Origin of the sequence: Neotabrizicola paludis (assembly GCF_044142105.1) — a bacterium.
Lineage (GTDB): Bacteria > Pseudomonadota > Alphaproteobacteria > Rhodobacterales > Rhodobacteraceae > Pseudogemmobacter.
This window is the reverse complement of sequence record NZ_JBGTYM010000003.1, coordinates 1-111,997: the sequence shown is the minus strand read 5'-3', so window position 1 is coordinate 111,997 and position 111,997 is coordinate 1. Positions and strand designations below refer to the sequence as shown.

113 protein-coding genes (1 of these 113 cut by a window edge) are annotated in these 111,997 nt (G+C 64.9%); 52 read left to right on the top strand and 61 right to left on the bottom strand.

Going from position 1 to position 111,997, the window contains the following annotated elements; all coding sequences use genetic code 11:
* Positions 1–731: the 3' portion of a LysR family transcriptional regulator gene (locus tag ACED67_RS09035; protein WP_395541266.1), read on the top strand. Its footprint begins 277 nt before the window's first position; the window shows 731 of its 1,008 coding nt (coding positions 278–1,008); its start codon lies off the left edge, out of view; the stop codon is at positions 729–731.
* A gap of 242 nt (positions 732–973) precedes the next feature.
* Here ACED67_RS09035 and ACED67_RS09030 read toward each other — a convergent pair whose 3' ends face one another.
* Positions 974–1,879, bottom strand: a complete 906-nt coding sequence (locus tag ACED67_RS09030) for a hypothetical protein (RefSeq protein WP_395541265.1) — start codon at positions 1,877–1,879, stop codon at positions 974–976.
* 263 nt (positions 1,880–2,142) lie between these two features.
* Here ACED67_RS09030 and ACED67_RS09025 point away from each other — a divergent pair, with 263 nt between their 5' ends.
* Entirely contained in the window at positions 2,143–3,186 is a 1,044-nt protein-coding gene (locus ACED67_RS09025) for a tyrosine-type recombinase/integrase (protein ID WP_395541264.1), read from the top strand.
* Between the two features lie 72 nt (positions 3,187–3,258).
* Here ACED67_RS09025 and ACED67_RS09020 read toward each other — a convergent pair whose 3' ends face one another.
* Together ACED67_RS09020 and ACED67_RS09015 are read right to left on the bottom strand one after the other, a co-directional pair.
* Positions 3,259–4,380, bottom strand: coding sequence for a ParB/RepB/Spo0J family partition protein (locus ACED67_RS09020; RefSeq protein ID WP_395541263.1), 1,122 nt, complete (start codon positions 4,378–4,380; stop codon positions 3,259–3,261).
* Positions 4,381–4,391: 11 nt separating this feature from the next.
* Complete coding sequence (locus tag ACED67_RS09015) at positions 4,392–5,684, bottom strand: AAA family ATPase (RefSeq protein WP_395541262.1); 1,293 nt, start codon at positions 5,682–5,684, stop codon at positions 4,392–4,394.
* 494 nt (positions 5,685–6,178) lie between these two features.
* On the opposite strand from ACED67_RS09015, the gene ACED67_RS09010 reads away from it, so the two are divergent.
* Positions 6,179–6,853 carry a DnaA N-terminal domain-containing protein gene (locus tag ACED67_RS09010; protein ID WP_395541261.1) on the top strand — a complete coding sequence of 225 codons (675 nt, stop codon included), beginning with the start codon at positions 6,179–6,181 and terminating at the stop codon, positions 6,851–6,853.
* A gap of 47 nt (positions 6,854–6,900) precedes the next feature.
* On the opposite strand, the gene ACED67_RS09005 is transcribed toward ACED67_RS09010, so the two are convergent.
* Complete coding sequence (locus ACED67_RS09005; protein ID WP_395541260.1) at positions 6,901–7,185, bottom strand: DUF1330 domain-containing protein; 285 nt, start codon at positions 7,183–7,185, stop codon at positions 6,901–6,903.
* Positions 7,182–7,865 (bottom strand): GntR family transcriptional regulator, encoded by a 684-nt coding sequence (locus tag ACED67_RS09000; RefSeq protein ID WP_395541259.1) that lies wholly within the window; start codon positions 7,863–7,865, stop codon positions 7,182–7,184. The genes ACED67_RS09005 and ACED67_RS09000 overlap by 4 nt, the downstream gene beginning before the upstream one ends.
* A gap of 98 nt (positions 7,866–7,963) precedes the next feature.
* On the opposite strand from ACED67_RS09000, the gene ACED67_RS08995 reads away from it, so the two are divergent.
* The 9 genes from ACED67_RS08995 (at position 7,964) to ACED67_RS08955 (ending at position 16,587) form a co-directional block, all read left to right on the top strand.
* Positions 7,964–8,566: an amino acid synthesis family protein gene (locus ACED67_RS08995; RefSeq protein ID WP_395541258.1), complete on the top strand. Its 603-nt coding sequence runs from the start codon at positions 7,964–7,966 to the stop codon at positions 8,564–8,566.
* Positions 8,538–9,332 carry an alpha/beta fold hydrolase gene (locus ACED67_RS08990; RefSeq protein WP_395541257.1) on the top strand — a complete coding sequence of 265 codons (795 nt, stop codon included), beginning with the start codon at positions 8,538–8,540 and terminating at the stop codon, positions 9,330–9,332. Before ACED67_RS08995 ends, ACED67_RS08990 begins: the two co-directional genes overlap by 29 nt.
* Positions 9,329–10,255, top strand: a complete 927-nt coding sequence (locus tag ACED67_RS08985) for a flavin reductase family protein (RefSeq protein WP_395541256.1) — start codon at positions 9,329–9,331, stop codon at positions 10,253–10,255. Before ACED67_RS08990 ends, ACED67_RS08985 begins: the two co-directional genes overlap by 4 nt.
* Complete coding sequence (locus ACED67_RS08980; RefSeq protein ID WP_395541255.1) at positions 10,252–11,289, top strand: LLM class flavin-dependent oxidoreductase; 1,038 nt, start codon at positions 10,252–10,254, stop codon at positions 11,287–11,289. Before ACED67_RS08985 ends, ACED67_RS08980 begins: the two co-directional genes overlap by 4 nt.
* Positions 11,290–11,300: 11 nt before the next feature.
* The gene (locus ACED67_RS08975; RefSeq protein WP_395541254.1) at positions 11,301–12,764 is read left to right on the top strand and encodes an aldehyde dehydrogenase; all 1,464 of its coding nucleotides are present in this window, start codon (positions 11,301–11,303) and stop codon (positions 12,762–12,764) included.
* Between the two features lie 26 nt (positions 12,765–12,790).
* Positions 12,791–13,798, top strand: a complete 1,008-nt coding sequence (locus tag ACED67_RS08970; RefSeq protein ID WP_395541253.1) for an ABC transporter substrate-binding protein — start codon at positions 12,791–12,793, stop codon at positions 13,796–13,798.
* Positions 13,799–13,868: 70 nt separating this feature from the next.
* Entirely contained in the window at positions 13,869–14,702 is an 834-nt protein-coding gene (locus tag ACED67_RS08965; protein ID WP_395541252.1) for an ABC transporter permease, read from the top strand.
* On the top strand, positions 14,702–15,502 hold the full coding sequence (locus ACED67_RS08960; protein ID WP_395541251.1) for an ABC transporter permease: 801 nt from the start codon (positions 14,702–14,704) through the stop codon (positions 15,500–15,502). Before ACED67_RS08965 ends, ACED67_RS08960 begins: the two co-directional genes overlap by 1 nt.
* The gene (locus ACED67_RS08955; RefSeq protein ID WP_395541250.1) at positions 15,499–16,587 is read left to right on the top strand and encodes an ABC transporter ATP-binding protein; all 1,089 of its coding nucleotides are present in this window, start codon (positions 15,499–15,501) and stop codon (positions 16,585–16,587) included. The genes ACED67_RS08960 and ACED67_RS08955 overlap by 4 nt, the downstream gene beginning before the upstream one ends.
* Before the next feature lie 55 nt (positions 16,588–16,642).
* Here ACED67_RS08955 and ACED67_RS08950 read toward each other — a convergent pair whose 3' ends face one another.
* Positions 16,643–17,575 carry a LysR family transcriptional regulator gene (locus ACED67_RS08950; protein WP_395541249.1) on the bottom strand — a complete coding sequence of 311 codons (933 nt, stop codon included), beginning with the start codon at positions 17,573–17,575 and terminating at the stop codon, positions 16,643–16,645.
* Between the two features lie 139 nt (positions 17,576–17,714).
* Between ACED67_RS08950 and ACED67_RS08945 the strand changes: the two genes are divergently transcribed.
* The 6 genes from ACED67_RS08945 to ACED67_RS08920 all read left to right on the top strand — a co-directional run bounded on the left by ACED67_RS08945 (position 17,715) and on the right by ACED67_RS08920 (position 23,388).
* Entirely contained in the window at positions 17,715–18,764 is a 1,050-nt protein-coding gene (locus tag ACED67_RS08945) for a uroporphyrinogen decarboxylase family protein (RefSeq protein WP_395541248.1), read from the top strand.
* A gap of 101 nt (positions 18,765–18,865) precedes the next feature.
* Positions 18,866–19,825: a tripartite tricarboxylate transporter substrate binding protein gene (locus ACED67_RS08940; RefSeq protein WP_395541247.1), complete on the top strand. Its 960-nt coding sequence runs from the start codon at positions 18,866–18,868 to the stop codon at positions 19,823–19,825.
* Between the two features lie 8 nt (positions 19,826–19,833).
* Entirely contained in the window at positions 19,834–20,289 is a 456-nt protein-coding gene (locus ACED67_RS08935; protein ID WP_395541246.1) for a tripartite tricarboxylate transporter TctB family protein, read from the top strand.
* Positions 20,286–21,791, top strand: coding sequence for a tripartite tricarboxylate transporter permease (locus ACED67_RS08930; protein WP_395541245.1), 1,506 nt, complete (start codon positions 20,286–20,288; stop codon positions 21,789–21,791). Before ACED67_RS08935 ends, ACED67_RS08930 begins: the two co-directional genes overlap by 4 nt.
* A gap of 74 nt (positions 21,792–21,865) precedes the next feature.
* Positions 21,866–22,252 (top strand): Rid family detoxifying hydrolase, encoded by a 387-nt coding sequence (locus ACED67_RS08925; RefSeq protein ID WP_395541244.1) that lies wholly within the window; start codon positions 21,866–21,868, stop codon positions 22,250–22,252.
* A complete protein-coding gene (locus ACED67_RS08920) occupies positions 22,252–23,388 on the top strand; it encodes a PLP-dependent cysteine synthase family protein (RefSeq protein WP_395541243.1) in 1,137 nt (378 codons plus the stop codon). Before ACED67_RS08925 ends, ACED67_RS08920 begins: the two co-directional genes overlap by 1 nt.
* A 255-nt stretch (positions 23,389–23,643) precedes the next feature.
* Here the strand turns inward: ACED67_RS08920 and urtE are convergent, their stop codons facing one another.
* The 22 genes from urtE to ACED67_RS08810 all read right to left on the bottom strand — a co-directional run bounded on the left by urtE (position 23,644) and on the right by ACED67_RS08810 (position 43,309).
* Positions 23,644–24,342, bottom strand: coding sequence for an urea ABC transporter ATP-binding subunit UrtE (gene urtE, locus ACED67_RS08915; protein WP_395541242.1), 699 nt, complete (start codon positions 24,340–24,342; stop codon positions 23,644–23,646).
* A complete protein-coding gene (gene urtD, locus ACED67_RS08910) occupies positions 24,339–25,082 on the bottom strand; it encodes an urea ABC transporter ATP-binding protein UrtD (RefSeq protein ID WP_395541241.1) in 744 nt (247 codons plus the stop codon). The genes urtE and urtD overlap by 4 nt, the downstream gene beginning before the upstream one ends.
* Complete coding sequence (urtC, locus tag ACED67_RS08905) at positions 25,079–26,296, bottom strand: urea ABC transporter permease subunit UrtC (RefSeq protein ID WP_395541240.1); 1,218 nt, start codon at positions 26,294–26,296, stop codon at positions 25,079–25,081. The genes urtD and urtC overlap by 4 nt, the downstream gene beginning before the upstream one ends.
* A 4-nt stretch (positions 26,297–26,300) precedes the next feature.
* Positions 26,301–28,238, bottom strand: a complete 1,938-nt coding sequence (gene urtB / locus ACED67_RS08900) for an urea ABC transporter permease subunit UrtB (RefSeq protein ID WP_395541239.1) — start codon at positions 28,236–28,238, stop codon at positions 26,301–26,303.
* Positions 28,239–28,359: 121 nt separating this feature from the next.
* Complete coding sequence (urtA, locus tag ACED67_RS08895) at positions 28,360–29,652, bottom strand: urea ABC transporter substrate-binding protein (protein WP_395541238.1); 1,293 nt, start codon at positions 29,650–29,652, stop codon at positions 28,360–28,362.
* 308 nt (positions 29,653–29,960) lie between these two features.
* On the bottom strand, positions 29,961–30,587 hold the full coding sequence (ureG, locus tag ACED67_RS08890; protein ID WP_395541237.1) for an urease accessory protein UreG: 627 nt from the start codon (positions 30,585–30,587) through the stop codon (positions 29,961–29,963).
* Positions 30,584–31,216 carry an urease accessory protein UreF gene (locus ACED67_RS08885; RefSeq protein ID WP_395541236.1) on the bottom strand — a complete coding sequence of 211 codons (633 nt, stop codon included), beginning with the start codon at positions 31,214–31,216 and terminating at the stop codon, positions 30,584–30,586. The genes ureG and ACED67_RS08885 overlap by 4 nt, the downstream gene beginning before the upstream one ends.
* Positions 31,213–31,725 carry an urease accessory protein UreE gene (locus ACED67_RS08880; protein WP_395541235.1) on the bottom strand — a complete coding sequence of 171 codons (513 nt, stop codon included), beginning with the start codon at positions 31,723–31,725 and terminating at the stop codon, positions 31,213–31,215. The genes ACED67_RS08885 and ACED67_RS08880 overlap by 4 nt, the downstream gene beginning before the upstream one ends.
* Before the next feature lie 3 nt (positions 31,726–31,728).
* Positions 31,729–33,468 (bottom strand): urease subunit alpha, encoded by a 1,740-nt coding sequence (gene ureC, locus ACED67_RS08875; RefSeq protein ID WP_395541234.1) that lies wholly within the window; start codon positions 33,466–33,468, stop codon positions 31,729–31,731.
* A gap of 27 nt (positions 33,469–33,495) precedes the next feature.
* The gene (locus tag ACED67_RS08870) at positions 33,496–33,807 is read right to left on the bottom strand and encodes a hypothetical protein (protein ID WP_395541233.1); all 312 of its coding nucleotides are present in this window, start codon (positions 33,805–33,807) and stop codon (positions 33,496–33,498) included.
* A 10-nt stretch (positions 33,808–33,817) separates the two neighbouring features.
* Positions 33,818–34,132: an antifreeze protein gene (locus tag ACED67_RS08865; RefSeq protein WP_395541232.1), complete on the bottom strand. Its 315-nt coding sequence runs from the start codon at positions 34,130–34,132 to the stop codon at positions 33,818–33,820.
* Between the two features lie 11 nt (positions 34,133–34,143).
* A complete protein-coding gene (locus ACED67_RS08860) occupies positions 34,144–34,539 on the bottom strand; it encodes a carboxymuconolactone decarboxylase family protein (RefSeq protein WP_395541231.1) in 396 nt (131 codons plus the stop codon).
* Positions 34,539–35,354: a cyclase family protein gene (locus ACED67_RS08855; RefSeq protein WP_395541230.1), complete on the bottom strand. Its 816-nt coding sequence runs from the start codon at positions 35,352–35,354 to the stop codon at positions 34,539–34,541. The genes ACED67_RS08860 and ACED67_RS08855 overlap by 1 nt, the downstream gene beginning before the upstream one ends.
* A 63-nt stretch (positions 35,355–35,417) precedes the next feature.
* Positions 35,418–35,726, bottom strand: coding sequence for an urease subunit beta (locus ACED67_RS08850; protein ID WP_395541229.1), 309 nt, complete (start codon positions 35,724–35,726; stop codon positions 35,418–35,420).
* Entirely contained in the window at positions 35,723–35,896 is a 174-nt protein-coding gene (locus ACED67_RS08845; protein WP_395541228.1) for a hypothetical protein, read from the bottom strand. Before ACED67_RS08845 ends, ACED67_RS08850 begins: the two co-directional genes overlap by 4 nt.
* A 9-nt stretch (positions 35,897–35,905) precedes the next feature.
* Positions 35,906–36,208, bottom strand: coding sequence for an urease subunit gamma (locus ACED67_RS08840; protein ID WP_395541227.1), 303 nt, complete (start codon positions 36,206–36,208; stop codon positions 35,906–35,908).
* Positions 36,209–36,217: 9 nt separating this feature from the next.
* Entirely contained in the window at positions 36,218–37,030 is an 813-nt protein-coding gene (locus ACED67_RS08835) for an urease accessory protein UreD (protein WP_395541226.1), read from the bottom strand.
* Positions 37,031–37,336: 306 nt separating this feature from the next.
* A complete protein-coding gene (locus tag ACED67_RS08830; protein WP_395541225.1) occupies positions 37,337–38,974 on the bottom strand; it encodes an ABC transporter ATP-binding protein in 1,638 nt (545 codons plus the stop codon).
* Complete coding sequence (locus ACED67_RS08825; protein WP_395541224.1) at positions 38,971–39,894, bottom strand: ABC transporter permease; 924 nt, start codon at positions 39,892–39,894, stop codon at positions 38,971–38,973. The genes ACED67_RS08830 and ACED67_RS08825 overlap by 4 nt, the downstream gene beginning before the upstream one ends.
* A 9-nt stretch (positions 39,895–39,903) precedes the next feature.
* Positions 39,904–40,818: an ABC transporter permease gene (locus ACED67_RS08820; RefSeq protein WP_395541223.1), complete on the bottom strand. Its 915-nt coding sequence runs from the start codon at positions 40,816–40,818 to the stop codon at positions 39,904–39,906.
* A gap of 55 nt (positions 40,819–40,873) precedes the next feature.
* Positions 40,874–42,367 (bottom strand): ABC transporter substrate-binding protein, encoded by a 1,494-nt coding sequence (locus tag ACED67_RS08815; RefSeq protein ID WP_395541222.1) that lies wholly within the window; start codon positions 42,365–42,367, stop codon positions 40,874–40,876.
* Between the two features lie 57 nt (positions 42,368–42,424).
* Positions 42,425–43,309, bottom strand: coding sequence for a DMT family transporter (locus ACED67_RS08810; RefSeq protein ID WP_395541221.1), 885 nt, complete (start codon positions 43,307–43,309; stop codon positions 42,425–42,427).
* Positions 43,310–43,547: 238 nt separating this feature from the next.
* Between ACED67_RS08810 and ACED67_RS08805 the strand changes: the two genes are divergently transcribed.
* From ACED67_RS08805 to ACED67_RS08790, 4 genes are read left to right on the top strand one after another with little or no spacing between them, the layout of a single operon-like run.
* A complete protein-coding gene (locus ACED67_RS08805) occupies positions 43,548–44,735 on the top strand; it encodes a sialidase family protein (protein ID WP_395541220.1) in 1,188 nt (395 codons plus the stop codon).
* Positions 44,732–45,682, top strand: coding sequence for a 4-hydroxythreonine-4-phosphate dehydrogenase PdxA (pdxA, locus tag ACED67_RS08800; protein WP_395541219.1), 951 nt, complete (start codon positions 44,732–44,734; stop codon positions 45,680–45,682). Before ACED67_RS08805 ends, pdxA begins: the two co-directional genes overlap by 4 nt.
* Positions 45,679–46,596: a dihydrodipicolinate synthase family protein gene (locus tag ACED67_RS08795; RefSeq protein WP_395541218.1), complete on the top strand. Its 918-nt coding sequence runs from the start codon at positions 45,679–45,681 to the stop codon at positions 46,594–46,596. The genes pdxA and ACED67_RS08795 overlap by 4 nt, the downstream gene beginning before the upstream one ends.
* A complete protein-coding gene (locus ACED67_RS08790) occupies positions 46,593–47,714 on the top strand; it encodes an iron-containing alcohol dehydrogenase (protein WP_395541217.1) in 1,122 nt (373 codons plus the stop codon). The genes ACED67_RS08795 and ACED67_RS08790 overlap by 4 nt, the downstream gene beginning before the upstream one ends.
* On the opposite strand, the gene ACED67_RS08785 is transcribed toward ACED67_RS08790, so the two are convergent.
* The 10 genes from ACED67_RS08785 to prpB form a co-directional block, all read right to left on the bottom strand.
* Positions 47,711–48,451, bottom strand: coding sequence for a FadR/GntR family transcriptional regulator (locus ACED67_RS08785; RefSeq protein ID WP_395541216.1), 741 nt, complete (start codon positions 48,449–48,451; stop codon positions 47,711–47,713). The two genes, ACED67_RS08790 and ACED67_RS08785, sit on opposite strands and share 4 nt — an antisense overlap.
* Positions 48,438–49,481, bottom strand: coding sequence for a four-carbon acid sugar kinase family protein (locus tag ACED67_RS08780; protein WP_395541215.1), 1,044 nt, complete (start codon positions 49,479–49,481; stop codon positions 48,438–48,440). The genes ACED67_RS08785 and ACED67_RS08780 overlap by 14 nt, the downstream gene beginning before the upstream one ends.
* Before the next feature lie 340 nt (positions 49,482–49,821).
* Positions 49,822–50,583: an aldolase/citrate lyase family protein gene (locus tag ACED67_RS08775; RefSeq protein ID WP_395541214.1), complete on the bottom strand. Its 762-nt coding sequence runs from the start codon at positions 50,581–50,583 to the stop codon at positions 49,822–49,824.
* Positions 50,584–50,589: 6 nt separating this feature from the next.
* Positions 50,590–51,387: a 2-oxo-hept-4-ene-1,7-dioate hydratase gene (hpaH, locus tag ACED67_RS08770; protein ID WP_395541213.1), complete on the bottom strand. Its 798-nt coding sequence runs from the start codon at positions 51,385–51,387 to the stop codon at positions 50,590–50,592.
* Complete coding sequence (locus ACED67_RS08765) at positions 51,384–52,238, bottom strand: fumarylacetoacetate hydrolase family protein (RefSeq protein WP_395541212.1); 855 nt, start codon at positions 52,236–52,238, stop codon at positions 51,384–51,386. Before ACED67_RS08765 ends, hpaH begins: the two co-directional genes overlap by 4 nt.
* Before the next feature lie 73 nt (positions 52,239–52,311).
* Complete coding sequence (locus tag ACED67_RS08760) at positions 52,312–53,808, bottom strand: tripartite tricarboxylate transporter permease (protein ID WP_395541211.1); 1,497 nt, start codon at positions 53,806–53,808, stop codon at positions 52,312–52,314.
* Complete coding sequence (locus ACED67_RS08755; protein WP_395541210.1) at positions 53,808–54,254, bottom strand: tripartite tricarboxylate transporter TctB family protein; 447 nt, start codon at positions 54,252–54,254, stop codon at positions 53,808–53,810. Before ACED67_RS08755 ends, ACED67_RS08760 begins: the two co-directional genes overlap by 1 nt.
* A gap of 31 nt (positions 54,255–54,285) precedes the next feature.
* Entirely contained in the window at positions 54,286–54,681 is a 396-nt protein-coding gene (locus ACED67_RS08750) for a tautomerase family protein (RefSeq protein WP_395541209.1), read from the bottom strand.
* 111 nt (positions 54,682–54,792) lie between these two features.
* Positions 54,793–55,761 carry a Bug family tripartite tricarboxylate transporter substrate binding protein gene (locus ACED67_RS08745; protein ID WP_395541208.1) on the bottom strand — a complete coding sequence of 323 codons (969 nt, stop codon included), beginning with the start codon at positions 55,759–55,761 and terminating at the stop codon, positions 54,793–54,795.
* Between the two features lie 31 nt (positions 55,762–55,792).
* Positions 55,793–56,701, bottom strand: coding sequence for a methylisocitrate lyase (prpB, locus tag ACED67_RS08740; RefSeq protein WP_395541207.1), 909 nt, complete (start codon positions 56,699–56,701; stop codon positions 55,793–55,795).
* A 115-nt stretch (positions 56,702–56,816) separates the two neighbouring features.
* Here prpB and ACED67_RS08735 point away from each other — a divergent pair, with 115 nt between their 5' ends.
* The gene (locus tag ACED67_RS08735; protein WP_395541206.1) at positions 56,817–57,617 is read left to right on the top strand and encodes an IclR family transcriptional regulator; all 801 of its coding nucleotides are present in this window, start codon (positions 56,817–56,819) and stop codon (positions 57,615–57,617) included.
* 95 nt (positions 57,618–57,712) lie between these two features.
* Here ACED67_RS08735 and ACED67_RS08730 read toward each other — a convergent pair whose 3' ends face one another.
* The 4 genes from ACED67_RS08730 to ACED67_RS08715 all read right to left on the bottom strand — a co-directional run bounded on the left by ACED67_RS08730 (position 57,713) and on the right by ACED67_RS08715 (position 59,991).
* Positions 57,713–58,114: a type II toxin-antitoxin system VapC family toxin gene (locus ACED67_RS08730; protein ID WP_395541205.1), complete on the bottom strand. Its 402-nt coding sequence runs from the start codon at positions 58,112–58,114 to the stop codon at positions 57,713–57,715.
* Positions 58,114–58,356 carry a type II toxin-antitoxin system Phd/YefM family antitoxin gene (locus tag ACED67_RS08725; protein WP_395541204.1) on the bottom strand — a complete coding sequence of 81 codons (243 nt, stop codon included), beginning with the start codon at positions 58,354–58,356 and terminating at the stop codon, positions 58,114–58,116. The genes ACED67_RS08730 and ACED67_RS08725 overlap by 1 nt, the downstream gene beginning before the upstream one ends.
* Before the next feature lie 349 nt (positions 58,357–58,705).
* Positions 58,706–59,002, bottom strand: a complete 297-nt coding sequence (locus tag ACED67_RS08720) for a hypothetical protein (protein WP_395541203.1) — start codon at positions 59,000–59,002, stop codon at positions 58,706–58,708.
* Positions 59,003–59,109: 107 nt separating this feature from the next.
* A complete protein-coding gene (locus ACED67_RS08715) occupies positions 59,110–59,991 on the bottom strand; it encodes a LysR family transcriptional regulator (protein WP_395541202.1) in 882 nt (293 codons plus the stop codon).
* 115 nt (positions 59,992–60,106) lie between these two features.
* Here ACED67_RS08715 and ACED67_RS08710 point away from each other — a divergent pair, with 115 nt between their 5' ends.
* Genes ACED67_RS08710 through ACED67_RS08690 form a run of 5 tightly spaced genes read left to right on the top strand, consistent with a single transcriptional unit; the run spans position 60,107 to position 64,526 of the window.
* Positions 60,107–61,324 (top strand): pyridoxal phosphate-dependent aminotransferase, encoded by a 1,218-nt coding sequence (locus tag ACED67_RS08710; protein WP_395541201.1) that lies wholly within the window; start codon positions 60,107–60,109, stop codon positions 61,322–61,324.
* Complete coding sequence (locus ACED67_RS08705; protein ID WP_395541200.1) at positions 61,321–61,743, top strand: RidA family protein; 423 nt, start codon at positions 61,321–61,323, stop codon at positions 61,741–61,743. Before ACED67_RS08710 ends, ACED67_RS08705 begins: the two co-directional genes overlap by 4 nt.
* Before the next feature lie 15 nt (positions 61,744–61,758).
* Positions 61,759–62,976 carry a pyridoxal phosphate-dependent aminotransferase gene (locus tag ACED67_RS08700; protein ID WP_395541199.1) on the top strand — a complete coding sequence of 406 codons (1,218 nt, stop codon included), beginning with the start codon at positions 61,759–61,761 and terminating at the stop codon, positions 62,974–62,976.
* 15 nt (positions 62,977–62,991) lie between these two features.
* A complete protein-coding gene (locus tag ACED67_RS08695) occupies positions 62,992–63,777 on the top strand; it encodes an SDR family oxidoreductase (protein WP_395541198.1) in 786 nt (261 codons plus the stop codon).
* Positions 63,778–63,791: 14 nt separating this feature from the next.
* Positions 63,792–64,526: a ribonuclease activity regulator RraA gene (locus ACED67_RS08690; protein WP_395541197.1), complete on the top strand. Its 735-nt coding sequence runs from the start codon at positions 63,792–63,794 to the stop codon at positions 64,524–64,526.
* Between the two features lie 66 nt (positions 64,527–64,592).
* Here ACED67_RS08690 and ACED67_RS08685 read toward each other — a convergent pair whose 3' ends face one another.
* From ACED67_RS08685 to ACED67_RS08630, 12 genes are all read right to left on the bottom strand, one after another.
* Positions 64,593–64,757: a hypothetical protein gene (locus ACED67_RS08685; RefSeq protein WP_395541196.1), complete on the bottom strand. Its 165-nt coding sequence runs from the start codon at positions 64,755–64,757 to the stop codon at positions 64,593–64,595.
* Positions 64,754–65,548, bottom strand: coding sequence for an acetamidase/formamidase family protein (locus ACED67_RS08680; protein WP_395541195.1), 795 nt, complete (start codon positions 65,546–65,548; stop codon positions 64,754–64,756). Before ACED67_RS08680 ends, ACED67_RS08685 begins: the two co-directional genes overlap by 4 nt.
* 5 nt (positions 65,549–65,553) lie before the next feature.
* Entirely contained in the window at positions 65,554–66,720 is a 1,167-nt protein-coding gene (locus tag ACED67_RS08675; RefSeq protein WP_395541194.1) for a M24 family metallopeptidase, read from the bottom strand.
* A gap of 4 nt (positions 66,721–66,724) precedes the next feature.
* Positions 66,725–67,360: a GntR family transcriptional regulator gene (locus ACED67_RS08670; protein WP_395541193.1), complete on the bottom strand. Its 636-nt coding sequence runs from the start codon at positions 67,358–67,360 to the stop codon at positions 66,725–66,727.
* Positions 67,357–68,634 carry a hydantoinase/carbamoylase family amidase gene (locus ACED67_RS08665; protein ID WP_395541192.1) on the bottom strand — a complete coding sequence of 426 codons (1,278 nt, stop codon included), beginning with the start codon at positions 68,632–68,634 and terminating at the stop codon, positions 67,357–67,359. The genes ACED67_RS08670 and ACED67_RS08665 overlap by 4 nt, the downstream gene beginning before the upstream one ends.
* Positions 68,631–69,584 (bottom strand): NAD(P)-dependent oxidoreductase, encoded by a 954-nt coding sequence (locus tag ACED67_RS08660; RefSeq protein ID WP_395541191.1) that lies wholly within the window; start codon positions 69,582–69,584, stop codon positions 68,631–68,633. The genes ACED67_RS08665 and ACED67_RS08660 overlap by 4 nt, the downstream gene beginning before the upstream one ends.
* Positions 69,581–70,249 carry a GntR family transcriptional regulator gene (locus ACED67_RS08655; RefSeq protein ID WP_395541190.1) on the bottom strand — a complete coding sequence of 223 codons (669 nt, stop codon included), beginning with the start codon at positions 70,247–70,249 and terminating at the stop codon, positions 69,581–69,583. Before ACED67_RS08655 ends, ACED67_RS08660 begins: the two co-directional genes overlap by 4 nt.
* On the bottom strand, positions 70,246–71,322 hold the full coding sequence (locus ACED67_RS08650; protein ID WP_395541189.1) for a 5-oxoprolinase subunit C family protein: 1,077 nt from the start codon (positions 71,320–71,322) through the stop codon (positions 70,246–70,248). Before ACED67_RS08650 ends, ACED67_RS08655 begins: the two co-directional genes overlap by 4 nt.
* Positions 71,319–72,050, bottom strand: coding sequence for a 5-oxoprolinase subunit PxpB (gene pxpB, locus ACED67_RS08645; RefSeq protein ID WP_395541188.1), 732 nt, complete (start codon positions 72,048–72,050; stop codon positions 71,319–71,321). The genes ACED67_RS08650 and pxpB overlap by 4 nt, the downstream gene beginning before the upstream one ends.
* A gap of 75 nt (positions 72,051–72,125) precedes the next feature.
* A complete protein-coding gene (locus tag ACED67_RS08640) occupies positions 72,126–73,424 on the bottom strand; it encodes a TRAP transporter large permease (RefSeq protein WP_395541187.1) in 1,299 nt (432 codons plus the stop codon).
* A 10-nt stretch (positions 73,425–73,434) separates the two neighbouring features.
* Complete coding sequence (locus ACED67_RS08635; protein WP_395541186.1) at positions 73,435–73,965, bottom strand: TRAP transporter small permease; 531 nt, start codon at positions 73,963–73,965, stop codon at positions 73,435–73,437.
* Positions 73,966–74,069: 104 nt separating this feature from the next.
* Positions 74,070–75,056 carry a TRAP transporter substrate-binding protein gene (locus ACED67_RS08630; RefSeq protein WP_395541185.1) on the bottom strand — a complete coding sequence of 329 codons (987 nt, stop codon included), beginning with the start codon at positions 75,054–75,056 and terminating at the stop codon, positions 74,070–74,072.
* A gap of 173 nt (positions 75,057–75,229) precedes the next feature.
* Here ACED67_RS08630 and ACED67_RS08625 point away from each other — a divergent pair, with 173 nt between their 5' ends.
* Genes ACED67_RS08625 through ACED67_RS08615 form a run of 3 tightly spaced genes read left to right on the top strand, consistent with a single transcriptional unit; the run spans position 75,230 to position 77,816 of the window.
* Positions 75,230–76,000 carry a LamB/YcsF family protein gene (locus ACED67_RS08625; protein ID WP_395541184.1) on the top strand — a complete coding sequence of 257 codons (771 nt, stop codon included), beginning with the start codon at positions 75,230–75,232 and terminating at the stop codon, positions 75,998–76,000.
* Between the two features lie 20 nt (positions 76,001–76,020).
* The gene (locus tag ACED67_RS08620) at positions 76,021–76,878 is read left to right on the top strand and encodes a D-amino-acid transaminase (protein ID WP_395541183.1); all 858 of its coding nucleotides are present in this window, start codon (positions 76,021–76,023) and stop codon (positions 76,876–76,878) included.
* 11 nt (positions 76,879–76,889) lie between these two features.
* Positions 76,890–77,816 (top strand): dihydrodipicolinate synthase family protein, encoded by a 927-nt coding sequence (locus ACED67_RS08615; RefSeq protein ID WP_395541182.1) that lies wholly within the window; start codon positions 76,890–76,892, stop codon positions 77,814–77,816.
* A 58-nt stretch (positions 77,817–77,874) separates the two neighbouring features.
* Here ACED67_RS08615 and cls read toward each other — a convergent pair whose 3' ends face one another.
* The 3 genes from cls to ACED67_RS08600 form a co-directional block, all read right to left on the bottom strand.
* Entirely contained in the window at positions 77,875–79,290 is a 1,416-nt protein-coding gene (cls, locus tag ACED67_RS08610; RefSeq protein ID WP_395541181.1) for a cardiolipin synthase, read from the bottom strand.
* Positions 79,291–79,552: 262 nt separating this feature from the next.
* Positions 79,553–81,775: an NADP-dependent isocitrate dehydrogenase gene (locus ACED67_RS08605; RefSeq protein WP_395541180.1), complete on the bottom strand. Its 2,223-nt coding sequence runs from the start codon at positions 81,773–81,775 to the stop codon at positions 79,553–79,555.
* Between the two features lie 104 nt (positions 81,776–81,879).
* A complete protein-coding gene (locus ACED67_RS08600; protein ID WP_395541179.1) occupies positions 81,880–82,563 on the bottom strand; it encodes a fumarylacetoacetate hydrolase family protein in 684 nt (227 codons plus the stop codon).
* Positions 82,564–82,743: 180 nt separating this feature from the next.
* Between ACED67_RS08600 and ACED67_RS08595 the strand changes: the two genes are divergently transcribed.
* From ACED67_RS08595 to ACED67_RS08555, 9 genes are all read left to right on the top strand, one after another.
* Positions 82,744–83,430 carry a FadR/GntR family transcriptional regulator gene (locus tag ACED67_RS08595; protein ID WP_395541178.1) on the top strand — a complete coding sequence of 229 codons (687 nt, stop codon included), beginning with the start codon at positions 82,744–82,746 and terminating at the stop codon, positions 83,428–83,430.
* Between the two features lie 84 nt (positions 83,431–83,514).
* Positions 83,515–84,477, top strand: a complete 963-nt coding sequence (locus ACED67_RS08590; RefSeq protein ID WP_395541177.1) for an ABC transporter substrate-binding protein — start codon at positions 83,515–83,517, stop codon at positions 84,475–84,477.
* A gap of 68 nt (positions 84,478–84,545) precedes the next feature.
* Positions 84,546–85,304 carry an ABC transporter permease gene (locus tag ACED67_RS08585; protein ID WP_395541176.1) on the top strand — a complete coding sequence of 253 codons (759 nt, stop codon included), beginning with the start codon at positions 84,546–84,548 and terminating at the stop codon, positions 85,302–85,304.
* Complete coding sequence (locus ACED67_RS08580; protein WP_395541175.1) at positions 85,291–86,088, top strand: ABC transporter ATP-binding protein; 798 nt, start codon at positions 85,291–85,293, stop codon at positions 86,086–86,088. Before ACED67_RS08585 ends, ACED67_RS08580 begins: the two co-directional genes overlap by 14 nt.
* Before the next feature lie 3 nt (positions 86,089–86,091).
* Positions 86,092–86,844, top strand: coding sequence for an ABC transporter permease (locus ACED67_RS08575; protein WP_395541174.1), 753 nt, complete (start codon positions 86,092–86,094; stop codon positions 86,842–86,844).
* Between the two features lie 24 nt (positions 86,845–86,868).
* Positions 86,869–88,395, top strand: coding sequence for an acyl--CoA ligase (locus ACED67_RS08570; RefSeq protein ID WP_395541173.1), 1,527 nt, complete (start codon positions 86,869–86,871; stop codon positions 88,393–88,395).
* An 8-nt stretch (positions 88,396–88,403) separates the two neighbouring features.
* Entirely contained in the window at positions 88,404–89,381 is a 978-nt protein-coding gene (locus tag ACED67_RS08565) for a 2-dehydropantoate 2-reductase (RefSeq protein ID WP_395541172.1), read from the top strand.
* Between the two features lie 96 nt (positions 89,382–89,477).
* Positions 89,478–89,699 (top strand): type II toxin-antitoxin system CcdA family antitoxin, encoded by a 222-nt coding sequence (locus ACED67_RS08560; protein WP_395541171.1) that lies wholly within the window; start codon positions 89,478–89,480, stop codon positions 89,697–89,699.
* Positions 89,699–89,992, top strand: a complete 294-nt coding sequence (locus ACED67_RS08555) for a CcdB family protein (RefSeq protein ID WP_395541170.1) — start codon at positions 89,699–89,701, stop codon at positions 89,990–89,992. Before ACED67_RS08560 ends, ACED67_RS08555 begins: the two co-directional genes overlap by 1 nt.
* Here ACED67_RS08555 and ACED67_RS08550 read toward each other — a convergent pair.
* The gene (locus ACED67_RS08550) at positions 89,989–90,777 is read right to left on the bottom strand and encodes a pyrroline-5-carboxylate reductase family protein (RefSeq protein ID WP_395541169.1); all 789 of its coding nucleotides are present in this window, start codon (positions 90,775–90,777) and stop codon (positions 89,989–89,991) included. The two genes, ACED67_RS08555 and ACED67_RS08550, sit on opposite strands and share 4 nt — an antisense overlap.
* A gap of 361 nt (positions 90,778–91,138) precedes the next feature.
* On the opposite strand from ACED67_RS08550, the gene ACED67_RS08545 reads away from it, so the two are divergent.
* The gene (locus ACED67_RS08545) at positions 91,139–91,858 is read left to right on the top strand and encodes a FadR/GntR family transcriptional regulator (protein ID WP_395541168.1); all 720 of its coding nucleotides are present in this window, start codon (positions 91,139–91,141) and stop codon (positions 91,856–91,858) included.
* Here the strand turns inward: ACED67_RS08545 and ACED67_RS08540 are convergent.
* A complete protein-coding gene (locus ACED67_RS08540) occupies positions 91,842–93,113 on the bottom strand; it encodes an ABC transporter substrate-binding protein (RefSeq protein WP_395541167.1) in 1,272 nt (423 codons plus the stop codon). The genes ACED67_RS08545 and ACED67_RS08540 overlap by 17 nt on opposite strands.
* 174 nt (positions 93,114–93,287) lie before the next feature.
* Here ACED67_RS08540 and ACED67_RS08535 point away from each other — a divergent pair, with 174 nt between their 5' ends.
* The 7 genes from ACED67_RS08535 (at position 93,288) to ACED67_RS08505 (ending at position 102,871) form a co-directional block, all read left to right on the top strand.
* Complete coding sequence (locus tag ACED67_RS08535) at positions 93,288–94,631, top strand: trimethylamine monooxygenase (protein ID WP_395541166.1); 1,344 nt, start codon at positions 93,288–93,290, stop codon at positions 94,629–94,631.
* A gap of 73 nt (positions 94,632–94,704) precedes the next feature.
* On the top strand, positions 94,705–97,077 hold the full coding sequence (locus ACED67_RS08530) for a trimethylamine N-oxide demethylase (RefSeq protein ID WP_395541165.1): 2,373 nt from the start codon (positions 94,705–94,707) through the stop codon (positions 97,075–97,077).
* Between the two features lie 182 nt (positions 97,078–97,259).
* Positions 97,260–98,999, top strand: coding sequence for a trimethylamine N-oxide permease (locus ACED67_RS08525; protein ID WP_395541164.1), 1,740 nt, complete (start codon positions 97,260–97,262; stop codon positions 98,997–98,999).
* Between the two features lie 67 nt (positions 99,000–99,066).
* Positions 99,067–100,203, top strand: a complete 1,137-nt coding sequence (locus tag ACED67_RS08520) for an aminomethyl transferase family protein (RefSeq protein WP_395541163.1) — start codon at positions 99,067–99,069, stop codon at positions 100,201–100,203.
* 69 nt (positions 100,204–100,272) lie between these two features.
* Positions 100,273–100,875, top strand: coding sequence for a dimethylamine monooxygenase subunit DmmA family protein (locus tag ACED67_RS08515; RefSeq protein ID WP_395541162.1), 603 nt, complete (start codon positions 100,273–100,275; stop codon positions 100,873–100,875).
* Positions 100,872–101,819 carry a PDR/VanB family oxidoreductase gene (locus ACED67_RS08510; protein ID WP_395541161.1) on the top strand — a complete coding sequence of 316 codons (948 nt, stop codon included), beginning with the start codon at positions 100,872–100,874 and terminating at the stop codon, positions 101,817–101,819. Before ACED67_RS08515 ends, ACED67_RS08510 begins: the two co-directional genes overlap by 4 nt.
* An 8-nt stretch (positions 101,820–101,827) precedes the next feature.
* Positions 101,828–102,871, top strand: coding sequence for a heme-dependent oxidative N-demethylase family protein (locus ACED67_RS08505; RefSeq protein WP_395541160.1), 1,044 nt, complete (start codon positions 101,828–101,830; stop codon positions 102,869–102,871).
* A 68-nt stretch (positions 102,872–102,939) separates the two neighbouring features.
* Here ACED67_RS08505 and torT read toward each other — a convergent pair whose 3' ends face one another.
* Positions 102,940–104,022 (bottom strand): TMAO reductase system periplasmic protein TorT, encoded by a 1,083-nt coding sequence (gene torT, locus ACED67_RS08500; protein WP_395541159.1) that lies wholly within the window; start codon positions 104,020–104,022, stop codon positions 102,940–102,942.
* A gap of 63 nt (positions 104,023–104,085) precedes the next feature.
* On the opposite strand from torT, the gene ACED67_RS08495 reads away from it, so the two are divergent.
* The gene (locus ACED67_RS08495) at positions 104,086–106,950 is read left to right on the top strand and encodes an ATP-binding protein (RefSeq protein ID WP_395541158.1); all 2,865 of its coding nucleotides are present in this window, start codon (positions 104,086–104,088) and stop codon (positions 106,948–106,950) included.
* Here ACED67_RS08495 and ACED67_RS08490 read toward each other — a convergent pair.
* Positions 106,931–107,632, bottom strand: a complete 702-nt coding sequence (locus ACED67_RS08490; RefSeq protein WP_395541157.1) for a response regulator — start codon at positions 107,630–107,632, stop codon at positions 106,931–106,933. The genes ACED67_RS08495 and ACED67_RS08490 overlap by 20 nt on opposite strands.
* A gap of 195 nt (positions 107,633–107,827) precedes the next feature.
* Between ACED67_RS08490 and ACED67_RS08485 the strand changes: the two genes are divergently transcribed.
* From ACED67_RS08485 to ACED67_RS08475, 3 genes are all read left to right on the top strand, one after another.
* Positions 107,828–108,760 (top strand): ABC transporter substrate-binding protein, encoded by a 933-nt coding sequence (locus ACED67_RS08485; RefSeq protein WP_395541156.1) that lies wholly within the window; start codon positions 107,828–107,830, stop codon positions 108,758–108,760.
* An 84-nt stretch (positions 108,761–108,844) separates the two neighbouring features.
* Positions 108,845–109,873: a quaternary amine ABC transporter ATP-binding protein gene (locus ACED67_RS08480; protein WP_395541155.1), complete on the top strand. Its 1,029-nt coding sequence runs from the start codon at positions 108,845–108,847 to the stop codon at positions 109,871–109,873.
* Positions 109,870–111,804, top strand: coding sequence for an ABC transporter permease (locus ACED67_RS08475; protein ID WP_395541154.1), 1,935 nt, complete (start codon positions 109,870–109,872; stop codon positions 111,802–111,804). Before ACED67_RS08480 ends, ACED67_RS08475 begins: the two co-directional genes overlap by 4 nt.
* Positions 111,805–111,997: the final 193 nt, after the last annotated feature.

The following is a 111,997-nucleotide window of genomic DNA, read 5'->3' as shown; positions in this document are numbered from 1 at the left end:
GCGCCGACATCTTCCCTGGCGTGAAGCGGATCATCGAAGAGACCGAGGCGGTGATGCGCTCGCATCAGGCCTTCGATCCGGTGCAGTCGCCGCGCACCTTCCGCATCGGCATGAACGATTACTTCTCGGTCGTGCTGATGCCGCGCCTCTTGGAACGCATCCGCCGCAGCGCGCCCAATTGCGTGATCGAGGTGCAGCACATGCCGCGCACCATCACCGGCCCCTTGCAGGGCAACCGCACCCTGATGCAGGACTATCTGGACGATGGCACGATCGACGTGGCGGTGATGACGCTGGATTCGATTCCGGCCCGGTTCCAGTCGATGCCGCTGTTCACCGAAAGGCGGGTCTGCATCATCTCGGCCGACAATCCGGTCGTACAGTCCGATTTCACCTTCGAAAAGCTGCTGGAACTGGGGCATGTCAAGGTCACCTCCTCGCCCAGCCGCCGCGGCTGGATCGACGAATACCTTGACACGCTGGGCCGCAAGCGGCGGGTGGTGGCGCTGGTGCCGCATTTCTCGGCCGCGGTCGCCATTGTCGGGCGCAGCGATCTGGTGGCGATCATGCCCGAAAGCGTGGCGCGCCTGTTCGAGAAATCGCACAACCTGATCCTGCTCGACCCGCCCTTTCTGGAACAGAAGCAATCCACCAGCATGATCTGGCTGGCCGAGAACCAGTCCTCACCGCCGAACCGCTGGCTGCGCGACGAGATCGCGGCTTGTTTCTGAGATCAGGCCTCGACGTTCGTCTTTCAGACAGAGGAAGACCGCGCCTCTATTGCCATGGTCGAATTCGGGTCTGAGATGCATATTCCCTCTCCTAAAACGCTTGCATTGCCTCGAAGCGGCATATGAAGAAGCGGATGGTGCAACTATCGGGGTCGGTGATGGCCTGCAGCTTGCAAGCCATTCGGCCCTTGGTCCGGTCATTCAGGCCCCCTCTCTGTACTGATGATCAAATGGGTCTTGCCCTAAACCGCCGCGGCCCAGACCCTGAACCGCCCTGCCCCGGTGACCTCGCGCGCGATGCCGCGCTTGGCGAGCAGGTTTAGGTTCCGCTCGACCGCCGCTCGGCTGGCGCCGGTCTCGCTTTCGGCCTGCGGGGCCGAGACCATCGGGTGCCGGGTCAGGCTGCCCAGCAGAAGGCGCGGCACCCGCCCGGACAGATCGGCCACCGCTTCCGTGGCACGCTCCTGCCAGCGGCGCAGCCGGTCCAGCTCCAGCAAGCCTGCCAGCACGGCCTGATGCGCGCCCGTCAGCCAACCCGCCAGCCGCCGCTCGGCGCCGCCGGTCGCGGTCAGGGCGGCGAAGCCCGCCGCCGCCAGCGGCAAGAACGGCAGAGACCGCCCCCCGGCGATCTTCGCCCCCAGAACCACCGCCTCCAGCCCGCGCAGATGGTCGGGCCGCTCGTCCAGCTGCTGCCACAGCCGGAACGCGGCGGCCCCGCGCACCAGAGGATGCAGCGTCTGCAACGCGGCCAGGGCAGCATTGGCCTCGTCCAGGAAGGCGGTATCCTGCCCGGCCAGCCCGAGACTTTGCGCCGCATCCTGCGCATCGGTCCGCGCCGGGTCCGCCGCAAGCCGCCGGGCCACCCAGGACAGCCGGGTCATCGCCCCGCCATCCGCGCCCGTGGCCCCCAGGCGGAACGACATCCACAGGGCCAGCCGGTCCGAAGACAGCCGGTCGCCTGCCCACCAACCGACCGCCAGCGCCTCGCTCGCGGCCAGTCGCGCGACGGCCCCCTGCCCCATGGCCGCGAACCGCTCCTGCAACCGCCCGACATCCTGCGCCAGATCCGCCAAGTCACCGGCCAGGGCGGCTTGCGCCGCGCCCCAGTCCGCCGGATCGGCCAGGCCGCGCGCCACGGCGCGCGGCAAGGTGAGGTTCTGAGACCCCGCATCCTCGTCCGGGTCCAAAGGGCCCGGAAGGAACCAGAGGTCCTCCTCATCAGGTTTTTCACCAGAAGGCGCGTGTGCAGGCGCTCTTTGAACCATATCGGCATTATGCTTAATCTTTGCGGATTACCAAGGCAATCTTTTACCTCCGATATTGCCCACGATAAGTTCGCCTTATCATGGCTGTTGCAACCTGCCCGGCTCCAGCGCAATCTGGCGCACGAAACCAGCCGCAAAGGCCCTGAATGACCGCCCTCACCCTGCCCGCCTATGCCCAACTGTCCGATGCCGACGAGGTCGCGCTGAGCGATCTGTTCCGGCGCGGCACACCGCCCAACACGCTGCGCGCCTGGGAGCGCGACCTGGCCTATATCGCCGCCTGGAAGATGGCCGCCTTCGGGCGCCCCCTGGCCTGGCCCGAAGAGGAGAAGGTCGCCCTGCGCTTCATCCTCGACCATGCCCAGGATCTGGCCGGCAAGCCCGGACCCGCCCAGGACGTGGCGCAGGAACTGATCGCGATCGGGTTGCGCGTCGCCCTCGCCTGCCCCGCCCCTGCCACGCTGGACCGGCGCATCGCCTCCTGGCAGGCCTTTCACCGGATGCGCAACCTGGCCTCGCCCTTCGCGGCGCCGCTGGTTCAGCAGGCACGGCAGAAGGCACGCCGGGCCAATGCGCGGCCGCATGCGCCCAAATCGCCCCGGCCCGTCACCCGCGATATGCTGGAATCGCTGCTCGCCACCTGTGACGACAGCCATCGCGGCATTCGCGACCGGGCGATGCTGATGCTGGCCTTCGCCTCGGGCGGGCGGCGGCGCTCGGAAGTGACCGCACTGAATGTCGAGGATATCGGACGCGACGACTTCAGGGCCAAGGGCCTGCTCTGGGTCCGCCTGCTGGAGACCAAGACGACGCGCAAGGATCAGGCGCCGAAGCTGCCGCTCAAGGGCCGTGCGGCGCGGGCGGTGATGCATTGGCTGGAGGTCACCGGGCTCAGGGAAGGCCCGCTCTTCCGCCCGGTCTCGAAGTCTGACCGCCCCCTGCCCCGCCGCCTCGCCTCCGACGCGCTGCGGACCATCCTCCGCCACCGGCTGCGATCCGCCGGCCTGCCCGAGGATTATGCCACTCCGCACGGCCTCCGCGCCGGCTTCCTGACCCAGGCCGCGCTGGATGGCGCGCCCCTGGCGGCCGCGATGAAGCTGAGCCTGCACCGCTCCGCCGTACAAGCCCAGAAATACTATGCCGATGTCGAGATCAGCGAAAACCCGGCCACCGACCTGCTGGGCGACTGAGGGCGCAGACAAGCACCACGCCCCCGCCCCTTGGGTAGGCCGATTGAAGAACCTTCCCCGCGGGGAAGATTTCTAGCCTTCCAGCTGATCCAGCATCAGGCGAACCGCCTGTTCCAGCCGCCGCCGGTCAATGGTTGTGAAGTCGCGGTCCAGCTGGATTTCAAGCTTGCCGACGGCAGCGACACATTTGCCGCGCCCCTCGCGCCGGTCGAACTGAAAGCTGGTGCGCGCCTTGGTTGGCTTGCCCGGGACAGTGGCCGGGCGGGTCGATTGCGCCGCACCCTGCCCTTCCGCCCCGGCATCTTCGCCCGCGAAGCGGCGCAACACGGCCAGCTCATCGGCCACCGACCTCGTGTCCCATCCCTTCAATTCAGCCCGGATCATCGGCACCAGATCTTCGACCTCTTCGAAGCGGCGCGCCAGTGCCAGGCCGAGCGCGCGCGGAATTTCCTGCGGATAAAGCAGCTCTCCGCCCAGGCGCGACACGACGGGGATGAAGCTGCGGATATAGCTGCGCTTCTGATAGCCTGCCGACTTGAACAGCAGCGCCACAGCCTTGTCCGGGTCGGTCACCGCGATGCCCGGATCAGCGGCATAGTCCAGTGCCAGCATCGCCATCTCGGCGAAGGAGATGTCCTTCCGCACCAGGTTTTCATCGACCATCTTGCGATAGAGCGCCTCAAGCCCGTCGCCGCTTTGCGCGACCACCGCCGGAATCGCTCCGTAGCGCTCGGCATCACCCGTCTCGGTCAGCAGCTGCCGATAGGCCGACAAACGGCGATAGCCCTGGATCAACTCGAACCGCCCATCGGCACGGGCCTCAAGCCGGATCGGGTTGGACAGGCCAAGCTCGGAGATCGAGGCCACCAGCTCTGCCAGTTCCTGATCCGGCCCCTTCTTCCGGTCACGTACCAGCTTGGCCATCTCGATCTGGTCAAGCGGCACCAGTTCGATCACCAGACCGAGACGCTTGAGCCGCACATGTTCATGCGCCAGCGCGTCATTTTCCGCTCGGATCTGCGCCTCGGCCTCTTGCCGTTCGCGCGTCGAGGATACGGTCTCGGCAATCGCCGCCGCCATCGGGCCGCGGCGGGACGGCGGTTCGGCGACCTTCCCCGCAGGGAAGGTTTCCGCGACCGCCGGAGCAGGATCGTCGGGCAGGTCGATGTCGAACATGCGGCGCTTCTTGCTCATCTCGGGCCCCCTCAGATCCGGTCCCAGGCCGCCAGCACGCTGGCCCGGAATTCCTCATAGGCGCGGTCGAAGCTGGCCCGGGCGCGGCGCCAGGTTTCGCGCGTCATCTCGCGATAGTCGATCTCATAGACCGAAGACAGGAAGCGCCCGGACTGTTCGACCGCCCGCGTCATTTCGATCGGGTGTTCCGCCACATGGGGGCCGAAAACCTTTCGGAAGGCTTCGAACATCGCACGATGCAGGTCATTGCCCGGCTCATAGCGCGTCATCAGGAAGCGAATTTCAGCAAAGGCCTTGGGCAGACCAATCTTCCCCGCGGGGAAGGTCGCGCCGAAACCCGACAGGTCTTCCAGCGCCTCGGCCAATTGGCCGATGAAGCTGGTGGTGGAATCATATTCCCAATAGCCCGGGCCAGAGGGGATGTAGAGCATGTCCGCCGCGAAGACCGCGTTCATCGACTGATAGCCGATGGCGGGCGGGCAGTCGAACAGGATCAGATCATAATCGTCGTCGCCCAGACCGTCGAGGTAGCGCGAGACGGCGGCGAAGAAGGACCATTCTGGGTTCAGGTGGCGATACTGGGCGCTGGCGAACTCGACAAAGGCCGCATTGGCGCAGGAGGGCACGATGTCGATGGTCGACCAGGCCGTGGGCTTGATGAAATCGGCATGGCGCAGCTCGCCCAAGCCCAGATCGCGGATCGAGGCCGGGATCTGGCGCCGGGGCAGGGCGGTTCCACTGGCCGCTCCCGTAGCGGCCGAGTTCATGCTGTCGGTCTCGCGGATCAGGTCGCGGGCCATGATGCCCCAGACAGTGTAATCCTCGGCCACATCGGTCAGGCCCATGGAATGGGACAACGTGGCCTGCGGGTCGAAATCGACCAGCAGCACGCGATAGCCGTCCAGCGCCGCCGCATGGCCCAGATGCAGCGCGACCGTCGACTTGCCGGCCCCGCCCTTGAAATTGGCGACGGCCGCGCGAAAGGCCCGCTTGCCGGCGGGGCGGGGCGGCATCAGCGACTTGCGATTGATCTTCATCTTGCGGCGCAGCGCGTTGATCTCTTCCAGCGTGAACCAGCGCTGGCGGCCATCCGGCTCGACCTCGCCGCCCGGAAGATCGGGCTCGGCCGCGAAACGGCCGCGGAAGGTGGACTGGTTGATCTTGAAGATCAGTTCGGCCACCTCCCAGGACGAGAAGCGGCGCAGCGTCTTGCGGTTCTCGGGGCTGAATGTCTGCTGCCGGATCCAGCTTTGCATCTTAAGCGACTGCGCCTGCAGCCGGGAAAGGTCTTCATGCGTATACATGCCCGCCTCTTCGGAACGTAAATTCTTGTCGACTTCCGAAATACGCCGGATTTGCACAGAATGCAAAAGCGAAGTTATCATGATGCGGAATCTTCCCCGTGGGGAAGAAAAGCGCGGGCGGACAAGGCGTTTCAACCCCAGGCGGCCCGAATCGGTCAGGGTGCAGGGCAGGGCGGTTTCCGGAGGGTGACCGCGCGATATTGGGGGACAAGACCATCTGCCCTACCGCCTATTGGGGGACATTCTGGCGCCATTGGGGGCCAGGCTGGATGTCCCCCAATACCGATGATACCCGAAAATTCGATTGAGGATTGAGGTAGGAAGAAAACCCCCGGACCAAGTCGCTTGACAGAATCGTAAAACCGGACGCAAATATCCAACATGCAGCGAAGAGCGTTGAGATTGCGGCGCTGCACAGGAAGAGGGCGGACAAGCCCCAGACAATCAGGCAGGCCAAAGCCCGAAACGGCCGCGGTTCAGGACAGGAGAACCCCATGCAGCTTCCCCGGCCCGTCGGGCGCGAGGCAGCGTCGCGCAAATATGACATCCTGTCCGCGCTGATGGCCTTTGCCCTGTCTAAGGACAAGCACGTCCAGCGGCAGGTGTTGCGGATCATGGCGCTGATCACCGCACGCTACAATTGGCAGCGCGACGAGCTGACGACGGGGCAGGGCGAAATCGCGCGGCTGTGGTCGGTCGACGAGAGGACGGTCAAGCGCGAGATGGCCCGGTTCCGGGCGCAGGACTGGCTGGTGCTGAAACGTCAGGGCGCGCGCGGTCGGGTCAGTGTCTATGGGCTGAATCTGGGCCGCATGCTTGAGGATACGCGCCCGGCCTGGCCGCTGATCGGCGAGGATTTCGTGGAAAGGCTGCAACCCTCCGAAGCGCGGCCTGCAACGAATGTGGTCGCGCTGCGGCGCGAGCCCCTGCCCGCCGAAGATGGAACGATCTGGGCGCAGGCCCAGGCGCGGCTGCATGAGGAAGACACGGCGACCTATGGCGCCTGGCTGCACAGCCTGACCGAGGCGGCACGCGAGGATGGCTGCCTGATCCTGGTCGCGCCAACCCGGTTCCATGCGACCTATGTGGCTACGAACCTGAAGGATCGGCTGCTTTCTGTCGTTCGGCGCGTCGATCCCAGTGTCCGGGATGTCCAGATCACCGCCTGAGGCGGGAGTTAACCTCAGAGTGCGAAAAGCGGTTTGTTGGCAGTGGCTTACAGACCTTCGACGATCACCACATGCGCTATGCAGGCGCCAGCGCGCGCGGTGCGGGCGGCGCGATAGTCCTCAGACAAATAGCAATCCCTCGCGGCTTGGACCGAGGGAAACTCGATGACGACATGGCGGTCGAGCGCCGGCCCTTCCAGCACTTCCGCCGCGCCGCCCCGGGCAAGGAAACGGGCGCCGTAACGGGCGAAAGCGGCGGGGGCCAGTTTCTGGTAGCCGGCATATGCCTCGGGATCGGTGACGGTCACATGGGCTATCCAGTAAGCCGTCATGGGCGCGTCTCGAGGCTGATCCGGGCGAGTTCGGCCGCGTCCGAAAGATGGGCGTTCACGGCGGCGGCGGCCGCTGCGGGATCACGGGCACAGATCGCCTCGCAGATGCGCTGCATATGGGCCGAGCCCGACGTGCTGCGATTGGTGGTGGCGAGCGTCATCGCGCGCAGCCGCGAGATGCGGCTGTTCAGGCGGCAGACGATTTCCCAGGCAATCTCATGCCCCGCCGCAGTGAAAATCACTTCGTAGAAGCGGGTCGTGGCTGGCAGCAGGGCCTCGGGTTTTGCGCTGGCGAAGGCTTTCTTCAGATCCGCCAAGGCGGCGCGCAACTGCCGGTCGACCGTGGCATCGGCCCGGGCCGCGCAGGCTGCCGCAGCATCCGCTTCGAGCAGGCGGCGGATATCATAGATCTGGCGCGCCTGCGGCCAGTCGAGCCGGGCGACGACAGGGCCACCCCGCGGCAGGGTTTCCACCAGACCCTCTGCTTCGAGATAGCGGATGGCTTCGCGCACGACGGAACGCGACACGCCAAGCTGGTCGCAAAGCGTGCGCTCGACAAGCCGCGCGCCGCCGGGAAACCGGCCCGCGATGATTGCGTCCCGCAAGCGACCGACGACCAGCTCGCGCAGCGTCATGGGTGCGTGATCAATTCTGAGCGTCGTATCGGCGGCCTGGGTCATTGTCGCAGCTTAGGGGGCCGAAGGGCCAGACGCAAGTATCACTTGACATTCCGTAATATGGTATACCATCTTCTTGCCCGAAGCCATCGGAGTGCCCCATGCCCGCGCAGATTCGCAAAACCCTGACCTTCGTCGAAACCACCCTGATCGAAGGCGGTCGCGCCGCTGCCCGACCGTTGAAACTGATCGGCGCTGCCGCGGTCGTGACCAATCCCTGGGCCGGGCGCGGCTTTGTCGAAGACCTCAAGCCCGAAATCCACGATGTGGCGCCCGAGCTGGGCGCGCTGCTGACGGCGATGATTCTCGACGCTGCCGGCGGGGCCGGGAATGTCGAAGGCTATGGCAAGGCGGCGGTGGTCGGCCTGCGCGGCGAACTTGAACATGCGAATGCGCTGATCCACACCCTTCGCTTTGGCAATCACTATCGTCAGGCCGTCGGGGCCAAGACCTATCTGGCCTTCACCAATGTGCGTGGCGCGGCCAATACGCCGCTGATGATCCCGTTGATGGACAAGCATGACGAAGGCCGCCGGTCGCATTACCAGACGGTGCATTTTTCGATTCCCGACGCGCCGGCCGAGGATGAGATCGTCGTCGCGCTGGGGGCCTCGACCGGGGGGCGCCCACATCACCGGATCGGCGACCGTTATCAGGATCTGAAAGATCTGGGCCATGATGTCGCGAACCCTGCATCTGTCTGACGGCGCCACGGTCCGCGTGATCGAGGCGGGCGCGGGTGCGCCCCTGCTGTTGATCCATGGTGTCGGGATGCGGGCGGAAGCCTGGGGCCCGCAGATCGCCGATCTGTCGCGGCGGGCCCGGGTGATCGCGGTCGACATGCCAGGCCATGGCGGCAGCGACGGCCTGCCCTGCGCGCCGCGCCTGCCGGATTATGTGAACTGGGCCGCCCGCGTGGTGTCGGCGCTTGAGCTTGGCCCAGTGGCTGTCGCCGGGCATTCGATGGGGGCCTTGATCGCGACGGGTCTTGCGATCGACCATCCGGCGCTGGTCAGCCGGACAGCCCTGCTGAATGGCGTTCACCGCCGTTCGGCCGAGGCGCGCGCCGCTGTCGAGGCCCGGGCGGCCGAGATCGCGGCAGGGCAGGCGGGCATCGAGGCGCCGCTGGCCCGCTGGTTTTCGCCCGAGGACGGGGCTGTGCGCGAAACGGTGGCGGGCTGGCTTCGCACGGTGCCCCAGGCGGGCTATGCCGCCGCTTATCGCGCCTTCGCCGAGGGGGATGGCGTCTATGCCGGGCGGCTGGGCGAGATTGCCGGACCCTTTCTGGTGCTGACCGGCGAGAATGACCTGAACTCGACCCCCGACATGGCCCGGGCGATGGCCGGGATGGCGCCGCAGGGCCGGGCGGTGGTGATCGCGGGCCATCGGCATATGGTGAACCTGACGGCCCCCGATGCCGTGACCCAGGCGCTTTCGGCCTGGCTGGACAGCGAAAGGATCCGGGCATGACCGAGGTCGATCCCCGCGCCCTGCGCGACGCCTTCGGCTGCTTCATGACTGGCGTGACGGTGGTGACAGCCATCGATCCCGCGGGAAATCCGCTTGGCTTCACCGCCAATTCCTTTGCCTCGGTCTCGCTCGATCCGCCGCTGCTGCTGGTGTCGATCGCGAACAAGTCGGCCAATCTTGAGGCCTTTCGCAGCGCACGAGGGTTTGCGGTCAATATCCTGGCCGAAAGCCAGAAGGATGTTTCGACGACATTTGCCCGTCCGGTCGCAGACCGTTTCTCGACGGTGGAGTGGCGGCGAGGCCCGGTTGGCGCCCCGCTGATCCAGGGGGTCGCGGCCTGGTTCGACTGTGCGATGGAACAGGCGATTCCGACCGGGGACCATACGATCCTTCTGGGCCGGATCGGTGGGTTCGGGGCCAGCCCGCATCCGGGCCTGGGCTATTATCGTGGCGCCTATGTCACGCCTTCGGCCACGGCGCAGGAGCTCCCGGCAGGGCCGGATGTGGTCTTGTCGGCGATCATCGAAAGCGTCGGGCGGGTGCTTCTGGTCGATGACGGTCGAGGCGGGACCTCGGTTCCCATGGTCCGCGTCGGGCGCGCGGGCATTCAGGCCGCGCTTGCCGGGCTGTTCGAGCGGTTGAAGATCGCGGCGGAACCCGGCTCGGTCTATTCTGTCTACGAAGACGCCCAGCTGGGCACCCAGCATATCGCGTTGCGCTGCCCGGCGGCGGCGGATTGCGTGCCGGGGCAGGGGGCCTTTGTCGAGCTTGCGCCGGATGCGCTGGACGATGTCACCGATCCCGCGTTGCGCATCATGCTCGAGCGGCTCGCCGATGAATCGCGGATGGGCAATTTCGGCACGTATTTCGGCACTCATGAAAAAGGGCGCGTGGCGCGGAACGCGGAAGGGCAGGCGAGATGAAGTTCTCTCTTTTCATTCACATGGAACGGGTTACGCCCGATCAGGACGAAAAAGATCTTTACGATCAGATGATTGAACTGTGCAGGATCGCCGACGAGGGCGGCATGCATGCGATCTGGACCGGCGAACACCATGGCATGAACTTCACCATCGCGCCGAATCCGTTGCTGAATCTTGTCGATCTGGCGCGGCGGACGCGGAATGTGCGCCTGGGCACGGGCACGGTGATCGCGCCCTTCTGGCACCCGATCCGTCTTGCGGGCGAGGCCGCGATGGCCGACCTGATCATGGATGGGCGGCTTGATCTGGGCATCGCGCGCGGGGCCTACAGTTTCGAATACGAGCGGCTGATGCCGGGGCTGGATGCGTGGAATGCCGGCGGGCGCATGCGCGAGTTGATTCCGGCGGTCAAGGCGCTGTGGCAGGGCGATTACGCGCATGATGGGCAATATTGGCAGTTCCCCAAGACCACCTCTTCACCCAAGCCGCTGCAACAGCCGGGTCCGCCGATCTGGGTCGCCGCCCGCGACCCGAGCAGCCATGATTTCGCGGTTGCCAATGGCTGCAATGTCCAGGTCACGCCGCTGCATCTGGGCGACGAAGAGGTGGTCAGCCTGATGGAGCGCTTCAACACCGCCTGTGCCGCCCATCCGCAGGTGCCGCGCCCGAAGATCATGGTGCTGCGCCACGCCTATGTCGCCAGCGACGAGGCCGATGCCCAGTTGGCGGCGGAAGAGATCAACCGGTTCTATTGCTACTTCGGCGCCTGGTTCAAGAATGAGCGCCCGATCTCGCAGGGCCTGATCCAGGAGCTGACCGAGGCCGAGATCGCCGCCCATCCGTTCTATTCCGCCGCCGCGATGCGCAAGAACCAGATCATCGGCGAACCGGCCGAGGTGATCCGGCGGATCAAGAGTTATGAGGCGCTGGGATATGATGAGTTCAGCTTCTGGATCGACACCGGCATGAGTTTCGAGCGCAAGAAGGCCTCGCTTGAGCGTCTGATCCGCGATGTGATGCCCGCCTTCGCCTGAAAGGAGCCGAGATGGACCGCTTCCAGCACTATATCGACGGCCGTTTCGAAGACGGGGCGGCGACGTTCGAAAGCCTTGACCCGGCACGCGGAACCGCCTGGGCGGTGATGCCCCTGGCCGATGCGGCAGAGGTTGATCGGGCGGTGCAGGCGGCGGAGCGCGCCTTTGTGCAGGGGCCGTGGCCCGGGCTGACGGCGACGGCGCGCGGAAAGCTGCTGTACCGGCTGGCCGATCTGGTTCAGGCGGCGGCGCCGCGTCTGGCCGCGCTTGAGACGCGGGACACCGGAAAGATCCTGCGGGAGACCAGCGCGCAGATTGCCTATGTCGCGGAATATTATCGCTATTATGCGGGCCTTGCCGATAAGATCGAGGGCGCGCATCTGCCGGTCGACAAGCCGGATATGGAAGTCTGGCTGCGGCGCGAACCGGTGGGCGTGGTGGCGGCCATCGTGCCCTGGAACAGCCAGCTTTTCCTGTCGGCGGTCAAGCTTGGCCCGGCGCTGGCGGCGGGCTGTACCGTGGTGCTGAAGGCGTCGGAAGACGGGCCTGCGCCGCTTCTGGAATTCGCGCGACTGGTGCATGAGGCGGGCTTCCCGCCCGGCGTGGTCAATATCCTGACCGGCGGCCCCGATGCGGGCCGGGCGCTGACCAGCCATCCGCTCGTGGCCCATATCGCCTTTACCGGCGGCCCCGAAACCGCGCGCCACATCGTCCGCGCCAGCGCCGACAATCTGGCGCGGGTCTCTTTGGAACTGGGCGGCAAATCGCCCTTCATCGTCTTTGACGATGCCGATCTGGACAGTGCGGCCAATGCCCAGGTTGCGGGTATCTTTGCGGCGACCGGGCAAAGCTGCGTCGCGGGATCGCGGCTGCTGGTGCAGGACAGCGTGAAGGAGGCCTTTCTTGCCCGGCTGAAGGCCAAGGCCGAGGCCGTGGCCATCGGCGCGCCCGACCGGATGGAGACCGAGGTCGGGCCGCTGTGCACCGCGCGTCAGCGCGACCGGATTGTGGATCTGATCGCCCGCTCTGTCGCCGCAGGTGCGCGGGTGATCACCGGCGGCAGGGCCCCGGCCGGGGCGGGGTTCTACTTTCCGCCCACCATCCTGGACTGTTCCGACGCGCCGGAGGCGCCAGCCCTGAACGAAGAATTCTTCGGCCCCGTCCTGTCGGTGCGCAGCTTTGCCACCGAGGCCGAGGCGCTGGCCCTGGCCAATGACACGGCTTTCGGATTGGCGTCGGGCGTTTTCACCCAGAACCTGACCCGAGCCCATCGCATGATCCGCGGCATCCGCGCCGGGATCGTCTGGGTCAATACCTACCGTGCGGTGTCGCCCATCGTACCCTTTGGCGGCCACGGCCTTTCGGGCCACGGGCGCGAGGGTGGGCTTGCCGCCGCGCTTGATTACACCGCGGTCAAGGCGGTCTGGCTTCGGACTTCGGACGATCCGATCCCCGACCCGTTCGTCATGCGCTGAAAACAGATTTCATGGGAGGAGAGAACATGAAGAAGACGCTTCTGGCGCTCGCTGTCGCCACTGCCTTTGCGGGCAGCGCACGAGCAGATGACATGGTGTTCACGTCCTGGGGCGGCACGACCCAGGATGCGCAGACGGAACATTGGGCCGCGCCCTTCACCGAGAAGACCGGCATCGCCGTGGTGCAGGACGGGCCGACCGATTACGGCAAGATCAAAGCCATGGTCGAAGCCGGCGCCGTGACCTGGGACGTGGTCGATGCCGAATTCGACTGGGCCTTGCAGGCGGGCGGGCAGGGGCTGCTTGAGCCGCTGGATTTCAGCGTGATCGACAAGACCAAGCTGGATCCGCGTTTCGTTTCGGACTTCGCGGTGGGATCGTTCTACTATTCCTTCGTGCTGGGCTGGAACCCGGCCAATTTTTCGGGCGCGCAGCCTGCGACGCTTGCGGATCTGTTCGACACCCAGAAATTCCCCGGCAAGCGCACCTTCTACAAATGGTCGGCGCCGGGCGTGATCGAAGCGGCCTTGCTGGCCGATGGGGTGAAGCCCGAAGAACTTTACCCGCTTGATCTGGACCGCGCGTTCAAGAAGCTCGACACGATCAAGTCTGACATCATCTGGTGGGAAGGCGGCGCGCAGAGCCAGCAGCTTCTGGCTTCGGGCGAGGCGCCGATCGGCTTTTTCTGGAATGGGCGTCTGGCGGCACTGAAGGCCGACGGGATGGACGTGGGCATAAGCTGGGATCAGAACATCACGGCCGCCGATGCGCTTGTCGTGCCGAAAGGGGCCAAGAACAAAGAGGCGGCGATGAAGTTTATCGCCGAGGCGACGAGCGCCGAAGGGCAGGCCGCCTTTGCCGCCGCCTCGGGCTATGCGCCGATCAACCTTGGCTCGGCCGAGCTGATGGACCCGGCGGTGCGTGCCACGCTGCCCGATGCGCAGACCGCGCTTCAGATCAATGCCGATCTGGCCTATTGGGCCGCGCATCGCGACGAGATCGGCAACCGCTGGTACGCCTGGCAGGCGCAATAGCCGCCTCACCGCAGCCCCGGGCGGGACAGAGCTTCGCCCGGGGATCCCCGACCGACTGAAGGACCCGACGATGTCGACCGCCACAACCCGCCGCGGGTCGGGCCTTGGCTTTGCCATGCCCGCGATCCTGCTGCTCGCTGCCTTTTTCATCATCCCGGTCGCGGCGCTGCTGATGCGGTCAGTGACGGAACCGGAGCTGGGCCTGCAGAATTACGCCGCCCTTCTGGGCAGTGCGACCTATGCGAAGGTCTTCCTCAACACCTTCTTCGTGGCAGGGCTGGTGACCGCGGTGACCATCCTGATCGCCTTCCCGGTGGCCTGGGCCCTGGCGATCCTGCCGCGGCCCTGGGCGGCGATCCTGTTCGCGGTGATCCTTCTGTCGATGTGGACCAACCTTCTGGCGCGGACCTATGCCTGGATGGTGCTGCTGCAACAGACCGGGCTGATCAACCGTGCGCTGATGGCGATCGGGCTGATCGACCAGCCCCTGCAACTGACCAACAACCTTATCGGCGTCACCATCGGCATGGTCTATATCATGCTGCCCTTCATGATCCTGCCGCTGGTCGGTGTGATCAGGAAGATCGACCCCGCCATCCTGCAGGCTGCCGCCCTGTGCGGCGCCACGCGGGGGCAGGCGCTGCGCCGGGTCCTGCTGCCCCTGGCTGCGCCGGGCCTGGTCTCGGGCGGTCTGATGGTCTTTGTCATGTCGCTTGGCTATTTCGTGACGCCTTCGCTTCTGGGCGGAACCGCCAACATGATGCTGCCCGAGCTGATCGTGCAGCAGGTCCAGAGCCTGGTGAACTGGGGCATGGGCGGGGCCGCCGCCTTCCTGCTGCTGGTGGTGACGCTGGGGCTCTATGCTCTTCAGCTGCGCTTTTTCGAACCGAAGGAGGCGCGCTGATGCTGCTCGATTTCGACAAGCTGGGCGCCTGGCGCTGGATCCTGGCCACGATCTGCGCGGCGATGGCGCTGTTCCTCCTTTTGCCGATCCTGTTCATCATCGCGCTGTCCTTCGGCTCGTCGCGCTGGCTGATCTTTCCGCCGCCGGACTGGACACTGAAATGGTATCAGGATCTTTTTGCCGATCCGCGCTGGCTCGAGGCGGCTTTCACCTCGGCCAAGATCGGCGTGATCGTCATGGTCCTGTCGGTCGGGTTCGGGCTTCTGGCCGCGCTTGCGCTGGTGCGCGGGCGGTTTCGCGGCCGGGCGGTCCTGCGGGCCTTCTTCCTGACGCCGATGGTCCTGCCGGTCGTGATCGTCGCAGTCGCGCTGTACGCCGCCTTTCTGCGGCTTGGTCTGAACGGCACCCTGCCGGGCTTTGTCATCGCCCATCTGATCGTGGCGCTGCCCTTTGCCATCATCACGATCTCGGGCGCGCTGGAGACTTTTGACCCGGCGATCGAGGAGGCTGCGATCCTTTGCGGCGCCAGCCCGTGGGAGGCGCGCCTGCGCGTCACTCTTCCCGCGATCCGCCACGGCCTGTTCTCGGCGGCGATCTTTTCCTTCCTGATTTCCTGGGACGAGGTCGTCCTGGCGATCTTCATGGCCTCGCCCAGCCTTCAGACCCTGCCCGTCAAGGTCTGGACGACGCTGCGACAGGATCTGACCCCGGTGATCGCCGCCGCTTCGACCCTTCTTGTCGCGCTGACCGTTGTGCTGATGGTCCTTGCCGCGCTGCTTCGCAAAGGCAAATCCGAATGACTGTTCCTTATCTTCAAATCGACGGTATCCGAAAGCTCTATGGCGATGTCGTGGCCACGGACAGGGTCGACCTGACCATTGCCGAGGGCGAGTTCATGACCTTCCTTGGTCCTTCGGGATCGGGCAAATCGACGACGCTCTATATCCTTGCCGGGTTCCAGGACCCGACCGCTGGGGATATCCGGCTGCGCGGCCAGTCGATCCTGAACACGCCGTCGCACAAGCGCAACATCGGGATGGTCTTCCAGCGCTATACCCTGTTTCCGCATCTGAGCGTGGGCGAGAACGTGGCCTTCCCGCTGCGCGTGCGGCGGATGGGCAGCACCGAAATCGCCGAGCGGGTGAAGCGGGCGCTGGCGCTTGTCCGTCTGGAAGGGTTCGAGGACCGGATGCCCGCCAATATGTCGGGCGGGCAGCAGCAACGCGTCGCGCTGGCCCGCGCACTGGTCTATGATCCGCCAGTCCTGTTGATGGACGAACCGCTTTCGGCCCTGGACAAGAAGCTGCGCGAGGAGATTCAGTTCGAGATCCGCCGCATCCACCAGGAAACCGGGGTCACGATCCTGTATGTCACGCATGATCAGGAAGAGGCGCTGCGCCTGTCGGATCGCATCGCCATTTTCAACAAGGGCCGGATCGAGCAGGTCGGCACGGGACCGGAACTTTATGCCGAACCCGCCACCCGCTTCGTGGCGGATTTCATCGGCGACAGCGCCTTTCTTCCGGGGGAGCTTTCGGATGTGGCGGGGCAGCGCACTGGGCTGCGCTTCCCGGATGGCACGCGTGTCGCGGCGGTGCCGTTGCATGGGCAGGGCAGGGCAGGGGCGAAGGCCGATCTCATGTTGCGCCCCGAGCGGATCGAACTGGATCGGGCGCCCGGCCCTGATGGCGCGACGCTTCCGGTGACGGTCGAGGATTTGACCTTTCTGGGCAACAATACCACGGTATCGGCGCGCACCGCCTGGGGGGCGCCGCTGACGGTGCGGCTGAACTTCGGTCATCCGCTGACCGGACAGCTTGCACGCGGCAGCCATCTTCATATCCGCTGGGCGCCCGAAGCAGCGCATGCTTTCCTGCGCGAGTGACGGGTTGCGCCAGGCGGGGTGCGAGCTTCGGATGACCCGGCCGCGCGGCAGAAGATCACGCGGGCGCGGGCAGCATGCGCCCGCGCATGACGTTCTGGTCCACCAGCGCCTGCACCTGACCGCGGAACACCGCCTTCACTGCCCGCGCCGATTGGGACAGTTCCGAGAATTCGTGCCAGGCGAAGGACAGGGTCCGCTCGATCACCGGCTGCACGATCCGCGTGGCGCTGAGCAGCCCGGCCTCAATTTCCATCGCGAAGGCTGAATAGGGCACGACCGTATAGGCCGGCCCGGCAAGAACGATGCTGCGGAAGACCGAGAGGGAATCCTGCTCCACCGCCACATTGATCCTTTGCCCGATCCGCGCCGCCGTATTCTCCATCTCGATGCGAAGCTGGTTGCGCCTTCCGCCCATGACCAGCGGAAAGCGGTGCAGGTCGGCGAATGCGACCTCGTCGCCCATGCCCACCGGCCGCTGGCGCCCGACCAGATACAGATCCTGCGCCAGAACCGGCTCGGATGCGGCGCCCACCAGGGTCGAGACATTCGGCAAAAGCCCGAAATCCACCTGGCGCGAGGTGACGAGCGTGTCGCTTTCCACCCGCATCAGATCGAGGATGACCAACCTGATCTGCGGATGCGCGCGTCGGACGGCCCAGTACAGCTGCCCGGCCAGAATGGCCGCGGCTGACGCTGCCAGAACCACCCGCACCTCGCCCGCAAGCCCGGCCGAGGCATGCACGGTTTCTTCGCGCACCTGCTCGACATGCCGGAACAGAGATAGCGCGCCGTCATGAAGGCGCTTGCCCGCCTCGGTCAGGGTCACGCCCTTGGCACTGCGTTCGAACAGAGGCTGCCCGAGCGAGTCTTCCAGCGCCCGGATATGGGCGGAAAAGGCCGGCTGGGCCAAGTGGACTGCCCGCGCCGCCGCGGAAATGCTGCCGTGACGGGCGGCCTCGACGAAATAGCGCAATTGATCCAGACGCATGGAGATCCTGATCCTGGTATCGCAAATCGCGATGGATCATATCGCAAACTAATATTTTTGCTATGACCTTTTGTCACCTATTCCTCACCGCAGCAAGGACCCCGCCGTCGCGAGGGCCAGAAAGAGGGAAGGCGTGGGAATGCAGTACAGCGACGATATCCGCCGGGTGTTTGGCACGAGGACGGGTGGCGCGCCGCTGTTTTCCTTCTGGAGCCATTTTCCTGACGACGATCACGATGCCGACCGTCTGGCGGCCGCGACCATCGACTTCCAGCACCGCTTTGACATGGCTTTCGTCAAGACCGCACCGAACGGCATGTTCGCCGTCGAGGATCTTGGCGTCGAGATCGACACCTCGGCCGTATCCGAGGGCGGTGTCGCGAAGCTGAGCAAGACCCCCTATGTCGCGGCCGACGCCTGGGCACGCCTGCCCGAGCCGGATCCAACCCGCGGCGCGCTGGCGCGCGAATTGCGGGCCTTGCGGCTGGTGCGGGCGGCCTTGCCCGAGGTGCCGATCCTGTTCACCCTGTTCAGCCCGATGACCCTGGCTTCGAAGTTGAGCCGTGGCCGGGTGCATGACCAGATTGCCGCTCGGGCGGGAACCCAGACGTTGCACGAGGCCCTGGGCAGGCTGGCCCGCGGAACCGCGGATCTGGCACGCGCCGCGATCGAGGCCGGGGCAAGCGGAGTGTTCTTTGCCCATCAGGACACCGGCCGCCATCTGCTGTCCTATGACGATTTCAGCGAATTCGTCGCGCCCTATGACATTGAGGCGCTGCTGGGCGCGCAGGCTGGCGGTTTCAACCTGCTGCATGTCCATGGCGAGCGCATCCGGTTTCGGGAATTGTCGGACTATCCGGTCCATGCGCTGAACTGGCATGACAATGAAACCCTGCCAAGCGCGCTGGCCGGCCGTTTCAGCACCGGCAAATGCATTGTGGGCGGCATTGACCGCTGGGCCTTCACCCGCAACGATCTGCCCGCGCTGCGCCGTCAGGCCCTGCGCGTCCTGTCCGGGGCAAAGGGCTTTGGCGACGTGATCCTGGCGCCGAGCTGCGCCATTCGCGCCGGCTTTTCGGACGATACTCTGACCGCCTTTTGCCAGTTCCTGCGCGGCCTTACCTCGGCCGAGGCGATCGCTGCCGCAGTCGCGGCCGCGAACGATCCGGTCCCTGAGGCGGCGGCATGACCCCCGCTTTCTGCCTTCTACTGTGACGCCCAACGATCACGGATGGCTTTCGGGCCAGGCCAATACCGAACCCCGATCCAGATCAACAGTGAGAGAACCCGATGACAATCCCGAAATTCCTGATGGGAGCCGCGCTTGCGGCCGTGCTGGGGCAGCCCGCCTTGGCCGAGTATCCTGAAAAGCCGATCGAACTGATCGTCGCCTTCGCGCCGGGCGGCGGCACCGATGTGGCCGCGCGCTCGATCGCCATCTTCATGGAAAAGCACCTGGGCGACGGCGCCTCGATCGCCGTCATCAACAAGCCCGGTGCCGGTGGCGAGATCGGCTGGACCGAATTGGCCAATGCCGCACCGGATGGCTATACGATCGGCATGATCAACCCGCCCTCCTTCGTCGCGCTGGCCGTCGAGGGCAAGGCGAAATACACGATGGACAGCTTCCAGACCATCGGCAACATCGTGCTGGATCCGGGCATCCTTGTCGTCAGCAAGGACAGCCCCTACCAGACGCTGGCCGAGGTGATCGAGGCTTCGAAAGCGGCGCCGGGCGCCCTGGTCGTCGGCACGTCGGGCGCGGCGGGATCGTCGGAACATATCGGCATCCTGCAATTGAACCGGATCTCGGGCGCGACCTTCACCCCGGCCTTTTTCGGCTCGACCGCGCCGGTGCGTCAGGCGCTGCTGGGCGGTCATGTCCCCGTGGCGACGATGAACCTGTCCGAGGTGCTGCCGCTGATCCGCAGCGGCGACATCCGGGTGCTGGGGGTGATGTCGGCGGACCGTTCGGCCTATCTGTCCGACGCCCCCACCTTCAAGGAACAGGGCTTTGACCTCACCGTCACCGCGTCGCGCGGTCTGGCCGCCCCGGCGGGGATGTCGCCCGAGATCGTCGAGAAGCTTCAGAACGCGCTGAAGGCGGCGATGGAAGACCCGGAATATCTTAAGACCGCGCAAGAGGCCGAAATCCCGCTGGCCTATCTGAGCGCCGCCGATTACCGCGCGCTGATCGACCTGATCGCGACAGAGCTGGCCGAGACCTGGAAGGTGACGCCGTGGCGTTGAGCGGCCCTTTGACCCGGCGCCAGGGGGAACTGGGCTTTGCGGCGGTGCTTGTCGCCGTCGCGGGCCTGGCCGTCCACCGCGCGGCCGATTACCCGGGTGCGGCCGGCACCTATCCCAAGGTTCTGGCCGTCCTGCTGGGCATCGGGGGAATCCTTGTCATCCTGCGCACGCTGGCAGGCACACGCGCGGATGATAAGGCCCCTTTCTTCGAACATGGTCTGCGCGCCCTTCTGGGCTTTGGCGCGCTGGCGCTTTACCTGATCGGGATCGGCCTTCTGGGCTTTCTGATCCCCAGCCTGATCCTGGGCATCGCCGTGCCGCTGCTTCTTGGGTTGCGCAACCTGCGGCTGCCGATCCTGACCACGATCGGCACAGTGATTTTCATTCTGGTCGTCTTCGTCGTGCTGTTGCAGCGCCCGCTGCCGCCCGATGTTCTTGACCCGCTGCTGAGGGTGCTGCGATGATCGAAGCCCTTCTCAACGCGCTTCCACATGTCTTTGACCCGGCCAACCTGTTCGCCGTGATCCTGGGCACTGTCGCGGGGCTTCTGGTCGGCGCCCTGCCTGGACTTTCGGTCACCACGGGCCTGGCCGTCCTGATCCCCCTGACCTTCGGCATGGACCCGCTTTTCGCCCTGGGCATGATGGCGGGCATGTATAATGGCGGCAGCTATGGCGGGGCCATCCCGGCCATCCTGCTGCGGGTGCCCGGCACCGCCGCCTCGGTCGCGACGCTGCTTGACGGTCATGAGATGACCAAGCAGGGCCGCGCGGCCTATGCCTTGCAGGTGGCCGTGGTCTCCGGTGTCATCGGTTCGGTTCTCTCGGCGGGCTCGCTGATCGTGCTCGCGCCCTGGCTGGTCAAGGTCAGCCTGATGTTCGGCCCGGCGGAATATTTCTGGGTGGCGCTTCTGGGCCTGGCGACCGTGGCTTCGCTGCTGGGCGAGGATTTCCTGAAAGGCCTGATTGCGGCTGTCATCGGGCTTCTGGTCGGCAGCATCGGCACGGATCTGGCGACCGGGACCGAGCGTTATACATTCGGCCTGCTGGAAATGGCCGAGGGCATGGATATCGTCGTGCTGCTGACCGCGCTGTTTGCGGTGCCGCCCGTCATCCGCATGATGGAAAGCGCCGGCAAGGAAGGCATGCCGAAAGAGATGCTGAAGCTGCGGCGGCAAGGCTCGGTCCTGCGCGAATGGCGGCGTTTCCTGCCGATCTGGATGCGCTCTTCGGTGATCGGCATCATCATCGGCATCCTGCCCGGCGCTGGCGGATCGATGTCCTGCTATCTGGCCTATAACGATGCCCGCAACCGGTCGAAGGATCCCTCCAGCTTCGGCAAGGGCAATCCCGAAGGGGTCGCGGCCTCGGAAACCGGCAACGGGGCCGACAATGCGGCCTCGATGATCCCGGCCCTGTCGCTGGGCATTCCTGGCTCGGGTGTCGCCGCGGTGATCCTGGGCGGGCTGCTGGTGCACGGGCTGCGCCCGGGACCGCAGCTCTTCGCGGATCATCCCGATGTGGTCTATGGCTTCATGCTGCAGATGCTGCTGTCGGCCTTCCTTCTGATCTTGGTGGGCGGGCTTGCGGCGACGCGGATCTTCGGCCAGGCCCTGCGTCTGCCGCATGTCGTGCTGGCGCCCCTGATCCTGCTGTTCGTCGCGATCGGGGTCTATGCCGTCAACAATGCCATGTTCGACCTCTATCTGCTCTTCGGCGTGGGCGTGATCGCCTATGCGATGGAGCGGCTGGACTATCCCTCGGCGCCGGTCATCCTGGGCGCGATCCTGGGACCGATCGCGGAAAGCCAGCTTTCCCTGGCCCTGACCATCGCGGGCGGTCATCCGCTGGCGCTGATCGCCTCGCCGATGTCGATCATCGTGGTCGGGCTGACGCTTTTCGTGCTGACCGTGCCACTTTGGGGTATGTGGAAGCTGCGCCGCAAACGTGCCGCCGCCGCGCCTTGACCCTGCGGACGGGCCGCACCCCGCGGCCCGTCCCTTTTCCCAGCGCAGCCTACTTGCGCCCTAAGGACTGACCCATGCTTCCGATCACCTCTGCCGCCGCCCCTGCCGCCATCGGTCCCTATTCGCAGGCCATCGCCTCGGGCGGATTCCTGTTCGTCTCGGGACAACTGCCGATTGATCCCGCCACCGGGGCCTTCCCCTCGGACGATCCGGTCCAGCAGATGCGGCAATGCCTGCAGAACATCGCCGTGATCGCCGAGGCTGCGGGCACGCATCTGTCTCGCACGGTCAAGACGACCGTTCTGGTCCGCGATCTTTCGCGTTTTGCCGAGATCAATGCGGCTTATGCCGAGGCGTTTTCCGCCCCCTATCCCGCGCGCGCGACATTCGAAGTCTCTGCCCTGCCCAAGGGCGCGCAGATCGAGGTCGATGCGATCATCGCCCTTGCCGGAACCCGCTGATGCGTGGCGCCGCCCCCACCGATTGCAGCCATTCCTGCCTGTCCGACCGGCTTCCCTCTGGCCCCGATCCCGACCGCGACTGGTCGCGGCAGGCGATCGAGCTGCTGCTGGGTGATGCGCGCCGTTCGGCCGACACCCATCTGATCAAGCCGGTCTTCAAGGGCCTGCCTGGAATCTCGATCTATCTCAAGGATGAAAGCACGCATCCCACCGGCAGCCTGAAGCACCGGCTGGCGCGTTCGCTGTTCCTTTATGGCATCTGCAACGGTCGCATATGCCCCGGCACCACGCTGGTCGAGGCCTCTTCGGGATCGACAGCGGTGTCAGAGGCCTATTTCGCGCATCTTCTGAACCTGCCCTTCATCGCGGTCATGCCGCGCAGCACCTCGGACAGCAAGATCGCGGCGATCCGTCAATTCGGCGGGACCTGCCATTTCGTCGATCATGCGGCCGAGGTCTATGCCGTGGCCGAAAGGCTGGCGGCGGAGACCGGTGGCCACTACCTTGACCAGTTCACCTATGCCGAGCGCGCCACCGACTGGCGCGGCAACAACAACATCGCCCAGAGCATCTTCGACCAGATGCAGGCCGAGGCCGATCCGGTTCCAGAATGGCTGGTGATGAGCGCGGGCACCGGCGGCACCTCGGCCACGATCGGCCGCTTCATCCGCTATCGCAACCTCACGACCCGGCTTTGCGTCGTCGATGTCGAAGGTTCGGCCTTCTATCCTGCTTGGAAATCCGGCGACATGACGGTGACCACGCCCGGCAGCCGGATCGAGGGGATCGGGCGGCCAAGGGTGGAGCCTTCGTTCATTCCCGGGGTGATCGACCATATGATCCAGGTGCCTGACGCGGCCTCGATCGCGGCGGCGCGGGTTCTGTCGGAGCGGCTGTTCCGACGGGTCGGCGGATCGACCGGCACCAATTTCTTCGGTCTTCTGCTGATCGCCGCGCAAATGCTGCGCGAGGGGCGGACGGGCGCGCTGGTCTCATTGATCTGCGACAGTGGCGATCGCTATTCGGGCACCTATTACGATGATGCCTGGCTTGCCGGGCAGGGGATCGACATCGCCCCTTGGCGCGAGCGGATCGAGGCCTTTCTCGATCAGGGCCGCGATCTTTGTGCCGCCTAGGCAGGGAACCCCGGATGGCCGGCCACTGGGAGGCCGCCGCTTCGACCTGCCGAGGATGTGCCCTTCGATATTGTCGAGATCATTTTCCTCGCCGGGTGCCGGGGTGTCGCGCCCCCGCTGCATCAGGCGGGTCGTACCGTGGTCGATGCGCTTTGCGCGCGCGACATTGCTGCCGAGAACGATCTCTTGCCCGGGCAACGGCATTCAGCACATCTCGCCGCCAAGGCTGCACAACTTGGCAGCGCGCGCCTGAGGTCAGACCGCCACTTCCTCGTAGAGAGTGGCTCGGTCGAAGCTGTCGGCCCGACCTTGAGCTGATACTGCCCCTCGCCGAAAGATGTAGATCTGATCGGCCAGCGCATGAGCGAAGTCGAAATACTGCTCGACCAGGACGATGGCCATCGTTCCCTGCGCCTTCAGATAGGTGATCACGCGACCGATCTGCTGGATGATGTTGGGTTGGATGCCCTCGGTCGGTTCGTCCAGAAGCAGGACCTTGGGCTGCATGATCATCGCCCGGGCAATCGCCAACTGCTGCTGCTGGCCGCCGGAGAGGTCGCCGCCGCGGCGGTGGGTCATGTCCTTCAGGACGGGGAAGAGTTCATAGATCGCGTCCGGCACCTTGTGCTGCGTCCTGGGGAGAAGGGCGAAGCCGGTCTCGAGGTTCTCGCGCACGGTGAGGAGCGGGAAGATCATCCGCCCCTGGGGCACAACGGCAAGGCCACGACGCGCCATTTCATGCGCGGGCAGGCGGCCAAGGCTCGCGCCATCCAGCGTCAGACTGCCGCCCGATCGCGGATGCGTGCCTGCCAGCGCCCTGAGGAAACTGGTCTTGCCCACTCCGTTTGTTCCCATGATCACGGTGACCTCACCGGCTTTCGCTTCGAAATCGATGCCGTGCAGGATTTGAGATCCGCCATAGTGCAGCGTCAGGCCTTGGGTTGTCAGCATCATCCGCGCCCCAGATAGACGTCGATCACCGCCTGGTTCTTCGTCACGTGATCCAGGCTTCCCTCGGCCAGCACGGCGCCTTCGTGAAGCACGGTGACCTTGCAGTTCAGACGGCGGACAAAGTCCATGTCATGCTCGACCACCACTACGGCGCGGGTGCGGGCGATCTCGACCAGAAGCGCGGTGGTCTTTTCTCGTTCGGCCATGGTCATCCCGGCGGCGGGCTCGTCGACAAGAAGGAGCTTCGGTTCCTGAGCCAGAAGCATCGCGATCTCCAGCCACTGTTTCTGGCCGTGGCTGAGGATGCCCGCCTTCTTGGCAAGACTGTCGTCAAGACCGACCTGAGCCGCGAGCGACTGGATACGGTCTTCGTCCTGGGCGGTCTTGCGCCAGGCAAGGACGGCCCAGGGGGTGCGGGCGGCCCGGAGGGCGAGGGTGAGGTTCTCCTGAACCGTCTGGTCCTCAAAGACCGTTGGGCGCTGGAACTTGCGTCCGATCCCGGCACGGGCGATCTGGGCTTCGGAGAGCCTGAGGAGCGAAAGGGACCGCTCGCCGAAGGTCACCGTCCCGCTGTCGGGGCGGGTCTTGCCAGTGACGATGTCCATGAAGGTGCTTTTGCCCGCCCCGTTCGGTCCGATGATGGCGCGGAGCTCGGCCGAACCGATGGCGAAGGTCAGGTTGTTGATCGCGCGGAAGCCGTCGAAGCTGACGGTGACCCCCGAAACTTCCAGCAGGGCGGTCACGCCTCGGCCTCCTTCTCTTGCAGGGCGCCCTGGTCGGGTCCAAGCGGCGCCCCCTTGCGGTCGGGGGCATGGCCGCCCGAAAAGCGATCGAACAGCCCGCCTATCCCCCGCGGCGCGAAGAGGGTGACGCAGACGAAGGCCAGGCCAAGAAGGACAAGCCACCAGTCGACCCAATTGATCGTGGCGAAGCCAAGGGGAATGGACGGCACCCGCCCGCCAGTGAACCAGCTGGAGAGAAGCGAGACGAGTCCCGCGCCGATGACGGCCCCGTAAAGCCTGCCGCGCCCGCCGATGGCGACCCAGACGGCGAGGTAGATCGATGCGATGGGTGCGAGCTCCGCCGGGTTGATGATGCCCGCCTGCGGGTAATAGAGAGCGCCCGCAAGGGCGCAGATCACGGCGGTCAGAGTGAAGACAAACAGCTTGTAGCCCTCGACCGAATAGCCCAGGAAGCGCACCCGCGCCTCGTCATCTCGGATGGCGCGGATCACGCTGCCGAATTTGCCCGACACGATGGCGTGGAGGGTGAGGTAGGCAAGGGCCAGGGCAGCGGCAGAGGCCCAGAAGAACCAAAGGCTGATGGCGTCCTGACCGGCCAAGACACCGGGCAGGTTCTGCAGCCCCGAGAGGCCGTTATTGCCGCGCAGGCCAGAGTCGTTCTGGAAAAGGTAGAGCGCAATGGCGAGGGTCATGGCCTGCGTCAGGATGGACAGGTAGACCCCGGTGATACGGCTGCGGAAGGCGAGCCAGCCGAAGACCAAAGCCAAGAGGCCGGGGACCGCGACGACCAGCAGAAGTTGCAGGGGCAGGCTGTGGGCGAAGGCCCAGATCGCGGGCAGATCCGAGGCGCCGACGACGCCGAAGATTTGGGTTGCTATACCTTGCGAAACTTCCTCGGGCGTCGCGGGGAGGCCGCCATTTGCAAGGGCGGCGATGACAATCTCTTCGGTCCGGGCATACATCAGCCACATCCCGATCATATAGCCGCCAAGCGCGAAAAAGGCCATGTGACCGAGCGAGAGGATGCCGGCGTAGCCCCAGATCAGGTCCATCGCGAGAGCCGCGAGACAAAGGCAGAGCGTCTTGCCCAAGGTCTTCACGAAGGAGGTGGAGACGAGGCCGAACTGGGCGGCAACGGTCACGGCGATGGTGAAGAGGGCAAGGCAGGCGAGGAAGATCAGGGCCGAGCGGTGGCGGGGATGGAGGGCGCGCATGGCGTCAGTCCCCCGCCGCGCGGCCACGCAGGGCGATGATGCCGCGCGGACGGAACTGGATGAAGAGGATGATGAAAAGGATCATGTAGGTCTGGGCGGCCAGGGTATTGGAAGGGTTGAAGAACTCGATCACCTTCTGCAGCCCGCCGATCATCGTCGCCCCTGCCAGCGTACCCCAGATGTTACCGACGCCCCCCACGACCACGGTCATGAACGACTGCACGATGTAGTCTGTTCCCAACTCGGACGTTACCTTGGCGAAGAGCCCGATCGCGACCCCGGCGATGCCCGCGATGCCCGAGCCGATGCCGAAGGTCAGCATGTTGATGCGGTCAGGATTGATGCCCATGCTGGCGGCCATGGCCGGGTTCTGCGTGACCGCGCGCACCTCCAAGCCAAGACGTGTGCGCTTCATCAGCCATAGGAAGAAAGCCAGGAACAGCAGCGCGAGGACGAAGATCGCGATGCGGATGTAGCTGATCGAGACGACATCGTTGACCACCAGAGCCCCGTCGAGCCAGCCGGGCGAGGTGAGCGGCCGCGCCTGGGTGCCGAAGACGTTTTTCAGGATCTGTTGCAGCGCGATGGAGATGCCGAAGGTGGCGAGCAGGGTTTCGAGCGGGCGCTTGTAAAGGTGGCGGATGACGAGCCGCTCCATCGTCACGCCGGCGCCGAAGGTGACGGCGAAGGCGAGGGGAAGAGCGATGAGGATGGAGAGCGTGTAGTCCGGGACAAAGAGCTGGACCACATAGCCGGTGTAGGCGCCGATGGTGATGAATTCACCATGCGCCATGTTGATGACGCCCATGACGCCGAAGGTGATGGCCAGGCCGATCGCGGCGAGGAAGTAGATCGAGGCAAGGGACAGCGCGTCCAGACCAAGGTCGGCGGCCTGCATCATGCCGACCTTCGTGCCGATGCGGTGCAAAGCGGCCTGGGCTGCGGCGGTGACCGCAGGGTCGGGCTCGGCGTAGACCTCGTAGAACTTTGCTGCGGCAAGGGCGGCTGTCGCTTCGTCATCCGTGGCGGCGACGGGGACGGCTCCACTGGATTCCAGCAACGTGTAGGCGCGGTCGCGGGCGGCTTGGGTGTCGAGTTCGGCCACGGGGATGCCGCCGACCGTTCCATTTTCTACATTGGCGAGAAGGGCGGCGCGCTGTTCCGCCATGGTCAGGCGGGCAGGGGCGAGGTCGGCAGCCACGAGAAGGGCGTGGGCCTCGTTCTCGGAGATGTCGATGCCAAGGCGCAATTCCTTGGCGATGTTGGCCTTAGGCGGGGCGGCGGACGCGATGCGGGTGGTGGCGACCAGCGGGTTCAGCGCGGCGCGCAGATCGAGGCCGAGGTCGGCGCCAAAGCTGTCGATCGCGGCGATGCGGGCTTCGGAGGAGGGATCGAAGCGCAGGGTCAGAAGGCGTTCGAGGCGCTCTTTCTGGGCCCTCAGCGCCCGGTCTTCCTCGGCGGCGATGGCGGCACGAAGCGGCTCAAGGGCCTCGGCGGTCGGGTCCTGCGCGATCGAGGTCAGGGCAGCTTGACGTTTTGCGGGATCGGGGTCCGACAGGGTGAACTGCACAAGCGCCGTGGCGATCAGGCCGCGCACGCCCGCGTTGGGTTTGAGTTCGACGAGGTCGGCCTTGGCGGCGGTCCCGGCAGGCGCGCCGTCCAGAGCGGTCAGAGCGAAGCCGTCGCCTTCTGGCCGCGACACGAAGATTGCGCCGTCCGACTTGCGGATCACCAGTCGTTTGTCGATCCAGGCGGAGAGAATGTCATCGGCCATCGCATCGCCGCTGGCCGCCAGTTCTGCGATCACCGGTCCGATGGTCTGGCGCGAGGGTTTCTCGATCTGGGCGCGGTTCTGCTCGACGATCCGCGCGGCCTCTTGCGCGAAGACCGGCAGGGGCGCGAGCCAGCAGGAGGCCGCAACAAGAAGGGCGATCAGGCGCATGGGAGGTCCGGCATTCGGGAGAAGGGGCGGGCCTGAGGGGGTGTGGCGAGCCACCACCCCCATTCCCTCCGCTGCGGCGGAAGGGGAACGCTTCAGGCCCGCCGATGGTCGCGGGGCTGCTTCAGTAGCTCGAGGTCAGCTGGACGCAGGTCTTCGTCTCTGTGTTGTACATGCCGCATTTCAGATCCTTCCAGTCGGCCTCAAGTACGGCCGATTCCGGGAGGTAGTCGGTCCAGGCGTCGCCCGGCACCGGGTCGGTCTGGCTGATGATGTCGAACTGGCCGTCGGCGCGGATCTCGCCGATCAGGACGGGCTTCGTGAGGTGGTGGTTCGGCAGCATCTCGGCCACGCCCCCGGTCAGGTTCGGGAACTTCTGCCCGATCATCGCGTCGGACACCGCGTCCACGGCGGTGGTTCCCGCCGCAGTGACCGCGTTCACCCACATGTTGAAGCCGATGTAATGCGCTTCCATCGGGTCATTCGTGACGCGCTTGTCGTCCTTGATGAAGGCATGCCAGGCCTCGATGAAGGCCTTGTTCTCGGGGGTGTCCGCAGACATGAAGTAGTTCCAGGCCGCGAGGTGGCCGACAAGGTTCGAGGTGTCGAGACCCGACAGTTCCTCTTCGCCAACCGAGAAGGCGACGACCGGCAGGGTATCGGCAGAAACGCCTGCGGCGGCGAGTTCCTTGTAGAAGCCGATGTTTGCATCGCCGTTGATGGTCGAGATGACGCCGACCTTCTTGCCGTCTGCGCCCAAAGCCACCACATCGGCCACGATTTTCGACCAGTCCGAATGGCCGAAGGGGGTGTAGTTGACGAAGATGTCTTCCTTGGGGATGCCTTTCGAGACCAGGTAGGCTTCGAGAATGTTGTTCGTGGTCCGCGGGTAGACGTAGTCGGTGCCCAGCAACGCGAATTTCTGCACGCCGAGTTCTTCTAGATAATAGTCTACCGCCGGGATCGCCTGCTGGTTCGGCGCGGCGCCGGTGTAAAAGACGTTCTTCGACGATTCCTCGCCCTCATACTGAACGGGATAGAAGAGCAGCCCGTTCAGTTCCTCGATGACCGGCAGGACGGACTTGCGGCTGACCGAGGTCCAACAGCCGAACATCACATCGACCTTGGACACGGTCAGCAACTCGCGCGCCTTTTCGGCGAACAGCGGCCAGTCCGAGGCCGGGTCCACGACCACCGCTTCCAGCTGCTTGCCCAGAAGACCGCCCTTGGCGTTCTGCTGCTCGATCAGCATCAGCATGGTGTCCTTCAGCGTCGTCTCGGAAATCGCCATCGTGCCGGACAGTGAATGCAGCACGCCGACCTTGATCGTTTCGGCCTGGGCGAAGGCGAAGCGCGGCATGGACATCGCAGCGGCGGCAGCGGCGCTGGACAAAAGCGTACGTCTGGTGAATTTCATGTCTCTCCCCTGGTTCTTTGGCCCGTGCAGCCGGGCGTGTCTGGTCTTCGCAGTCTTTTCTGGCCGTTGGTCGTGCAGTCTTCTGCGGACAGAAAAGCCGGGTGTGCTGCGGGCGCATAGCGCGGCGGGATGCCTAAGGCGCGCGACCGACTCAGGTGGTGGAAATTTGGGCGCCACGCGATGCTGCGGCGCAGAAAGCGGGCAGGGTTCGAAAGGGGAAGCGCCTTGAGACAGGCAATCGGCCCGGAAAAGGGGAAGGTTGGATGGGTTGATCCCTTCCGCCCGATCTGTCTTTCGTGAGTCGAAACTTACGCCGCGTCAGGCGTCAGCCGCAGACCACCGTGCTTGACGATGTAATCGACAACCTCTTCCACCCCCTTGCCATGGCGCAACTGAGCCATGACGTAGGGCCGGGCGCCGCGGGCGCGGGCCGTGTCGGCCTCAAGCAGCACCGGGTCGACCCCGACATGCGGGGCGAGGTCGGTCTTGTTGACGACCAGGAGGTCAGATTTCGTCAGCCCCGGCCCGCGTTTGCGCGGGATGTCCTGCCCGGCGGCGGTGTCGATGACATAGATCGTCAGGTCGGCGAGTTCGGGCGAGAAGGTGGCGGCAAGGTTGTCGCCCCCGCTTTCGATCAGGATCAGGTCGAGGTCGGGGAAGGCGTGGTTCAGCTCGGCCACGGCGGCGAGGTTGATGCTGGCATCCTCACGGATCGCGGTGTGCGGGCATCCGCCGGTTTCAACGCCGCGGATGCGCGAGGCCGGGAGAACCTGGGCGCGGGTCAACGCCTCGGCATCCTCGCGCGTGTAGATGTCGTTGGTGATGACGGCCATCGACAGCCGAGTGCCAAGCGCGCGGGCGAGTTTTTCTGTGAGGGTGGTCTTTCCGGCGCCGACGGGGCCGCCGATGCCGACGCGGAGGGGGCCGTGGGTCATGTGCGGAAGATCCTGACGTCCTGGGTTTCGTGCTGAAAAGCGGCAAGGTCGGCGGCAAGGGCGAAGCTGCCGAGATCGTCGAGAAAGGCGGTCGCCGCCCAGGTGCCGAGCAACTCGATTTCGGGCAGGAGACGCGAAAGGACCGCCTGGCCCCCGGTCTGGCCAAGCGGGACGTGGCGGGTGGCGATGGTACAGAGGTTGCCGGCGAAATTTTGCAGGTAGAGCTGCGCGACCTGCCCGGGTGGCAGGGCAAGGGGGGCGGCTGCTTCGCCCACGGCGATGGGCAGCATCCGCGGCGTCAGCGCGCGCTTGGTCAGGGCCGAGGCCATGCGCGCAAAGGCGGCGCCCTGTTCGGCGCCTTCCTGCAGGCGTTCGGCCGAGGGGGCCAAGGCGCGCGCCAGCGCGTCGAGTGCGGCATGATCGGCGTCAGGGGCCAGCGCATGGGTCAGCAAGATCGCGTCCTGCCGGCCCGCGCCGTGGTGAAGGATGTTGCGCAACCATTCCTCGAAGCTGGCCGCGTCGGTGACGTCTCCTGCCGCGATCACCCGCTCCAGCCCGTGGCTATAGGCGAAGGCCCCAGTCGGGAAGGCCGGGGAGAGCCATTGAACAAGGGCCAGGAGCGCGGTCACTCTGCGCCCTTCGGGGCGTGGAAATGCATCTGCCCGTCGCCGTGATGGTGCCAGCCGAACCGATCGGCCTCAAGGGGGGTGTCGCTGTGGGAATGTCCCATCGTGCGGCCGTGACCATAGGCCCCGCCTTCCGGCTTGAAGGGCAGGCTTTCGCGCCGGATCGTGGCACCCAGACCCTGGAGCATCCGTTCCAGCACGTGATCCTCGCGGATCACCAGCCGGTCGGGCAGGATCTGGCAAGGCGTGTGGCGGTTGCCGATGTGCCAGGCGAGGCGGGTAAGGTCGCCGGTAATGACGAGGACTTCCTCGGGCGCGGGGACGATCTCGATATTCAACCCATCCACCTGGAAGCCCCAATACTCGTCGAGATTGGTGACGGATGGCAGGTCCACCAGGATCTCGCGCCCCCCGGCGGTGGTGAGCAGTTTTCGCCGCATCAGGCGCTGGTCGTAATCCATGACGACGCGGTCATGCGCGAGAGGCGGGGCGATCTTCAGGAGCGCAGTCATGGGTCAGAACAGGAAGTAGCGCTGCGCCAGTGGCAGCTCCTGCGCGGGGGCGCAGGTGATCAGCTCGCCGTCGGCGCGGACTTCGTAGGTCTCGGGGTGGATCTCGACCTTCGGAGTGGCGGAGTTGTGGATCATGTCGCGCTTCTGGATGCTGCGCGTGTTCTCCACCGCCAGCGTGTCCTTGGCGATGCCGAGGCGGCCCCGCAGGTCATCCTCCTGCGCGGCCTTCGACACGAACACCACCGCCGAGCGCTCCACCGCCCGCCCCAGCGCGCCGAACATTGGGCGCGAATACATCGGCTGGACGGGGATCGACCCATTCGGGTCCCCCATCTGCGCCACCGTGATCATGCCGCCGATCAGCACCATCTCGGGTTTGGCCCCGAAGAAGGCGGGATTCCAGAGGACGAGGTCGGCGCGCTTGCCAACCTCGACGCTGCCGATGTGCTGGCTGATCCCGTGCACGATGGCTGGGTTGATCGTGTACTTGGCGATGTAGCGGCGGACGCGGAGGTTGTCGTTCTGCCCCTGCTCCTCGGCCAGCCGCCCGCGCTGGACCTTCATCTTGTGCGCGGTCTGCCAGGTGCGGGTGATGACCTCGCCCACCCGGCCCATCGCCTGGCTGTCCGACGAGATGACCGAGAACGCGCCCATATCATGCAGCACATCCTCGGCCGCGATCGTCTCGCGCCGGATGCGGGATTCGGCGAAGGCCACGTCCTCGGGGATGCGCTTGTCGAGGTGATGGCAGACCATCAGCATGTCGAGATGCTCTTCCACCGTGTTGACCGTGTAGGGCATGGTCGGGTTGGTGGACGAGGGCAGCACATTCTGCCAGCCCACCACCTTCATGATGTCCGGCGCATGGCCGCCGCCCGCGCCTTCGGTGTGGAAGGCGTGGATCGTGCGGCCCTTGAACGCCGCCAGCGTGTTTTCCACGAATCCGGATTCATTCAGGGTGTCGGTGTGGATCATCACCTGCACGTCCATCTGGTCAGCCACGCCCAGGCAGCAGTCGATGGCCCCCGGCGTCGTCCCCCAATCCTCATGCAGTTTCAGCGCCGCCGCGCCGCCCCGGACCTGTTCGACAAGCCCATCGGGCAGCGAGGCATTGCCCTTTCCCGCGAAGGCCAGGTTCATCGGCAACCCATCCGCCGCCTGGATCATCCGTCCCAGATGCCAGGGGCCGGGGGTGCAGGTCGTCGCCAGCGTCCCATGTGCCGGGCCGGTGCCGCCCCCGAGCATGGTGGTTATGCCGGAATGCAGCGCGTCCTCCACCTGCTGCGGGCAGACGAAATGGATATGCGCGTCCATGCCCCCAGCCGTCAGGATGCGCCCCTCGCCAGCGATGATCTCGGTTCCCGGACCCACGATTGCATCCACGCCGGGCTGGGTATCCGGGTTCCCGGCCTTGCCGATGGCCGCAATCAGCCCGTCGCGCAAGCCCACGTCCGCCTTGTAGATGCCGGTAAAGTCGATGATCAACGCATTGGTGATCACCGTGTCCATCGCGCCTTGCGCCCGGGTCAATTGGCTTTGCCCCATCCCGTCGCGGATCACCTTGCCGCCGCCGAACTTGACCTCTTCTCCGTAGCGCAGCGCATTTGCCTGTCCCGAAGCACGTTCGGCGATCAGATCGCGCTCCACCTCGACGATCAGCTCGGTATCGCCCAGCCGCAGCCGGTCGCCGGTGGTGGGGCCATACATGCTGGCGTAGGAGGCGCGCGAGATCAGGGCGGGCATTACGTGGCTCCAGTGCAGGTCTTGTGGTCAAACATGGCGGAAGAATTCCATTTCAGGGGTGATCTGGCTTGCCGGAACCTCACCATGCAGCGCGAGTATTTGGGCAAGCTCGTTCCATGCCGGTTCCTGATCGAGATCGGGCCGCTTTGCGAGCAACGCTTGGTAGAAGGAGCCCACGGTTGTCACGGCTTCCGCTTCCTCGTCTGTGAAGCGCACCGAGAACTGCCTTTCGACATCCTCCAGGCACTCAACGTCGTCCAGATCGCCATAGAGGCCAATGTTCGGACGAGAGTTCTTCCTAGGGAACAAGGCAAACCGAAGGGTTGACAGAAGGCTCATGCCAACTCCCTCACGGTTTCCCCGGCCCGCGACGGGCCAGGCGCTTGACGTTGGACTTCGTCGCGCGGGCGACGGGTTTCAAGGCGGCCTCGGCCACCTGGGCGGGCGACTTGCCGGTCATCGCGGCGGTTGTGGCCGCGACGGCGGACTGTCCGTAAGCCGCGACTTTCTCGGAGGACATGCGGGCATTCTCGCTGGGCAAGACGCACCAAAGGCCCGCCATCCCCATCATCCGCATGCCGATCACCATCTGCGCTTCCATCAGCATCATCCCGGTCTTGAAGGACAGGCTGATCATCTGGGTCGGGGTCATCATCGGGTACATGGGCCGCCTCCTTACGCCTTGAACCGGTCATCGACCGGCACCGACAGGGCCGTTGGCAAAGCATTGGTCTGCGCGGCCAATGCGATGACCGATAGCAGCTCTGCATGTTGCGCAGGTGACATGCCCTTGGCCTTCGCCGCCGCCGAGTGCGAATGGACGCGGTAGTCGCAGCCATTGGCGGTGGAAACGGAGATATGGATCAGCTCTTTCACCAGCGGGTCGAGCGCGCCGGGCGCCATGACGATCTGTGCCCTGTCCCACGTCGCCTTCAGCGTCGCCGGGTCGTGCACCAAAGCGCGCCAGAAGGTGTTGATATAGTCTTTCTGCCGCTTGGCCCTGATGTCATCGAAGACGGCGAGGGCTTCCGCCCCCGCCTCCTCGTCGCTCAGCAGCGGAACGACCGCCATCAGACCACCGCCATGACGCGGGCCGGGCCGCCGGTACCGGTCTTGTGCTTCGGTGCGCCGATGAAGATCGTCGCGCCCGTGGCGGGCATCTGGTCAAGATTCGCCAGGTTCTCGATCCCGAAGCGCCCGCCGGGAAGCCAGCTGAAATGCACCGCGAAATCCGCCGAATTGCCGGGGTCGAGTGACAGCGTATCGACCCCGATGCAGGCCACGTCCAGCCCGGCCAGCATGTCCGTCGCCGCCTTGGAAAAGCCGGGGAAGGCAAGCTTGCCGTCGGGCGTGTTGCGGAATTCGGGGGTGGCGACCTTTGCGGCCCAGCCGGAGTTCATGGCAATGCAGGCCCCCGCCGGAATCTCGCCATTGGCCGAGACCCAGGCTTCGATATCCGCAGGTTCCACCATGGCATTCGCATCGTCCTTGGCCTTGGCGGTCAGGTCCAGAACGCAAAGCGGGCAGACGAGCTTCTCTGGCGCCAGATCGGCGACCGAGGTGCCATCGGCGGTGAAATGCAGCGGCGCGTCGATATGGGTGCCGGTGTGTTCAAAGATCGTCAGCTTCCACAGTTGGTAGCCATTTCCCTCGAACTTCACGGCGGGCTCGTACAGGATGCCGGGATTGCCGTCGAAGGTGGGGAAGGATCCATCATAGGCATGGGTCAGGTCCACCACCTTGCCCGCGGCCTGCGCCAGGGCGGGCTTCGCGGTCGTCAGGCCAGTCGCCACCACGGCGGCGGTGGTGGCAGCGGCCCCGGTGAAGAGGGCGCGGCGGGACAGCATCGAGGACTTGATGTTTTCGATCAGGCAGGCGTCACACATGGGTCTCTCTCCCTGGTTGATGGAAGGTCCAGCCTCCCCCCGTGCCGCCCGTCGCGTCAAGCGTCATCCCAGCGGCCCCATCACCTGTTGATTGAAACCATAGATCAGCCGCGCGCCACCGAGAGGGACCAGCCGAATCTCGCGGCTTTGCCCCGGTTCGAAGCGGACAGCGGTGCCTGCGGCAATGTCGAGACGCTGGCCGCGGGCGGCCTTGCGGTCGAAGGAGAGGGCGCTGTTCGTCTCGGCGAAGTGGTAATGGCTGCCGACCTGGACCGGGCGATCCCCGGTGTTCGCGACCATCAATGTGGTGACGGGCTGGCCCGCGTTCAGCTCGATGTCGCCGTCAACGGGCAGGATTTCTCCGGGGATCACGATCGCACCCTGCGGTAGATCACCAAACCCAGAACGGCCGCGACAGCGGCGATCATTGCCAGATGATCCGGTTCGGTCAGCAGGTGCCAGAGGCCCGCGCCATGGTGGTCTCCCGTATGCGCCAGCGCGGCGGAGGGAAGGAAGAACAGGGCTGCTGCAACGGGTTTCATGGCTTCCTCTCAGCGGATGGGGTGGTGGACGGTGACAAGCTTGGTGCCGTCGGGAAAGGTCGCCTCGACCTGGACGGAATGGATCATCGCCGGGATGCCTTCCATGCATTGATCTGCCCGGATCACATGCGCCCCGGCCGCCATCAGATCGGCGACGGAGCGGCCGTCGCGCGCGCCCTCGACGACGAAATCCGTGATCAGCGCCACGGCCTCGGGGTGGTTCAGCTTGACGCCGCGCTGCAGGCGGCTCCGCGCGACCATCGCCGCGACGCTCACCAATAGCTTTTCCCGTTCGCGGGGGGTCAGGTTCATTCCATCTCCTCACATCTGCCAGACACGGGGCAGGGGGCCATCGCGCAGCACCGAAAGCAGCCGCAGGATCTGCCGCCGCATCGGCCAGCCATCCGCCGCCATCAGCCGCAGCGTCAGTTTGCCGTCGAAAGCCGAGACGCCCGCCTGCACGCCCGGCTCATCCAGGACTGCCCGCACCGCCGCCAAGCGCGCCGTCGCCCCTTGCGCCACAAGGGCAAGGCTCGCAAAGGCGCGTGCACCTTGCAGGATACCGAGACCCGCCGACAGCGCCGGGCTTGTCAGGTCCAGCGGCTCGTAAAGCACTGGCGCCCCTTGCCGCGTGATCCGGCGACGATCGGTCAATGACACGGACCGGACCGTCTCGCCCATGGCGGCGCGACCCAGCACGACGGCTTCCAGAAGCAGGCACGAGGCGCCCGCCGCCAATGTCACCTCTGTTGTCCGTTGCAATGCGGAATGATCGAAGAGGATGGTCTCTTGCGGCAGCCAGTCGAGATGCGCCCCGGGGCCTACATCATGGCGGACCTCGACCTGTGCCCTTCCGTCGGTGCTGCGATAGGCCCGCTCGGCGGTCTGCGTTGTCGCCGTCACCCTGCAGCCTTCCCTCAGCGTCAGCGCATAGGAGAGACGGTCACCGCCGGTCATCCCGCCGGATGTGTTCAGGAACACCACGTCCTGCCCCATGGCCGCAGGGTGCACAAAGGCCTTGGCTGCGCCCGACTGGTACAAGTCCTCCAGCCGTGTCCAGGCCCCCAGGCGACGAAAGCTGAGGCGAGCGGTGCCGTGGCTGCGTTCGGCACAGGGAGAGGGACAAGCGACCATCGCTGCCTTTTCGGGCTGTTCTCCCTTGGGATACCGCCGGTCCAGAAAAGGGTCTTTCGGCAAAGCCCGCTTGCGACGGCATGCCATGCAAGAAGAGATGAAAATGGCGCGCAAAGTGGCGGCGTGGCGATTTCTTCGGCACAAATGAAACAGCCGGGCAGAGCTGACGCCGCCCCGCACAGCGATCCGGGCCGCGTGCTGCCGATCTAGACACAACTCGCGCAGGACGAATGGGGCAGAGGACGCCCGGACAGGGCTCATTTGCCCCGTTCGCGACGCTGGCGGCGTGGCAGAGGGCTTTTCTGATCACCCGTGCGTTTGTGGCAGATCCGTCAGGGCCAGCCTGGCGCGGCGGCGTTCGGCCTGCACTTCGGGATCCGGGTCCAACCCGGCGGCCAGAAGGCGCTGGGTATAGGGCTCACGCGGGGCATCGAAGATATGCGCCACCGGGCCCAGCTCCATCACACGTCCCTTCTGCATCACCATGACCTGATCGGCGAAATCGCGCACCACCGGCAGATCATGGGCGATGAAGATGAAGCTCAGTCCGAGCCTTTTGCGCAGATCGTCCAGAAGCGCGATCACCTGCGCCTGGACCGAGACATCCAGCGCCGAAACCGCCTCGTCGCAGATGATCAGCTTCGGCTCCAGCGCCAGCGCCCGGGCGATGGCGATGCGCTGGCGCTGGCCACCGGAAAACTGATGCGGATAGCGGTTCGCCATCTCGGCCTTCAGCCCGACCTGGGTCAGCAACTCGGCCACCCGCGACTTCCAGCGGTCGCGCGGCAGGATTTCGGGATGGATCACCCAGGCCTCGGTGATCAGCTGCCAGACCGTCATCCGCGGGTTCAGGCTTTGCGTCGGGTCCTGGAACACCATCTGCAGATCGCGGCGCAGCTTGAACAGCGCGGCCGGCGGCATCGAGAACAGGTCCTGGCCCTTCCAAAGCGCCGTGCCGCCGCTGGGCTCTTCCAGCCGCAAAAGCATTTTGGCAACGGTGGACTTTCCCGAGCCGGATTCGCCCACGATCGCCAGCGTCTCGCCTTCCATCAGGTCGAAGGACACGTCCTCGACTGCGGTGAACTCGCCATAAATCTTGCGCGCATTGCGCACCGACAGAACGGGCGTGCCGCGCGGCCGGGCGGCATGCATCTCGCCCTTGCCCGGCGCCGCGCCGATCAGCTTGCGCGTATAGGGGTGCCGCGGCGCGCGATAGACCTCGGCGGTCACGCCGGTTTCCACCACCTCGCCAGCATTCATCACCACCACCCGGTCGGCGATCTCGGCCACCACGCCCAGATCATGGGTGATGATCAGCACGCCCATGCCGGTTTCCAGCTGCAATTCCTTCAGCAGCGCCAGAACCTCGGCCTGCACGGTCACATCCAGCGCCGTTGTCGGCTCATCCGCGATCAGAAGATCGGGGCGCAACGCCAGCGCCATGGCGATCATCAGCCGCTGCCGCTGCCCGCCGGAAAATTCATGCGGATATTTCTTCAGGCTGGCTTCCGGGTTCGGAATGCCGACCCGCCCCACCAGCCGCAGCGCCTCGGCCCGCGCCTTGCGCCGATCGGCGCCATGCGCCGTCAGCGCCTCTTCGATCTGCCAGCCCACGGTATAGACCGGGTTCAGATGGCTCAGCGGATCCTGAAAGATCATCGCGATGCGCCGCCCGTTGATGTCACGCCGCGCCGCCTGTGGCAGTTTCAGCAGGTCCTTGCCGTCAAACAGGATCTCGCCGCTGGTGATCTTGCCCGGCGGCATGTCGATCAGATCCATGATCGCCGAAGACGACACCGACTTGCCCGAGCCGCTTTCGCCAAGGATCGCCAGCGTCTCGCCGCGGTCCAGATGAAAGCTGACCCGTTTCACCGCATGCACCGTGCCGGCGGCGGTGTGGAACTCGACCGACAGGTCGCGCACTTCCAGAAGACGGCCGCTCATGCCTTCACCTCGGTCTTGGTCTGCCGCATCTCAAGCCGCCAGCGCTGCGTCGGGTCCAGAGCGATGCGCATCCAGTTCGACAGAAGGTTCAGCGACAGCGTGGTCAGGATGATCGCCAGGCCCGGCCAGAAGGACAGCCACCAGGCATTGGTCAGATATTGCTTGCCCTGGGCGATCATCAGCCCCCAGGTGATCTCGGGCGGCTGGATGCCGATGCCCAGGAAGGACAAGGCGCTTTCCGCCAGCATGACGAAGGCGAAATCCAGCGTCGCGATGGTCATCAGCGTCGGCAGCACCACCGGCAGGATATGGCGGAAGATGATCCGCGGCGCCGAAGCGCCCATGACCTCCGCCGCCTGCACGAACATCCGCTCGCGGATCTCCATCACCTCGGCCCGCGTGGTGCGCAGGTAGACCGGAATTCGGGTGATCGCCAGGACGATGACCAGATTCACCACCGAGGGCCCCAGGATATACAGAACCACCACCGCCAGCAGCAGCGAGGGGAAAGACATGATCACATCGGCCAGCCGCATGATCACCATGCCGGTGCGGCGCCCGGCATAGCCCGCGACCAGCCCCAGCACTGTGCCCATGATCGCCGAGCCGATCACCGCGCCCGCCGCCACCAGCATGGTGTTCTGCGCGGCCACAATGATCCGCGCCAGCAGGGGCCGGCCCAGGGCATCGGCGCCCAGGACCCAGAGCCAGCCGCGCTCCCATTCGAAAGGCGGCGCATTGCGGCCGCGCAGGTTCTGCTTCTGCGCCACCGCATCCAGCCACCAGGGCCCGATCAGCGCCAGAACCAGCACCACGAGCAGGAAAAGCGCCGCCACCAGGGCGAATTTGTCGGCCCACAGCATTCGCGCCATCCGCGTCAGCGGCCGCGGCTCATCCGGGATCAGATCGATCTGCGTCATCACCGCCCCCTAGTGCCGGATCCGGGGATCGAGCAGGGAATAAGCCATGTCGATCAGAAGATTCATCAGGAAGATGGCCAGAGCGGTGATCATGATCGCCGCCAGAACCACGTTGAAATCGCGCTGCAGGATGGAATCGATCATCAGCTTGCCCACGCCGGGGAAGCCGAAGATCGTCTCGATCACCACCGCCCCGTTCAGCAGCGCCGCCGCCTGGTCGCCGATCACGGTGATCACCGGCAGCATCGCATTGCGCAGCGCATGGACGAAGATAATCGTGCGCGCCTTCACGCCCTTGGCCCGCGCCGTCTTGACGTAGGCCGAGGACAGCGCCGTGATCATCGCGCCGCGCACCACCTGCACGATCAACCCGAAGGGCCGGATGAACAGCACCGCCACCGGCAGAATCCAATGCGCCGCCGTTCCGGTGCCCGAGGTGGGCATCCAGCCCAGCCCGACCGAAAACACCACGATGCCGACGATCGCCATCCAGAAATCCGGCGCCGAGGCGCCGATCAGCGAGGTGACCGTGGCGATCCGGTCGAACAGCCCGCCCGCGCGGGCGGCCGCCAGCGACCCCAGCACGATCGCCGCCGCCGTCACGGCGCTCATGGTGATCAGCGCCAGTTGCAGGGTCCACCAGAAGGCCTCGACCACCACGTCGAAGGCGGGCCGGGCCTTGCGGATCGACTCGCCGAAATCCAGACGCGCCAGATCGGTCACATAGCGGCCGAACTGCACCAGCACCGGGTCGTTCAGCCCATGTACCTCGCGGAACTGCTGGCGCATTTCCTCCGAGGCTTCCGAAGGCAGATACAGCGAGGCCGGATCGCCCGTCAGCCGCGACAGGAAGAACACCGCCACCACCAGCAGCAGAAGCGAGATCAGGCTGGCGAATGCGCGCTGTCGGATGAAACGGCCCATGGCTTTCCCTCTGCGGAAGGCGGGGCGGAAGGGGAACCCTCCGCCCCGCACCCTGTCACTTGAAGGCGATCTCGGCCAGCGGCAGCTGCGAGTTGGTCGCCATGGTGGGCTTCCAATCCATCCGTTCGGCCACGCGGCTGAAGCCGACCATGTGGAACATCAGGATATCGGCCACGACATCGTTATACAGATAGGCCTGCAGTTCCTGCCACAGCGCCACCCGCTCGTCCCCGGTCGCAGCCGAGGCGCGGGCGATCAGATCGTCCACCTTCGGATCGGCGATGCCCGACTGGCGGCCATCGGAGGCATATTTGAAGAACATCGAGAAGGACGGATCGCCTTTCGAATTGTCATGCATCGCGACAACCATCATCGGGCCGCGGCCTTCTGGGAAGGGCTTCGAGTAGAGCTTCTCGAATTCCGCCACTTCATAGAATTGCAGCTCGACGGTGAAGCCCACCTCCTGCAGCTGTTGCTGCACGGCTTCCAGGATCTCGGTCACGTTCGGAAAGTTCGCGGTCCGGCCGATCAGAGTCAGCGGCGTGTCCACCGCCACGCCATCGGCGCGGGCTTCTTCAAGCAGCTTCTTCGCCTCGTCGGGATTGTAATCCCAGACCTTCACATCCGGGTTCCAGCCCAGCGTCGGTGGCGGATAGACCGCGGTCGCCAGCAGCGCGCCATCGGGCACCAGCGTGCCGATGAAGGCCTGCCGATCGATCGCCATATTCAGCGCCTTGCGCACCCGCACGTCATTCAGCGGCGCTATGGAGTGGTCCAGACGGGCATAGACCGTCTCGGAGTCGAGATAGGAGAAGTCGGTCGCCGGATTGGTCGCGTCCAGGGCCGCGATCGAGGGCGCGATATCCGCCTCGCCCGCCGCCACCATCGCCGCACGCACGGCCGGATCGGCGCGGAACAGATAGGTGGCGCTGGTCACCGCGGGCTTGTCGCCCCAGTAGCCGTCGCGGGCCGTCAGCACGATCTGTTGGCCGGGCGTCCATTCCGTCAGTACATAGGGGCCGGTGCCGACCGGCTCGCGGATGAACTCGACCGGGGTTTCCTCGGGCACGATGGTCAGAAGCGTCATCAGCAGCGGCAGGATCGGCTGCACCGGATCGGCCTTGAAGTCGATGGTCAGGTCGTCCACCACTTCGGCGCTGATCGTCATGCCGCCGAAATAGCGCGGCACTTCGCAGGTGATCGCGGGGTTCATCGCCCGGTCGAAGGAATGTTTCACATCCTTCGCATCGAAGGTCGTGCCGTCCGAGAAGGTCACGCCCGGCCGCAGCTTGAATCGCCACGATCCGTCCTCGTTCTGCGACCAACTTTCGGCCAGCTTGGGCTGCAACCCGGTGCCGCCCTTGATGTCCAGATAGGTCAGCGTCTCATTGATGTTCTGCATCGTGATCCGCCCGACATTCGATCGGGTGGCCATGCAGGGTTCCAGCACGTCCGCCTCTTCGTTCAGGACGATCTTCACATCCTGCGCCAGGGCCGGGGACAGCGTGGTCGCTGCAGCCAGGGCCCCCCAAAGCATTGCCTTTTTCATTTCTCTCCTCCCGTTACTGTGTCATCTCGGTCTTGTGTCGAACTTGGTCAAACGCGCCTATTCGCCGCTGTGCCGGGGCCTGCGCCCCGCGCGTGAGGCGATCAGCGCGGCAGCACAGATCAGCCCGCCGCCCAGCCAGGTGCTGGCCCGGGCGGTTTCGGAAAACAGCAGCCAGCCGAGCAGCGCGATCAGCGGCAGCCGCAGGAAATCCACTGGCGCCACGATCGAGGCATCGGCCAGGCTGAAGGCATGGGTCATCAGCGCCATGCAGGCCGCGCCCAGCACGCCCTGCAAGGCCAGCATCCCGAATTGCCACAGCGTCGGCGTGGTCCAGACCAGCGCCGCCAACACCGCTGCCATCGGCACGGTCAGCAGCAGATTCAGCACCACCAGCGTTGCCGTGTCGTCGCCCGACGACATGGATTTCAGCATCAGCTGGATCACCGCCTGCATCATCGCGCCCGACAGGGCAAAGCCCATCGCCCAGCTCAGCCCCGATCCCGCCGGACCAAGGATCACCAGCGCCCCGGCAAAGCCCAGCCCGATCGCCAGAATCTTCACCGCCCCCAATTTTTCGCCCAGCATCATCGCCGCCCCCAGCACCACGAAGACCGGCGAGGTGAAGGCGATTGCCGTCACATCGGTCAGCGGACCCCGGGCGAAGGCTGCGAAAAAGGCGATCAGCGCCACGAGCTTCAGCCCGGCGCGCAGCGCATGCTGGCCCAGCCGGTAGTGGCTGGTCAGAACCGTTGGGCGCAGTGCTACCAGAGGCAGCACCGCCAGCGCTCCGAAGGCCGCACGGAAAAAGGCGATCACGAAAGGATGCACGCCGCCGTCCAGCGCCCGCACGATCGCGGCATCCGCGGCCGAAAGCGCAGCCCCCAGCGCCGCAAGCCCGACCGCAAGGATCGTTCGCTGTCCTGTCGTACCCTGTCGGGTCATCCACCCCCCCGAATCCGGGACTCCCCATCCCGTGTCCAGACCATGCGTCAAAGCAGACAAACTTGTCAATAAAAACACTGATGTAAGAAACTAATATGGAATGATTGATTGTAACTAGCTGTAATAGAATATTAATTTCTATAGTTGTATACTTTTCATACCATAAATTACATTCTTCAACTTGACAACATAGAGGATTTTGCCCCTTCCTGTCCCCAGCTTCGCCAGGGAGGGCGACATGACTCCATCCGAAATCGCCGCCGGAATGACAGGTCTCTTGCAGCCCGCGGGGCCGGGGCGGATGTCCGCGCTGCTGCCGTCGCCCATGGTGCAGAACCATGCCGCCTTCCTGTCCCTGCAACCGGATGGCGCGCTGATCTGCGCCTGGTTCGGCGGTTCGCTGGAGGGCAAGTCCGACATCTCGATCCACGCCTCGGTCCTGCTGCCCGGCGTTGACCGCTGGGGCCCGGCACAGATCCTGTCGTGCGACCCCGCACATTCCGAGCAGAACCCGGTGATCTTCACCGCGCCTGACGGCGGGCTCTGGCTGTTCCATACCTCGCAGCCGTCGGGCAATCAGGACCAGTGCCGCATCCGCATGGCCCGGATCGCCCGTGACGGCACAAGCCTGTCGACCGATGCAGGCCGCTATATCAACCTGCCGCCGGGCTGCTTCATCCGCGCGCCACTGGTCCTGCGCGACGATGGCGCCTGGCTTCTGCCGATCTTCCGCTGCGTGCAGCGGCCCGGGCAGAAATGGAACGGCAGCCATGACACGGCGAATGTCGGCATCTCGACCGATCAGGGCGCAAGCTGGGTGCTGGACGACGTTCCCGCCTCGATCGGTTCGGTGCATATGTCGCCGGTCGCCCTGGGCGAAGGCCGCCTCGCCGCCTTCTACCGCCGCCGTCAGGCCGATGCCGTCCACCGCTCGGAAAGCCTGGATGGCGGGCGAAGCTGGTCGGCGCCGCAGCCGACCGACCTGCCCAACAACAATTCCTCGATCGCCGCGATCACCCTGGCCGATGGCCGCATCGCGCTGATCTGCAACCCGGTCAATGCGGCCATGTCGCCCGACCGCCGCGCCTCGCTATATGATGAGCTGGGCGAGGACGATGCCCGCCCCGATGCCGATCCCACCGGCGGCTGCGTGCCGATCTGGGGCGTGTCGCGCGCGCCGGTCTCGGTCTGCGTGTCGGAAGACGGGGGGCGGACCTTCCCGCTGCGTCTTGTGATCGAGGACGGGCCCGGCACTTGCACATCGAATGACAGTCTCGATGGCCGGAACAAGGAACTGTCCTATCCCTGGCTTCTGGAAAGCCCCGATGGCGCGCTGCATGTGGCCTATACCTGCCACCGCCGCGCCATCCGTTACACCCGTCTGGCCCCCGGCTGGACCGCAGAGCTGAAGGAGTTCCACGCATGAGCCAGATCATCGGCATCACCATGGGAGACCCAGCCGGGGTCGGGCCGGAAATCAGCGTCAAGGCGCTGGCGGGGATGAGCGCGGAAGACCGCACCCTGACCCGGATCTACGGCAATCTCGCCACGCTGCAGGCGGCCCAGGCGGCCTTGGGCGTCGAGGTCGATCTGGCCCCCCATGTGGTGAATATCGACTATGACGGCGCCCCCCTGCCCTGGGGCCAGCTGTCGCCCGTGGCCGGCGACGCGGCATTCCGCTTCATCGAGAAAGCCGTGCGCGATGCCGAAGCGGGCCTGATCGGCTGCATCGTCACCGCGCCGATCAACAAAGAGGCGCTGAATGCCGCCGGCCATCACTATGACGGCCATACCGGCATGCTGCGCAGCCTGACCGGCGCCAAGGCCGCCTATATGCTGCTGGCCTCGGACCGGCTGAAGGTGATCCATGTCTCGACCCATGTGTCGCTGCAGGAAGCCATCCGCCGCGCCACGACCGAACGCGTCCTGGCCACGATCCGCGCCGGCAACGACCATCTGAAGCGCATCGGCATTGCCGCGCCGCGCATTGCCGTGGCCGGGATCAACCCGCATTGCGGTGAGAATGGCCTGTTCGGCACCGAGGATGACGACCAGATCGCCCCCGCGGTGCGTCTGGCGCGCGACGAGGGCATCGACGCCCAAGGCCCGATCTCGGCCGACACGGTGTTCCATCGCGCCTATTCGGGCGCTTTCGATCTGGTGGTCGCCCAGTATCACGATCAGGGCCATATCCCGATCAAGCTGGTGGCCTTCGACACGGCGGTGAATGTCTCGGTCGAACTGCCGATCGACCGCACCTCGGTTGATCATGGCACCGCCTTCGACATCGCCGGCAAGGGCATCGCCAATCACGGCAACATGCTTTCGGCCATCGCCTATGCCCGCAAGCTGGTCTCCGGAGGGAAAGCATGAGCTTCGCAATCGAAGGCGTCTATTGCGCCGCCGCCACGCCGCTGAAAGCCGACGGCACGCCCGATCTGGCGCTGTTCGGCGCCCATACCAAGGCGCTGATCGAGGAAGGCTGCCATGGCATCGCCATGCTTGGCTCGACCGGCGAGGCGAACAGTTTCTCGGCCCGCGAACGGATGGATCTGCTGGAAGCCGCGCTCAAGGGCGGCACCCTGCCCGAGCAGCTTCTCCCCGGCACGTCTTCCTGCGCGGTGACCGATGCCGTCACCATGACGCGCCATGCCGTGCAGGCGGGCGTCAAGGGTGTGGTGATGCTGCCGCCCTTCTATTACACCGCCTTCTCGGACCAGAGCCTGTTCCGCTTCTACGCCACGATCATCGAGAAAGTGGCGGATGACCGGCTGAAGGTGATCCTTTACCATATCCCCATGCTGACCGGCGTGCCGATCAGCCATACGTTGATCGAGATGCTGGTGAAGGAATTCCCCGACACCGTGGTCGGCATCAAGGACAGTGACGGCAAGATCGAAAACATGCATGCGATCTCGGCGCGCTTCCCCGGCTTCGGCGTGCTGGCGGGGGCCGATCCGCTGCTTCTGCCGGTGCTGCAGGGTGGCGGCGCGGGCTGCATCACCGCCTCGTCCAACCTTGTCGCGCGCGAATTGCGGGTGGTCTACGATCATTGGAACGATCCGGCCAAGGCCGAGGAGGTGAAGGCCGCCCAGGATGTGATCGTGGCCTGGCGCAACCTGACCAACAGCTACACTCAGCTTCCCACGGTGAAGACCATGCTGGCCAAGCGCCGTGGCGATCTGGGCTGGCTGAACGTCCACCCGCCCTTCTCGCCGCTGTCGCAACCCGAGGCCGAGCAGGTCTGGGTGACCATGGACCGTCTGGAACGCGGGGCGCTCGCATGAGCCTGTCGCGCATCATCACGCTACATCAGCCGAAGCGGCTGGAGATCGGCGCCAGTGCTTCGGCGCGCGTCGGGGCATGGGCGGGCGATGCCGCCAGCATCCTGATCCTGGCCACGCCGCATACGGCAGGCTTCGCCGACCGTCTTGGGCTGAAGGGGAAGATCGCAGTCTTCTCGGATATCCCCGGGGAGCCGGACATCATCACCTTCGAATCCGCCATGACGGCGGCCAAGGAGGTTCGTCCAGATGTGGTAATCGGTCTGGGCGGTGGGTCTGTCATGGATGTGGCAAAGCTGGTCGCCGCCATGTGGAACGGCACGCAGATGCTGGCCGATGTGGCCGGGCCGAACAAGGTTGCGGGCCGCGCCACCCGTCTGGTGCAGATCGCCACCACCGCTGGCACCGGATCGGAAGCCGGCATCCGCGCGCTAATCACAGATCCGAGCAAGGGCAACAAGATCGCCGTCGAAAGCCCGCATCTGATTGCCGATCTGGCCGTGCTCGACCCCGAGCTGACCTTCTCGGTGCCGCCCGCCGTCACCGCCGCCACCGGCATCGACGCGATGGCGCATTGCGTGGAAGCCTTCACCAACCGCAACGCCCATCCGATGATCGACGGCTATGCCCGCATGGGCATTGCGCTGGTCGGGAAATACCTTGCCCGCGCCGTGCGCGACGGCGGCGATACCGAGGCGCGCGAAGGCATGATGCTGGCCTCGTTCTATGGCGGCATCTGTCTTGGCCCGGTCAACACCGCCGCCGGCCATGCGCTGGCCTATCCTTTGGGCACGCTTCTGCACCTGCCGCATGGGCTGGCCAATGCGATCATCTTCCCGCATGTGCTGGCCTTCAACGAAAGCAGCGTGCCGGAAAAGACCGCCGAGGTGATTGGCTTCCTGGGTCTGGCGCCCCGCTCCGCCGAACAGGGCCTGCTGGCCGCTGCACATGGGTTCTGTGCCGATCTGGGCGTCGAGATGCGGCTTTCCGCCCATGGCGCGGCCGACGACCAGTTGCCGCGCTTCGCCGCCGATGCCCATGCGATCCGCCGGCTGATGGACAACAACCCGCGCGACATGTCGGTCGCCGAGGTCGAGGCGATCTATCGCGCTGCCTACTAGTAGGGTGCAGGGGTCGTCACGACGCCCCCGTCCTCCGGCCGCCGCCGTTCGAACAACCGCTCACGCGAGCCGATCAGATGGTCGCGCATCAGCGTCCGCGCCGCGGCTGGATCGCGGTCACGGATCGCGGCATGGATCGCGCTGTGCTCGGCAAAGACCCGGGCCAGCCCCGTCGCCTCGCGCTTGACCGAGGCACCATGGAACCGCATGCCGACGGCGATATGATCCTTCAAGGCCTCCATCGCGGTCGAGAAATAGGGATTCTCCGAAGCCAGGGCGATCGCCAGATGGAACTGGAAATCGGCATCCTCGCGATGGGTCAGCCGGTTTGTCGCATCGCGCATCAACTCCAATGCCACCGAAATCGCCGCCAGGCTGGTTGCATCTTGCCGTTCGGCCGCCAGCGCCGCCGCCTCGGGCTCCAGCATCAGGCGGAACTCGTAGCAATTCAGTAGGTCCGAGACGTTTTCCAGCTGGCCAAAGCCCAGCGGCTGCTTGAGCCCGATCACCCGCACGAAACTGCCCGCACCGCGGCGCGAATAGATCAACCCCTGGTCGCGCAGCCGCTTCAGCGCCTCGCGCACGATCGGGCGCGAGACTTCGAATTCCGCCGCCAGATCGTGCTCGGTGGGCAGGCGTTCATCGGGCCGATAGGCCCCCGACTTGATCGCGCGCTGCAGCCGGTCGAAGACCACATCCGCCAGCGACCGGCGCCCGCCGCCCTCAGCCTGTCCCATCACGCGCGCCCCCAAACAGATCGGCAAGCCGGGTCAGCGTGTCATCACCCCCGAATCCGCCAGATTTCACGATCACTGCCCGTCCGCCCGCCCGTGCCAGCGGCACGCCCGGCAGGACTTCGCCCTCCAGCCGCAGGACGCGCAGCCCCATGGCCTGCATCACCGCCTCGGCCGTGGCGCCGCCGGTCAGAAAGATCGCCTCGGCTTCTGCGGTCAGCGCCGGATGGACCGAAGCCGCAAGCGCCAGCGCCACCTCGGCACCGGACCGCTCGGTCACCCCCGGCAGCGCCTGCACCAAGGTCAGAGCCCCGAGCGGACGGCGGTCCTCAAGCCTGCCGTTCGGCGCGCCGCGCCAGTCGGCCCCCCGCGCCTTCAGCGTCGCCACCTGTGCCAACGTGATCGGATCGCGCGAGCCCACCACCATCAGCGCCCGCCCCGCCTGCGGCTGGCGTGCAGTCGCCATTTCCTGCCCGGTCATCGCGATTGCCAACGCTTCGGCCAGGCCGCGTGCGCCCACCAGCAGCGCCTCATCCGGCGCCCGCGCCAAGGCGGCCCGCAGGTCATCGGCACTGGACGTATCGGGAATCTCGGCCTGCGCCGCCAAAGCGCCCAGCACCGCCGCAACCGGGATGGGCGCATCGACCCCGAACCCCGTCACCGCGCCGCCGCGCACGATCCGCCCGAAATCGGGGATCGCCGGCGCCACCAGCAAGGGAACCTTGCCCGCCGCCAGCGCCGCCAGTTCCGCCGCGACATGGCCTTTCAGCCGCGAATCGACCTTCTTGAACAGACGCGTCCGCGCCGGCAGCTGCGCGGCCACCGCGGCCACTCGTGCTGACGCCTCGTCCGCCGCGATCTCGCGCGAGCGGGTGCTGACGGCCAGAACCTCGACGCCGCCACTCCGGGCTTCGACCAGCGCGTCAGCCAGCGCCGCCGGCTCCAGCGCCACAGCCACCGCGACACCGCGCCCCGCAAAAGGCGCCGCCGCGTCGAAGGCGCCGGTCAGATCGTCGGCGATGATGCAGAGCAACGGCGGGCCTGTCCTGATTTGTAAACAAGATGCCAAAGATGATTGGCCAAGGATGCGATGATATTGCTACAGTTTTCTGCGGCGTGACAAGGGCTGTATAGCAAGTTCCTTGCATCCAAAGTGCAACCTCCCCAAGTCGCAGGCCTGCTCAGAAGCCGCTATAGGCATTGCTTTCCTGGGCCGATACCCTGCTTCGCCTTGGGCAAAGACCTTCGGCCTTTTGCTTGCAGCCGACGCCTAGCTGATCCAGCACGGTCAGCCAGATGCGGATGCGGGAAAACCATGTGCCGCCGGTCAGCCGGGAGGTTGTCAACCTCCGGCCCCATCGCGGCAGCGCTCGTCAGTCGCGCCAGCGATGGGCGAGGTTTCGCAGGGCGTTGGCGAGCACGGTGACATCGATCCCGACACCGACGAAATTGGCTCCGGCAGCCTTGCACGTGGCGATGAAGGCTGGATCGGTCGAAAGCACGCCGGCAGATCGCCCCGCGGCGCGGATACGCGCAAGCGCATCGATCACTGCAGCGGTCACGTCCGGGTGTCCTGGCTGGCCGATCAAACCCATATCCGCCGCAAGATCGGAGGGGCCGATGAAGATGCCATCCACACCCGGCACCGCGAGAATATCCTCGAGAGCGGCCAGCCCCTTGACCGACTCCACTTGCAGGATCAGGCAGATTTCGTCGTTCGCGGTCTGCAGATAGTCAGGGACCCCTGCGAAGCCCGAGGCACGGGCCAGTGCCGATCCCACGCCTCGGATGCCCAGGGGCGGGTAGCGGGTCGCGCGCCAGATCGCCTTGGCCTGCGCGGCGCTTTCCACCATCGGAACAAGCAGGGATTGCGCTCCGATGTCCAGCACCTGCTTGATTTTGACGGGATCGTCGTCGGGCAGACGCACCACCGGCGCCGGGCCCCGGATCACCGCAAGCTGCGCCGAGAGCGAACGGATATCGTTCGGCGCGTGTTCCCCATCGACCAGAAGCCAGTCGAAATCGGTCGTCGCGGCAATCTCGGCGGCATAGGGATCGGCAAGGCCGAGCCAGATCCCGTGCAGGACCTCGCCGCTGGCGAGCCGGTGTTTCAAGGTATTGGTCGGGGCCGGCATGATACCTCAGAAGTTGATCGAAACCTGTCCGAAGGCGCCGAAATCCGCGTGGAAGCGGCTGCCTGGGGTGGCCTCGATGGGACGGATGAAACTGCCGGACAACAGGACCTGCCCCGCCTCGACAGCCATGCCGAATTGCGCAAGACGATGGACAAGCCACAGGATGCCCGTGACCGGATCGTTCAGCACGCCGGCGCCTAGACCGGTTTCCTCGACCACGCCGTCGCGCGTGACGATGGCGCCGACCCAGCGCAGGTCGATGTCTCCGGGCGCGTGACGCCGGGCACCGAGGACGATGCCGGCATTGGCGGCATTGTCGCTGACCGTGTCGGTGATCACCCGCGCCGTGCCAGTGGCGGGGTCTGTGCGCCGGATGCGTGTGTCCAGGATTTCAAGGCTGGGCAGGACGCTTTCGGTCGCCGCCAGCACATCGGCGCGCGTGACCTGAGACCCCTGCAGTGATGCCTTCATGACGAAGGCGATCTCGGCCTCAATCCGGGGCTGGATGAAGCGATCCTTTGGCACGGTGCCGCCATCGGCAAAGACCATGTCATCCAGAAGAACGCCGGAATCCGGCGTGTCGATGTTCAGGGCCTGCTGCATGGCGCGCGACGTCAGGCCGATCTTCCAGCCGATGATCTGCGCCCCCGCGGCGCGCTTGCGGGCCACCAGGGCGGACTGCACCGCATAGGCGTCATCCAGCGTCATCCCGGGATAGGTCAGGGACAGCAGCCCGCATTGCCGGCCGGTCAGCTCGGCCTGATAAAGCCGATCGGCAGCTTCGATGATCTGTTCGGGGGTCATTCGTCTGCAACGCCGTTGCGCAGGGTGCCGATGCCCGGAACCTCGATCTCGATCACATCGCCGGGCTTGAGCCAGATCGGCGGGTCGAAACGCGCGCCCGCGCCGGTCGGCGTGCCGGTCACGATGATGTCTCCGGGCACCAGTGTCGTGAAGGTCGAGATATAGGCGATCTGGCGCGCCACGGGAAACAGCATCCGGCTGGTGCGATCCTGTTGGCGGATCTCGCCATTGACCCGGGTGACCAGTTCGACATCGGCGATTTGGGCGGGGTCGGTAAATGGCACCGCCCAGGGTCCGATCGCGCCGGAGCGGTCCCAGTTCTTGCCCTGAGTGACATTGAACTTGGCATGGCGCACCCAGTCGCGGATCGTGCCCTCGTTGCACAGTGTCAGCGCCGCGACATGGGACAGGGCCTCTTCCTCGGAGATGCGGCGGCCACCCTTGCCAATGATGACCGCGATCTCGCCCTCATAGTCAAGCTGGGGGCTTTCGGGTGGCCGGATCAGCGGCTGGCCAGCCCCATTGAAGCTGCGGGCGAACCGAGGGAAGAGCGACATCTTGGCCGGCGCTTCCTGGCCATCCTTGTATTCGGCGTTGCGGTCGGGAAAGTTCACGCCGACGCAGATGATCTTTTCAGGGTTCGGGACCGGAATGTCATAGGAGAAACTTCCGTCACGATGGGTGACGGCGCGGCCCTTTCCGGCCTCCAGTACCTGCGCGATGGCGCCTTCGGCGATGACATTGCGCAGTGTCTTCCATTGCGGAAAATCCGGCGAAAGTGCGATCACACCATCGGCGGTCGTGACACCCCAAAGGGACCGACCATCGGCGGTGAAAGTGACAAGGTTCATGGGTCGTCTCCGGGGAAGCTGGTCGTGGATCTGAATGGGGGTCGCGCAGTTGTGGCGCAGCGGGGGGCAGGGCTCAGCCTTCGCTTTCCAGATTGGCGCGATTGCTGCGCAGCGCCGGCAAAGTCATCAGCAGCGCCAACGCGACGGCCGCGACCAGGAAGCCCGCGCTGATCGGGCTGCGGATGAAGGTCGTTGGGTCGCCATGCGAGATCAGCAAAGCGCGCCGGAAGCTTTCCTCAAGCATTGGTCCCAGAACGAGGCCAAGGATGAAGGGCACGGGCGAATAGTTCAGCTTCGAGATCAGATAGCCGAAGGCCCCGAAAGCAGCGCCCCATATGATATCCGTCGGGTCATTCGACAGGGTCAGGATGCCGAAGGAAGACAGGACAAGGATCAGCGGGAACAGCCATGAATAGGGAACTTTCAGCAACGAGGTCCAAAGCCGGATCAGTGGCAGGTTCAGCAGGACCAGCAACAGATTTCCCACCCACATGCTGACCACGAGGCCCCAGAACAGGGTGGGCCGCTCGGTGATGATGTTCGGGCCGGGCGTGATGCCGTGGATCATCAGCGCGCCGATCATCAGCGCCATCGTCGCACTGCCGGGCACGCCCAGCGTCAGCGTCGGAATGAACGAGGTCTGGGCCGAGGCATTGTTCGCCGATTCCGGCGCAGCGACGCCTTCGATCGCACCCTTGCCGAAGCGCGAGGGATCCTTCGAGAGACGCTGCTCAAGGATATAGGCCGCGAAAGAACTGACGGTCGCGCCGATGCCCGGGATGACACCGAAGAACATCCCGACACCTGTTCCCCTGAGGATCGGCTTGACCGAGGCGCGCATCTCGTCGCGCGTCATCATGAGACTGTCGATCTTGACCTGACCGTAGTCCTCGTCCTGCTTCTGGGTAAGTTCGCGGATGATCTCTGCAAAGGCGAACAGGCCAACGGCGACCACAACGAAATCAAGCCCGTCCATCAGCGAGGTCAGCCCGAAGGTGTAGCGCATGACGCCGGTGTTCAGGTCCATGCCGATCATACCCAGAAGGATGCCGAACAGGGCCATCAGCAAGCCGCGCAACAAGGCTCCTTGCGACAGAACGGCGGTTGCGACCAGGGCAAGGACGATGATCGAGGTATATTCCGCAGCGCCGAATTGCAGCGCGGCACGGCCAAGGGTCGGGGCGAAAAGCGCGATCGCCAGCGTGCCGATGCAGCCTGCGACAAACGAACCGATGGCGGCCACTGCAAGCGCCGCGCCGGCGCGCCCCTTGCGGGCCATCTGGTAGCCGTCGATGCAGGTGACGACGGACGAGCTTTCTCCGGGCAGGTTGACCAGGATCGCGGTCGAGGATCCGCCATAGGACGCGCCGTAGTAGATGCCCGCCAACATGATCATCGAGGATTCCGGGCTAAGCCCGTAGGTCATCGGCAAAAGCACGGCAATCGTGACAAGTGGCCCCACTCCGGGCAGCATACCGATGAACGTGCCCAGCGTGACGCCGAGAAAGCAGTAGAGCAGGTTCTGCAGCGTGAAGGCAACGGCTGCACCGATCAGCAGTCCATCCAGCATCAGAACAATCCCCAGAGTTTGATCTGCATCCGCAACAGAAGATTGAAGATCAGGATTGGCATCAGGTTGCCGATGATCAGCAGGCCCAGAAGATGGCTGGGCTTGCGCTTGGGATCGGCGAACCAGCCGATGACGATCATCAAGGTGACCGCAGGGATAAGACCGGCAGGCTTGACCAGCAGCGCGAAGGTGACAATCGCGGCCAGGATCAGACCGAAGGCCCGCCAGTTGAAGTCAACGATCCGGTCGGGTTCGCCTTTGCTTCGCAAGGCGCCGATGATCTGCGCCAAGCCCAGCAGCACGATGGCCCCGGATACAAGCCGTGGCAGATAGCCGGGCCCCATGTTCAATGCGCTGCCCGCATTGTAATTCTGGGCCATGACGAAGGCGCCAAGGCCGATCAGCGTGAATATGCCGCCGCCGATGACATCGCGATCTTGGAACATTGGCTCTCCTCCGCTTGAGCGCAGTCCCGGCTCAGGCGCTCTGCCGCCGGGCGATGTGTTGGTGCAGGTTGTTGAACTTGTAGTTCAGATCCGCACTCATCTCTTGCACTTCGAAGGCCACAGCGAGAGGTCGGCGTGCCGCGAGCGGCTCCATCAGGGACTTGACCTGCGCAAAGATCTCGTCCGCAGCCGCCTTCTTCGCTTCCAGGGTGCGACCCGCGCCGATGCGCAGGACGACATGGACAAAGGAATTGTCCGGATGGCCATCGCCGACGATCACGTCGGACAATTCCTGAAACCGCACGCGCACGCCGCCGACCGGGAAGAGACCTGTCTTCAGGGCGCTGTCATAAACGGTGCGGGCCAGGCGGGCCACCTCGGGCTCCTTGGCGATATTGGCCGAGACTTCGATCCAGGCGTGCGGCATTGTTCAATCCTTGTGGTGGGCGTCCCGAGAGGGAAGCGGTGTCGCGCGCGACCGCTCCGGTCGCTTGGCGCGGTGCATCCGGGCGGCCGCAGCCGCCCGTGCCTGGTCACATCATTGCGGCTGGATGCCGGCTTCGGCGATCACCGCGGTCCAGCGATCGATCTCAGCGGCGACGAAAGCGGAGAAATCGGCGGCGGAACCGCCCTTGGCCGCCGCCCCGGCGCTTTCAAGGCTGGCCTGAACATCAGGATTTGCCAGTGCCTCGTTGATCGAGGTGTTCAGCTTTTCGACCACCGCATCCGGCGTGCCATCGGGAACCGCCACGCCATACCAGCCGGTGACATTGAACCCCTTGTAGCCCAGCTCGTCCAGTGTGGGCACGTCGGGCAGCGAAGGCAGCCGCTCGGCCCCGGTCACGGCCAGCGGCACCAGGGCGCCGGACTGGAAATGCGGCAGGACAGAAGACGGGCTGGACAGCATGAGCGAGACCCGTCCCGACAGAAGGTCGGTCAGTGCCGCCCCCGATCCAGAATAGGGAATATGGACCATCTCGACCCCGACTTCCTTCTGGAACAGCAGGGATGCAAGGTATGACGCTGCCGCCCCCGACGCGAAGTTGATCTTGCCAGGTTCCGCTTTTGCCTTGGCAACCAGCTCGTCCAGCGTGGTCGCCCCGAGATTCGCGTTCACCGCCACCACATAGGGTGCCTCGGACAGCTGAGATACGAAGGCAAAGTCGTTCAGCGCGTCATAATTCGTGGCAGTGTAAAGCGACCTGTTCAGCGCCATCGTCGCCTGAAGCACGAAGGTCATCGTGTAGCCATCTGCCGGAGCATCGGCCCCGGCCCGGGTGCCGCTGATCCCCTGTGCACCGGGCTGGTTCTCGACCAGCACCGGCTGCCCGATGTTCTTCGACATCTCATCGGCAACGATCCGGGCGACGATGTCGGTGCCACCGCCCGAATTGAACGGTACGATGAACTTGATCGGCTGGTTCGGAAAGTCTTGGGCAAACGCTGCCGTCATGAATAGCGGCAGCGAAAGCGCCGCCCCCAAAAGCAAACGGAACTTCGGTTTCATCTGTCATCCTCCCTGATGAACTGAACTTGGCCTAGGCACCCTTCTTCGCGGCGAAGAGCTCATCGATTTTTCGTTCGTATTCGTGGTAGTTGAGGAAGCCGTACAACTCTTCGCGGGTCTGCATCTGGCCCAGAATTCCCTTCTGCGTGCCTTTGCCGCGAATTTCCTCATAGGTCTTCAGCGCCGCGAGGTTCATCGCGCGGGCAGCAGAAAGCGGATAGAGCGCCGCGGCCACGCCTGCACCGGCCAGCTCGTCCGTGGTGAAGTTCGGCGTCTTCGAGAATTCGGTGATATTGGCAAGCACCGTGTAGGGCCGCCCCAGCGCGTCCGCCAGCTTGCGGTATTGCTCAAGCGAGGTGAAGGCTTCGGCGAAGATCATGTCGGCCCCGGCCTCGACATAGGCGCAGGCCCGGTCGATGGCGGCATCAAGCCCGTCGATCGCCAATGCATCCGTCCGCGCGACGATGACGAAATCCTCGTCATAGCGCGCATCGACCGCCGCCTTGACGCGATCCAGCATTTCTTCCTTCGAGACGATCTCCTTGCCAGGGCGGTGGCCGCAGCGCTTCAGTGCGACCTGGTCCTCCATATGCATCGCGCCCGCGCCGTCCTTGATGAGGCCGCGCACAAGACGGGCGATGTTGTAGGCCCCGCCGAAACCGGTATCGACATCGACCAGGACCGGCAGGTCCGAGGCATCGGAGACCTTGCGCAGATCGGCCAGGACGTCGTTGATCGTGGTGATGCCCAGATCAGGAAGGCCATAGGAGGCATTCGCAACGCCGGCGCCGGCCAGATAGATCGCGCGATAGCCGACCTGCTTGGCCATCAGAGCGGTATATGCATTGATCGTGCCCACGATCTGCAGCGGATTTTCTTCGCGCAGCGCCGTGCGGAAGCGCGCTCCGGCTGAAATGCGGGTGGGAGTGTGGGTCAGCATATGGTCCTCGCAATGTGGCGTGCCGGTCTTGGTGGCGAAAGTTCTTCCACAATGCGGACAAATATGTCAACTATACTCCATAAACTGGAAATATCTTCCACAATATGGAACATCGATGGAAAAGGGCGCACAACTCATCCACAGAGCATCAGACGTTCTTTCCTTGCTGATGCAAGAAGGAGATCAAGGGCTTGGTGTCACGGAAATCGGACGCGCCCTTGGCTTTTCCGGGCCAACCACCCACCGGATCCTGCAGGCTTTGGCTGATTGCGGGCTGGTCTGGCAACTGCCGTCGGGACGACGCTATGTGCTTGGTCCCACGTGCTGTTTGCTGGGGCAGGCGGCGATTTCGCGCTTCGACATGCTGCCTGTCATCGAAAGCGCCATCCTGCCGGTGGCCAAGGCGACCGGAGATACCGTCTTTGCCTTTCTGCGTGAGGGGCGGTTCACCCGCTGCGTCAGCCGCTGTTCCGGCGATTTCCCGGTTAAGTCGCATGTCACCGAAGTCGGGGCAATTCGGGCGCTTGGGCTTGGCGCCGGCGGTCTGGCGATCCTGTCCTCTCTGCCGGTCGAAGCCGCAGAGGCGATCCTTGCCGACAATGCCGAGGACTACCGGTCCGCGGGGCGGACGTCGGAAGATATCGCCTCCGATCTCGCCCGCACCCGTGAAACGGGGTTGGCGATCCGCCCGATTCCGTCGCTCAACGTCACCACGATCTCGATGCCCTTCACCAATACCAGCGGGCGCACGATCGGGGCACTCAGCCTCAGCGCGATCTCGCCCCGGATGTCTGGCGACCATCTGCTGAGTGCCGTCGAACAGTTGCGCCAAGCCCGGCAACACATCGCCGCCGCGATCAAAGTGGACGAGACCGTGCTGGGCAAACTGATTTCGTCGAAGCTGCGTGAGCTATAGGATCCGGATGTAGAATGCTCCCCGCAGGGCCGACAAAGGATCACGCCATCAATCCACGGACGAAGCACCTGGGCATGAGGGAGGTCGATGTGCCGTCAGAACGGGTTTTCCAGCAAAACCCCGGTCGGCCGGAATTCATCGAGGTTCCCGGTCACCACCGTGGCACCCTGCACCAATGCCGTGGCGGCGATCATCAGATCGGCGCCGCCATGGCCGATGTCCTGGCTCAACTGGCCCCAGACCCGCGCCTCGTCGGCGCCAAAGGGCAGCAGCCGGTCGTGAAACAGCCGCACCGTTCTGTCGACCCAGCTCCGCAGATCGGCGGCAAAGGCCGGGTTCAGCCTTTCCTGCGCCCGGATTCTCCGCTCGATCTCGCCCAGGGTGATCACGCTTAGATAAAGGCTTCCTTCCGGCCTGCCGCGCAACCACGCGGCCACCTGCGGTGCGCGGTCCGGCCTCCGCACCGCGGAGATGACATTCGTATCCAGAAGGTACATCAGAAAGTCACATCCCGGGGCCGGGCTTGCAGCCTGTCCGGTGCTTCGCCCGGAAAGCGCAGGAGGTGCTCGGCAAAGCTCTCCCGACGCTCGGCCGCGCCCTGCACCAGCCGCTGGTACTCCTCGGCGGCCAGCACGACAACAGCGGGTCGCCCCCGGCGCGAAACTTCCTGGGGCCGTCCAGACAGGGCGGCCTCGACGACGGCGGAGAACCGGTTTTTCGCATCTTGCAGCGTCCACATTGTGGTTTTCCTGTCTAGCTATCTAGCTAGATATATACCCCTTGCAATCGCCGATCAAGATGTGGCCGTGCCAGCCATGCGCTCTGGCCTGTGCCGAGCTTCCCCAAGCTGACGAGACCGCGCTCCGCGAAAGATATTGCCGTGGCTCCGAAACCTGCTGCGGCGGGACCGCGCCGACCGGGGGCCGCGCTATGCGAAACGGCGGCTACGCCTGACACAGCTGCCAGGCCAGCACAGAGACGATTTAAAGCCTTGCTGCGAGCTGCGTGTTGGATGCCGCCGCGATCCGGGTCTTCTGGCAAGCGATGCATCCGGGATGCCTTAGCTGAAACACCCGAGGCCCATGGCCCTACTTGTTGCCATCGATCCATTTCGACATCAGGCTTGCGTCCTGAAAGCACTCTGCCGGCACGGCGCGCCGTTTGATCCGGCCCAGCCGTTCGGCATAGGCGACCTGGCGCGAACTTGGGCGGCTGTCGATCGCGCGCATCGGTTTCAGGGCGGCCTGTGCCTCGATCCAGGCGGAAAGGCTGCGGCGATCCTGCTGAACATGCCAGGGCAGGAGGGTCTGATTGCGCAGCGCCAAGGCACGGGCATAGGCGATCTGGCGGGGGGTTGCAGGCAGGGCAAAGGTCGCGGTTTCCATCGGGCACCATCCTTGCGTCATGGACAGAAGATATAGAACATTTGAGGAACATATTCAAGTCTGTCCCCGGAAAACGCACGATGCGGCCAGTAGTTCCGCCTTGTTGGTCAGGCTTGGCCCGTTTCGTCGTTGCGCGCGCGGCAGGCGGCAACAAAAGCTTGCAGCGCGGCGATCCGCGCCCCGGTCAGCGTCCACAGCACCCCCACCTGGCGCCCACCCGCGCCGGGCAGCGCGTGGCGGCGCAGGCGCAGGCCTTCGGGCCAGGGCGGTGCCCAATCGGGCACGATGGCGACGCCAAGTCCGCGGCTGACCATGCCGGCAATGGCATCGAGCGCGTCCAGTTCCAGCCATTCGCGCACTTTCAGCCCGTTCTGGCGCAGAAAGCGGTCGACAACCTGGCCGCCCCACTGATTGCGGTCATAGCGGATGAAGGGCTGTGTGGTCAGGATACGGTGCGGATCGTCCTCGGCCAGCGCCGCGGGCACGATCAGCACCAGTGGCTCATGGCGCAGGGTCAGCCAGCCGGTCGATTTCGCCACTGGAAACTGCGGCTGCACCATCAGCGCAGCATCCAGCTCTCCGCCCAGCACGGCCTGATAGAGGTTCACCGAGGAATCGGGCCGGACATAATAGTCGATGCGCGGATGGCGCTCGCGCAGCCGGGCGATCACTTCGGGCAAAAGCCCGGTCAGCGAGGTGGCGATGGCGCCCAGCCGCAATTGCCCGGCAGGTTCGTCCTGCGCCGCGATGGCGCGCAGGTCGCGCGTGCTGTCGATCAGCCGCCGTGCCGGCTCCAGCACGGCCAAACCCGCCGCCGTGGGCCGCACCCGTCGCCCGGCACGCAGCACCAGCGGCTGGCCAAGATCCTGTTCCAACGCGCGCAACCTTTGGGCCAGCGCGGCGGGCGTAAGGTTCAGCCGCCGCGCCGCCTCGGCAATCGAGCCGCTGTCGACGACGGCAAGGAAGCTTTCCAGAAAGCGAGTGTCCATGGATAGATTTCCTATCTTCTGAAAACACAAAAAGCCATTATTTCTTTTTATTGAAACAAGGTAGACCCAAGCCCAAACCGGCCTGCCGCCGGGGCCTTGTGCGAAGGGATGCACCATGTCGATCGAGACGAAATTCGCCAAACTCGGCACAGACAACGCCCCCGGACAGGAAGTGCGACAAAGTGCCGAAGGCCTGGCCGCGTTGATGCGGGGCGAGGCACTGACGGGGCGGCCGGTCGATTTCTCGCATGGCGATGTCGACGCGCATGAGCCGACACCCGGCGCCTTCGATCTGTTCTCGGCAGGCGTTTCGGCAGGGGGCGTGCAGGCCTATACCGAATATCGTGGCGACATGGGTATCCGTGAGCTGCTCGCGCCGCGTCTGGCTGCTTTTACCGGCGCACCGGTCGATGCCAAGGACGGCATGATCGTGACGCCCGGCACCCAGGGCGCGCTGTTCCTGGCGGTGGCCGCCACGGTGGCGCGCGGCGACAAGGTGGCCATCGTGCAGCCCGACTATTTCGCCAACCGCAAGCTCGTGGAATTCTTCGAAGGCGAGATGGTGCCGGTGCAGCTTGACTATGTCTCTGCCGACGAGACCCGAGCCGGGCTGGACCTGTCGGGGCTGGAGGCGGCTTTCAAGGCTGGCGCCAAGGTCTTTCTCTTCTCGAACCCGAACAATCCGGCGGGCGTGGTCTATTCCAAGGATGAGATTGGCCAGATCGCGGCCCTTGCCGCGCGCTACGGTGCGACGGTGATCGCCGACCAGCTGTATTCGCGGCTGCTTTACTCGGGTGTCGCCTATACCCATCTGCGCGCCGAAGCGGCGGTGGCCGACAATGTCGTGACGATCATGGGCCCGTCAAAGACCGAGTCGCTGTCGGGCTATCGTCTGGGCGTGGCTTTCGGCCCGGCCCGGATCATCGCGCGGATGGAAAAGCTGCAAGCCATCGTCAGCCTGCGCGCGGCGGGCTATAGCCAGGCCGTGCTGCGCAGCTGGTTCGCCGAGGCGCCCGGCTGGATGGAGGCCCGCATCGCCGCGCATGAGGCGATCCGCGACGACCTTCTCTCCGTGCTGCGCGGCTGCGCGGGGGTCTTTGCCCGCGCGCCTCAGGCCGGCAGCTACCTGTTTCCGCAACTGCCGAACCTGGCCGTCTCGCCCGCCGATTTTGTCAAGATCCTGCGGTTGCAAGCGGGCGTCGTGGTGACGCCGGGCACCGAATTCAGCCCGCACAGTGCCGCTTCTGTTCGGCTGAACTTCAGCCAGGACCACAAGGCAGCCGTCGCCGCCGCCGAGCGCATCGTCGCGCTGGTCGACCGGTATCGGGCATGACCGGCGTGCCGCAGCCCATCCCGCAAGGCGATTACATCCCGGCCCGGCGGTTGGGCAATGTGATCCACACGTCGGGCATGACGCCGCGCCGCGCGGGTGTGTTGCAGGCCACCGGGCCGGTGCGCGCAGGTGTGCCGCTTGAAGAGTATCGCGCCGCCGTGGAACTGGCCTGCGGCAATGCGCTGGCTGCGGCGCGCGGGCTTCTGGCGCCGAATGAGACACTGGCGGGCATCCTGAGCCTGACCGTCTTCATCGCCGCCGAACCGGGCTTCGAGGCCCATTCCAAACTGGCCGACTTCGCTTCAGCGCTGCTGCGCCGCGAGTTGGGCGAGGCCGGGATCGGCGCGCGCGCCGCCGTGGGTGTGGCCACGCTGCCCGGCAATGCCCCGGTGGAAATCCAGCTTATCGCCTATCTCTGACCCAAGGAATCTGCCATGACCGGCCCGAAAAACCGTCTCTCTTCCCGCCTTTCCGCGGTCATGCCGTCGCCGACCATCGCGATGACGCGGCTGGCAGCCGATCTGCGCCGTCAGGGGAAAGACATCATCGGCCTGTCGCAGGGCGAACCGGATTTCGACACGCCCGAACATATCCGCCGCGCGGCGACGGCGGCGATCGAGGCGGGCCAGACCCGCTACACCGATGTCGACGGCACGCCCGAACTGAAAAAAGCGATCGTCGAGAAATTCCGGCGCGAGAACGGGCTGAATTACGAGCTGAACCAGATCAGCGTCGGCACCGGCGGCAAGCAGGTGCTCTACAACGCGCTACTGGCGACGCTGGATGAAGGCGACGAGGTGATCGTTCCCGCGCCCTATTGGGTGAGCTATCCCGATATGGTCCGGCTTGCGGGCGGTGTGCCGGTCACGGTTTCTTGCCCCGAAGAAGACGATTTTCTTCTGACCGCGCCGGCGCTCCGCGCTGCGATCACTGCACGCACCAAATGGGTGATCCTGAATTCGCCGTCGAACCCGACCGGCATGGGCTATTCGGCGGCCCATCTGCGTGCGCTGGCCGATGTGCTGCTGGACAATCCGCAGGTTCTGGTCCTGACCGACGACATGTATGAACACCTGCGCTATGACGGCTGGGAATTCGCCACGATCGCGGCTGTAGAGCCGAAATTGATGGATCGGGTGCTGACCTGCAACGGTGTCAGCAAGGCGTTTTCGATGACCGGTTGGCGCATTGGCTATGCGGGCGGCCCGGCGGATATCATCAAGGCCATGGCGACCTTGCAGTCGCAATCGACCTCGAATCCGTCCTCGGTCAGCCAGGCGGCAGCACTTGCGGCGCTGACTGGGCCGATGGAGTTCCTGGACGAGCGCAACGAGATTTTCCGCGAGCGGCGGGACCTCTGCCTGCAGGCACTGAACCAGGTCGATGGCCTGTCCTGCGTGCGTCCGAACGGCGCCTTCTACCTGTTCCCGTCCTGTGCCGGGATGATCGGGCGCAAGCGGCCCGACGGGCGGGTGATCGAGACGGACAGCGATTTCGTGATGTATCTGGTGGAAGAAGCGGGCGTGGCGGCCGTGCCGGGCAGCGCGTTTGGCCTTGCGCCCTATTTCCGCATCTCTTTCGCCACCGGCACCGACCGGCTGCGCGAGGCCTGCGCACGCATCCGTGCGGCCTGCGCCAAACTGACCAACTGAAGGAAGGACAACAGCATGGATCTGGGGATCAGGGGGAAAGTGGCGCTGGTTCTGGGCGCCGGAGGCGGCCTCGGCGGGGCCATGGCCAACGCGCTGGCGCGCGATGGGGCACGTGTGGCCCTGGGCGATATCGACCTTGCGGCCGCCGAGGCCACGGCGGACGCGATCCGCAAGGCGGGCGGCGTGGCGCTGCCCTTGGCCTGGGATCTGGCCGATCTGGCGGCGATAGAGACGAATGTAGCGCGCATCGAAGCCGAGTTGGGCCAGGTAGAAATCCTTATCAACAACACCGGCGGGCCAAAGCCCTCGACCGTGTCGGGGCAGGATGCCGCGCTGTGGCGGGCAAGCTTTGAATCGATGGTTCTTTCGGTGATCACGCTGACGGACCGGGTCTTGCCGGGCATGCGCGCAAAGAAATGGGGCCGCATCATCACCTCGACCTCGTCGGGCGTGGTGGCGCCGATCCCGAATCTTGGCCTGTCCAACGCGTTGCGCATCGCTCTGGTCGGTTGGTCCAAGACGCTCGCGCGCGAGGTCGGGCGCGACGGGATCACCGCCAATATCATCTTGCCGGGCCGCATCGCCACCAAGCGCATCACCTTCCTTGACGAGCAGAAGGCCGCACGCGAGGGGCGCAGCGTTGCCGATGTGGCTGCGGAAAGCGTCGCCGCCATTCCGCTTGGCCGGTATGGCCAGCCCGAAGAATATGGCGATGCGGCGGCCTTCCTTGCCTCGGCCCGCGCCAGCTACATCACCGGCAGCACGATCCGCATCGACGGCGGATTGATCGCCAGCGTCTGACAGAGGGAAAGACCATGACCACCGACAAAGCCCTGGAACCGGCCGCCGAGGCGGCGCTGATCGCCAAGCTGAAGGGCGTCACCACCGCGACGCTGACCACGGTCCTGCTGAAAAAGGGTCTGCGCAATGTCTGGATCCGCGGCGCTTTCCCGCTGACCCCCGATCTGCCGCGGCTGGTCGGTCGTGCCTTCACCCTGCGCTTCGTCCCGGCGCGCGAAGATCTGGCGACGCCCGCAAGCTGGTCTGCGCCGATCTCAACCCGCGCCGCGATCGAGGCCATGCCGGAAGGCTGCATCTGCGTGACTGATGCCATGGGCATCACCGATGCCGGGATTTTCGGCGATATCCTCTGCGCCCGCATGGTGAAGAAGGGCGTCACCGCCCTTGTCACCGATGGCGTCGTGCGCGACGCCTTGGGCGTCAAGGGCACCGGCCTGCCGGTCTGGTGCGCGGGCGTGGCCGCGCCGCCCTCGGTGGCCGGGCTGACCTTTGTGAACTGGCAAGAGCCCATCGCCTGCGGCGGCGTGGCCGTTTTCCCGGGCGACATGATCGTTGCCGATGAGGATGGCGCCGTGCTGATCCCGGCCGATCTGGTCGAGGCGGTGACGGATGAAGCGGTCGAGCAGGAGCGGCTGGAAGGCTGGATCATGACCCAGGTCGATGCCGGCGTGCCGCTGCCCGGGCTTTACCCGGCCAATGCCGAGAACAAGGCGAAATACGAGGCGTTCAAGGCCGCGCAAAAGGCCTGAAACGCCCTCACAGAGACTTATCTCCCCTGACTGGCCGGGGGGCGGCAACGCCCTTCGGCCATTTTTTCAGGCGCGTAGCGGAATGCCGGTCAGGCTGCGCCGGTCCAGCAGGCAATGCACGCCCTTGGTGCCGTTCACCACCTGTGTGATGCGCAGATCGCCGCAGAGACTGATATGGCGGCTGGCCTCGATCCGGTTCAGGGGCGTTTCGCGGCAGATCAGGTCGATCATCCGGCTGGCGGCTTGCCGGGCGGCGGCGTCGAGCGAGGCGTCAAAGCCGAAAGTGGCGATGACAGAGCCGCATTCGGCCTCGGCGCGGCGGGCGCGCGCCCTTTTTCAAGCGTGAAGCGGAAGCGTCCGGTCAGCGCGGTTTCCAATGCGGTGTCGCAAATCTCGCCCTCGCCCTGAAGGGCATGGCCGTCGCCCGCGTGGAACAGCGCGCCCTGGGTGAAGACGGGGAAGGTGATGCGCGCGCCCTGGCAGAACAGCCTGCAATCGACATTGCCGCCGAAGGGACCGGGCGGAACCGAGCTGACAGTCCCGCTTTCCGGTGCGGGCGCGACGGCCAGAATGCCGAAGAAGGGTGCAAGGGCGACGGTCGGGCCCCAGGGCAGGCGGGCGGTTCCGGCAGCACGGTCGAGAGGAACGATCAGGGTCTCATAAGCGCGGGCGAGGTCGGGAAACAGCCCGAAGCCCGGCTCGACCGCGTTCCAGCCCCAGTCTTGCGCCAGCGCGATCTCTTCGATCTCGACCACCAGCCGGTCACCCGGCTCGGCGCCTTCCACATGGATCGGGCCGGTCAGAAGATGGGGCCCAAGATGCGGTGTCAGAGCCGAAATCGCCGCCAGATGGGCGGGCAGGGGGCGGTGGGGGCTGCCCGGCGGCGGCAGGTTGCGCTGGCCGCCCGACAGGGTTTCCACGGTGACCGAGTCGCCCGGCCGGATATGCAGGGCCGGGCGGGCCGCAGGGTCGATATGGCCCCAGCGCAGGGCATCGGGCGTGGCGGCAAGGTGATGGTGCATCGGTTCTAGCGGAGGGTCATCTGGCGCGGCAGGTCGGAAAGAACCTCGATCCCGGTCGCGGTCACGATCACGGTTTCCGACGCGCCGACAGTGAATTCGCCATAGCTCCGCAGCGTGGCGGGCAGGTGAAAGACCATGCCCGGTTCCAGCAGCCGGTCGACCCCGGTGAACAGCGACAGGATGGCCCCTTCGCCCCAATCTGGCGCGAAGGCCGCGCCCATGGAATAGCCGATCCGTTTGCGGAAGGCTTCGGTATGGCCCGCTGCGTCGATCACCCGTTGCGCCGCCAGATGCGGGGCGGCGCAGGGGCGACCCGGCTCCATTGCGGCAAGGGCCGCGTCCAGCGCCCGTTCGGCCGTGTCCATCATCGATTGCGCCAGGGGCGGGGGCGGGCCGATCCAGACGCTGCGCATCAGAGCCGCATGATAGCGGTCATGACTGGTGGCAAGTTCAAGGAAAACACCATCGCCCGGCTCGATCCGCCGCCGCCGCCAGGTCGCATGCGGCACGCCAGAGCGCGGGCCGGAGGAGATGAGCGGTTCCATCGCCATCGCTTCGGACCCGGACGAGATTGCGACAGCCATCATCGCTGCGGCCACGTCATTCTCGGATACACCGGCGCGGCAGGTCTCTATTGCCGCGGAAAGCCCTGCCTGGGCATAGGCCGCAGCCTTGCGGATCGCCGAAAGCTCGGCGGGCGATTTCACGGCGCGCAGGCTTTCCGCGATGCCGCTGCCATCGCAGAGGCGGATGTCGGAGAGCAGGGTTTCGATCCGGCTGGCCAGGGTATGGCTGACGAACCAGCTGTTCTTCTCCAGCGCCACATGACGCAGGCCAAGTGCCCGGATTAGAGTGGCCATAGCCAAAGCCGGGTTTTCGCCGTCTTGCCAGGCGCGGATGTCGGTCAGCCAGGTCGCCGTGCGGGCGCCGGTGGTTTCAAGCTGGCGCACCAGCAGCACCGGAGGGCCGAGAAGCGGCACGATCAAGGCCTGGAACGCGAAATATCCCGCGGTCTGGCGGCCCGTAGCCCAGAAGATGTTCTCTGGCCCGAACAGAACCAGCGCCTCGGCTCCGGTTGGGGAAAACGCCCGGCGCAATGCCTCTATCCGGGGGGCGAATTCTTCCGCAGGGAACACGGCCTCGCTGCCGCGCAACGGATCGTCGGGGATCATTGTCTTAGGTCCTGTCAAGCCAGTTCAGGGTGCGGGCGCGCATCTGGTCGAAATGCCGTGCCATTGCGGTACGCGCGCCGGCCGGGTCGCGGGCGGCGATGGCGTCGATCACGGCCACATGTTCGCGCGCCTGATCGGCGAAGGTGGTATGGCTGCGGATGACCGAACTGCGCCGGATGATGGCGCGCTGTTCGGCCAGAAGCGCGGGAAGCAAAGACAGCCGGGCGGCGGCGGCGACGGCCAGATGGAAATTGCCATCATCCTGCCAGAAGGTTTCAAAATCGGTGCGGCCTTCCTGAAGATAGTCCAGCTGCCGGGACCGCGCTTCCTCCAGCGCGGGGGTCAGGCCGAAACCGGCGGCACGCTCGGCGGCGGCACGTTCCAAGATCTGCCGGAGCTGAAAGATGTCGAGCAGCTGCTCGACCGAGACCTGCCGCACCAGAAGCGCGCCATTGGCCATCCGCTCGATCACCTGTTCGCTTTCCAGCATCGACAGGGCTGAGCGCAGCGGCGTGCGCGACAGGCCCAGACGCTCGGCCAGATCGCGTTCGGTCAGGATGGTGTTCGGGGCGATGCGGCCTTCGAGAATGTCGTCGCGCAGGCGGCGATAGGCACTTTGCGACAAGGTTTCGCCGGTCATGCGGCCTCCTGCACAAGAGCGGCAAAGACCGCCTCGACGGCAAGCGCCAGGTCGGCGGGGTCCATGCCCTCTTCGGGGCAATGGCTACCATTCCAGTTGCGCAGGAACACCATCACGCTGTCCCAGCCAGCGGCTGCGAAGGCCGCGGCGTCATGGCCTCCACCCGACAGCATGGTTCGCGGCGTCGCCCCGATCTGCGCGGCACCGGCGTCGACCCAGGCGCACATGCTGTCTGACAGCCGCGCCGGGGCAGAGCGGCTTTGCGCGCCAAGATCGAAGGAAATGCCCGGGCGGGCGGCCTCGATCCTTGCGATTTCGGCGCGGAAAGCGCGATCGGCGGCGTCCAGCGTCGCGGGATCGTCCGAACGCAGGTCAAGGCAGAAGTCCAGGGTTCCGGCCACCTTGGCCATGGCATGCGCGGGTGTGGCGGCGTCGACCCGGCCGAAGGTCACGGTCAGGTCGGCGCCGTCTGTCAGAAAGCCCTTCCAGACCTGGTCCATCGCCATGACAAGATCCGCGAAGGCGACCACAGCATCGGCCCGGCCATCGCGCGGAGCCCCTCCGGAATGGGCCCAGGCCCCGGCGATGCGGGCGGCACGGTAGCGCAATCCTCCACGGATGGCCGAGACGAGCGCGAAAGGCTCGCCCGCACTGTCCAGCACGGGGCCCTGCTCGATGTGGAATTCAAGAAAGCGGGCCGGGGCGGGGGGCGTGGCGGTCAGCACGGCCTGGGGGTCGAAGCCCTGATCGAGCATGTGATCGGCCAGCGTGCGGCCGGTATCGACCCGTTTCGCCTGCATGTCCTCGGGCGCAAGCCGGCCCAATGCCGCGCGTGAGCCGATATAGGACACTGGAAACCAGACGCTTTCCTCGGCCCGGGTCACGGTCACGATGAAATCCGCGGCGGGCGTCCTGCCGGTTGCGCGCAGGGCGGCGGCAAGGGCCAACGCCGCCGCCACGCCGGCCTGCCCGTCAAAGGCGCCGCCCTCGGTCACCGTGTCGAGATGCGAGCCGCAATAAAGCGGTGTCAGAGACGAATCCCGCCCCGGCAGGCGGGCGAAAAGATTGCCTGCGGCATCGCGGCGTACCTCCATGCCCAAGGCAAGGGCCTCGGCCTCGATCAAGGCATGGGCCTGACTTTCCAGATCGGAATAGGAGGGCCGGGTCCAGCCCGGGCCGCCCAGGGAAAGCGCGTTCACCCGCGCGAGGACGCGGTCGATCATGGCGCGGATGGCGGCGGCGGCGGGTTGGCCAGCGGGGAACGGGGCGGTCATGCTGTCTGGGGCCTTCGGATCTCGGGATTGACGGCGGTTTCGGGCATCCGGCCCGACAGCGCCGTGATGACATGGCGGGCGGCTTCCAGCGCGACGCGGCGCAGCGCCTCTTCCGTTGTGCCGCCCAGATGCGGGGTGAAGATGACGTTGTCATGCGCCGCCAGCGGGCCTGTGGCTGCGCCCTGCGAAAATACGTCCAGACCCGCGCCGCCCAGATGGCCCGCAGCGATGGCAGCAAGAAGCGCCGCCTCATCCACAAGCCCTGCCCGCGCCAGGTTCAGAAGGATCGCGCCGCGTTTCGTTGCAGAGAGCGCGGCAGCATCAATCAGGTTGCGGGTCTCGGGCCGCAGCGGCGTGTGCAGCGAGACGAGATCGGCATCGGCCAGACCATCGGTCAGCGAGGGCACCCGGACCCCGCCCTCGATCTGCGCGACGCGCGGCGAATGAACGAGGATGCGCATGTCGAAAGCACCGGAGAACATGCGGGCGGTTTCGCGCCCGATGGCACCCCAGCCGACGATCAGAGCGGTTTTGCCGCGCAATTCGGTGAAACGGGCGCTCTCGCGAAAGCCGGTCGTGCCTGATCGCTGCGCCCGGTCTGCGGCGGGAATGCGCCGCGCGACGGCAAGGGCTAGGCCCACGGCCAGTTCGGCGACCGAGCGGGCATTGGCGCCGGGCGTGGTGGCGATGATCACAGCCTTTGCCGCCGCGCCGGGCTTGTCCACCGGATCATGGCCCGCGCCATGCACGACGACCGCTTTCAACCGGTCCGAGGCGGCGAAAGCTGCGGCATCCAGCCCGGCATCGCGGGTGATGACGGCATCCATTCCGGGGATCAGCCGCGCGACGGTTTGCATGTCGGGGGCGGGTGACAGGACGGGGGTGATGCCAGCCGCGCGCAGGGCCGCAAGCCCAGCTTCGTGGATCGGCTGGATGATCAGGCATTTCATGCGGCACCTGCACGGCGAAGCCGGTTCAGCACCGCATCGCGGGCATGTTCAAGATGAGTGCGCAATCGGGCCTCGACCGCATCGGCATTGCCGCTGCGCGCGGCATCAAGAATGTCGAGATGTTCCTGGCAGCCCGCCAAAAACCGCTCGGGAACCTGGGTATGGTCGAAGATGCAGGTGCGCCGATGCAGGGCGGCGACCGTCTGTGCCACTGCGGAATTGCCGAACTCGCGGCCTAGAAGGGCGTGGAACTCGTAATCGGTTTGGCGATGAAGATCGTTGACCGTCGGATCCGACGCCATGAGATGACGAACCTTCGCTTCCATCGCGTCGATCTGGGCGGGTGGCAGGCGCACGGCGGATCGGGCGGCCAGCGGCTCAAGCTCAAGCCGCAGGAAGAAGATCTCTTCGACATCCGCGGGGGTGACGCTGCGCACGCGGGTGAAGCGCCCCTCGACCACGGCCAGTCCTTCGCTTTCCAACCGCTTGATCGCTTCGCGCACGGGGGTCCGGGACATACGAAACCGCTCGCCCAGGGCGGCCTCTTGAAGCAGATCGCCAGATTTCATCACGCCTTCGAAGATCATCGAGATGATGCGGCGATGCGCCTCTTCGGCAAGGGCGCGCGGGGCGGTGCTGGCAGGCGGGGCGGCGCTGTCGGTCATCCAGGTTGCTCCGTCGGGATGCGAGTCATTGCGGGCAGGACCGGGCGCGTCACTTCATCGGGGTCGAAGATGCCGCCGACAAGGTCGCAAGACAGAAGGTAATCCGATCTCAGCACGCCTTCTGCCTTGGGGACAAGGGCGGAAAGGATGCGGCGCAGGCGGGATTGCCGGTCGATCCACAGCTCCTCGCCCTGTTGCGCGCTGATCAGGGCAAAGCGGATCTCGGCCCCGACCGGCTGTTGCGCCAAGCGGGCAAGGTCGACCGAAGCCACGGTTGCGATCTTCGGATAGCCTCCGGTGGTCTGGCTTTCGGCCAGAAGGATGAGCGGCATCCCCGAGCCGGGCACCTGGACCGAACCGGGCACGGTTCCGTCAGAGACGATGTCATGCCCGGAGATCGCGGGCAGGGTGGTGGTGCCCAGAACCATGCCCATACGGTCGCGCTGCGGGGTGATGATGAACGCGCATTCGGTAAGGCGGGCAATCACATCCGGTGCGAATGCGCTGTCCTGCGGGCCAAGGATCAGGCGGATCGGCCCGGTCTCGGCAAAGGGATGTGCGCCCGTGAGGCGGCTGGCGGGACGCAGGCAGGGGGCGTCGGGCAGATCCTCGCCCAAGGGCAGCACATCGCCCGCGCGCAGGGCACGCCCTTCGACTCCGCCCAAGCCCGAACGCAGATGTGTGGCCCGCGAGCCCAGAACGGGTTCGATCGCGATGCCTCCAGACAGGGCAAAATAGGCCCAGGTCACGCCTTCGGGCAGACCGATGGTCAACGTCTCGCCAGGATTCAGGCGGTGGCTTTCTCCGGCATGGACCACGCGCTTGTCGATGCGGATCGGGCAATCGGCGCCGGCCACGGCAAAGCGCAAAGGTCTGGTGCAGCGGAAGCTTCCGGCCGGTCCCGCGAACTCCAACGCCGCGGCAGAAGGGTCGTTGCCGACCAGGACATTGGCCAGCGCCATGGCGGCGCGGTCGATCGGCCCGGCGGGCGAGACGCCCATATGCCGCAATCCGAAGCGTCCGGCATCCTGCACCGACAGCATCGGGCCGGCGGAGAGGATTTCGAGGCTCATGCCAAAACCTCCGGCGCGATGATCATCTCGCCCGCTGCGCTGCGGGCGTCGAGGGCCTGCGCTTCCGCCTCGCTGATCGGCTGGAACCGGATGTGGTCGCCCGCGCGGAACAGGAAGGGTTCGGCCCGCGCCGGGTCGAATGACCGTATCGGGGTCCAGCCCAGAAAACGCCAGCCCGACGGGCCGGCGACGGAGTTGATATTGCCCTGCTGGCCGCCGATGCCGATGGCCCCGCGCGCGATGTTCTGGCGCGGTTTGGGCAGGCGGGGGGTGTGCAGGATCTCGGGCTGGCCGCCCAGATAGGCAAAACCCGGCGCGAAACCGATCATGTAGACGCGATAATCGGTGCCGGAATGGATGGCGATCAGCTCGTCACGCGTGAGGCCCTTCATCTCGGCCAGCTCGTCCAGGTCTTGGCCCACGGTACCGCCATAGAGACAGGGCACGCGCCAGAGGCGCCCGATATTTCCATCCGCCACCGGATGCGCGACCAGGTCAAAAAGGCGCTGGCCAAGCGCGGCGCCACGAATGGTCTCGGGATCATACCGGACAAGAAGCGAGCGGTAGGTCGGCACGATGTCCAGCACACCCGCCATGGCGCCGTTTTCGACTGCGGTTTCCAATGCGGCAGCCAGCGCGATGATGCGGGCGTTGACGGCGGCATCCACCGTCTCGCCAAGCTGCAAGACCAGCGCGCAATCGCCGCAGGGCAGAAGAGTTGGGGGCATCGGGTTCGACATCAAGGGCTTAGTTCCAGGAGGGGAAGAACCGGCGGTCAGCGAGCGGCCGCCGGTCCAGACTGTTTAGCCGCGCAGAAGCTGGGGCAGGAAGCTGATAATCTGCGGGAAGACGGCGATCACCATGACGAAGGCCGCCATGATGAAGAAGAAGGGCATGGTTGCACGGGTGATGCGCGCCATGCTGTCGCCGGTCAGCCTCTGTATCACGGTCAGATTGAAGCCGACGGGCGGGGTGATCTGCGCCATCTCGACCACGATCACCAGGAAGATGCCGAACCAGATCTTGTCGTATCCGGCGGCTTCGGCCAGCGGCAGGGTGATCGGCAGGGTCATCACGATAATGCCCAGTCCTTCCATGACCGTGCCGAGAAGCACATAGAACACCAGAAGGACGAAGATCAGCGTCAGCGGCGACATGCCCCAGCCCTGGATCGTGCCGGCAATGGCGCGCGGCACGCCCAGATAGCCAAGCACGGTAGACAGGAAGGCGGCGCCGATCATGATCAGCCCGATCATCGCGCAGCTTTCGGCGGCCTGCCTTGCTGCGGTGAAGACGCCTTGCAGGGTCAGGGTGCGCTGCGAAAAACCGATGATCATGGAGAAGACGACGCCCACGGTTGCCGCCTCGGTCGGCGAGGCAATGCCGCCATACATCGAGCCGATGACCCCGCCGATCAGCAACAGAAGCGGACCGAGATCGCGCAGGGCGCGCATCTTTTCGCGGAAGGTGGTCGGCGGAGGTGCTGCGCCCACCACGCTGGGGTCCAGCCAGGCGCGCGTCGCCAGATAGCCCATATAGGCCGCCGCCAAAAGCAGGCCGGGCACGATCCCCGCGATGAAAAGCTGCAGGATCGAGGTCTCGGCCATAACTCCGTAGATGATCATGATCGTCGAAGGCGGGATCAGGAAGCCCAGCGTTCCCGCGCCTGCCAGCGATCCGGTGACCAGATCGCGGTTGTAACCGCGGTCGATCAGCTCTTTCGCGGCGATGCGGCCCACGGTGGCGGTGGTCGCCGCAGAGGAGCCGCAGACCGACGCAAAAAGCGTGCAGCCCAGCACGGTCAGATGGCTCAGCCGTCCCGGCACGCGGCGCAGCCAGGGCGACAGCCCGGCAAACAGCGCCTCGGAAATCCTGGTGCGGAACAGGATCTCGGCCATCAGGATGAACAGCGGCAGCGCCAGAAGCTCTGGCGAGACGACAACATTATAGGCCTGCTGCGCAAGCAGCTTGAGGCCCGGCATAGATGGCCGGAACAGGGTGACAAGCCCCGCGCCGATCGCGATGAGGCCAAGGCCGATCCACAGACCGGACCCCAACAGCAGGGTCATCAGGCCAAGAAGGGTTGCGATGATCTTTCCCATGCGCGGCCCCTTATTCCAGGCCCGGGCCGGTGGCCATCGGCTCACCGCGAAGCTGGCGCAAGGTTTGGGCCAGGCATTGCAATGTCAGGATGATGGAACCCAGGGCAAGCGCGCCTTGCGGGTAGACCAGCGGCACGCGGAAGGATGTGGCCGCGGTGGACCCGCGCTGGCCAGACTGCCAGGCCATCTCGATAAACGCCCAGGCCAGATAGGCGCAGATCGCAAGGCCGACGAGGCAGGCGAACAGATCGAGCGAACGGCCCAGGGCCCGGGGCAGAGCTTCGACCAGGGCGGTGACGCGAACATGACTGCCGCCTTTCATCGCGCTGGCGCTGGCCAGCAGGAAGCAGGCCCCCATCAGATAACCTGCAAGATCCCAAGAGAAATGCAGCGAATAGGCAAAGAGGTTGCGCGAGATCAACTCGGCCGTGATCAGCGCGAGAATGCCCAGAAGCGAAAGCGCACCAAGAAAACCGCCGATCCCCGTCAGGCCGTCGATCGCGGCAAGGGTGCGGTTGAATCGGGTAGAGGAAGGTGACATGGAAACCTGCCGTCCGATGAGGGAAGTTGGGCCCGTTCAAGGGCCGGCGAGGCCCTGCATGGCGGCATGGCCAAGAGGCCCGCCGCTATGCAGGACAGACGGTGTCAGTCGCGCATCGAAAGATAGGAGTCGATGATCGGCGCTGCTTCGGGGACGCGGGTCTTGAAGTCCTCCCAGAGCGGACGGGCCTTCTCCAGAAGTGCGGCCTTCAGTTCGGGCGAGGGCGCAGTGATGGTCATGCCGTGTTCGCGCAGGGTCGCGATCTTCTTCTCGTCTTCGGCCCTGCTGTTCATCCAGAACTGGGCTTCCATCGCGGCGGCGGTTTCCTCGATCTTGTCGCGAGTTTCCTGGGGCAGGGCATTCCAGGCGTCCAGATTCACCGACATGATGTTCGACGAGGCCTGCCAGTTGAACGTGTTCATATGGGGGGTGAATTCCCAGAACGAGCCGTCGACACCGGAGGAGGACGAGGTCGTCACGCCCTTGATCGTGCCAGCGGCCAATGACGGCACGACTTCGCCCCAGGGCATCTGGATCGGCGTTGCGCCAAGCGCGGCGAAGAAATCGTTGCCGTTCGAATCGACAACCCGAATCGTCAGGCCGTTGAGGTCGGCAAGCGTGTTGATCTGGTTCGGCGAGAAGACCGCCTGGCCGGGCCAGGGCACCATGTAAAGAACCTTCTGGTTCATCCCGGCCGCCACCTCGTCCAGCTTCGGACGGTAGAACTTGTGCAGCAGGGCCACGTCAGCCAGCGAGGGCGCAAGGAAAGGCAGGGTTTCAATGCCAAGGATGGGCGCTTCGCCGACTTGCTGGTTCAGCAAGATCTCGGCGATCGGCACCAGACCGTCGCGAACGGCGGCCATGCCTTCCGGCCCCTTGATGCCAAGCGCACCGCCGGAATGGACCGTGATCACCACCTCGCCGTCCGTCACTTCTTTCACGGCTTCAGCAAAAGCCATGGCGTTCTGAGTATGGAAGTTGCCTTCCGGCCAAACGATCGACATGTCCCACTGCGTTTCAGCCGATGCCATGGTGGCGGCCAGCGAAAGCGCGAGGGCGGTGCCGAAAGTGAAGAGATTTCCCTGTTTCATGTTTTCCCTTTCGCGGGTTGGTTGGTCAGAATTTGGTTGCGATTTCGGTATACCAACAGTATCCCACTTATGAAGGCCCGCGCATCGCCCTGTCAATCGGGTGCTGCGAAACAGTTACAAAAAAGGCTGAGACGCGCGAAATTGCCGACAAGACAGGCACAACAGGAGGCGTGATGACCCGGACGATCGACCTCAACTGTGACATGGGCGAAAGCTTCGGCGCCTATGTCATCGGCGATGACGAGGCCATGCTGGACCTTGTCACCACGGCAAACATCGCTTGCGGCTTTCATGCGGGCGACCCGGTCGTGATGCGCCGGACGATCCGCATGGCCAAGGCCAGGGGTGTTGCGGTGGGCGCTCACCCGTCCTTTGCCGACCTTTACGGTTTCGGGCGTCGGCGGATTTCGGGCGAGCGGCCCGAAGACCTTGAAACCCAGTTGATTTTCCAGATCGTCGCGATGCAGGGCATGGCCGCGCTGGAGGGCCATCCGATGACCCATGTGAAGACCCATGGAGCTTTGGGCAACATGGCGGCGGTCGACCCCGATCTGGCGGCGCTCTGCGTCCGCGCGATCCGTGCTGTCGACCCGGGCCTTGTCTTCGTGACCCTGCCCTATTCTGAAACCTATCGCGCCGCCGAGAAGGCCGGTCTGCGAATCGCCTGCGAGATCTATGCTGATCGCAGCTATACCGATCAGGGCGAGCTGACGCCGCGCAGCCAGCCCGGCGCCGTGATCCACGATCCGGCGCAAAGCCTTGACCAGGTGCTCGAGATGGTCGTGAGCGGCCAGATCCCCACCACTGGCGGCAAGAAACTCGCCGTGACGCCCGACACGCTTTGCATCCATGGCGACACCAAGGGTGCCGTCGACATTGCCCGCCGCCTGCGCGGCGCGCTTGAGGCGAATGGCGTCACCATCGCCCCCTTTGCAAGACCCTGACCCCACCCGAGACGGATGAAATGACCCGGATTGTCTATCTGAATGGCGACTGGCTGCCCGAGACCGAGGCGAAAGTCTCGGTCTTCGACCGCGGCTTCCTGATGGCCGATGGCATCTATGAAGTGACCTGCGTGCTGGATGGCAAGCTGGTGGATTATGCGGGTCACGCCGCAAGGCTTCAGCGCTCGGCCCGCGAGCTGGGTCTGACCCTGCCGCTGGACGAGGCCGGTCTTCTGGCCGCCCATCGCGAGATCGTGGCGCGCAATGGCATGGATCAGGGCATGATCTATCTGCAACTGACCCGTGGCGCGGCGGACCGTGATTTCGTCTACCCGCCGGCAGGCACACCGCCAACACTTCTGATGTTCACCCAGGCCAAGAACGTTCTGGAAAACGCGGCGGCCAATGTGGGGATCAGCGTCGCCCTTCTGCCCGATCTGCGCTGGGGACGTCGCGACATCAAGACCGTTCAGCTTCTCTATCCCTGCATGGCGAAGATGGAGGCGAGAGCTGATGGGGCCGACGATGCCTGGCTGGTCGAGGATGGCTTTGTCACCGAAGCCAGCGCCGCCACCTCGCATATTGTTACGCAGGAGGGCGTGCTCGTGACGCGGGACCTCTCGCACGCCCTGCTGCCCGGCGTCACACGCGCGTCGATTCTGGCGCTGGCCGCCGAGCATGGGCTGCGGGTCGAGGAACGCGCCTTTACCCCTGATGAGGCCAAGGCCGCACGCGAAGCCTTCATCACCTCGGCAACCAATTTCGTGGTGCCGGTCGTCGCGATCGACGGCGCGACCATTGGCGACGGCCAGCCCGGCGCGCTGACCCGCGACCTGCGCCGCTATTACATCGAAACCCGCCGTGCGGCGGCCATCTGAGGAGAGGGGTCATGTCCCAGTTGATCACCCGTGACACGAGCGGCGTCTATATCATCGCCGCCACGCCCTTTGCGCAGGATGGCGCGCTTGACAGTGACAGCCTGCGGCGTCTGGTCGACTTCTATATCGGCCATGGTGTGACCGGCCTGACCATCCTTGGCATGATGGGCGAGGCCAATAAGATGACGGCCGAGGAACGTCGGACGGTCATCGATACGGTGATGTCGCGCACGGGCGACTTGCCGGTGGTGGTGGGCGTCTCCGATGCCGGGATGGCGAATCTGGCTGATCTCGCGCGCTATGCGATGGACAAGGGGGCTGCCGGGGTGATGGTCGCGCCGAATGCGGGCCCCTCGCGGGAAGACCGGATCGAGGCCTATTTCCACGCCGTTTGTGATGCCCTTGGCCCGCAGGTGCCGGTCTGTTTCCAGGACTTCCCCTTGGCCACCGGCCTGCCGGTTTCCTCATCTCTGATTCGCCGTCTGTCGCAGGAAAGGGCGCAGATCGTCATGCTCAAGCACGAGGATTGGCCCGGTCTGACTAAGATCAGCCAGCTTCGCCAGCACGAGACGGCGCCTGGCGTGGCGCGCCTGTCGATCCTGACGGGCAATGGCGGGCTGTATCTTCCGCAGGAATTGCAGCGCGGCGCCGATGGCGCGATGACCGGTTTCGCCTATCCCGAGGCGCTGGTGCAGACTGTCGCGCTGCATCGCGCTGGCCGGGTGGACGAGGCGGAGGATCTCTTCGACCGCTATATCCCGATCCTGCGTCATGAGCAGCAGCCGGGCTTCGGGCTGGCGGTTCGGAAATATGTGCTGATGCGGCGCGGGGCCATCGCCAGCGCGGCAACCCGCGCGCCTGGGCCGAAGATGTCGGCGATGGACGCGGCCGAAACGGACCGGCTGATGACGCGGCTGGCAGAACGCCTGGCGGCCTGATCCGCCGCAAGTCACGCTGGTGCGGCCCGCCGATTGGGCGGGCCGGTCGATCCCGGCGCTAAAGAAGCGGGCCCAGGATGGCGAGCGTATTATAGGTCAGCCGCCGCCCGATGCCCCAGTTGCCCACCTCCTCCAGCGTCACCGGGCGAGACTGGCGCAACCATTCTTCTTGCCGGGCGCGCAGCTCTGCCGTGACGCTCCGGTCCGAGATCAGGATGTTATTCTCGTAATTCAGCTCGAAACTGCGCCGGTCCATATTGGCCGAGCCTATCAGCGCCAGATCGCCATCCAGCGTCAGGGTCTTGGCGTGCAGCAGCCCCGGCTGGAACTCGCACAGCCGCACCCCGGCCTCAAGCAGGCTTTCGTAATGGCTGCGACTGGCGGCACCCACGGCAAAATCATCGTTCCGGGCGGGCAGGATCAGCGTGACGGCGACGCCCCGCGTCGCCGCCGCACAGATCGCCGCCTGGATCATCTGGGTTGGCACATAATAGGGCGTGGTGATGAAAAGATCGTGCTGCGCCGCATAGATCAGGCTCGCGAAAAGCTCGGGCATGGCGGCGGCCCGATAGGTCGGTCCGGTTGCCACCACCTGCGCCACGAACCCCCCGTCCTGCTCCGGCACGGGCTGATGAAGAAGACCCGAGATATCGTCGCCGCCATTACCCATCCAATCGCTTGCGAAGAGATGCTGGCTCTGCCAGACGACCGGCCCTTCAAAGCGCATCATCACATCGACCCAGGGCGCGAAGCGTGCCTTTGGCAGGAAAGCCGGGTCGGCGCAGTTCTGGCTGCCGCAATAGGCAACGGCGGTGTCGACCACCAGAAGCTTGCGATGGTTGCGCAGATCGATCCGCCCGCTCAACATGCGCAGGATCGGGTTGCCGACCGGCAAGGCCCTGCGCAGCTTCACCCCGGCTGCCGCCATGTCTTTCCACAGCGCCGAACGCGTCAGGTGCCGCGATCCCAGGTCATCCACCAGCGCCCGACAGGTCACCCCCCGCCGGGCTGCGCGGATCAGGGCATTGGCCATCGCGCGGCCATTGCCGTCGTCAAGCCAGATATAGAAAGACAGATGGACCTGCTCTCGCGCCGCGTCGATATCGGCCACCATGGCGGCGATGACCGCATCGCTTCCCGCCATCAGCAAGGCACGGTTGCCGCCCACCGCCGGGTAACCCGAAATCGATTGCCCGACCCTTACCAGCGCCCGCGCGTCCTGAGCGAGAAGCCGGGGATCCGCCGGCCGGTTTGGCGGCGAGGGCAGACCGGAGATCACTTTCCGCATGATCCGCGCCCGCGCCTTGCCGATATTCGACTGGCCGACCAGCAGATAGGCCAGCGCGCCGACATAAGGCAGGACCAGAACGATCAGCAGCCAGGCAGCCCTTGTCTCGGGCTGGCGGTGCCGACGCAAAAGGATATGCGCGGTGACCAACAAGGTGACGGCAATGTGCAAGAAAAGGGCGAGCATGGAAACCTCAGCCAGGGCGCGCCAATCTTTCCCGGCTTTGGCCGCGACGCCAAGCCCCGCGCTCTGTTTCTCGCCCGGCTGCGACAGGTGATGCCAACCGCAGCACCAAGCGATAGCAGTAGAAGGGGCTGGCCGCCCTCGCTTGTCAGGACGTCATGCGCGCCCATCGGCACGCTGCACCCTCATGCGTGACGTCTCGCGTCGGCCTTGCCCATCTCTGCAATTGTGGAAGCCCGGAGCCCGGGCTTCCACGAAAGTCACATCAGCCGATGATGCTGACCAGCGTTGCCGAAGGGCGCATGACGGCTGCGGTCTTGGCCGCATCGGTGTGATAGTAGCCGCCCAGATCGGCCGGGCTGCCCTGCGTCGCGGCCAGCTCCGAGGTTATCTTCGCCTCATTCTCGGCCAGGGCTTTCGCGATCGGCGCAAAATGGGCGGCGAGGGCCGCGTCTTCGGTCTGCGCCGCCAGGGCCTGCGCCCAATACAGCGCAAAGTAATAGTGGCTGTCACGGTTGTCGGTCTGCCCGGCCTTGCCGCGCGGCGACTTGTCATGGTCAAGAACGCCCTGCGTTGCCACGTCCACGGCCTTGCCCAGGACCCGCGCCTTTGCGTTGCCCTTGGCATCGGCCAGGAACTTCAGGCTTTCCCCCAGCGCGCAGAATTCGCCGAGAGAATCCCAGCGCAGGTGGTTTTCTTCGACCAGCTGCTGCACATGCTTCGGTGCCGAACCGCCAGCGCCTGTCTCGAACAGCCCGCCGCCATTCATCAGCTTGACGATGGACAGCATCTTGGCCGAGGTGCCCAGCTCCAGGATCGGGAACAGGTCGGTCAGATAATCGCGCAGCACGTTGCCGGTGATGGCGATCGAATTCTCGCCCTGGCGGATCGTCTCAAGCGTCAGGCGGGTGGCTTTGGCGGGCGATAGGATCTGGAACTTGTCGGCCACCCCGGCGGCGGCCAGCAGGGGCTTCACATAGGCGATCAGCTGGGCGTCATGCGGGCGGTCTGCATCGAGCCAGAAGATGGCCTGGCAACCTTCGGCCTTCTGGCGGTCGATCGCAAGCTTGACCCAATCCTCGATCGGTGCCTTGCGGGCCGACGCCGCGCGCCAGATGTCACCCTTTTCGACAACATGCTCATGCAGAACATCGCCATTGGCGGCGATCAGCCGCACCGTACCATCGGCGGGGATCTCGAACGTGGTCGGGTGGCTGCCGTATTCTTCGGCTTTCTGCGCCATCAGGCCGATATTCTGCACCGTCCCGGACGTGCGCGGATCCAGCGCGCCGGTTTCCTTGAAATAGCGCACCGTCTCGTCATAGACCGGCGCGTAAGAGCTGTCGGGGATCACGCAATTCGTGTCGGCGGCCTTGCCATCCGGCCCCCAGCCCTTGCCGCCGGCGCGGATCAGGGCGGGCATCGAGGCATCGACGATCACGTCCGAGGGCACATGCAGGTTGGTGATGCCCTTGTCGGAATTGACCATATACATCGCCGGGCGATCCGCCATGACCTTGGCGATATCCGCTTCGATCTCGGCATGGTTGGGCAGGGCGGCGACCTGTTCCAGCAGCGTGCCAAGGCCCGAATTGGGGTTCACGCCTGCCGCGGCCAGCGCCGCGCCGTGCTTGTCGAAGATCGGCGCAAGAAAGGCCTTCACGGCATGGCCAAAGATGATCGGGTCCGAGACCTTCATCATCGTCGCCTTGAGGTGCAGCGAGAACAGGACCCCCTCTGTCTTGGCCGCGGCGATTTCCTTCTCCAGAAATGCTTTCAACGCCTTGGCCGACATGAAGGTCGCATCCACAACCGCGCCTGCCGGATAGTTCACGCCCGATTTCAGCACCGTGGCCGTGCCTTCCTTGGCCGTCAGCTCGATCTTTGCCGCCCCGGCCTGCGCCGCCGTCAGCGTCACCGATTTCTCGTTCGAGCGGAAATCGCCGCTTCCCATGGTCGCGACGCGGGTCTTGCTGTCCTTGGCCCAGGCGCCCATCGAATGCGGGTTGGCCTTGGCGTAGTTCTTCACCGCCACGGCGGCGCGACGGTCCGAGTTGCCCTCGCGCAGCACCGGGTTCACGGCCGAACCCTTGATGCCGTCATAGCGTTTCCGGGCTTCCTTTTCCGCATCGGATTGCGGGTCTTCGGGGTAATCGGGAAGGTTATATCCCTGGCTCTGCAATTCCTTGATCGCGGCCACAAGCTGCGGCACCGAGGCCGAGATGTTCGGCAGCTTGATCACGTTCGCGTCGGGCGTGGTGACGAGCTTGCCCAGCATTTCAAGGTCGTCTTCCTGGCGCTGCGCGGGGGTCAGCTTCTCTGGGAAGGCAGCGATGATGCGCCCTGCGAGCGAAATGTCGCGGGTGCCGATGGACACGCCGGCTGGCTTGGCGAAAGCGGTGATGATCGGCAGAAGCGAGGCCGAGGCCAATTGCGGTGCCTCGTCGACCTTGGTCACGATGATGTCTGGGGTCGCTTGATCGGTCATGTCTTATCTGCCTTTTCCCGGTTTCTGGCGCTTATTTGCACAACAAGGGGCCGCGACGCACCGAGCGATAGCGTCGCAACCCCCCTTTAGCCTGCATTAAAGCGTCAGACCACCTTGACCAAGAGGGTTCCAAGCCCGTCGATCGATGCTTCCATCGTATCGCCGCGCTGCACGGCGCCCACGCCCGAAGGCGTGCCCGACAGGATAACGTCGCCCGCCTGCAGTTCGAAATATTCCGACAGGTAGGAGATCATTTCCGGCACCTTCCAGATCATCTGGTTCATGTCGCCTTCCTGGCGCACGTCGCCGTTCACTTTCAGCTCGACCCGGCCCGCATCGGGATGGCCGATCTTGGCCACGGGATGCACCGGGCCGACCGGACCCGACAGCTCGAACGCCTTGCCGATTTCCCAGGGGCGGCCGAGCTTCTTCGCTTCGCCCTGCAGGTCGCGGCGCGTCATGTCCAGCGCCACGCCATAGCCCCAGACATGATCAAGCGCCTTGTCGACCGGGATGTTCGTCCCGCCGGATTTGAGCGCGACCAGAAGCTCGACCTCGTGATGCACATCCGAGGTATGCGCCGGATAGGGAAACGTGTCGCTCGCATAGAGGTTGTCGGGGTTCTTCTGGAAGAAGAAGGGCGGTTCGCGGTCCGGGTCATGACCCATCTCGACCGCGTGGGCAGCATAGTTGCGGCCGATGCAATAGACGCGGCGCACGGGGAACGCGCCGCCGCCAGCGACCGGGATCGACGGGGTGGGCGGCGCGGGGATTACGAAATCGGTCATATCTGCCTCTGGACGATAGGGATGCCGTCGGACGGTAGCGCGACCAATTTACCAAATCAATCCCGATTAAATGTCAGATTCCCGTCTTTGGCATACCAATTAATGATTGATCGCGCCAATAAAGCCCGATAGCCTCGATTCTGAAGCCATATTGGTTGACCAATTGTGGAGACATGGTTGATGCGCGACGCGGGTGCCGAGGCCCAGGATCCAGTGGAAAAGCTGCGGGTTTTCATTGCTGAGGGCGGCCATGTGAAGGGCAGTCGCCTGCCAGCCGAGCGGCAGATGAGTGAGGCCTTGGGTCTGTCGCGCGCCACGCTGCGGCGCGCCTTGGACGCGCTGGAACGCGAAGGCCTGATCTGGCGACATGTCGGTAAGGGCACGTTCCTGACCGATGGGGCGCCTGCGCAGGCGCCCAGTCTTGCGGCCGTGGAACTGGGCCGCCAGTTGACGCCGTTCCGCATGATGCGCGCACGCCTGGCGATCGAACCGGCGATTGCGCGCGAGGCGGCGGTGAACGCCTCCGGCGAGACCTTGCAGAAGATGCAGGTGGCCATTGCGCGGGCCAAGGCGGCCGAGTCCTGGGCGGAATACGAAGTTCAGGACGACCTTTTTCACCGGGCCGTGGCCGAGGCCAGCGACAATCTGCTGCTTCTGGCGCTGTTCAACCAGTTGAACGAGGTGCGTCGCGCCGTCGCCTGGGGCAGCGTGACCCGCGAGAGTCCGCGGCCCTCTCCAGATCATTCCAGTTTTGCCGAACACGATGCCATCGCCGCAGCGATTTCCAGCCGCGACGCGGGCGCCGCCTACGAGGCGATGCGGCGTCATCTTGGCTCGGTCGCGCGCCGTCTTTTCAGCGAGGTCTGACACGGCGCGGGAAATGCCTCGGGTCGGGAGAGGAGGCCCGACCGGAAAAGGAAGACAAGAAACGGATTCTCAGGGAGGAGAACCATGACGACATTCCTTGCAAGACTGGCCGGGGCTGCCCTGGCAACGGGGCTTCTGATCGGTGCGGCGCAGGCCGAAACCATCCGCATCGCGCTGGCCGAGCCGCCTTCGGACGAAATGGCCGCCTTCTTCGTGGCGCTGGACCGCGCCAAGGCGGCGGGACTTGACTACGAATGGACGGCATTTGCCGAAGAGGAACTGGCCATCCAGGCGGTGCTGAGCGGGGATATGGATATCGCCTTCGGCACGCCCTACGCCGCGATGCAACGCTCGAAAGCGCCGGTGCGGATCATTTTCCAGGTCTCGAAACTGGTGTTCTTTCCGGTTGCCACCAAGGAATATACCGAGCTGAAACAGCTCGACGGTGTGCCGATCATGCTGCATTCGCGCGGCGGCGGCACCGATTCCATCGCAAATGTCATCGAGGACCGCGAGGGCATCAAGTTCGGCGAGCGCTCGTATGTGCCGGGCTCGGGCAACCGCGTGGCGGCAATGTTGGCAGGGCAGGGGGTTGCCACGATCCTCGACCTGTCGAATGCCAACAAGATCGTCGCCGAGGCGCCGGATCGCTTCAACATCCTGCCCATGTTCGAGGTCAAGGCCAGCGACGAGGCGCTTTTCGCCAATCTCGACTGGATCAAGGAGAATGAAGAGGCCGTGAACACGCTGGTCAAGGCTCTGCATTCGACCTGGACGGACATGGCCAAGGACCCGACCATCATCAGCAAAGAAACCAATCCTGACGGACCGATCGGCCAGCTTCCGCCCGAGGTTCTTGCGGAACTGGACGGGTTCTACACCGAAGCGGTGGCCGGGGGTCTCTACGATCCGAATGGTGGCGGGCGCGAGGCGGCCAAGGCGGATCTGGAATGGTATGCGCTGGCGGGGCAGCTTGACGGCGACCCGGCGACGCTGAACCCGGACGATTTTTGGTACTTCGCGCCGCTTGATGCCGCGATGAAGTGACCCTTGCGGGCCGCCGGCATCCCTGCCGCTGGCGGCCCGATCCCTGACCTTCTGGCCAAGGACCTGCAATGCACCGCTCGCTTATCCTGAAACTTCTGTCGGCGCTGATCGTCTTCGGCACCTGGGAGATCGCGGGGCGTGTCCCCGTAAGCTACGCTTTCCCGACGTTCCTGGATTCCATGGCCGCCCTGGCGCGGATGACCTTCGATGGCACGATCTTCATAGCCTATGCCGAAACCCTGAAACCTCTCGTGCTGGGCCTGTCGATCTCGGCCGTGGTCGGCATTGGGTTCGGTCTTTGGACGGGCCTCAGCCTGCGGTCGGAATGGGCCTTCTCGCCCATCTTCATCGTGATGCAGGCGGCGCCGCTTGCGGCGCTGATCCCGATTCTTGTGATGGTCTATGGCATCGGGATCACGTCCAAGGTCTTCGTCGTCTGTATCATGGCCATGCCGGTCATTGTGTTGAACACCGCCGCTGCCGTGCGCAACACCCCCGCCTCCCTGCGCGAGATGGCGCGGTCGTTCATGGCGCGCGACCGGGACGTGCTGATCAAGGTGATCTTGCCCGCCGCCTCGCCGATGATCTTCTCGGGTCTGCGGCTGGGCGTCTCGGCAGGTTTCATCGGCGCGATCCTGTCGGAACTGAAGATCACCCCGACCGGCGTGGGCGACATCATCACCTACAGCCGGTCCATCGCCGATTATCCCAGCATGTATGCCGCGATCTTCTCGATCATCCTTCTGGCGGTCGTGTTCCTCAACCTGCTGGAGAAACTGGAAAATATTCTGTTCGAAGGGAACAACCGTGGATATGTCTCAGATTAAGCCGGCTGCGCCCCACCCCGTTCCGTCCGGCGAGATCGCCGTCTCCGTCCGCAACGTCTCGAAGAAGTATGGCGATGTGCAGGCGCTCAAGGACCTGTCGCTGGACTTTCCGCGCGGCGAGCTGACCTCGCTGCTGGGCCCCTCGGGCTGCGGCAAGACCACGCTTCTCAAGATCATCGCGGGGTTGATCCCGGCGAGTTCGGGCGAGATCGAGGTGAATAACCGCGCCGTCACCGGCCCCGGCCCGGACCGCGCCTTCGTCTTCCAGGATTTCGCGCTGATGCCCTGGGCCAGCGTGATCCGCAACGTGGCCTTCGGTCTGGAATTGCGCGGCGTGCCGAAATCGCAGCGCGAGGCGGTTGCCGAGAAATACATTCGCGAAGTCGGCCTTGCGGGGTTCGAGAAGAAATTCCCGCACCAACTCTCGGGCGGGATGCGTCAGCGCGTGGGTCTTGCGCGCGCCCTGTCGGTCGATGCGCCCGTCCTGCTGCTGGACGAGCCTTTCTCGGCGGTGGACGAACAGACCCGACGCAAGTTCCAGGAGGATCTGCTGCAACTTGTCGCGAACGAGAAGAAGACCTTCATCTTCGTGACCCATTCCATCGAAGAGGCGGTCTATGTCTCGGACCAGATCGCCATTCTGCTGCCGCGCCCCAGCCGGGTGTCCGAGGTCATCCGCCCGTCAAGTTTTCGGGACAAGGGGATCGAGAACATCCGCCGTGACCCGGAATATCTGGATATCGTCGACCGGATCTGGGCCTCGCTGCGCAGCTACGTGGAGTAGGCCATGACCCTCTTCGGCTATCGCTTGCCCGCGCTGTCTTCGCTGATCCTCTGGGCGCTGCTGTGGGAGATCGTGGGTCAGCTGGAGTTGACCTTCTTCATTCCACCCTTCTCGGAAGTGGTCGTCACCCTGATTGGCCTTCTGCCGACAAAAGCCTTTCTCAACGCGCTGTGGACAACGGGCTATGCTTTCTGCGCCGGCGTGTTCTTCGCGGTTGTGATCGGGGTTCCCGTGGGCATCCTTATGGGCAAGAGCCGCATCCTGGACGAGCTGCTGCTGCCCTGGGTCAACATCTTCCTTTCGGCGCCCCTCACCGCGCTGGTGCCCGTCCTGATGGTTCTCTTCGGCTTCGGCACCAAGACGGTGATCATAACGACCTCGCTTTTCGCGATCTGGATCATCATCCTGAACGCCCGCGCCGGGGTGATGCAGATCAATCGGTCGCTGGTCGAAATGGCACGCAGCTTTGGCGCCTCGTCCTGGGATGCCTTCTCCAAGGTCTATTTCTGGGCGGCCCTGCCCGAGATCCTGGGCGGGGTGCGGATCGGGGTGGTCCGGGCGGTGAAGGGCGTGATCATCGGCCAGCTTCTGATTTCCATCGTTGGCTTTGGCGCGTTGTTCGAGCTTTACTCCTCGAAATTCCTTATGGCGGAATTCTGGGCTGTGCTGCTGGTCCTGTTTGGACTGGCCTTCGCCCTGTCCGAAGTGCTTGCCTGGATGGAACGCAAGATTTCCTACTATGCCGCCTCGCGCTAGGCTGGCCCGAGACGGAGAAAAGACATGACCCAGACTCTTGCCGCGCTTCTGGCGGATTGGCCAGATCGGGCGCCCGCTATCGGGGCACCGGGGCGCGAGTGGATGGATTACGGCGCGCTGCGGGCGCTGGCCGACAGCGTTTGGGTCCAGTTGCGGTGCTTTGGCGTCGGCGCGGGCGACAGGGTGGCAATCGTCTTGCCGAACGGGCCGGAAATGGCAGCGGCCTTCGTGACCATCGCCCAGGCGGCGGTAACGGCGCCGCTGAACCCGAGCTATCGGCTGGAAGAGTTCCGCTTTTATCTCGAGGATCTCAAGGCCCGCGCCATCGTCGTGCCCGAAGGCTATGAGGGCGCGGCGCTTGAGGCTGCCGCGCCTCTTGGCATCACGGTCCTGCGGTTGCATGGCGGTAGCGGCCCGGCTGGCACGTTCTCGCTGACCGGGCCGGCAATGGCCCCCGCCCCGGCCGAGACGCCAGGGCCAGAGCATACGGCGCTGATACTGCATACTTCGGGCACGACCTCGCGCCCGAAGATCGTGCCCCTCTTGCAATCGAACCTTGCGGCGTCTGCGCGCAATGTGGCGGAGTCGCTGGCGCTTTCGCCGCAGGATCGCTGCCTGAATGTCATGCCTCTTTTCCATATCCACGGCTTGATCGCAGCGGTTTCCGCTTCGCTTTCCGCAGGGGCATCGGTCTTCTGCGCCCCGGGTTTCGATGCGCTGAAGTTTTTTGGCTGGATGCAGGAGGCGCGGCCAAGCTGGTATACGGCCGTACCCACCATGCATCAGGCAATCCTTGCCCGCGCCGCCCGCAACCGCGACACCATCAGGGCCAATCCCCTGCGCTTCCTGCGCTCGTCATCGGCATCGCTTCCCGCGCAGGTGATGCTGGAATTGCAGGAGACCTTCGTTGCCCCCGTCATCGAGGCCTATGGCATGACCGAAGCGGCGCATCAGATGGCCTGCAATCCGCTGGCCTCGGGCGCGCAAAGGCCCGGTTCCGTCGGTGTGGCGGCGGGGCCGCTTCTGCGCATCGCGCATGAGGTGGAGAACCGCCTGATCGACGGCACGGGCGAAGTGGTGATTTCGGGTCCGAATGTGACGCCTGGTTATGAGGGCAATCCCGAGGCCAATGCCAAGAACTTCTTCATGGAGGACGGTCTGCGCTGGTTCCGCACCGGCGATCAGGGCGCGCTGGATGCCGAAGGCTACCTGCGCCTGACCGGGCGGCTGAAAGAGATCATCAACCGCGGCGGCGAGAAGATCTCGCCGCTCGAGGTGGACGGCGTGCTGCTTGACCATCCGGCAGTGCAGCAGGTTGTTGCCTTTGCCATGCCACATCCGAAACTGGGCGAAGAGGTCGCGGCGGCTGTTGTTCTGCGCGAGGGGCAGTCCGCCACCGAGCGGGAGATTCGCGACTTCTGCACCTCCCGCATGGCTGATTTCAAGGTTCCGCGCCGGGTGGTGATTCTGGAAGAGATCCCCAAGGGCGCGACGGGCAAGTTGCAGCGCATCGGCCTTGCGCAGAAACTGGGTCTGGGCGAACCGGGATAGGGCAGCACATGCGGATCTGTATCTTCGGCGCAGGCGCGATTGGCGGCTATCTGGCGGTGCGGCTGGCGCAGGCTGGCGCAGATGTCTCGGTCGTCGCGCGCGGCCCGCATCTTCAGGCGATACAGGCGCAGGGTCTGACCCTGATGGAAGAGGGGGCAGAGCCTCTTGTAGTGCAGCTCCGGGCGACGGCGGACCCTGCCGAACTCGGGCCGCAGGATTATGTGGTCGTCACGCTCAAGGCCCATTCCGTGCCAGCTGTGGTGGGCGCGATGCAGCCGTTGATCGGGCCACGCACCACGATCGTCAGTGGCGTCAACGGCGTGCCATGGTGGTATTTCCACAAGATCGGGGGTCCATGGGAAGGCACCCGGCTGCAATCGGTCGATCCAGGCGATGTGCAATGGAACGGCTTCGGCCCCGATCGGGTGCTGGGCTGCGTCGTCTATCCCGCGGCCGAGGTTTCCAGCCCCGGCGTGATCCGCCTGGTCGAAGGTAACCGCTTTTCCCTGGGCGAACCCGACGGATCCAAATCCGACCGGGCGGTCGCGCTGTCGCAGGCGCTGCAGGCGGCGGGCCTCAAGGCTCCGGTGCGGCCCAAGCTGCGCGACGAAATCTGGGTCAAGCTATGGGGCAATCTGTCATTCAACCCGATCTCGGCCCTGACCCATGCCACGCTTGACGTGTTGTGCACCGATCCCGGCACGCGGGCCGTCGCCCGCAACATGATGCTTGAGGCCCAGACGCTCGCGGAAAAGCTGGGTGTCGTTTTCCCCATCGACGTCGAACGCCGCATCGATGGCGGAGCGGCGGTGGGGGCGCATCGGACCTCGATGCTGCAGGACCTTGAGGCGGGCCGCCCGATGGAGATTGACGCGCTGGTGCGGGCCGTTCAGGAACTTGGCCGGGTGACGGGCACGCCCACACCCACCCTTGATGCCGTGCTTGCGCTTGTCACCCTTCGGGCGCGCGTCGCCGGCCTGTATTGACCTCGGCCCTGCTTGGCTTCTACCGCGTCGGTTCCCATCGGGACTCGCCTGGCGAGCCGAGATGTGATTTATACTCTCGAGACAGGAGTATACATCATGGGCCGGATCAAGGTGAACCTGACATTGGACGCCGAAGTCGCCGAGACGGCGCGCTCTTTGGGGCTGAACATGTCGCGGCTGGCCGAGACGGCAATTCTCGCGGCAACCAAGGTTGAGCGGAACCGCCGTTGGCGCGAGGAAAACCGGGCCGCGCTGGAGGCCTATGCCAGCGAAGTCGCCGAAGAAGGCCTGGCCCTGGCGCGCTTCCGCAGCTTTTGATGGCCCAGTTTGACGTCTTCCGCCTGAAGGGCGGCCAGCTTGTCGTGGATCTTCAGACCGATCTGATCGGGATCGAGGCTTCACGCGTGGTCGCGCCGCTGCGCGAAGCCGGGCGCTATGCGGCCTTTCCAGGCTTGACCCCGCAAGTCGAATTTGCGGGCGGCCTGTGGATCGTCCGGGTTCAGGAAATGGCCGCCGTTCCCGCGGCCGAGCTGGGCCGGGCAATCGGGTCGCTCGCGCAATCCCGCGATGCGCTGAAACGCGCGCTCGATATCCTGATCGACGGGCTTTAGGGCCGCATCGTCCGGGCCTTGGCAAAGGCGGCCGCCAGGGCGGCATGCACTGCCGTTTCGAAACCTGCCTCCTGCGCCGCCGAAAGACCCGCAGCCGTGATGCCCTTGTAGGACATGTAGGTTGCGAGTAGATCGTCCAGGCTCGCAAGGTTTTCGCGCAGAATTTCGCCGGACCCGCAGATCACCGACTCGACGGCCCTGCGGGCAATCTCTGGCGACAGACCAAAGGCGATGGCATCTGCCAGCATCGCGCGCGCCATCAATGCCGGGTAGGCAGCACCCGAACCGGACAGGGCCGAAAGATAGTGAAGCTGGTCCTCGCTTTCCAGCGCCTCTTCCTGGCCCATGGCACCCAGCAGCCGGGCTGTGAGTGCCCGATCATTCGCCGTAACCCTCATGCCGGCGACCCAAGGGGTATAGGACATCCCGGTCGGGGCGCCGCTGTTCGGCATGGCCCGCACCACGCGCGCGTCGGGCGCAAGATCCTGCAACGCGTCCAGCGACCAGGCGGCCATGAAAGAGATCAGCAGATGGTTGCGCGGTGTCAGGCCGGGTATTGGAAAGTCATTCGGGCGGACCGAAAGCACCAGAGTGTCGCAAAGGCCACAAAGTTCTGATGCATCGCTTGCCCAGACAACACCGGGAAAGGCCGAATAGGCGGTGCCCTCGCCCGACCGGCGCAGAAGCACCAAATCGCTTGCGGGCAGAACGCCCCGTCGCAGCAGGTTCAGCCCCAGCGCCTGACCCAGCCAGCCCGTCGCGCCGACGATCCCGATCCTGCCCATGTATCCGTGCCTTTTGCTGCCCAGAGGTTTGAAGCCCTGCGCAGCATGGCACGCGGCCTGGGCCGCGAAAACTGTTTGCTGGAATGCTTCACCACGCCGGGTTTGAATGCGGTCGCTGGTGCCCGGTCCGTTGCGCTGCGATGTGCTGCTTCGATCTCGCAGACCCATCGCGCAGCGCAGGAAGTCGTACCGTCTGATCCAACCCGCGCCGAGCTTTCCCGCCGCCCGCATGCGCCACCCCGGCACGCCAGAGCAGCCGGATCGGCCGTGAAATCTGGGAGCAGTCCGGGGCTGGCGTCCGGGAGGCGATACAGTTTATCTTCGCGCCGTTCAGAAACGGGCCGGAGTGAAAGTCGTGTCGATGCCGCCTGCCCGAAGCCTTCCGACGCTGGATTCCCCGGCTGCGGTTGGCTCTACAGTCCAATATGTGATCGACACCCTGACAAACCGGATCGTCAGTCAGGAATACGGGCTGGACGAACGTCTGCCCTCTGAACGCCAGCTTGCCCAGGACCTGGGTGTCGCGCGCAACACCGTGCGCGATGCGCTTGAGGGGCTGGAAGAGCGCGGCCTGATCCGCCGCCGGGCGGGGTCTGGTTCTTTCGTGACATATGACCCGCATGGCAAAAGCGTCTCTCTTGCCCCGGTAGCGTCCGAGACGGGGCCTTTGCAGTTGCAGGTGGTGCGCGGGATCATCGAGCCCGAGATGGTGCGCCTTGCCATCATCTCGATGCCGCCTCGTGCCATCGAGGCCCTGGGCGAAACCCTGTCGCGCATGGAAGGTGTGATGACCGATGCCGCGGCTTTCGTGCGGCTGGAAGAAGAGTTCCACCGCCAGATTGCCGCGGGAACCGGCAACCCCTTGCTGATCGCCTGCTACAATCTGGTGATCGACGCGCGGCGCCAATCGTTCCGGGCATCGATGTATCGGCGGCATCTGACGCCCAGCCGCATTGCCGCCTATCAGCGGGCCTATAATGCGCTGTTCAATGCCATCGCCGCGCGCGACATCGAGGAAGCCACCGAGTTCATGAAGCTTGCGCTGGTCGAGGACCAGAAGCTTCTTATGCAGGAAGATTGATCCGCGCCGCCACGCGCTGATGCCACATCTGGCCCAGATCGGCCATGTGGCGCTGCAACAGCGGCCCGTGCCGCGTCAGCCAGTTCAGGACCGAACCGAACCCTGCCACGCGTGCCTTGCCGCTCTGAATCGTGACCACCGGCCAATCCCCGACCAGCGCATTGTCGATGCCAAAGACTTCGGTGCCCCACCACCGGGCAGGGCCGAAGGCATGTTCCATCTGCTGCTCGCGCTTCATCGCGGCCAGGACGGTCACCGGGTCGGTGGTCTCTGCTCGCTCTACCGCATTGTGCCACAGGTCCAGGATCGAGGCATATTCCCAGCTAACCGCTGTCCATTCGCCGGGAAACCGGGTATTGTAGCTGTCGTAGAAGCTTTTCGGGCGGTTGAAGAAAAAGGCCGTGTCGGCCAGCGCAGGGTCGTCGAAATCGGGGAACTGGAAGGTGTAGCCTTCCATGAACTCGGTCGAGGTGCGGGCGATCATCCGCGGATAGTCGTCGGCCGTGCAGGCCAGGATCTGGCCGCGAAAGCCCTGCTTGAACGCCTCCTCCGTCAGCGACTGGATCATCGGGGTGGCCGAGGAACACCAGCACAGCATCTGCGGATCGTCGGCCAGCATCGCCGCGACGATCGCTGCTGGGTCGCTGTGGCCGGCACCATAGCGGATCTCGCGCGTGACGCCGCGGCCCGCAGCCTCGAAGGCCGCCCGGTAAACGGCCAGTGAGGGCAGGCCAAGGCTGTCGGTCTGGCTGCACAACGCGACCCGGCGCAGCTCGGGCCGGGTCCGTGCCAGCCAGTCGACGCCCGTGACATTGAACAGCGGATGCACTTCGGCGGGGGCAATCATATAGGGCGTGTCGGGCGAGAGGTCCGATGGCAGAAGCGTCGCGACCAGAACGCGCCGCGCCATCAGCCAGGGCAGGGCAGGGGCAAAGCTGTCGCCGCCCAGCGTCAGGATCATCTTGACCCGCTGCCGGTCGACAAGGTCGCGTGCCGCCTCGCGCACATCGACCGAGGCGCTGTCATGGGCAAGGATCTCGACCCGGTGCCGCTGCCCAGCGACCATCAACCCGCCATGCTCGTTCAGCCCGTCGGCCCAGATGCGGGCACCGTTAAGACCGGGCCGACCCCAGTATTCCTCATCGCCCGACAGGGGTGTCAGGAAGCCGATTCGCAGGGTTGACCGGTTCCTTGCCCCCAATCTGGGCAGAGACCCCGATACGGCAAGCTGCTGGGCGAAGGAGGGGCTGCGCATAAATTCATCTATAATTCATAATTCTGGCAAGGCGACGCCAAAAAAAATCACGTTCCGCATATTCCGCAGAGGAAATTGTGTTGACCAGTGGGCAGATGGTTTGGCTTACTTGGTCCATACCGAAGGAACCAGTTGAACAGACAGGTTCATGCCGGAACAACAGGGAGTGAAGTGATGAAGAAGCGCGTGGCCATCATCGGTGCTGGCCCCTCTGGTCTTGCCCAACTGCGGGCATTCCAGTCGGCCGCCCAGAAGGGCGCCGAGATCCCCGAAGTCGTGTGTTTCGAAAAGCAGGCCAACTGGGGCGGGCTGTGGAACTACACCTGGCGCACGGGCGTGGACGAGAATGGCGAGCCGGTACATTGCTCGATGTATCGCTACCTCTGGACCAATGGTCCGAAAGAGGGACTGGAGTTCGCCGACTATTCCTTTGAGGAGCATTTCGGCAAGCAGATCGCCAGCTACCCGCCGCGCGCCGTGATGGTCGATTACATCGAGGGCCGGGTCGAGAAGGCAGGCGTGCGCGGTTGGATCCGGTTCAACTCGGTGGTGCGCTGGGTCGAATACGATTCCGAGGCGGGCGATTTCACCGTCACCGTGCATGACGCGGCCAAGGACCACACCTACAAGGAACGGTTCGACCATGTGATCGTGGCTTCGGGGCATTTCTCGTCGCCGAACGTGCCGGAATATCCCGGTTTCGACCAGTTCTACGGGCGCATCGTTCATGCCCACGACTTCCGCGACGCGCGTGAATTCGAAGGTCTCGACGTGCTGGTCGTGGGTTCGTCCTACTCGGCCGAGGATATCGGGTCGCAGTGCTGGAAATACGGCGCGAAGAGCATCACCTCTTGCTACCGTTCGGCGCCCATGGGCTTCAACTGGCCGGCAAACTGGGAAGAAAAGCAGGCGCTGGTGCGGGTCGAGGGCAAGACGGCCTTCTTCAAGGACGGTACGTCAAAGCGTATCGACGCAATCATCCTGTGCACCGGCTACAAGCATTTCTTCCCCTTCCTGCCCGATGACCTGCGGCTGAAGACGAAGAACCGGCTGGCGACTGCGGATCTCTACAAGGGGGTGGTCTACGTCCACAACCCCAAGATGTTCTACTTGGGCATGCAGGACCAGTGGTTCACCTTCAATATGTTTGATGCCCAGGCTTGGTGGGTGCGCGACGTGATCCTTGGCCGCCTTGAGGTTCCTGCCGACAAGCAGGTGCTGATGGCCGACGTGGCCGAGCGCGAGGCGCGGGAAGAAGCTTCGGACGACACCAAATACGCGATCAAATACCAGGGCGACTACGTCAAGGAACTGATCGCCGAAACTGATTATCCCAGCTTCGACGTGGATGGCGCCTGCGAGGCCTTCTATGAATGGAAGAAGCACAAGGCGAAGGACATCATGGCCTTCCGCAACCACAGCTATCGCTCGGTCATGACCGGCACTATGGCGCCCGCACATCACACGCCCTGGAAAGACGCGCTGGACGACAGCATGGCCGCCTATCTCGCGAACTGAGACCCTCCCCCCCTTGTCACGGGGTCCTTTGGGGGGCCGATGGCCCCCCTCTTTTCACATTCAGGAGGCGCAGATGACGCTTTCCATCCATGAGACGCTGTTCCGTCCCGGGCCGCCAGCTGCATCCCGGGCGCGTCGCCCGATGGTTTTTGCCGACGGCCCTCGGGTCGAGCGCCATCAGGTGCCCGGCGCGGGCGCTTTGGCTGTCCAGATCCGACCGGGCGACCGGGTCGAGGTGACCAACAGCGAAGGCGGCCAGCGTGCCGAGGTTCTGGCGGCCCATCCTGACGGGCGGTTGGACGCTGGTCTTCTGGGCTGGCAGGATGATGTGTCTGCCGATGGCCTGCGCGCGCTGCTTGCCGGCGCCGACCCCTCGCTGCGCCTGCTGCGCCTGCGGCTCGAGCGGCTGGGCATCGCGTTGGACGGCGCACGCGCGATCGGCCTTTTCGGCGCGACCTCGCGGCCGGGCGAGGCGGCTTCCTTTGCGGCGCGCGGCGAGGGCTGGCTGATCGTGGCGGCCCCCGGCGGCAGGATGGATGCTGAGCAACAGGATACCGCCACGCCTTTGGGCGTGACCATCACCCGCGCCGCCGTTCAGGCCCGCGCGGGCTTTGCCCTGCCCGAGCCGCTGGCCGACCCGATCCTTGATCTGCGGGTGAAATCGGCCACGGCGGGCGCCTACGTGGTGCGGGCGGGCGAGTATATCCAGATTCTGGATGTCGACGGCCGCCAATGCACCGATTTCCAGTGTTTCGATGCCCGTAAGGTCGATCGCGGGATCTTCAATCCGCTGGACGTCACCACCACCCGCAGCCTGATGGGCCACGCCTATCCGATGCCCGGCCTGCACGCGAAGTACTTTGACCAGGACATGACGCCGCTGGTCGAGGTGGTGCAGGACACCTGCGGGCGGCATGACGCTTTCGCCATGGCCTGCACGGCGAAATATTACGATGACATCGGCTATCCGGGTCATGCCAATTGCTCGGACAACTTCAACCATGCTCTGGCGCCCTATGGCATCGCCCCGCGCGCGGGCTGGATGGCGGCGAACTTCTTCTTCAACACGGGCATCGACGCCCATGGCGTGATGGTGGCGGATGAGCCCTGGTCACGCCCGGGCGACTATGTCCTGCTGCGCGCGATGACCGATCTGGTCTGCGTCTCGTCGGCCTGTCCCGACGACACCACCGCCGCCAATGGCTGGCACCTCACCGACATTCATGTCCGCAGCTATGCCGCGACCGAGACCTTCCGGCGCGCCTCGGCCTGGCGGGCCACCCTGGACGCAGAGCCTATCATGACAAGAGAAACCGGTTTCCACCAAGATTTCGCGGCGATGACGCGGGATTTTATCGAATACAAAGGCTTCTGGCTGCCGAATTCCTTCCCGGGTTGCGACCCGGTCGAAAGCTACTGGGCCGCGCGCGAAGGCGTGGTGGCGATGGATCTTTCGGCCCTCCGCAAGTTCGAGGTGACGGGCCCGGATTCCGAAGCGCTGATGAACTGGGTTCTGACGCGCGACGTGACCAAGCTGGGGCATGGCCAGGTCGTCTATTCCGCCATGTGCTACCCCCATGGCGGCATGATCGATGACGGCACTCTCTTCCGTCTTGGTCCGCAGAATTTCCGCTGGATCGGCGGCTCGGACGAGGGCGGCGTCTGGATGCGCGAAGAGGCCGCGCGACTTGGCCTCAACGTGCTCGTGCGCTCTTCCACCGATCAGATGCACAACCTGGCTGTCCAGGGGCCGAAATCGCGTGAGCTGCTGACACAGATCATATGGACGCCGCCACACCAGCCGGCGGTGACCGAACTTGAATGGTTCCGCTTCACCGTCGCCCGCATCGGCGGGGCGCAGGGCGTTCCGGTTGTCGTGTCGCGCACCGGCTATACTGGCGAGCTGGGCTATGAAATCTTCTGCCATCCCCGCGATGGCGCAACGGTGTTCAAGGCGGTGTGGGAGGCGGGACAACCGCTGGGCATCCGTCCGATGGGTCTTGCCGGGCTTGATCTGTGCCGGATCGAGGCGGGGCTTGTCTTCGCCGGCTATGACTTCAGCGACCAGACCGATCCTTTCGAGGCGGGCATCGGCTTTACCGTCCCGCTGAAATCGAAAACGGCCGATTTCGTTGGCCGCGAGGCCCTTCAGCGCCGTAAGGATCACCCGTCGCGCAAATTCGTCGGGCTGGAGATCGAGGGTCAGGATCCCGTCAGCCATGGCGATTGCCTGCGGATCGGGCGTGCGCAAGTGGGCGAGATCTGCTCGGCGATGCGCTCGCCCCGCACCGGCCAGTTGATCGCTCTGGCGCGGGTGGATGTCGCCCATGCCGAGCCCGGCACCGCAATCGAGGTCGGGCAGCTTGACGGGCAGATCAAGCGCATCGCTGCCCGTGTGGTGCCCTTCCCCTATTACGACCCGAAGAAGGAACGTCCGCGGTCCTGAAGGGCTGCATCCTCGGGGGCGAAAGCCCCCGGGGCAATACCTGAGCGCCGCAAACGGCGCCGAGCAAACGGGGGCAAAAGACCCCAAACCACAGCGAACAGGGAGTTCACCACGTGGAAAACAGCATGAGTACGGGCGCCTCTTCGGCGTCCGCAGGGGCAGGGACCCCAAGCCAAGGGGCGTTGAAACGCGCGCTCGACTGGCGCGGGGCCTTCTGGGTGGCGGCGGGTGTGCCGCCCCTGGTCTTGTTCTCGATCGGAGGCATCGCGGGTGTCGCCGGCAAGGCGGCTTTCGTCGTCTGGATGGTCTCGATGGTGATGGGCTTTCTGCAAAGCTTCACCTATGCCGAAATGGCCGGGATGTTCGGCAACAAGTCGGGCGGTACCTCGGTCTATGGGGCAACGGCCTGGCTGCGCTATTCCAAGATCATCGCGCCGCTCTCGGTCTGGTGCAACTGGTTCGCCTGGTCGCCGGTTCTGTCCTTGGGCTGCGCCATCGCGGCGGGCTATATCCTGAACGCGCTTTTCCCAATCCCCTTGGCTGACAGTCAGCCGGTGCTGGACTGGATCACCGCGAACCTTGCGAATTACACCGCCGCAACCCCGGCGGTCGTCGACTATGTCGCCGCCAATCCGGGTGTCTCGCCCGAAGCCGCGATCCAGGCCGTTGCCGCCGCCGATGGCGTTTCCGCCCTGACCCCGGCCTTCCGCGTCTGGGAAGCCTTCGGTATCACCGTCCCCGGCCTTGGCACGCTGCATTTCAACTCGACCTTCGTGATTGGCGTCATCCTGATGCTGATCATCTTTGCGATCCAGCACCGTGGGATCGCCTCGACTGCCAAGTCGCAGAAGTTCATGGCGATGATCGTGCTTGTGCCGCTGTTGCTGGCAGGCCTGATGCCCATCCTCAACGGCTCGATCAACTGGATGAACGTCTCGGCCATCGTGCCGCCCACCGCGGCCTATTCGGGCGTCGACGGGGCCTGGGATATCGGTGGCTGGACGCTGATCCTGGGCGCGCTCTACATCGCGGCTTGGTCGACCTACGGGTTTGAAACCGCGGTCTGCTACACGGCCGAATTCAAGAACCCAAAGACAGATACGTTCCGGGCTATCTTCTTCTCGGGCCTGCTTTGCATGGTCTTCTTCTTTGTCATCCCCTTCGCCTTCCAGGGTTTCCTGGGGCAAGAGGGCATGCTGGCGACGGGCATCGTCGACGGCACCGGCGTGGGCGAGGCTCTGGGCTTCATGGTAGGGGCGGGGCCGCTGGTCGCGCATCTCTTCGTGATCCTGATGATCATGGCGCTGTTCCTGGCGATCATGACGGCGATGGCCGGGTCGTCGCGCACGCTGTATCAGGGTGCCCGTGACGGCTGGCTGCCGAAATACCTGACCCATGTGAACGACCACGGCGCGCCGACCGGGGCGATGTGGACTGACCTGGGCTTCAACGTCATCCTTCTGGCCCTGGCCTCGGATGCGACCGGGTATTTCTACGTCCTCGCCATCTCGAATGTCGGCTATATCCTGTTCAACTTCCTGAACCTGAATGCCGGCTGGATCCACCGCATCGACAGCCCGCACCTGCCGCGCCCTTGGAAGGCGCCGACCTTCCTGATCGGCCTTAACACGCTTCTGGCCTTCGTCAACGCCCTGTTTCTGGGCGCCGGCGCCAAGGTCTGGGGCTATTCCAACGCGCTGTGGTCGGGGCTGATCTTCGCCTCCTTCATCCTGCCGGTGTTCTGGTACCGCCACTATGTTCAGGACAAGGGACATTTCCCGCGCGAGGCGATGGAAGATCTGGGTCTGTCCGATCATGGCGACCTTGGTCCGCGCCGGGCCGGTTTCCTGCCCTATCTGGCGCTGATCGCCGGGGCTGCGGTGGTTCTCTGGGCCAACTGGTTCTTCCAGCTGCCGGAATAACACGACCTTCCCCGCCGCGGGCAACGGCACGCGGCGGGGGCAAGACATATCTAATGGGAGAGAGCGAATGACCGCATCATGGAGATTTTCGGCGCTGGCCGATCGCCACCGAGCGCTGGGTTCGGCGCTGGAAGACTGGTCGGGCATGGGTACCGCCTGGTCCTATGACGCCGATCCGGTGGAAGAGTACAAGGCGATCCGCACCAAGGCCGGGCTGATGGATGTCTCGGGGCTGAAGAAGGTGCACATCACCGGCGCCGGGGCCAGCCATGTGATCGACCGCGCCACCACGCGCAATGTCGAAAAGCTGATGCCGGGCCGCGCAGTCTATGCCTGCATGCTGAATGACGGCGGCAAGTTCGTGGACGATTGCGTCATCTACCGCACCGGGCCGAACGCGTTCATGGTCGTTCATGGCTCGGGCCAGGGCTTCGAGCAGCTGACCATGGCCGCCGAAGGCCGCGACGTCTCGATCCGCTTCGACGACAACCTGCATGACCTGTCGCTGCAAGGACCTCTGGCGGTGGACTATCTGGCCAAGCATGTGCCGGGCATCCGCGACCTGAACTACTTCGGCATCATGCAGACCTCGCTGTTCGGCGTGCCGGCAATGATCACCCGCACCGGCTATACCGGCGAGCGCGGCTATGAACTGTTCGTGCGCGGCCAGGATGCCGGGATGGTCTGGGACCGTATTCTGGCTGAGGGCAAGGAGATGGGCATCATCCCCTGCCGCTTCACCACGCTCGACCTTCTGCGGACGGAAAGCTACCTGCTGTTCTTTCCCTATGACAATTCCGAGATGTACCCGTTCGACGATCAGCCCTGCGGTGATACGCTGTGGGAACTGGGCCTCGATTTCACCGTCTCGCCGGGCAAGACCGGCTTCCGTGGCGCCGAAGAACATTACCGGCTGAAGGGCAAGGAACGCTTCAAGATCTGGGGCCTGAAGCTGGAAGGCGACAAGGCGCCGGGCAATGGCGCGCCGGTCTTCCGCGATGGCAAGCAGGTGGGCGTCGTGACCCAGGCCATGCATTCGCCGCTGAACAACTGGACGGTGGCCATCGCCCGCCTGCCGGTCGATTGCGCCAATGCGGGCACCAAGCTGAAGGTGCATTGTGCCGAGCATGGCGAGATTGCCGCCGTGACCTCGCCCATGCCCTTCCTGGACCCGGACAAGAAGATCCGCACCGCCAAGGGCTGAGGCCCCGGTCCGGGCGGAATCCTTTCCAAACGGTCCGCCCGGACCCAAACCGACACAAAGGCCGACCCGATGCCCTCGACCCCGTTCTCGCCTTCGATCCCCAGCCGTCCGGTCTATGCCGGACTGGTCTCGCAGGGGTCCACGCCGTCTCTCATGCTTGCCGATGCCGAAGGGGCGCTGGCGCTGGCCGATCTGGCGGCGCGCGACCCGGCCGTGATGGCCCGAGCCCATCTGATCTATGTTCCCGCCGGATCGGACCACTCTGCCCGCCTTCAGGCGCTGCGCCCGGCGCAGTTCTATCAGGCCCCAAGCTTCGCCACCGCCCTGCCGCGGTTGCGCAAGGCGCTGGTCGACGCCCATATGGGAACTGCCGTCTATCTGGCCGGGACCGAAGGGCTGATCGGTCAGGCCCTGGCCGAGGCTCTGGCCGCCGGTCTGCCCCTTGATGCCGTGCAATGCGAACATCGCGGCTCGATCGCGCGGCGGATGCAATGCGTCCATTGCAAGGGCGTGACCGAGAATGTGACGACCGACCCCTTCACCTGTTCGCATTGCGGGCTGACGCTTTTCGTCCGCGATCACTACTCACGCCGTCTGGCGGCCTTTCAGGGCGTCTGCGTCGATGCCGAGACGCCGGGCGAAATTCCCGACACCCAGGAGATCCGGCCATGACCGCCCGCCTTCTGCGCGTGGCTGAAGTCACGCCTCTATCATCCCTGATCACCCGCTTCCGCTTTGAATGCCCGGACGGCGGCATTCTGCCGTTGTTTTCGGGCGGGGCCCATGTGGTGGTGGAAATGCCTGATGACGGCATCCTGCGCCGCAATGCCTATTCCTTGATCTCCGATCCGATGGACGGGTCGGGCTATGAAATCGCCGTGCGGCGTGATGATGCTGGGCGGGGTGGTTCGCGTTTCATGCATTCCCGCGTCGCCGTCGGCGACCAGCTGCGGATCGGCGCTCCGGTCAACCTGTTCTCGCTGGATCTGCGGGCGCGCAAGCAACTGCTGATCGCGGGCGGCATTGGCATCACGCCCTTCCTGGCGCAATTGCGCCAGTTGATGCGCCTGCAGCTGCCGTTCGAGCTGCATTACGCCGCGCGCAGCCGCGAAGATGCGGCCGGGCTGAAACTGTTGCCCGACCTGCCGCAGATCCATTTCCACATCTCGGACGAGACGCGGCAGGTCGATCTGGACAGCATCCTGTCCTGCCAACCTCTGGGGACGCATGTCTATACCTGCGGCCCGGCGGGCATGATCCGCGCGGTGGAAACAGTTGCCGCCCGGCTGGGCTGGCCGAAGGGCGCCCTTCATTCCGAGGCTTTCCTTGCCCCGCCGCCCGGCGCCGCCTTTGAGGCGAAGCTGGCCCGGAGCGGCAAGACCATCACGGTCGGGCCGCATCAGAGCCTGCTCGAGGCGCTGGAAGCCGCCGAGGTCGATCCGCCCTGGCTGTGCCGTGGCGGTGCCTGTGGGCAATGCGAAACCGCCGTCCTTTCCTGTAAGGGGCAGATCCACCATCACGACCACTGGCTGTCTGACGCCGAGAAAGCCTCACAGACGCGGATCATGCCCTGCGTCTCGCGCTTTCAGGGCGACGAGCTGATCCTTGACCGATAGGGGGTGCCATGACCATCCGGTTCAACGACGAGACCTTCCGCGACGACTATACTTTCCGCAATTCGCCCGAAGCAGTGCGGCGCTTTCCTTTTCCCTTCGATCAGGACAGCTACATGTATTCCGTCAATATCGAGCCGCATCGTCGCGGCCAGGCGGGATCGGTCTTCCAGCACCGCTTCGATGTGGACGAACATTACATCGCCGAGATGCGCGATCGCGAGATCACGCTGAAGGAAGACCCGCTGCGCTGCCAATCGCTGCCGCATATGGAACTGGCGGGCTGGGATTTCCTGGAATTGGTGATGACCTGCAAGGCCGAGGATTACCCCGACCTGTTCAGCCTGACCCGCGACGGCGACCGCTGGCACTGGATCAACAAACCCCTGGGGATCGACCAGAAGTTTACTTTCCTTGATGCCACGACCCTGCCTTGCGGTCCGATGGAATACATCACCCGCCAGACCCAGGGCGATCATGCGCTTCTGGACCAGCGCGATGGCAACCTGTGGCTGGATGCCGGGATGATCACCAGCCAGGCCGACTGGTCGCTGGATTTCGACATCGGTATGAACTTTTTCGAATGGCACGCGCCTGTGCCGAAGGCGGCCGAGATGGGCGTGTTCCAGCGCGCGCTGAAATTCCTTCTGAATTTGCAGCAGGGCGCACCGGTGCGGCGGTTGAACTGGACGATGACGGTCAATCCGCGGCTGGACACCAGCCCAGAGAACTACCACAAATGGGGCCCGGAAAAGCGGACACTGACGCCAGAAACGGTGGGCGAGAAGCAGTTTCTGCGCGTCGAACTGCAGACGCTGTGGCGGCTGCCGCGGTCGAACGCCATAGTCTTCCCGATCCGCTGCTATCTGTGTTCGCTTGAAGACATCGTGACCGTGCCGAAATGGGGCCGTCGCCTGCATCGCGTGCTGCGCGACCTGCCCGAGGAACTGGCGACCTACAAGGGGTTCAGCGTCAACCGGCCGATGATCGTTGACTACCTGTCGAAATTCGATGATGGCGCGCCGACCTCGCCGGGGATCTTTCCCGACAATTGATACGCGCTCGGTCTGGCCGGTGGCGCACCCGGCCAGACCTTCCGAACGCCCGAACAGCGCCGTGCCGGTCAGGGTTGATCCGTTGCATCGCCGCGCTCTGCCGCAAGACTGAAGACAGCCACGAAGCTGGCTGGGGCCAACGAGTTGCCGATCACGAAGTTGCGGGACGTGGCTGGGGTCACGACGGAAATTGCCGGGCCGGCATCCCGGACCGCAAGCTTGCCCTCGACCGCGCGCACCGCCATTTCCAGTGCAAGTCGACCCTGAAGCACGGGCGAATCCGTCGGTGCCGCCAGGATGCGTCCGCGCAGGACACCGCGATAGACCGCATGGCTGAGATAGGTCGAGACGATCGACACATCGCCGACCAGATCTCGAGCACGCAGGATCGGCACGGCAGCTTCGGCCATCGGACCGCTGCCGACCAGGTAGTCAATATCGGGCATCGCCTCCAGGGTCTCTTCAACCAGCAGTACCTGCTCTTCGGTTCCGGTATCGCCGAAGCGGGTCATCACGATTTCGGCCGAGCTTTGCGACAGGGCCGCGTGAAACCCGGCCTGGATGAAATCGACCCACCCCGCGCCGTCCGGCCCCGGAAACCAGGCGACGTGCACCGTAGGGCTTCCTTTCGGATGGCGTTCCGCCAGGAAGCGACCTGCCGCCGCCCCCATTTCCGCCCAGGGCACGCTGGCCTTTGCCGTTATGCCGCGTTGGTCGATATCGTTCACAGCAGCAATCACAGGTTTCAATCGGGCGATCTTTTCGACCTCAGCCGTTAGCCCGGCATATGAGACCGTGCCCAGGATCACCGCGTCGAATTCATCGCTTGCGCAGCCCCGGAGCTGATCGAGCTGGCGCGCGAGGTTGGGATAACCGCCAGCCTCGAACACGTCGAAACCCACACCCAGGCGGCGGGCTTCTTCCACCATTCCGTAATTGACCGACAGCCAATAGGCATCCTTCATATGCGGGTAGAGAATGCAGAACCGCCAGGGCTGGCTCGCGCGATCCAGTGCCCTATACGTGATCGGCGTCGCCGGACTGCTGTCATCGAAAGGGATGCTGCGGGCTTCGAGCTGCCAAGACTCGGCTCTGGCCTGGCCCGCAACAAGAACCAAGAGCATTGCGGCGGTCAGGTATTCGCGCATCATTTCACCTGCGTGGCGGATTCGGAGCGAGCCGGATCTGCCGTATGTGACTTCTGGAGGCCAAGCTTGCGGAAATTCGGCTTCAAGTCGAGCCTTGGCGGCAGGTTGCTCTTCGCGATCGCACTGATCGCGGGCTTTCCTGCGGCTATGGGGTTGCTGGGCTGGTTTGAGCTGCAAGAAGTCGCTGCGAACCAGTCGCGCGTGGTGACCGAAGCGATCCCGGCGATTTCCGAAGTGCGGGGCGTCGCCGAGGAGACCAGCCGTGTCGTTGCGGTGGCGCCGGAACTGGCCGCAGTAACCGACGAGGCGCGCCGGGCGGAACGGGCCGATTTTCTTTTCGCCCAAGCCAATGCGCTGCGAGACCGTCTGCTGTTGCAGGCGGAACAACCCGGTGCCGCGCTGGACGATGCGCTGGCGGCCGAGACGAAGCTGCGGCAAACGCTGACTGCAATCGACCTGCTGGTCCGCCAGCGGATCAGCCTGAAGACCCGACGCGATGCGCAATTGGCAGCTGGCGCAGCAGCGGCGGCGGAACTGACTGAAATCGCCGACACCCTGGTTGCCAATGCCGAAATGGGGGCCTCGGCGGTGATCTCTAGCCTATATGATATGGAGCTTACCGGTGACACAGCGGCGCCGTCGCGCCTGGACACGCTCGACAAGCTGATCGAGGTTGATCTTTTCCAGATGGGCTTGATGTTCGAGCTTCGCTCACATGCTTCCGAGATCGGGCTGCTGTTGAACCGGGTCGCCGGAGTGCAGTCCCAGGCCGACCTGCAAACCCTCCACGATGAGCTGGAAAAGCGTGGACGTATTATCACGCGCCGCCTGAACGTGGTCCAGGATCCCCGGCAGGCCGAACGGGTCCGCGTGATTCTGCGGGTGGTCGGTGCCGCCCAGGCTTTGCCCCCGGAAACGGGCGGCCTGTTCGAAACCGCTGCACAGGAGCTGGCGGTCTCGGATCGCATCGCTTTGGCCGAAACCAAATTGAGAGTCTCGGCGCTTGATCTTGAGGCGGCGGCGTCGGCTCTGGCAGACCAGATCGAGGCCAAGGCCGTCGCGGCCGGACAGTCCTCGGCGCAGGCCATCCGCGCCACTCAAAGGCTTTACGCGTTTTCGGCCCTTATCGCGCTGGCCATGTCTCTGGCGGTTTTGCTGTTCTATGTCCGCGGCAACCTTATTCGCAGGCTGGACAGCCTGTCCGCGCGGATGACGGGCCTTGCCAAAGGCGATCTGGGCAAGCCGATCCTTGCATCTGGCACGGACGAAATCGCCGAGATGGAAGGCGCGGTCGAGGTCTTTCGCCAGCAGGCTATCGCAAAGCTCCAACTGGCTGCCGAGCGCGAGCGGAACGTGGAGGAGCTGCGTCGTCATCGCAGCGATTTGCAAGCACTGGTCGACGAGCGGACCGAGGCGCTGCGCGGTGAAGTGGCCGCCCATGATGCCGCGCGCAACCGTGCAGAAACGGCCGATCGGGCCAAGTCGGAATTTCTGGCGATGATGAGCCACGAAATCCGCACGCCGATGAACGGTTTTCTGGGAATGCTGCGCAACCTGCCGCGCAAGGGGTTGCGGAAAGAGCAGATCGCGCGGCTCGATGCTGCCCTTGCGTCGGGAAAGGGCTTGATGAGCCTGCTTAACAGCATTCTCGACCATTCCAAACTTGAGCAGGGCCAGACCTCGGTCGAGACCACGGTTTTCGACCTGCGCGAAGCGATGGCCGATATCATCGCGCTGATGACGCCGATCGCCGAAGAAAAAGGCCTGCGACTGGAGGCCGAACTGCCAAGGCCGCCACTGCCCCCGCTGGAGGCGGATCTGGGCAAGCTGCGGCAGATCTTGTTCAACCTGGTCTCGAATGCGGTGAAGTTCACAGAAAGCGGCGAGGTGCGCATTCTGGTCGCGCGGCATGACCAGTCGGAGGGCGTACCGCTTTTGCGCTTTACCGTCAGCGATACCGGGCGGGGGATCGAGCCAGACGCTCTTGAGCGGATATTCGACGCTTTTCAGCAAGAGGATTCGCAGACCGCGCGGACGCATGGCGGGACCGGTCTGGGTTTGACGATCTCTCGCCGCCTGGCGGGGTTGATGGGGGGAACTTTGACCGTGGAAAGCCAGCGGGGGCAGGGGGCCCATTTCATTCTGACCCTGCCTGTCGCGCTGGGGGCCGCTCTCCTGTTGCCCAAGCCAGCCCCTGCTGTCGACATGCCCTCTTTGAATGTTCTTGTGGTGGAAGACCATCCGGTGAACCAGGACGTGGCCATCGGATACCTGTCGGCGCTGGGTCATCGCACTGTGATCGCGGCGACGGGCGAGGCCGCGCTGGATCTGCTGGGGTCCACCCGCTTCGACGCGGTCCTGATGGATGTCAACCTGCCTGGCATATCCGGCATCGAAACGACCCACAGGCTTCGGGCTTTCCCCGGGCTGGAACGGCTTCCTGTCATCGGGATATCTGCCCATGTCCAGCCACGCGATATCGCGGCCTGCCGAATGGCCGGCATGGATGACGTCGTGTCCAAGCCGATCACGCCAGAAGACCTTGCCGCCGCTCTGGAGGCCCTATGCGGAACGCGCGTTGCGGCATCGGTGCGGGAGACGTTGAAAGACCTTGGCCCGGAAACGACGCGGAACTTGATCCGGCTCATGCTGGATCGTCTTGCGCCAGATGTGGAGGCGCTGGCCCAGGCCATCGCCGCGGGCGCCAGCGATGAGGTCGACCGGCGCGCGCACCACCTCAAAGGCGCCGTGGGCAATTTCGATCTGCCCGAACTATCGGCTGTCCTTGCCAGTCTTTCTCCGCACAAGACGGCGCCGGGACCCGGCGTCGTCGCGTCGCTCAGGGCGGCAGCCGCAGCAGCGGAACGTGAACTCCTACGCTCGTTGCGTATCCTGGATGAGGAAGCGGGGCTCAGGACAGCGGCGCAGTAAAGACATATCCCTCGCCGTGCGAGGTGCCGAAGATGCGCGGCAATTTCGGATCGTCGCCAAATTTCGCGCGCAGCCGCTTGATCATCACATCCACCGTCCGCGACCCCGAGAAACCATGGCGGTTTGTGATGCCGGCCTGAAGCCTGTCCCGCGACAGGACGATGCCAGGGTTCAGGACGAAGGTGCGCAGCAGTTCGTATTCCGCGCGGGTGAGCTGCACTCCGACGCCGTCATCTCGCGTGACATGCCGGGCTGCCGTATCAAAGGTGAAGCCCGCAAAATGAACCACCCGGCGGGAAAACTGCCGCATTGCCGCAGTGCGGCGGAGGAGGTTCTTGACCCTTGCCAGCAGCTCGCGCCGGTTGAATGGCTTGCATACATAGTCGTCCGCGCCCAGTTCCAGCCCGACGATGCGGTCGACGTCGTCGGTGCGCCCGGAAAGAAGGATAATCCCGATTTCGGATCGCGCGCGCTGTTCGCGCGTGATCTCAAGCCCATCCTTGCCGGAAAGATTGATATCCACGATCAGCAGGTCGGGATTTTCCTGGCCCAGCACTCTCTCCGCGGCTTCGGCCCCGGCGCAGGCGGTGATGCGATAACCAAACCCTTCCAGATAGCCGCTCAGCGCGGCGCGTGTGACGGGGTCGTCCTCGATCACGACGATATGGGCGGCAAAAGTCATCTGGTGCGCAGATCCCCAGTGCGATCCCATTCTATTAATATTCTGTAACAACTTTTTCCAGTTCGTTTACGCCAAGGGTCTGACTCATTCACATCCCGTCCATAACCTTCCTGTCAGGAAAGCAATCGACTTTCCGGGAAAATCTCGCCGCCGCGTCGCGCGCGACCACAACAGGGATCGAAACACATGCACAGAATGACCAGACTGCTGCTTGCTACAGCGGCCATCGCGCTGACCTCGCCCGCGCTGGCCGAGGATTCATCCGATCCGATCATCATCCCGATTCACAACTGGTCCAGCCAGATCGTCATGTCCAACGTGGTCGGGCAGATGTTCCAAGGCATGGGCAATGCCGTCGAATATGTCTCGACCGACAGTCAGGCCGTGTATGAGGCGATCCGGCTGGGCGACGCGACGCTGGAAGTCGAAGTCTGGGAAGGCGCCTTCGGCAAGTCGTTCCGGGCCGCGCTCGACAAGGGTGGAATTGAGGATGTTGCCACGCATAGCGCGATCACTCGGGAAGACTGGTGGTATCCGGCCTGGACGAAAGAGGCCTGCCCCGGGCTGCCGGACTGGAAGGCGCTGAACGACTGCGCTGCCCTCTTCGCCACTCCGGAAACCGGGGACAAGGGCCGTTTCCTGGGTGGTCCCGTCGACTGGCTCAAGCATGATCAGGAAAAGGTCGATGCCCTGGGCATGAACTTCGTGGTGGTGAATGCAGGATCCGCCGCCGCGCTTTGGGCCGAGATCGCCGCGGCCGAGAAATCGAAGACACCGATCGTTCTGTTCAACTGGACGCCGAATTTCGCCGAAGCCGTCTGGCCGGGCGAGTTCGTCGAGTTTCCGGCCTGGGAAGAAGGGTGCGACACCGATCCAGCCAAGGGGCCGATCCCGGACAAGACCTTTGACTGCGGCAACCCGGCCGATGGCTATCTGAAGATCGCTGCCTGGGACGGGATGAAGGACAAATGGCCGGCCGCCTATGCCGTCTTGCAGAAAGTGTCCTTCACCAATGCCCAGATCGCCGAGATGGCCAAACTTGTCGATGTCGACGGGATGGAGCCCGAGGATGCCGCGACAGAGTGGCTTTCGCAAAACGAAGCTGTCTGGAAGCCCTGGACCGAATGAGCCCTGATGCCCCGCGCGAGCGGAGGCCACGCCCTTTGCCGCCCGGGCCTGCGCCCGGGCTGCCCCAGCCATCGGAGCCCGTTCGTGACCACACATGACCCCGTGATTTCGTGCCGCAATGTCTGGAAGGTTTTCGGCCCCCAGTCCGATCAGCTGGCGGCCAAACTGACGCCATCGACAACACCCGAAGCGCTGCGCGCGACCGGCCACATCGCAGCGGTTCGGAATGTGTCACTGGATGTGCGACGCGGCGAAATGCTGGTGGTCATGGGGCTGTCGGGATCAGGCAAGTCGACACTGATCCGTTGCCTCGCGCGGCTGCTCGACGTCACGGCAGGCGCAGTGGTTGTCGAGGGGCGAGACATCGGTACGCTTTCGGAAGGCGAATTGCTGGCCCTGCGCCGCGAAAAGATGGGGATGGTGTTCCAGAGCTTTGGCCTGCTGCCGCATCGCACCGCGTTGGAGAATGTCGCCTTCCCGCTTGAGATGCGGGGCCAGGACCGGTCCTCGCGTCTGGCGCGGGCGAAAGACATGCTTGCGCTGGTCGGCCTGAAAGGGCGCGAGGGCTATTTCCCAAAGGAGCTTTCGGGCGGGCAGCAACAGCGCGTCGGGATCGCGCGCAGCCTGGCGGTCGAGCCGGACATCTGGTTCCTCGACGAGCCGTTCAGCGCCCTGGATCCGCTGATCCGCCGCGAGATGCAGGACGAGTTCCTGCGTCTGAAAGAAATGCTCGCCAAGACGATCGTCTTCATCACCCATGATTTCGACGAAGCCCTGCGGCTGGCCGATCGCATCGCGATCATGAAGGACGGCGCGGTCGAGCAGATCGACACGCCCGAACGTATCGTCTTGTCGCCCGCCACGCCCTATGTGGCCAAGTTCACCGAGGCGATCGACCGGACCCGGGTGATCCGGGCAGGTGTTCTTGCCACGCCGGTAGCCGGCCGCGCCGTAGAAGGCGAAGCGCTGCCCGCGGCCGAGACGCTGCATATTCTGGCCCGCCGGATTCTTGCCGACGACCGAAGCCTGATCCCGCTGTCCGAGCAGGGCCGCATCACCGGGTTGCTGGATCGCGGAGCCGCGCTCGATCTTCTGCTGGGGCCGTCGACATGACAGTGAATATCGTCTCTCACCGAAGCCCGGCCCTGGATGGCCGGCGGGTTTCGCAAGTCCTGCTGTTTGCGGCTCTGGTTCTGGTGGCGTTCAGGCCATTTCTGCCCGATGCGATGATCCGGTTTCCCGAGACCTTGATCCTGCCCTTCGCCGACTGGATCAACGCGGCCTTTTCCTTCGCCAGAGACGAACTGGGGCTGATGACGATCACTCGGGCCTTTTCGGATGCCGTCGCCTTCTGCCTCGATGTGACGGGCAACCTGCTTTACGGCAAATCGCGCTGGCCCAATATCGGACCGATCCCCTGGATCGTCGTTGCCTCAACGGCCGCCGTCCTCGGCTACGCTCTCTCCGGCTGGGGTCTGGCCGCTCTGGCTGGCGGAACCTTCACCTGGATCGCGGTCATGGGCCAGTGGAAATGGGCCATGGAAACGCTGTCGGTGATCGTTGTCGCAGCGCCCCTTTCGGTGCTGCTGGGAATGGCTCTGGGCATCTTGGCCTGGCGCTACCGGATGGCCGAGCGGATCCTCAATCCGATCCTGAACATCGCGCAATCGCTGCCACATTTCGCCTATATGATTCCGGTCGTCGTCTTCATTGGCGTTGGCCCCAAGGCAGGGGCCATCGTGACGGTGATCTTTTCCGTGCCGCCGATGATCCGCTTGACATTGCTCGGTCTGCGCAGCGTCTCGCCCGAGATCATCGAGAGCGGCAAGATGAGTGGCGCCAGCCGGCTTCAACTGATGACCCGTGTCCGACTGCCCGCCGCGCGCACGCAGCTTCTGATCGGCGTCAACCAGGTGATCATGCAAAGCCTGGCGATGGTCGTTCTGGCCAGTTTCATCGGGATGCCGGGGCTTGGACAAAAGCTGCTTCAACTTCTCCAGGCGCTCAAGATCGGCCTGTCGATCGAGATCGGCATCACCATTGTTCTTCTCGCCGTCCTGCTGGACCGAATGTCCAAGGCCTGGGCTGTGAAACAGCCGGAACATGTCGAGGGCACGTCATGGTACGCCCGCCATCGCATTCTGGCGATCTGGCTTGCGCTGACAGGGCTGGGCTTCGTCGTGGCGTGGTTCTCCCCCTATTTCATCCAGGTCGAGCGCAACCAAGCACTCAGCCTTGCGGCCCCGCTCGATGCGATCGTCGGCTGGCTGATCGATCTTGTCGACCCGGCAGCCGACGCGCTGCGCGCCTTCCTGATCGGATGGGTTCTCATTCCCCTGCGCAGCGCCTTTCTCTGGTTGCCGACCTCGGCCGTCCTGCTGGCCCTGGCGGGGATCGGCTGGTGGCATGGCGGATGGCGCTCGGCGCTTGTCTGCCTCGCCTTCGTGCTGCCCATCGCCCTGTCCGGCTGGTGGGATCGCGCGATGATCACGGTCTATACCGTTGTGTTTTCCGTCCTGCTGGCCTTTCTGATCGGCGTGCCTCTGGGGCTGATCGGGGCCGCGAACGAGGCCCGCGCCCGCCGTTTCCTGCTGGCCTGTGACACCGTGCAGACCTTTCCCAGCTTCATCTACCTGATCCCGGTGATCATGCTCTTCGGTGTGAACGACGTTGCGGTCGTGGCCGCGGTCATTGTCGTCGCCTCCGTGCCGATCGTGCGCTACACGATCGAGGGCCTTCGCGGCGTGCCGCCCGAGATTGTCGAAGCCGCCCAGATGTCCGGGGCCAGCCCCGCGCAGCTTCTCCTCCATGTGAAAGCGCCCTTGGCGGTCCCGGTTCTGCGCGTCGGCGCGAACCAGTCCGTCATGTTCGCGCTGTTCATGGTGATCATCGCGGCGTTCATCGGCACCCAGGATCTCGGCCAGGAAATGCAACGCGCGCTGTCCTCGACCGATGTCGGGAAAGGGCTGGTTCTTGGCCTGGCGGTTGCTTTCATCGGCTTGCTTGCCGATCACCTGCTGAAAAGCCCTGGCGGCAGGTCTTAAGCCTGACAAAGGCCGCCCGCTGCGAAGGCGAGGGGGCGGCCGATCCTTCCAGATGCCAACCTGCCCCGAACCCTCAGGGTCCCTCGCGCGGCGAGGGACCGAAGGGCTCGGACATTCTTCCTTTATGCTGTGAGGCCTTCTGGTTCTGGGAGGTGGTTTGCGCGGCATGCGGCGGTTAGGGTGTTTGCGAGGA

Coding starts and splice junctions, on each gene's coding strand:
- ACED67_RS08745 (WP_395541208.1), bottom strand. CDS start 55,761: ATGAAACCGAAGTTCCGTTTGCTTTTGGGGGCGGCGCTTTCGCTGCCG.
- ACED67_RS08940 (WP_395541247.1), top strand. CDS start 18,866: ATGACAATCCCGAAATTCCTGATGGGAGCCGCGCTTGCGGCCGTGCTG.
- ACED67_RS08830 (WP_395541225.1), bottom strand. CDS start 38,974: ATGAGCGGCCGTCTTCTGGAAGTGCGCGACCTGTCGGTCGAGTTCCAC.
- ACED67_RS08565 (WP_395541172.1), top strand. CDS start 88,404: ATGCGGATCTGTATCTTCGGCGCAGGCGCGATTGGCGGCTATCTGGCG.
- ACED67_RS08880 (WP_395541235.1), bottom strand. CDS start 31,725: ATGACTGCGCTCCTGAAGATCGCCCCGCCTCTCGCGCATGACCGCGTC.
- ACED67_RS08530 (WP_395541165.1), top strand. CDS start 94,705: ATGACGCTTTCCATCCATGAGACGCTGTTCCGTCCCGGGCCGCCAGCT.
- ACED67_RS08710 (WP_395541201.1), top strand. CDS start 60,107: ATGTCGATCGAGACGAAATTCGCCAAACTCGGCACAGACAACGCCCCC.
- ACED67_RS08730 (WP_395541205.1), bottom strand. CDS start 58,114: ATGTACCTTCTGGATACGAATGTCATCTCCGCGGTGCGGAGGCCGGAC.
- ACED67_RS08540 (WP_395541167.1), bottom strand. CDS start 93,113: ATGCGCAGCCCCTCCTTCGCCCAGCAGCTTGCCGTATCGGGGTCTCTG.
- ACED67_RS08980 (WP_395541255.1), top strand. CDS start 10,252: ATGAAGTTCTCTCTTTTCATTCACATGGAACGGGTTACGCCCGATCAG.
- hpaH (WP_395541213.1), bottom strand. CDS start 51,387: ATGACCCCCGAACAGATCATCGAAGCTGCCGATCGGCTTTATCAGGCC.
- ACED67_RS08955 (WP_395541250.1), top strand. CDS start 15,499: ATGACTGTTCCTTATCTTCAAATCGACGGTATCCGAAAGCTCTATGGC.
- ACED67_RS08595 (WP_395541178.1), top strand. CDS start 82,744: ATGCGCGACGCGGGTGCCGAGGCCCAGGATCCAGTGGAAAAGCTGCGG.
- ACED67_RS08925 (WP_395541244.1), top strand. CDS start 21,866: ATGCTTCCGATCACCTCTGCCGCCGCCCCTGCCGCCATCGGTCCCTAT.
- urtB (WP_395541239.1), bottom strand. CDS start 28,238: ATGCGCCTGATCGCCCTTCTTGTTGCGGCCTCCTGCTGGCTCGCGCCC.
- ACED67_RS08835 (WP_395541226.1), bottom strand. CDS start 37,030: ATGGTCGCTTGTCCCTCTCCCTGTGCCGAACGCAGCCACGGCACCGCT.
- ACED67_RS08860 (WP_395541231.1), bottom strand. CDS start 34,539: ATGGCGGTCGTTCCGCTGCTGAGCGACGAGGAGGCGGGGGCGGAAGCC.
- ACED67_RS08705 (WP_395541200.1), top strand. CDS start 61,321: ATGACCGGCGTGCCGCAGCCCATCCCGCAAGGCGATTACATCCCGGCC.
- ACED67_RS08855 (WP_395541230.1), bottom strand. CDS start 35,354: ATGTGTGACGCCTGCCTGATCGAAAACATCAAGTCCTCGATGCTGTCC.
- ACED67_RS09000 (WP_395541259.1), bottom strand. CDS start 7,865: ATGACCCAGGCCGCCGATACGACGCTCAGAATTGATCACGCACCCATG.
- ACED67_RS08785 (WP_395541216.1), bottom strand. CDS start 48,451: ATGGGACAGGCTGAGGGCGGCGGGCGCCGGTCGCTGGCGGATGTGGTC.
- ACED67_RS08975 (WP_395541254.1), top strand. CDS start 11,301: ATGGACCGCTTCCAGCACTATATCGACGGCCGTTTCGAAGACGGGGCG.
- ACED67_RS09005 (WP_395541260.1), bottom strand. CDS start 7,185: ATGACGGCTTACTGGATAGCCCATGTGACCGTCACCGATCCCGAGGCA.
- ACED67_RS08680 (WP_395541195.1), bottom strand. CDS start 65,548: ATGCACCATCACCTTGCCGCCACGCCCGATGCCCTGCGCTGGGGCCAT.
- urtA (WP_395541238.1), bottom strand. CDS start 29,652: ATGAAATTCACCAGACGTACGCTTTTGTCCAGCGCCGCTGCCGCCGCT.
- ACED67_RS08760 (WP_395541211.1), bottom strand. CDS start 53,808: ATGCTGGATGGACTGCTGATCGGTGCAGCCGTTGCCTTCACGCTGCAG.
- ACED67_RS08985 (WP_395541256.1), top strand. CDS start 9,329: ATGACCGAGGTCGATCCCCGCGCCCTGCGCGACGCCTTCGGCTGCTTC.
- ureC (WP_395541234.1), bottom strand. CDS start 33,468: ATGCCCGCCCTGATCTCGCGCGCCTCCTACGCCAGCATGTATGGCCCC.
- ACED67_RS08715 (WP_395541202.1), bottom strand. CDS start 59,991: ATGGACACTCGCTTTCTGGAAAGCTTCCTTGCCGTCGTCGACAGCGGC.
- ACED67_RS08510 (WP_395541161.1), top strand. CDS start 100,872: ATGACCGCCCGCCTTCTGCGCGTGGCTGAAGTCACGCCTCTATCATCC.
- ACED67_RS08660 (WP_395541191.1), bottom strand. CDS start 69,584: ATGAAATGCCTGATCATCCAGCCGATCCACGAAGCTGGGCTTGCGGCC.
- ACED67_RS08840 (WP_395541227.1), bottom strand. CDS start 36,208: ATGAACCTGACCCCCCGCGAACGGGAAAAGCTATTGGTGAGCGTCGCG.
- ACED67_RS08970 (WP_395541253.1), top strand. CDS start 12,791: ATGAAGAAGACGCTTCTGGCGCTCGCTGTCGCCACTGCCTTTGCGGGC.
- ACED67_RS08655 (WP_395541190.1), bottom strand. CDS start 70,249: ATGACCGACAGCGCCGCCCCGCCTGCCAGCACCGCCCCGCGCGCCCTT.
- ACED67_RS08535 (WP_395541166.1), top strand. CDS start 93,288: ATGAAGAAGCGCGTGGCCATCATCGGTGCTGGCCCCTCTGGTCTTGCC.
- ACED67_RS08570 (WP_395541173.1), top strand. CDS start 86,869: ATGACCCAGACTCTTGCCGCGCTTCTGGCGGATTGGCCAGATCGGGCG.
- ACED67_RS08755 (WP_395541210.1), bottom strand. CDS start 54,254: ATGTTCCAAGATCGCGATGTCATCGGCGGCGGCATATTCACGCTGATC.
- ACED67_RS08845 (WP_395541228.1), bottom strand. CDS start 35,896: ATGAAACCCGTTGCAGCAGCCCTGTTCTTCCTTCCCTCCGCCGCGCTG.
- ACED67_RS08670 (WP_395541193.1), bottom strand. CDS start 67,360: ATGACCGGCGAAACCTTGTCGCAAAGTGCCTATCGCCGCCTGCGCGAC.
- ACED67_RS08960 (WP_395541251.1), top strand. CDS start 14,702: ATGCTGCTCGATTTCGACAAGCTGGGCGCCTGGCGCTGGATCCTGGCC.
- ACED67_RS08625 (WP_395541184.1), top strand. CDS start 75,230: ATGACCCGGACGATCGACCTCAACTGTGACATGGGCGAAAGCTTCGGC.
- ACED67_RS09010 (WP_395541261.1), top strand. CDS start 6,179: ATGCAGCTTCCCCGGCCCGTCGGGCGCGAGGCAGCGTCGCGCAAATAT.
- urtE (WP_395541242.1), bottom strand. CDS start 24,342: ATGATGCTGACAACCCAAGGCCTGACGCTGCACTATGGCGGATCTCAA.
- ACED67_RS08590 (WP_395541177.1), top strand. CDS start 83,515: ATGACGACATTCCTTGCAAGACTGGCCGGGGCTGCCCTGGCAACGGGG.
- ACED67_RS08515 (WP_395541162.1), top strand. CDS start 100,273: ATGCCCTCGACCCCGTTCTCGCCTTCGATCCCCAGCCGTCCGGTCTAT.
- ACED67_RS08865 (WP_395541232.1), bottom strand. CDS start 34,132: ATGTACCCGATGATGACCCCGACCCAGATGATCAGCCTGTCCTTCAAG.
- ACED67_RS08700 (WP_395541199.1), top strand. CDS start 61,759: ATGACCGGCCCGAAAAACCGTCTCTCTTCCCGCCTTTCCGCGGTCATG.
- ACED67_RS08545 (WP_395541168.1), top strand. CDS start 91,139: ATGCCGCCTGCCCGAAGCCTTCCGACGCTGGATTCCCCGGCTGCGGTT.
- ACED67_RS08920 (WP_395541243.1), top strand. CDS start 22,252: ATGCGTGGCGCCGCCCCCACCGATTGCAGCCATTCCTGCCTGTCCGAC.
- ACED67_RS08640 (WP_395541187.1), bottom strand. CDS start 73,424: ATGGGAAAGATCATCGCAACCCTTCTTGGCCTGATGACCCTGCTGTTG.
- ACED67_RS08600 (WP_395541179.1), bottom strand. CDS start 82,563: ATGACCGATTTCGTAATCCCCGCGCCGCCCACCCCGTCGATCCCGGTC.
- ACED67_RS08790 (WP_395541217.1), top strand. CDS start 46,593: ATGAGCCTGTCGCGCATCATCACGCTACATCAGCCGAAGCGGCTGGAG.
- ACED67_RS08555 (WP_395541170.1), top strand. CDS start 89,699: ATGGCCCAGTTTGACGTCTTCCGCCTGAAGGGCGGCCAGCTTGTCGTG.
- ACED67_RS08775 (WP_395541214.1), bottom strand. CDS start 50,583: ATGCCGGCCCCGACCAATACCTTGAAACACCGGCTCGCCAGCGGCGAG.
- ACED67_RS08490 (WP_395541157.1), bottom strand. CDS start 107,632: ATGACTTTTGCCGCCCATATCGTCGTGATCGAGGACGACCCCGTCACA.
- ACED67_RS09020 (WP_395541263.1), bottom strand. CDS start 4,380: ATGAGCAAGAAGCGCCGCATGTTCGACATCGACCTGCCCGACGATCCT.
- pdxA (WP_395541219.1), top strand. CDS start 44,732: ATGAGCCAGATCATCGGCATCACCATGGGAGACCCAGCCGGGGTCGGG.
- ACED67_RS08825 (WP_395541224.1), bottom strand. CDS start 39,894: ATGACGCAGATCGATCTGATCCCGGATGAGCCGCGGCCGCTGACGCGG.
- ACED67_RS08995 (WP_395541258.1), top strand. CDS start 7,964: ATGCCCGCGCAGATTCGCAAAACCCTGACCTTCGTCGAAACCACCCTG.
- ACED67_RS09015 (WP_395541262.1), bottom strand. CDS start 5,684: ATGTATACGCATGAAGACCTTTCCCGGCTGCAGGCGCAGTCGCTTAAG.
- ACED67_RS08615 (WP_395541182.1), top strand. CDS start 76,890: ATGTCCCAGTTGATCACCCGTGACACGAGCGGCGTCTATATCATCGCC.
- ACED67_RS08735 (WP_395541206.1), top strand. CDS start 56,817: ATGGAAAAGGGCGCACAACTCATCCACAGAGCATCAGACGTTCTTTCC.
- ACED67_RS08950 (WP_395541249.1), bottom strand. CDS start 17,575: ATGCGTCTGGATCAATTGCGCTATTTCGTCGAGGCCGCCCGTCACGGC.
- ACED67_RS08475 (WP_395541154.1), top strand. CDS start 109,870: ATGACAGTGAATATCGTCTCTCACCGAAGCCCGGCCCTGGATGGCCGG.
- ACED67_RS08575 (WP_395541174.1), top strand. CDS start 86,092: ATGACCCTCTTCGGCTATCGCTTGCCCGCGCTGTCTTCGCTGATCCTC.
- ACED67_RS08795 (WP_395541218.1), top strand. CDS start 45,679: ATGAGCTTCGCAATCGAAGGCGTCTATTGCGCCGCCGCCACGCCGCTG.
- ACED67_RS08665 (WP_395541192.1), bottom strand. CDS start 68,634: ATGACCGCCCCGTTCCCCGCTGGCCAACCCGCCGCCGCCGCCATCCGC.
- ACED67_RS08505 (WP_395541160.1), top strand. CDS start 101,828: ATGACCATCCGGTTCAACGACGAGACCTTCCGCGACGACTATACTTTC.
- ACED67_RS08945 (WP_395541248.1), top strand. CDS start 17,715: ATGCAGTACAGCGACGATATCCGCCGGGTGTTTGGCACGAGGACGGGT.
- ACED67_RS08815 (WP_395541222.1), bottom strand. CDS start 42,367: ATGAAAAAGGCAATGCTTTGGGGGGCCCTGGCTGCAGCGACCACGCTG.
- ACED67_RS09025 (WP_395541264.1), top strand. CDS start 2,143: ATGACCGCCCTCACCCTGCCCGCCTATGCCCAACTGTCCGATGCCGAC.
- ACED67_RS08690 (WP_395541197.1), top strand. CDS start 63,792: ATGACCACCGACAAAGCCCTGGAACCGGCCGCCGAGGCGGCGCTGATC.
- ACED67_RS08750 (WP_395541209.1), bottom strand. CDS start 54,681: ATGCCGCACGCCTGGATCGAAGTCTCGGCCAATATCGCCAAGGAGCCC.
- ACED67_RS08620 (WP_395541183.1), top strand. CDS start 76,021: ATGACCCGGATTGTCTATCTGAATGGCGACTGGCTGCCCGAGACCGAG.
- ureG (WP_395541237.1), bottom strand. CDS start 30,587: ATGACCCACGGCCCCCTCCGCGTCGGCATCGGCGGCCCCGTCGGCGCC.
- torT (WP_395541159.1), bottom strand. CDS start 104,022: ATGATGCGCGAATACCTGACCGCCGCAATGCTCTTGGTTCTTGTTGCG.
- ACED67_RS08965 (WP_395541252.1), top strand. CDS start 13,869: ATGTCGACCGCCACAACCCGCCGCGGGTCGGGCCTTGGCTTTGCCATG.
- ACED67_RS08870 (WP_395541233.1), bottom strand. CDS start 33,807: ATGAGCCTTCTGTCAACCCTTCGGTTTGCCTTGTTCCCTAGGAAGAAC.
- ACED67_RS08635 (WP_395541186.1), bottom strand. CDS start 73,965: ATGTCACCTTCCTCTACCCGATTCAACCGCACCCTTGCCGCGATCGAC.
- ACED67_RS08725 (WP_395541204.1), bottom strand. CDS start 58,356: ATGTGGACGCTGCAAGATGCGAAAAACCGGTTCTCCGCCGTCGTCGAG.
- ACED67_RS08765 (WP_395541212.1), bottom strand. CDS start 52,238: ATGAACCTTGTCACTTTCACCGCCGATGGTCGGTCCCTTTGGGGTGTC.
- ACED67_RS08520 (WP_395541163.1), top strand. CDS start 99,067: ATGACCGCATCATGGAGATTTTCGGCGCTGGCCGATCGCCACCGAGCG.
- prpB (WP_395541207.1), bottom strand. CDS start 56,701: ATGCTGACCCACACTCCCACCCGCATTTCAGCCGGAGCGCGCTTCCGC.
- ACED67_RS08585 (WP_395541176.1), top strand. CDS start 84,546: ATGCACCGCTCGCTTATCCTGAAACTTCTGTCGGCGCTGATCGTCTTC.
- ACED67_RS08805 (WP_395541220.1), top strand. CDS start 43,548: ATGACTCCATCCGAAATCGCCGCCGGAATGACAGGTCTCTTGCAGCCC.
- ACED67_RS08650 (WP_395541189.1), bottom strand. CDS start 71,322: ATGAGCCTCGAAATCCTCTCCGCCGGCCCGATGCTGTCGGTGCAGGAT.
- ACED67_RS08560 (WP_395541171.1), top strand. CDS start 89,478: ATGGGCCGGATCAAGGTGAACCTGACATTGGACGCCGAAGTCGCCGAG.
- ACED67_RS08930 (WP_395541245.1), top strand. CDS start 20,286: ATGATCGAAGCCCTTCTCAACGCGCTTCCACATGTCTTTGACCCGGCC.
- ACED67_RS08630 (WP_395541185.1), bottom strand. CDS start 75,056: ATGAAACAGGGAAATCTCTTCACTTTCGGCACCGCCCTCGCGCTTTCG.
- pxpB (WP_395541188.1), bottom strand. CDS start 72,050: ATGCCCCCAACTCTTCTGCCCTGCGGCGATTGCGCGCTGGTCTTGCAG.
- ACED67_RS08695 (WP_395541198.1), top strand. CDS start 62,992: ATGGATCTGGGGATCAGGGGGAAAGTGGCGCTGGTTCTGGGCGCCGGA.
- ACED67_RS08810 (WP_395541221.1), bottom strand. CDS start 43,309: ATGACCCGACAGGGTACGACAGGACAGCGAACGATCCTTGCGGTCGGG.
- ACED67_RS08990 (WP_395541257.1), top strand. CDS start 8,538: ATGATGTCGCGAACCCTGCATCTGTCTGACGGCGCCACGGTCCGCGTG.
- ACED67_RS08820 (WP_395541223.1), bottom strand. CDS start 40,818: ATGGGCCGTTTCATCCGACAGCGCGCATTCGCCAGCCTGATCTCGCTT.
- urtC (WP_395541240.1), bottom strand. CDS start 26,296: ATGCGCGCCCTCCATCCCCGCCACCGCTCGGCCCTGATCTTCCTCGCC.
- cls (WP_395541181.1), bottom strand. CDS start 79,290: ATGCTCGCCCTTTTCTTGCACATTGCCGTCACCTTGTTGGTCACCGCG.
- ACED67_RS08685 (WP_395541196.1), bottom strand. CDS start 64,757: ATGATCGACCTGATCTGCCGCGAAACGCCCCTGAACCGGATCGAGGCC.
- ACED67_RS08675 (WP_395541194.1), bottom strand. CDS start 66,720: ATGATCCCCGACGATCCGTTGCGCGGCAGCGAGGCCGTGTTCCCTGCG.
- ACED67_RS08550 (WP_395541169.1), bottom strand. CDS start 90,777: ATGGGCAGGATCGGGATCGTCGGCGCGACGGGCTGGCTGGGTCAGGCG.
- ACED67_RS08485 (WP_395541156.1), top strand. CDS start 107,828: ATGACCAGACTGCTGCTTGCTACAGCGGCCATCGCGCTGACCTCGCCC.
- ACED67_RS08605 (WP_395541180.1), bottom strand. CDS start 81,775: ATGACCGATCAAGCGACCCCAGACATCATCGTGACCAAGGTCGACGAG.
- ACED67_RS08720 (WP_395541203.1), bottom strand. CDS start 59,002: ATGGAAACCGCGACCTTTGCCCTGCCTGCAACCCCCCGCCAGATCGCC.
- ACED67_RS08580 (WP_395541175.1), top strand. CDS start 85,291: ATGTCTCAGATTAAGCCGGCTGCGCCCCACCCCGTTCCGTCCGGCGAG.